General features: G+C 36.0%; 112 protein-coding genes and 2 other annotated features (2 of these 114 running past the window's edge). Of the genes, 22 read left to right on the plus strand and 90 right to left on the minus strand.

Going from position 1 to position 115,343, the window contains the following annotated elements; genetic code table 11:
• The 3 genes from BR87_RS03640 to BR87_RS03650 form a co-directional block, all read right to left on the minus strand.
• Positions 1-581: the start of a valine--tRNA ligase gene (locus BR87_RS03640; RefSeq protein ID WP_035028806.1), read on the minus strand. Its footprint begins 2,065 nt before the window's first position; the window shows 581 of its 2,646 coding nt (coding positions 1-581); its start codon is at positions 579-581; its stop codon lies beyond the left edge, outside the window.
• A 75-nt stretch (positions 582-656) separates the two neighbouring features.
• Positions 657-891 (minus strand) — a binding site (T-box leader).
• Positions 892-1,247: 356 nt separating this feature from the next.
• The gene (gene tpx / locus BR87_RS03645; RefSeq protein WP_035028808.1) at positions 1,248-1,739 is read right to left on the minus strand and encodes a thiol peroxidase; all 492 of its coding nucleotides are present in this window, start codon (positions 1,737-1,739) and stop codon (positions 1,248-1,250) included.
• A gap of 79 nt (positions 1,740-1,818) precedes the next feature.
• Positions 1,819-2,475 carry a redox-sensing transcriptional repressor Rex gene (locus BR87_RS03650; protein WP_035028810.1) on the minus strand — a complete coding sequence of 219 codons (657 nt, stop codon included), beginning with the start codon at positions 2,473-2,475 and terminating at the stop codon, positions 1,819-1,821.
• Positions 2,476-2,776: 301 nt separating this feature from the next.
• Between BR87_RS03650 and BR87_RS03655 the strand changes: the two genes are divergently transcribed.
• Entirely contained in the window at positions 2,777-4,135 is a 1,359-nt protein-coding gene (locus BR87_RS03655; protein ID WP_211249961.1) for an ISL3 family transposase, read from the plus strand.
• A 94-nt stretch (positions 4,136-4,229) separates the two neighbouring features.
• On the opposite strand, the gene thiI is transcribed toward BR87_RS03655, so the two are convergent.
• The 3 genes from thiI to BR87_RS03670 form a co-directional block, all read right to left on the minus strand.
• Complete coding sequence (gene thiI / locus BR87_RS03660; RefSeq protein ID WP_035028813.1) at positions 4,230-5,447, minus strand: tRNA uracil 4-sulfurtransferase ThiI; 1,218 nt, start codon at positions 5,445-5,447, stop codon at positions 4,230-4,232.
• A 19-nt stretch (positions 5,448-5,466) separates the two neighbouring features.
• Positions 5,467-6,609 carry a cysteine desulfurase family protein gene (locus BR87_RS03665; protein WP_035028816.1) on the minus strand — a complete coding sequence of 381 codons (1,143 nt, stop codon included), beginning with the start codon at positions 6,607-6,609 and terminating at the stop codon, positions 5,467-5,469.
• Positions 6,610-6,758: 149 nt separating this feature from the next.
• Entirely contained in the window at positions 6,759-8,474 is a 1,716-nt protein-coding gene (locus tag BR87_RS03670; protein ID WP_035028819.1) for a septation ring formation regulator EzrA, read from the minus strand.
• 220 nt (positions 8,475-8,694) lie between these two features.
• On the opposite strand from BR87_RS03670, the gene BR87_RS03675 reads away from it, so the two are divergent.
• The 4 genes from BR87_RS03675 (at position 8,695) to BR87_RS13010 (ending at position 11,134) form a co-directional block, all read left to right on the plus strand.
• Complete coding sequence (locus BR87_RS03675; protein WP_035028821.1) at positions 8,695-9,162, plus strand: GAF domain-containing protein; 468 nt, start codon at positions 8,695-8,697, stop codon at positions 9,160-9,162.
• Positions 9,163-9,402: 240 nt separating this feature from the next.
• Positions 9,403-10,008, plus strand: a complete 606-nt coding sequence (gene rpsD / locus BR87_RS03680; protein ID WP_035028823.1) for a 30S ribosomal protein S4 — start codon at positions 9,403-9,405, stop codon at positions 10,006-10,008.
• Between the two features lie 363 nt (positions 10,009-10,371).
• Positions 10,372-10,728, plus strand: a complete 357-nt coding sequence (locus tag BR87_RS03685) for a hypothetical protein (RefSeq protein ID WP_035028826.1) — start codon at positions 10,372-10,374, stop codon at positions 10,726-10,728.
• Positions 10,729-10,990: 262 nt separating this feature from the next.
• Positions 10,991-11,134 (plus strand): hypothetical protein, encoded by a 144-nt coding sequence (locus BR87_RS13010; protein WP_156959080.1) that lies wholly within the window; start codon positions 10,991-10,993, stop codon positions 11,132-11,134.
• 37 nt (positions 11,135-11,171) lie between these two features.
• On the opposite strand, the gene BR87_RS03690 is transcribed toward BR87_RS13010, so the two are convergent.
• On the minus strand, positions 11,172-11,813 hold the full coding sequence (locus BR87_RS03690) for a DUF1054 domain-containing protein (protein ID WP_035028828.1): 642 nt from the start codon (positions 11,811-11,813) through the stop codon (positions 11,172-11,174).
• A 270-nt stretch (positions 11,814-12,083) separates the two neighbouring features.
• Here BR87_RS03690 and BR87_RS03695 point away from each other — a divergent pair, with 270 nt between their 5' ends.
• Positions 12,084-12,533: a YueI family protein gene (locus BR87_RS03695; RefSeq protein WP_035028830.1), complete on the plus strand. Its 450-nt coding sequence runs from the start codon at positions 12,084-12,086 to the stop codon at positions 12,531-12,533.
• 221 nt (positions 12,534-12,754) lie between these two features.
• Here the strand turns inward: BR87_RS03695 and BR87_RS03700 are convergent, their stop codons facing one another.
• From BR87_RS03700 to BR87_RS03715, 4 genes are all read right to left on the minus strand, one after another.
• Complete coding sequence (locus BR87_RS03700) at positions 12,755-13,276, minus strand: GNAT family N-acetyltransferase (RefSeq protein WP_035028832.1); 522 nt, start codon at positions 13,274-13,276, stop codon at positions 12,755-12,757.
• 84 nt (positions 13,277-13,360) lie between these two features.
• Entirely contained in the window at positions 13,361-14,053 is a 693-nt protein-coding gene (locus BR87_RS03705; protein WP_035028834.1) for a 5'-methylthioadenosine/adenosylhomocysteine nucleosidase, read from the minus strand.
• A 20-nt stretch (positions 14,054-14,073) separates the two neighbouring features.
• Positions 14,074-14,325: a cell wall synthase accessory phosphoprotein MacP gene (gene macP / locus BR87_RS03710; RefSeq protein ID WP_035028836.1), complete on the minus strand. Its 252-nt coding sequence runs from the start codon at positions 14,323-14,325 to the stop codon at positions 14,074-14,076.
• An 18-nt stretch (positions 14,326-14,343) separates the two neighbouring features.
• The gene (locus BR87_RS03715) at positions 14,344-14,895 is read right to left on the minus strand and encodes an NUDIX hydrolase (RefSeq protein ID WP_035028838.1); all 552 of its coding nucleotides are present in this window, start codon (positions 14,893-14,895) and stop codon (positions 14,344-14,346) included.
• A 235-nt stretch (positions 14,896-15,130) separates the two neighbouring features.
• Here BR87_RS03715 and BR87_RS03720 point away from each other — a divergent pair, with 235 nt between their 5' ends.
• The 6 genes from BR87_RS03720 (at position 15,131) to BR87_RS03745 (ending at position 21,229) form a co-directional block, all read left to right on the plus strand.
• The gene (locus BR87_RS03720; RefSeq protein ID WP_035028841.1) at positions 15,131-15,835 is read left to right on the plus strand and encodes a 5-bromo-4-chloroindolyl phosphate hydrolysis family protein; all 705 of its coding nucleotides are present in this window, start codon (positions 15,131-15,133) and stop codon (positions 15,833-15,835) included.
• 20 nt (positions 15,836-15,855) lie between these two features.
• Positions 15,856-17,073, plus strand: a complete 1,218-nt coding sequence (locus tag BR87_RS03725) for a toxic anion resistance protein (RefSeq protein WP_035028844.1) — start codon at positions 15,856-15,858, stop codon at positions 17,071-17,073.
• Between the two features lie 421 nt (positions 17,074-17,494).
• A complete protein-coding gene (gene nrdD, locus BR87_RS03730) occupies positions 17,495-19,687 on the plus strand; it encodes an anaerobic ribonucleoside-triphosphate reductase (protein ID WP_035028847.1) in 2,193 nt (730 codons plus the stop codon).
• 33 nt (positions 19,688-19,720) lie between these two features.
• A complete protein-coding gene (nrdG, locus tag BR87_RS03735) occupies positions 19,721-20,281 on the plus strand; it encodes an anaerobic ribonucleoside-triphosphate reductase activating protein (RefSeq protein WP_035028850.1) in 561 nt (186 codons plus the stop codon).
• A gap of 134 nt (positions 20,282-20,415) precedes the next feature.
• Positions 20,416-20,664 (plus strand): GlsB/YeaQ/YmgE family stress response membrane protein, encoded by a 249-nt coding sequence (locus BR87_RS03740; protein WP_035028853.1) that lies wholly within the window; start codon positions 20,416-20,418, stop codon positions 20,662-20,664.
• 118 nt (positions 20,665-20,782) lie between these two features.
• Positions 20,783-21,229 carry an SRPBCC family protein gene (locus tag BR87_RS03745; protein ID WP_035028856.1) on the plus strand — a complete coding sequence of 149 codons (447 nt, stop codon included), beginning with the start codon at positions 20,783-20,785 and terminating at the stop codon, positions 21,227-21,229.
• A gap of 524 nt (positions 21,230-21,753) precedes the next feature.
• On the opposite strand, the gene ileS is transcribed toward BR87_RS03745, so the two are convergent.
• The 20 genes from ileS to BR87_RS03840 form a co-directional block, all read right to left on the minus strand.
• Entirely contained in the window at positions 21,754-24,534 is a 2,781-nt protein-coding gene (ileS, locus tag BR87_RS03750; RefSeq protein ID WP_035028859.1) for an isoleucine--tRNA ligase, read from the minus strand.
• A 147-nt stretch (positions 24,535-24,681) separates the two neighbouring features.
• Positions 24,682-25,146: a group II intron maturase-specific domain-containing protein gene (locus BR87_RS12810; protein WP_084683558.1), complete on the minus strand. Its 465-nt coding sequence runs from the start codon at positions 25,144-25,146 to the stop codon at positions 24,682-24,684.
• A complete protein-coding gene (ltrA, locus tag BR87_RS03755; RefSeq protein ID WP_244877023.1) occupies positions 25,059-26,003 on the minus strand; it encodes a group II intron reverse transcriptase/maturase in 945 nt (314 codons plus the stop codon). The genes BR87_RS12810 and ltrA overlap by 88 nt, the downstream gene beginning before the upstream one ends.
• Before the next feature lie 406 nt (positions 26,004-26,409).
• Positions 26,410-26,628: a binding site (T-box leader), on the minus strand.
• Positions 26,624-27,289: a DivIVA domain-containing protein gene (locus BR87_RS03760; protein ID WP_035028862.1), complete on the minus strand. Its 666-nt coding sequence runs from the start codon at positions 27,287-27,289 to the stop codon at positions 26,624-26,626. It overlaps the preceding feature by 5 nt.
• A gap of 59 nt (positions 27,290-27,348) precedes the next feature.
• The gene (locus tag BR87_RS03765) at positions 27,349-28,131 is read right to left on the minus strand and encodes a YlmH family RNA-binding protein (protein WP_035028865.1); all 783 of its coding nucleotides are present in this window, start codon (positions 28,129-28,131) and stop codon (positions 27,349-27,351) included.
• 16 nt (positions 28,132-28,147) lie between these two features.
• A complete protein-coding gene (locus BR87_RS03770; protein WP_244877024.1) occupies positions 28,148-28,441 on the minus strand; it encodes a YggT family protein in 294 nt (97 codons plus the stop codon).
• 20 nt (positions 28,442-28,461) lie between these two features.
• Entirely contained in the window at positions 28,462-28,953 is a 492-nt protein-coding gene (locus BR87_RS03775) for a cell division protein SepF (RefSeq protein WP_035028868.1), read from the minus strand.
• A gap of 44 nt (positions 28,954-28,997) precedes the next feature.
• Positions 28,998-29,675 (minus strand): YggS family pyridoxal phosphate-dependent enzyme, encoded by a 678-nt coding sequence (locus BR87_RS03780; protein ID WP_035028871.1) that lies wholly within the window; start codon positions 29,673-29,675, stop codon positions 28,998-29,000.
• 4 nt (positions 29,676-29,679) lie between these two features.
• A complete protein-coding gene (ftsZ, locus tag BR87_RS03785) occupies positions 29,680-30,948 on the minus strand; it encodes a cell division protein FtsZ (protein WP_035028873.1) in 1,269 nt (422 codons plus the stop codon).
• Between the two features lie 33 nt (positions 30,949-30,981).
• Positions 30,982-32,310, minus strand: a complete 1,329-nt coding sequence (gene ftsA / locus BR87_RS03790; protein WP_035028875.1) for a cell division protein FtsA — start codon at positions 32,308-32,310, stop codon at positions 30,982-30,984.
• A 161-nt stretch (positions 32,311-32,471) separates the two neighbouring features.
• Positions 32,472-33,377, minus strand: coding sequence for a cell division protein FtsQ/DivIB (locus BR87_RS03795; RefSeq protein WP_084683559.1), 906 nt, complete (start codon positions 33,375-33,377; stop codon positions 32,472-32,474).
• A 24-nt stretch (positions 33,378-33,401) separates the two neighbouring features.
• Positions 33,402-34,502: an undecaprenyldiphospho-muramoylpentapeptide beta-N-acetylglucosaminyltransferase gene (gene murG, locus BR87_RS03800; protein WP_035028877.1), complete on the minus strand. Its 1,101-nt coding sequence runs from the start codon at positions 34,500-34,502 to the stop codon at positions 33,402-33,404.
• A 25-nt stretch (positions 34,503-34,527) separates the two neighbouring features.
• Positions 34,528-35,907 (minus strand): UDP-N-acetylmuramoyl-L-alanine--D-glutamate ligase, encoded by a 1,380-nt coding sequence (murD, locus tag BR87_RS03805; RefSeq protein WP_035028879.1) that lies wholly within the window; start codon positions 35,905-35,907, stop codon positions 34,528-34,530.
• A gap of 89 nt (positions 35,908-35,996) precedes the next feature.
• A complete protein-coding gene (gene mraY, locus BR87_RS03810) occupies positions 35,997-36,962 on the minus strand; it encodes a phospho-N-acetylmuramoyl-pentapeptide-transferase (protein ID WP_035028881.1) in 966 nt (321 codons plus the stop codon).
• Between the two features lie 12 nt (positions 36,963-36,974).
• Complete coding sequence (locus BR87_RS03815) at positions 36,975-38,453, minus strand: UDP-N-acetylmuramoyl-L-alanyl-D-glutamate--2,6-diaminopimelate ligase (RefSeq protein WP_035028885.1); 1,479 nt, start codon at positions 38,451-38,453, stop codon at positions 36,975-36,977.
• A 14-nt stretch (positions 38,454-38,467) separates the two neighbouring features.
• Positions 38,468-40,645, minus strand: coding sequence for a penicillin-binding protein (locus tag BR87_RS03820; protein ID WP_035028887.1), 2,178 nt, complete (start codon positions 40,643-40,645; stop codon positions 38,468-38,470).
• The gene (gene ftsL / locus BR87_RS03825) at positions 40,642-41,022 is read right to left on the minus strand and encodes a cell division protein FtsL (RefSeq protein ID WP_035028890.1); all 381 of its coding nucleotides are present in this window, start codon (positions 41,020-41,022) and stop codon (positions 40,642-40,644) included. Before ftsL ends, BR87_RS03820 begins: the two co-directional genes overlap by 4 nt.
• A 37-nt stretch (positions 41,023-41,059) precedes the next feature.
• A complete protein-coding gene (rsmH, locus tag BR87_RS03830) occupies positions 41,060-42,010 on the minus strand; it encodes a 16S rRNA (cytosine(1402)-N(4))-methyltransferase RsmH (protein ID WP_035028893.1) in 951 nt (316 codons plus the stop codon).
• A gap of 42 nt (positions 42,011-42,052) precedes the next feature.
• Positions 42,053-42,484: a division/cell wall cluster transcriptional repressor MraZ gene (mraZ, locus tag BR87_RS03835; RefSeq protein WP_035028896.1), complete on the minus strand. Its 432-nt coding sequence runs from the start codon at positions 42,482-42,484 to the stop codon at positions 42,053-42,055.
• A gap of 229 nt (positions 42,485-42,713) precedes the next feature.
• On the minus strand, positions 42,714-43,094 hold the full coding sequence (locus BR87_RS03840) for a DUF3397 domain-containing protein (RefSeq protein ID WP_244877025.1): 381 nt from the start codon (positions 43,092-43,094) through the stop codon (positions 42,714-42,716).
• Between the two features lie 462 nt (positions 43,095-43,556).
• Between BR87_RS03840 and BR87_RS13465 the strand changes: the two genes are divergently transcribed.
• Complete coding sequence (locus BR87_RS13465) at positions 43,557-43,682, plus strand: hypothetical protein (protein ID WP_280511569.1); 126 nt, start codon at positions 43,557-43,559, stop codon at positions 43,680-43,682.
• A 44-nt stretch (positions 43,683-43,726) separates the two neighbouring features.
• On the plus strand, positions 43,727-43,909 hold the full coding sequence (locus BR87_RS03845) for a hypothetical protein (RefSeq protein ID WP_035028901.1): 183 nt from the start codon (positions 43,727-43,729) through the stop codon (positions 43,907-43,909).
• A 134-nt stretch (positions 43,910-44,043) separates the two neighbouring features.
• Here BR87_RS03845 and BR87_RS03850 read toward each other — a convergent pair whose 3' ends face one another.
• The 13 genes from BR87_RS03850 to dapG all read right to left on the minus strand — a co-directional run bounded on the left by BR87_RS03850 (position 44,044) and on the right by dapG (position 55,291).
• Positions 44,044-45,096: a hypothetical protein gene (locus BR87_RS03850; protein WP_035028904.1), complete on the minus strand. Its 1,053-nt coding sequence runs from the start codon at positions 45,094-45,096 to the stop codon at positions 44,044-44,046.
• Positions 45,097-45,538: 442 nt separating this feature from the next.
• A complete protein-coding gene (gene rpmF / locus BR87_RS03855) occupies positions 45,539-45,718 on the minus strand; it encodes a 50S ribosomal protein L32 (RefSeq protein ID WP_035028906.1) in 180 nt (59 codons plus the stop codon).
• Positions 45,719-45,784: 66 nt separating this feature from the next.
• Positions 45,785-46,351, minus strand: a complete 567-nt coding sequence (locus BR87_RS03860) for a YceD family protein (RefSeq protein WP_035028909.1) — start codon at positions 46,349-46,351, stop codon at positions 45,785-45,787.
• A 131-nt stretch (positions 46,352-46,482) separates the two neighbouring features.
• Positions 46,483-47,679, minus strand: a complete 1,197-nt coding sequence (locus BR87_RS03865) for a nucleotidyltransferase (RefSeq protein WP_035028912.1) — start codon at positions 47,677-47,679, stop codon at positions 46,483-46,485.
• 17 nt (positions 47,680-47,696) lie between these two features.
• Complete coding sequence (recQ, locus tag BR87_RS03870; protein ID WP_035028916.1) at positions 47,697-49,466, minus strand: DNA helicase RecQ; 1,770 nt, start codon at positions 49,464-49,466, stop codon at positions 47,697-47,699.
• Between the two features lie 112 nt (positions 49,467-49,578).
• Complete coding sequence (locus BR87_RS03875; protein ID WP_035028919.1) at positions 49,579-50,313, minus strand: class I SAM-dependent DNA methyltransferase; 735 nt, start codon at positions 50,311-50,313, stop codon at positions 49,579-49,581.
• 6 nt (positions 50,314-50,319) lie between these two features.
• Positions 50,320-50,679 (minus strand): ribosome silencing factor, encoded by a 360-nt coding sequence (gene rsfS / locus BR87_RS03880; RefSeq protein WP_035028922.1) that lies wholly within the window; start codon positions 50,677-50,679, stop codon positions 50,320-50,322.
• 10 nt (positions 50,680-50,689) lie between these two features.
• Entirely contained in the window at positions 50,690-51,295 is a 606-nt protein-coding gene (gene yqeK, locus BR87_RS03885) for a bis(5'-nucleosyl)-tetraphosphatase (symmetrical) YqeK (RefSeq protein ID WP_035032776.1), read from the minus strand.
• Positions 51,267-51,935: a nicotinate-nucleotide adenylyltransferase gene (locus BR87_RS03890; RefSeq protein ID WP_404813289.1), complete on the minus strand. Its 669-nt coding sequence runs from the start codon at positions 51,933-51,935 to the stop codon at positions 51,267-51,269. The genes yqeK and BR87_RS03890 overlap by 29 nt, the downstream gene beginning before the upstream one ends.
• A 25-nt stretch (positions 51,936-51,960) precedes the next feature.
• Positions 51,961-52,275, minus strand: a complete 315-nt coding sequence (gene yhbY, locus BR87_RS03895; protein WP_035028924.1) for a ribosome assembly RNA-binding protein YhbY — start codon at positions 52,273-52,275, stop codon at positions 51,961-51,963.
• Between the two features lie 44 nt (positions 52,276-52,319).
• Positions 52,320-53,450: a ribosome biogenesis GTPase YqeH gene (gene yqeH / locus BR87_RS03900; RefSeq protein ID WP_035028926.1), complete on the minus strand. Its 1,131-nt coding sequence runs from the start codon at positions 53,448-53,450 to the stop codon at positions 52,320-52,322.
• Entirely contained in the window at positions 53,428-53,973 is a 546-nt protein-coding gene (locus BR87_RS03905; RefSeq protein WP_035028928.1) for a YqeG family HAD IIIA-type phosphatase, read from the minus strand. Before BR87_RS03905 ends, yqeH begins: the two co-directional genes overlap by 23 nt.
• Positions 53,974-54,094: 121 nt before the next feature.
• Complete coding sequence (gene dapG / locus BR87_RS03910) at positions 54,095-55,291, minus strand: aspartate kinase (RefSeq protein WP_035028930.1); 1,197 nt, start codon at positions 55,289-55,291, stop codon at positions 54,095-54,097.
• Positions 55,292-55,463: 172 nt separating this feature from the next.
• Here dapG and BR87_RS03915 point away from each other — a divergent pair, with 172 nt between their 5' ends.
• A complete protein-coding gene (locus BR87_RS03915) occupies positions 55,464-56,132 on the plus strand; it encodes a copper homeostasis protein CutC (protein WP_192986463.1) in 669 nt (222 codons plus the stop codon).
• Between the two features lie 50 nt (positions 56,133-56,182).
• On the opposite strand, the gene thrB is transcribed toward BR87_RS03915, so the two are convergent.
• From thrB to BR87_RS03930, 3 genes are read right to left on the minus strand one after another with little or no spacing between them, the layout of a single operon-like run.
• Complete coding sequence (thrB, locus tag BR87_RS03920; RefSeq protein ID WP_211249993.1) at positions 56,183-57,049, minus strand: homoserine kinase; 867 nt, start codon at positions 57,047-57,049, stop codon at positions 56,183-56,185.
• Positions 57,039-58,106: a threonine synthase gene (thrC, locus tag BR87_RS03925; RefSeq protein ID WP_035028937.1), complete on the minus strand. Its 1,068-nt coding sequence runs from the start codon at positions 58,104-58,106 to the stop codon at positions 57,039-57,041. Before thrC ends, thrB begins: the two co-directional genes overlap by 11 nt.
• Positions 58,106-59,395: a homoserine dehydrogenase gene (locus BR87_RS03930; RefSeq protein WP_035028941.1), complete on the minus strand. Its 1,290-nt coding sequence runs from the start codon at positions 59,393-59,395 to the stop codon at positions 58,106-58,108. The genes thrC and BR87_RS03930 overlap by 1 nt, the downstream gene beginning before the upstream one ends.
• A 458-nt stretch (positions 59,396-59,853) precedes the next feature.
• Between BR87_RS03930 and BR87_RS03935 the strand changes: the two genes are divergently transcribed.
• On the plus strand, positions 59,854-61,257 hold the full coding sequence (locus tag BR87_RS03935; protein ID WP_051929618.1) for an ISLre2 family transposase: 1,404 nt from the start codon (positions 59,854-59,856) through the stop codon (positions 61,255-61,257).
• Positions 61,258-61,655: 398 nt separating this feature from the next.
• Here the strand turns inward: BR87_RS03935 and BR87_RS03940 are convergent, their stop codons facing one another.
• The 7 genes from BR87_RS03940 to BR87_RS03970 form a co-directional block, all read right to left on the minus strand.
• Positions 61,656-61,889 carry a YkuJ family protein gene (locus tag BR87_RS03940; RefSeq protein ID WP_035028943.1) on the minus strand — a complete coding sequence of 78 codons (234 nt, stop codon included), beginning with the start codon at positions 61,887-61,889 and terminating at the stop codon, positions 61,656-61,658.
• A gap of 226 nt (positions 61,890-62,115) precedes the next feature.
• Positions 62,116-63,003 (minus strand): NAD(P)-dependent oxidoreductase, encoded by an 888-nt coding sequence (locus BR87_RS03945; protein WP_169741131.1) that lies wholly within the window; start codon positions 63,001-63,003, stop codon positions 62,116-62,118.
• 95 nt (positions 63,004-63,098) lie between these two features.
• On the minus strand, positions 63,099-64,133 hold the full coding sequence (locus BR87_RS03950; RefSeq protein ID WP_035028946.1) for a glycosyltransferase family 4 protein: 1,035 nt from the start codon (positions 64,131-64,133) through the stop codon (positions 63,099-63,101).
• Between the two features lie 31 nt (positions 64,134-64,164).
• Entirely contained in the window at positions 64,165-65,340 is a 1,176-nt protein-coding gene (locus BR87_RS03955) for a glycosyltransferase family 4 protein (RefSeq protein ID WP_035028950.1), read from the minus strand.
• Positions 65,341-65,541: 201 nt separating this feature from the next.
• The gene (gene ptsP, locus BR87_RS03960; RefSeq protein WP_035028953.1) at positions 65,542-67,263 is read right to left on the minus strand and encodes a phosphoenolpyruvate--protein phosphotransferase; all 1,722 of its coding nucleotides are present in this window, start codon (positions 67,261-67,263) and stop codon (positions 65,542-65,544) included.
• Positions 67,263-67,529, minus strand: a complete 267-nt coding sequence (locus BR87_RS03965) for a phosphocarrier protein HPr (RefSeq protein WP_035028956.1) — start codon at positions 67,527-67,529, stop codon at positions 67,263-67,265. Before BR87_RS03965 ends, ptsP begins: the two co-directional genes overlap by 1 nt.
• Positions 67,530-67,719: 190 nt before the next feature.
• Positions 67,720-67,908: a hypothetical protein gene (locus tag BR87_RS03970; protein ID WP_035028959.1), complete on the minus strand. Its 189-nt coding sequence runs from the start codon at positions 67,906-67,908 to the stop codon at positions 67,720-67,722.
• A gap of 200 nt (positions 67,909-68,108) precedes the next feature.
• Between BR87_RS03970 and BR87_RS03975 the strand changes: the two genes are divergently transcribed.
• Together BR87_RS03975 and BR87_RS03980 are read left to right on the plus strand one after the other, a co-directional pair.
• Entirely contained in the window at positions 68,109-70,352 is a 2,244-nt protein-coding gene (locus BR87_RS03975) for an ATP-dependent Clp protease ATP-binding subunit (protein ID WP_035028962.1), read from the plus strand.
• Between the two features lie 138 nt (positions 70,353-70,490).
• On the plus strand, positions 70,491-70,769 hold the full coding sequence (locus BR87_RS03980; protein ID WP_035028965.1) for a DUF1827 family protein: 279 nt from the start codon (positions 70,491-70,493) through the stop codon (positions 70,767-70,769).
• Positions 70,770-70,888: 119 nt separating this feature from the next.
• Here the strand turns inward: BR87_RS03980 and BR87_RS03985 are convergent, their stop codons facing one another.
• From BR87_RS03985 to BR87_RS04005, 5 genes are all read right to left on the minus strand, one after another.
• Positions 70,889-72,472: a peptide chain release factor 3 gene (locus BR87_RS03985; RefSeq protein ID WP_035028967.1), complete on the minus strand. Its 1,584-nt coding sequence runs from the start codon at positions 72,470-72,472 to the stop codon at positions 70,889-70,891.
• Positions 72,473-72,605: 133 nt separating this feature from the next.
• Complete coding sequence (locus tag BR87_RS03990) at positions 72,606-73,163, minus strand: thermonuclease family protein (protein ID WP_035028970.1); 558 nt, start codon at positions 73,161-73,163, stop codon at positions 72,606-72,608.
• Between the two features lie 389 nt (positions 73,164-73,552).
• Positions 73,553-74,911 carry an FAD-dependent oxidoreductase gene (locus BR87_RS03995; protein ID WP_035028972.1) on the minus strand — a complete coding sequence of 453 codons (1,359 nt, stop codon included), beginning with the start codon at positions 74,909-74,911 and terminating at the stop codon, positions 73,553-73,555.
• Between the two features lie 143 nt (positions 74,912-75,054).
• Positions 75,055-76,164 carry an AI-2E family transporter gene (locus BR87_RS04000; RefSeq protein WP_035028974.1) on the minus strand — a complete coding sequence of 370 codons (1,110 nt, stop codon included), beginning with the start codon at positions 76,162-76,164 and terminating at the stop codon, positions 75,055-75,057.
• A gap of 18 nt (positions 76,165-76,182) precedes the next feature.
• A complete protein-coding gene (locus BR87_RS04005; protein ID WP_035028976.1) occupies positions 76,183-77,220 on the minus strand; it encodes a M42 family metallopeptidase in 1,038 nt (345 codons plus the stop codon).
• 151 nt (positions 77,221-77,371) lie between these two features.
• On the opposite strand from BR87_RS04005, the gene BR87_RS04010 reads away from it, so the two are divergent.
• The gene (locus tag BR87_RS04010; protein WP_035028979.1) at positions 77,372-77,821 is read left to right on the plus strand and encodes a GNAT family N-acetyltransferase; all 450 of its coding nucleotides are present in this window, start codon (positions 77,372-77,374) and stop codon (positions 77,819-77,821) included.
• A gap of 66 nt (positions 77,822-77,887) precedes the next feature.
• Here the strand turns inward: BR87_RS04010 and BR87_RS04015 are convergent, their stop codons facing one another.
• The 6 genes from BR87_RS04015 to yjbM form a co-directional block, all read right to left on the minus strand.
• A complete protein-coding gene (locus BR87_RS04015; protein WP_035028982.1) occupies positions 77,888-78,145 on the minus strand; it encodes a DUF3006 family protein in 258 nt (85 codons plus the stop codon).
• Between the two features lies 1 nt (position 78,146).
• Positions 78,147-79,157 (minus strand): ComEC/Rec2 family competence protein, encoded by a 1,011-nt coding sequence (locus BR87_RS04020; protein WP_035028985.1) that lies wholly within the window; start codon positions 79,155-79,157, stop codon positions 78,147-78,149.
• A 95-nt stretch (positions 79,158-79,252) separates the two neighbouring features.
• Positions 79,253-80,617: a magnesium transporter gene (gene mgtE, locus BR87_RS04025; protein WP_035028990.1), complete on the minus strand. Its 1,365-nt coding sequence runs from the start codon at positions 80,615-80,617 to the stop codon at positions 79,253-79,255.
• A 33-nt stretch (positions 80,618-80,650) separates the two neighbouring features.
• Positions 80,651-81,541, minus strand: a complete 891-nt coding sequence (locus BR87_RS04030; RefSeq protein WP_035028992.1) for an RluA family pseudouridine synthase — start codon at positions 81,539-81,541, stop codon at positions 80,651-80,653.
• Positions 81,531-82,343 carry an NAD kinase gene (locus tag BR87_RS04035; RefSeq protein ID WP_035028995.1) on the minus strand — a complete coding sequence of 271 codons (813 nt, stop codon included), beginning with the start codon at positions 82,341-82,343 and terminating at the stop codon, positions 81,531-81,533. Before BR87_RS04035 ends, BR87_RS04030 begins: the two co-directional genes overlap by 11 nt.
• 32 nt (positions 82,344-82,375) lie before the next feature.
• Positions 82,376-83,041, minus strand: a complete 666-nt coding sequence (gene yjbM / locus BR87_RS04040; RefSeq protein WP_035028998.1) for a GTP diphosphokinase — start codon at positions 83,039-83,041, stop codon at positions 82,376-82,378.
• Between the two features lie 494 nt (positions 83,042-83,535).
• On the opposite strand from yjbM, the gene BR87_RS04045 reads away from it, so the two are divergent.
• Together BR87_RS04045 and BR87_RS04050 are read left to right on the plus strand one after the other, a co-directional pair.
• Entirely contained in the window at positions 83,536-84,126 is a 591-nt protein-coding gene (locus BR87_RS04045; protein ID WP_035029001.1) for a CYTH domain-containing protein, read from the plus strand.
• A gap of 165 nt (positions 84,127-84,291) precedes the next feature.
• Positions 84,292-84,963, plus strand: a complete 672-nt coding sequence (locus BR87_RS04050; RefSeq protein ID WP_051929654.1) for a DsbA family protein — start codon at positions 84,292-84,294, stop codon at positions 84,961-84,963.
• A 57-nt stretch (positions 84,964-85,020) separates the two neighbouring features.
• On the opposite strand, the gene pepF is transcribed toward BR87_RS04050, so the two are convergent.
• From pepF to opp3b, 8 genes are all read right to left on the minus strand, one after another.
• Positions 85,021-86,847 (minus strand): oligoendopeptidase F, encoded by a 1,827-nt coding sequence (gene pepF, locus BR87_RS04055; RefSeq protein ID WP_035029004.1) that lies wholly within the window; start codon positions 86,845-86,847, stop codon positions 85,021-85,023.
• Positions 86,848-86,930: 83 nt separating this feature from the next.
• Positions 86,931-88,112, minus strand: a complete 1,182-nt coding sequence (locus tag BR87_RS04060) for a competence protein CoiA (protein ID WP_035029007.1) — start codon at positions 88,110-88,112, stop codon at positions 86,931-86,933.
• Between the two features lie 129 nt (positions 88,113-88,241).
• Entirely contained in the window at positions 88,242-88,907 is a 666-nt protein-coding gene (locus BR87_RS04065) for an adaptor protein MecA (RefSeq protein ID WP_035029010.1), read from the minus strand.
• Between the two features lie 227 nt (positions 88,908-89,134).
• Positions 89,135-89,533, minus strand: coding sequence for a transcriptional regulator SpxA (gene spxA / locus BR87_RS04070; RefSeq protein ID WP_035029013.1), 399 nt, complete (start codon positions 89,531-89,533; stop codon positions 89,135-89,137).
• 413 nt (positions 89,534-89,946) lie between these two features.
• Complete coding sequence (locus BR87_RS04075) at positions 89,947-90,891, minus strand: ABC transporter ATP-binding protein (protein ID WP_035029016.1); 945 nt, start codon at positions 90,889-90,891, stop codon at positions 89,947-89,949.
• Position 90,892: 1 nt separating this feature from the next.
• Positions 90,893-91,987, minus strand: coding sequence for an ABC transporter ATP-binding protein (locus BR87_RS04080; RefSeq protein WP_035029019.1), 1,095 nt, complete (start codon positions 91,985-91,987; stop codon positions 90,893-90,895).
• Positions 91,988-92,001: 14 nt separating this feature from the next.
• Positions 92,002-92,994 carry an oligopeptide ABC transporter permease gene (gene opp3C, locus BR87_RS04085; protein WP_211249994.1) on the minus strand — a complete coding sequence of 331 codons (993 nt, stop codon included), beginning with the start codon at positions 92,992-92,994 and terminating at the stop codon, positions 92,002-92,004.
• A 55-nt stretch (positions 92,995-93,049) separates the two neighbouring features.
• Entirely contained in the window at positions 93,050-93,994 is a 945-nt protein-coding gene (opp3b, locus tag BR87_RS04090) for an oligopeptide ABC transporter permease (RefSeq protein ID WP_035029025.1), read from the minus strand.
• Between the two features lie 257 nt (positions 93,995-94,251).
• On the opposite strand from opp3b, the gene BR87_RS04095 reads away from it, so the two are divergent.
• Complete coding sequence (locus BR87_RS04095; RefSeq protein WP_035029028.1) at positions 94,252-94,614, plus strand: DUF3899 domain-containing protein; 363 nt, start codon at positions 94,252-94,254, stop codon at positions 94,612-94,614.
• A gap of 112 nt (positions 94,615-94,726) precedes the next feature.
• Here BR87_RS04095 and lplA read toward each other — a convergent pair whose 3' ends face one another.
• The 17 genes from lplA to murC all read right to left on the minus strand — a co-directional run.
• Entirely contained in the window at positions 94,727-95,746 is a 1,020-nt protein-coding gene (gene lplA, locus BR87_RS04100; protein WP_035029031.1) for a lipoate--protein ligase, read from the minus strand.
• 71 nt (positions 95,747-95,817) lie between these two features.
• Complete coding sequence (locus BR87_RS04105) at positions 95,818-96,564, minus strand: MBL fold metallo-hydrolase (RefSeq protein ID WP_035029035.1); 747 nt, start codon at positions 96,562-96,564, stop codon at positions 95,818-95,820.
• A gap of 121 nt (positions 96,565-96,685) precedes the next feature.
• The gene (hemG, locus tag BR87_RS04110; protein WP_035029038.1) at positions 96,686-98,089 is read right to left on the minus strand and encodes a protoporphyrinogen oxidase; all 1,404 of its coding nucleotides are present in this window, start codon (positions 98,087-98,089) and stop codon (positions 96,686-96,688) included.
• 105 nt (positions 98,090-98,194) lie between these two features.
• Positions 98,195-99,277: a M42 family metallopeptidase gene (locus BR87_RS04115; RefSeq protein WP_035029041.1), complete on the minus strand. Its 1,083-nt coding sequence runs from the start codon at positions 99,275-99,277 to the stop codon at positions 98,195-98,197.
• A gap of 165 nt (positions 99,278-99,442) precedes the next feature.
• Positions 99,443-101,095 (minus strand): peptide ABC transporter substrate-binding protein, encoded by a 1,653-nt coding sequence (locus tag BR87_RS04120; protein ID WP_035029044.1) that lies wholly within the window; start codon positions 101,093-101,095, stop codon positions 99,443-99,445.
• A gap of 194 nt (positions 101,096-101,289) precedes the next feature.
• Positions 101,290-102,975 carry a peptide ABC transporter substrate-binding protein gene (locus BR87_RS04125; RefSeq protein WP_035029047.1) on the minus strand — a complete coding sequence of 562 codons (1,686 nt, stop codon included), beginning with the start codon at positions 102,973-102,975 and terminating at the stop codon, positions 101,290-101,292.
• Positions 102,976-103,686: 711 nt separating this feature from the next.
• Positions 103,687-104,046 carry a 50S ribosomal protein L20 gene (gene rplT, locus BR87_RS04130; RefSeq protein WP_035029050.1) on the minus strand — a complete coding sequence of 120 codons (360 nt, stop codon included), beginning with the start codon at positions 104,044-104,046 and terminating at the stop codon, positions 103,687-103,689.
• Positions 104,047-104,146: 100 nt separating this feature from the next.
• On the minus strand, positions 104,147-104,344 hold the full coding sequence (rpmI, locus tag BR87_RS04135; protein WP_035029053.1) for a 50S ribosomal protein L35: 198 nt from the start codon (positions 104,342-104,344) through the stop codon (positions 104,147-104,149).
• A gap of 24 nt (positions 104,345-104,368) precedes the next feature.
• Complete coding sequence (infC, locus tag BR87_RS04140) at positions 104,369-104,890, minus strand: translation initiation factor IF-3 (protein ID WP_035029056.1); 522 nt, start codon at positions 104,888-104,890, stop codon at positions 104,369-104,371.
• Positions 104,891-105,104: 214 nt separating this feature from the next.
• Positions 105,105-107,042 (minus strand): threonine--tRNA ligase, encoded by a 1,938-nt coding sequence (gene thrS, locus BR87_RS04145; RefSeq protein ID WP_035029058.1) that lies wholly within the window; start codon positions 107,040-107,042, stop codon positions 105,105-105,107.
• 425 nt (positions 107,043-107,467) lie between these two features.
• Positions 107,468-108,394, minus strand: coding sequence for a primosomal protein DnaI (gene dnaI, locus BR87_RS04150; RefSeq protein ID WP_035029060.1), 927 nt, complete (start codon positions 108,392-108,394; stop codon positions 107,468-107,470).
• A 2-nt stretch (positions 108,395-108,396) separates the two neighbouring features.
• Positions 108,397-109,836, minus strand: a complete 1,440-nt coding sequence (locus BR87_RS04155; protein WP_035029063.1) for a replication initiation and membrane attachment family protein — start codon at positions 109,834-109,836, stop codon at positions 108,397-108,399.
• Between the two features lie 28 nt (positions 109,837-109,864).
• Complete coding sequence (gene nrdR / locus BR87_RS04160) at positions 109,865-110,344, minus strand: transcriptional regulator NrdR (RefSeq protein WP_035029066.1); 480 nt, start codon at positions 110,342-110,344, stop codon at positions 109,865-109,867.
• A 189-nt stretch (positions 110,345-110,533) separates the two neighbouring features.
• Positions 110,534-111,136, minus strand: coding sequence for a dephospho-CoA kinase (gene coaE / locus BR87_RS04165; protein WP_035029068.1), 603 nt, complete (start codon positions 111,134-111,136; stop codon positions 110,534-110,536).
• 30 nt (positions 111,137-111,166) lie between these two features.
• Positions 111,167-111,997 (minus strand): DNA-formamidopyrimidine glycosylase, encoded by an 831-nt coding sequence (gene mutM, locus BR87_RS04170; protein WP_035029070.1) that lies wholly within the window; start codon positions 111,995-111,997, stop codon positions 111,167-111,169.
• Between the two features lie 37 nt (positions 111,998-112,034).
• A complete protein-coding gene (gene polA, locus BR87_RS04175; RefSeq protein ID WP_035029073.1) occupies positions 112,035-114,695 on the minus strand; it encodes a DNA polymerase I in 2,661 nt (886 codons plus the stop codon).
• A gap of 307 nt (positions 114,696-115,002) precedes the next feature.
• On the minus strand, positions 115,003-115,343 hold the final stretch of the coding sequence (gene murC, locus BR87_RS04180; protein ID WP_035029076.1) for a UDP-N-acetylmuramate--L-alanine ligase. It continues 988 nt past the right edge of the window; the window shows 341 of its 1,329 coding nt (coding positions 989-1,329); the start codon falls outside the window, past its right edge — the gene reads right to left on this strand; it ends in the stop codon at positions 115,003-115,005.

Raw genomic sequence — 115,343 nt, forward strand, 5'->3', positions numbered from 1 at the left:
ATAACTTCAATATCAGATAATGCTGTTTTAGCTTTCGGATCCCAGTTGATGATGTATTCGCCGCGGTAAATCAATTTCTTATCATACATCGTAACAAATACTTTTTTAACAGCTTCTGATAACCCATCATCTAACGTAAACCGTTCGCGACTATAATCAACAGATATACCAACTTTTGCCCATTGTTCCCGAATAACACTAGCATATTCTTCTTTCCAGTCCCAAACTGTTTGGATAAATTTATCGCGCCCTAAGTCATAACGGGAAATGCCTTCTTCAGCTAATTTTTCTTCTACTTTAGCTTGTGTGGCAATTCCTGCATGATCCATTCCAGGCAGCCATAAAGTATCATAACCTTGCATACGTTTTTGCCGTACAATAATATCTTGTAAAGTCGTGTCCCATGCATGCCCCAAATGTAATTTCCCTGTAACATTGGGTGGCGGGATTACAACAGAATAAGGTTCTTTGGTCTTATCTCCACTTGCTTTAAATAGATCTTTTTCTAGCCATTTTTCATAACGATTTGCTTCCACTTCTTTTGGCTGATATTTCGTCGGCATTTTTAATTCATCCGTCATATCTTATACCCTCTTTTCTTATTTTTTTCAAAGCGATTAATGGATAAAATAAAAAAAAGCACTCGTCCTAATCATTATTAGGACGAATGCTTTGTTATTCGCGGTACCACCTAGTTTGCATATCCTTTATTATTGGATATACCTCTCACTTCACGTTTTTAACGTAACGCCACTCCGTACAAAGCTACTCTTTTTTCGCCCTGTCAGCTCCCAAGCTACCTTCATCTTATTTTGGTTAAGAACTCCCACCATCTGTTCTTTTCTCTACTAAACCAAAAATAACATTACTCTTCTTGTTCATCGCTTTTTAAGTATGTCTTATTCTAGCATTGAAAAGATGGGAATTCAATCCTGTTTTTTAAAATTAGGTAGGATAAGTTTTCTGTATTGAATGTCTAGCGTTCAAGCCCGACCTCTCGTAAATTAGATAACTAAAGGAGGGCCTAAAGTTTCGCTACACGAGCTTTGTACTAGTCGACGTCACCAACTAAAGCTGGAAGTCTCCTAGCAATTGCGCAGTAGGCTCATTTGCTGGTACTTTAAGAGATTCATCTCGTAGAGTACCAGTTACAAGGCGACGAAAGGAGCAGTGCTCCCCGAGTCGCATTTCCTATTTTCACGGGGGTCAAGGTGGGCATGAACACTTTTCTTAAATTGCTGCTCATTTTAACGAGCCGCTTTTGCCGCTTCAATTGCTTTATCGTAATCCGGTTCCTCAACCATTTCTGCAACGGTTTCTTTATAGACTAGTTTGCCAGATCCATCAATGACAAATACTGAACGTACTAATGCATTTAATTCAGGAATAGCTATCCCGTAAGTTTTACCGAATGTTTGATCTGTATCATGAAGCATCTCCATCTCAATTCCTTCTCCGGCGCACCATTTTTCTTGTTGCTCTTTTGTATTTGTTGAAACAGTTATCAACTGTACGCCTTCAATATCATTTGCATCCGCATTAAAAGCTTTAGTTTGAATTGCACAAACACGCGTATCAATATCAGGTACAACGCTGATCAACACGACTTTTCCTTTGAATTGACTTAATTCAATCGTTTCATCTTCTAAGTTTTTTAGAGAGAAGTCTGGTGCTTGTTCTCCTACTGCAGGTTGCGTACCTTCTACTTTAAGCGGTGTTCCTTTTCTTGTAAATTCCATCTATTCTCACTCCTATTTATCTGACTACTTCTTACTAAGTATACGTGGTCTAAAATAGAAAAAGCAACTATCTCACTTTTTATTTCGCTTTTTGCGGAAGCAGCCAGCCATCATAATAAACTAAAGTCAGAATTTCACTAGTGAGATCAATGTATCGAATATCAATATTTTCTGGAACTTTTACTCTACCTGGAGAAAAGTTTAAGATCGCTGTAATTCCAGCATCAACCAGCATGTTTATAGCATCTTGTGAAGACTCACTCGGAACAGTAGAGATAGCTACATCTATCTCTTCACGGTCAAGAATCTCGGACATTTGTTCAATAGAATAAATAGGCACACCAGACAATACTTTTCCAGTACTTTCTTTATTGATCTCAAAGCCGCATGTAATTTTCAAGTTATTGTCTTTGCTAAAATTATTTGCAATCAATGCCTTTCCTAAGTTACCTACTCCCATCAAAGCAATATTAACGATTTTATTCACATTTAATAAGTCATGAAATATTTCCGTTACGTATTCTACTTCATAGCCATAACCGCTTCTGCCTAATTCGCCAAAGTGAGAAAAATCACGACGAATTGTTGCAGAAGGAATTTGCGTTATCTGGCTTAATTCCTTTGATTTTATCCGTGTAATTCCACTTTCCTTCAATTTATTCAAGCAACGATAATATAACGGCAGCCTTTTAGCAGTCGCTTTTGGGATATGTCGTTCTAGTTGTTTCTTTTCCATTGAAACTCCTCCGTTTACAAGTCTATTTCTTTGAATCATATCATTTAGAAGTGCACTTTACAACGATTTTGTGATTAAAATCACATTTAATTTTGTAATCAGTATACCACAGATTCTCTTATAGTTTTACTTTTAATCAATAAAATAAAAAAAGATGAGGTTAACCTCATCTTTTTGGTTGTACAATATTTGACGTTGGTGAGTGAAAACTCGCTAACGTCTTTTTTCGTAAAAATAGAAAACAAGTGAGTTCTCCTGTAGAATTAAAGTCACCACAACCCATCCAAAGGAGAGAACTCACTTGCCTACATCAAATGATATGCGAAAAGTACTAGATATTCAAGACAAAAACATTATTTTTGAAGATGATTGCGTAGAATACGGTCAATTCAAAGGGAAGAAATGTAAATTTATTAAAGGCCGCTTGACCTACATTCCTCAGGAATGTATGAAGTGCCATGCAGCAAACGAACACTATACCATCTATCGTAACGGGACACAGGTTTCACGTATTACTTTGCCTATGAGCGGGGTTCATCCAACTTATTTATTACTCAAGAAGCAACGGTTCAAGTGTAAAGGATGTGGGGCTACATTTACTGCGAAAACGCCTCTATTGAAAGAAAATTGTTTTATTTCGAATCCTGTAAAAGCACAAATTTTAGATAAATCATCTATGGCTCAATCTATAAAAGATATCTCTAGTCAAACTAGAGTCTCTTCAGCAACGACGCAACGCGTTATTAATGAGCAAGCTAAGAATTATAAACCGCATTACTTCTGGCTTTCTAAACATCTTTCGTTTGACGAGTTTAAGTATGCCAACAGCACAATGGCTTTTGAATACATAGATGCCGAAAAAGGAACGATCATTGATATTTTGCCTTCTCGAGACAGCCGAACGATAAAAGACCATTTCCTTTCACGTTATAGCCTAAAGGCCAGAAAAAAAGTAGAAACCATTACAGTCGATATGAATGCCAGCTACGTCAATTTTATTCCCGTGCTTTTTCCAAACGCCAAAATTATCATTGATCGTTTTCATATTGTCCAGCTGATTAATCGTTCACTGAACCGTACAAGGGTAACGGTCATGAATCAATTTCACACCTCAAACGGAGAAGACATGAAAAAATACCGTCGATTAAAACGATTTTGGAAAAAAATCCTAAAGAAAGAATCTGAACTATCTTATACAAAATATACTTATTATGCTCTATTTGGTCTACGCTTAGAATCAGCAATTGTCGATGAAATGTTAGGATATAACACTATTCTGAGAGAGACTTACGAGGTGTATCAAGCTATTCTCAAAGCGGTTGAGAAAAACGACTACGATGAGCTAGTAAAGATTTTAGAAAAAGATTATCCACTTATTTCAAAACCAATGAAGACGAGCCTTAAAACATTGAAAAAGCATATAAAGCACATTAAAAATACATTTGCCTATAAGTACTCAAACGGAAAAATTGAAGGAATAAATAATAAGATTAAGGTCCTTAACCGTGTAGCCTATGGCTACAGAAACTTTGCGAACTATAAAAACCGTATTCTTCTGCACTTTAATATGAAACCAGCAACTATAAACAGAAAGAAAAAACACTTTTCAGGGCAGCTTAATGCTTACCATGAAAAGTGTATAGGATTTCTAATTAAATAAGTGACTAAAATTCTTCACCAACGTCAGTTGACGTAGAACCATCTTTTTGGTCTTTCTTTTATTTGCATAAAAATAATACAGCAGCCATTTCCTTTTAAAGAAGATCAGAAAAAGCTTCTTTTTGTTGCTCTTCTAATGTATCGCCTACTTTGATTTTCGAGATAGTCAAGTGATCCATCGCCCGCTGAATCAAGCCTTCTATATCTAAACGCGCTTCATATTGGCGTGCTTTTTCTAAGTCGGGTTTTGTCTTAGGGGCCGGCGGTGCAAAAATTGTGCAGCAATCTTCAAATGGTTGTATCGATAACTCAAATGTATCAATTTTTTGGGCTACTTCGATAATTTCGTTTTTATCCATGGAAACTACTGGTCGAATGACCGGCGTAGTGGTTACGTCATTAATAGCAATCATACTGTGTAATGTCTGAGATGCAACTTGACCCAGCGATTCTCCATTGATAATAGCTAATCCCTTTCGTTCTTCACGAATACGATCAGTAATGCGCATCATCATACGGCGTGTAACTGTCATCAGGTATCCTTCTGGTACACTTTTTTTAATTTCTTCTTGAATCTCTGTAAATGGCACTTCAATAAATTGGATACTGCCAACAAAAGCTGCCATTTTGGAAGTTAAATCTTTTGCTTTTTGCAAAGCACGAGGACTTGTATATGGAGGACTATGAAAGTGAACAGCTTCCACTTCTACGCCTCGTTTCATTGTCAAGTAGCCCGCTACTGGAGAATCGATTCCGCCTGACAGCATCAACATGCCTTTTCCGCTTGATCCTACAGGCAATCCGCCTGCTCCTAAAATGGTTTGACTGGAAAGAAAAATTCCTTCTTTGCGTATTTCTACACGTATATTGATATCAGGGTTTTTAACTTGAACTTTGATTCCTTCCACTTCTCTCAGAACCTCTGAACCTAGTAATTGATTGATTTCATTTGTGTCTAATTCAAAATCATGATCAGATCGCCGAGTTGAAATTTTAAAAGTTTGGCCTTCTTTATATAATTCTCGAACCATTGCTACAGCAGTTGTCTTCACTTGTTCCATTTCTCTTTCCAGGCGCATAACAGGAGAATAATTTTGAATTCCAAAAATCGGTTTCAAACGTTCCAGAACAACCTCACTGTCAGCTCCGTTTAATTTCAAGTGCATCCGATCACGATCGGCATCGACTTTTAATTCTGCAAAATCATGCAAGGCAAATTTTACATTTTGAGCTAATTTATTAATAAATAGTTTTTTATTTTTTCCTTTAGTGGACAGTTCGCCATAACGGATCATTACTTCATTGTATTGCATCGTTATTTTTCACTCCTTTTTAAGCATTGATTGCTTGGAATTGATCATATAAAACATCGAATTCTTTTATAAATTGTTTTGCTTCGTCCATTGTATTGGTATCAGACAAACTAACTCTTACTGCGCTTGTTGCAAGTGATTCTGGAACATTCATTGCTCCTAATGTACTTGAACTTGTTTTATTTCGACTGGAACATGCACTTGTCGTTGAGATATAGATTTCTTGTTTTTCAAAAGCATGTACCATCACTTCTCCTCTGATCCCTTTTAAAGCATAGCAAAGAATATGTGGCGCTCCTTCTTTGTTAGAAAAAAAGACAACTTTAGGATACTTTTGCAGTTCCTCAGTTAAATAATCTTTTATTTTTCTTTGCGTATGTTGTTTTTCTGCCATGTCAGACAAAACCAAACGCAAGGCTTTTCCCATAGCTGCAATCCCCGCAACATTCTCAGTTCCGCTCCGAAGTCCAGCTTCTTGTCCTCCACCATTTAACAAAGGGGCTAGTTTTCTTCCTTTTTTCAAATAAACAAATCCAACTCCTTTTGGACCATGGAATTTATGCCCAGAAAACGTAGCAATATCAATGCGCGAATTTTTCCCAAGTGGTAACGGCATTTTCCCAATAGCTTGAACAGCGTCAACATGGAAATGAATAGATGGATATTCTTTTAAGATTTCACCTATTTCTGTAAGAGGTTGTATGCTTCCAATTTCATTATTGATGGCCATCACGGAAACCATGATCGTATCTGGTCTAATGGCTTTTTTCAATGCCTCAACCGACACGATTCCTTTTTTATCTACAGGTAAATAAGTTACTTCAAAACCAAGCTGTTCTAATTGATGCATTGATTCTTTTACAGCTGGGTGTTCAATTGTTGTAGTAATCAAATGTTTTCCATAAAAACTTTTCGCAATAGCAGTGCCTTTAATAGCCCAGTTATCACCTTCAGTTCCTCCGCTTGTAAAAAAAATTTCTTGAGAAGATACACTTAACAAAGAAGCTATCTGTTGACGTGATTGCTGCAACAATCCAGCAGCTTGGTCTCCTAATGAGTGTAAACTAGATGGATTCCAATTGATACTTTGGCTGACTTTCAAGAAAGTCTCTAGTACGCCTTCGGTCATTTGAGTTGTTGCGCTATTATCAAAATATATCATAATTCTTCACACTTTCTATTTTTGCTGTTCTAAATCTAGCATCAAAACATCTTACTTATTATAACAAAAACTTTTTGAACCACAAGAACGTATTTTTTTGTAAAAAAAGAGTGCTCATATTAATGAGACACTCTATCTTATATCTGTTTTTATTTTTTATTTTCTTTATCTTCTAAATAATTTTTTTCTACTTTTTTAAACGAACCTGGTTCAACTTCTTCTAAAGCCGTTGCAATATGTTCAAGTGCTTCATGATAATCAAACTCCGCATTAAACAAGGTTAGGCTTTCCGTAATCGCACTTGCAATTTCAGGATGGGTATGGCGGTAACGATTGGCGTATTGCAGCATATATTCTGTTAACAACGCGCTATCTACAAGTTCTTCTGTCTTTTCAATCAATAATTCAATGTCATCATCACATAAGTCGCATAAACTCTTAATATCCTTCATATCGATTCTTAGTTTATTCAATTCCTTTGACAATTGTTCTACCCGCTCCGTTGTAGAAAAAAAGAAATCGAGGTAATTTGTTGGTAATCCAGGCAAATGCTGCTTCTCAACGTATCTTTTAACCCCGCGTAAATTAAATTCGAAGTCATCTATTTTATCTTTAACTTCTTTTTCTTCCTCACGCAATTCCACTAAATAGTGATTGATTTCTTTTTGTTTCTCCTCAATTCGTTCTAGAGCTTTGGCGTTTTCTGCATAACTTTCTTGAACTGCAGTAAATACTGCTTGGTGGCTGTTTAGTCCATCTGTAAACGTATCGAAATTATTTTGAATTTCTTCTAGTTCTTCTTGCATCGCTTCCGTTTGGGTTAGTTCTTCATGATTCAGCGCATAACTTTGAGCTACACGATCAATTTCAATTAACAGCTTCCGATTTTTTTCTAATACAAATTCGATATAATCATCCAATACCGGCTGACGAGCAATAATGTATTCTTTCGCTTCGATTTCCGCTTCCATTACATCATATAAGCGATTGATTTTTTCCTCAATTTCTTGATTTTTTGATTTTGCTTCATCTACATCACAATTTGCAATCAGTTGTTCGACTGTTTGGCATTCTTTCTCAATCGATTCGATGTCTTCTAAAATCGTATCATTGAGAAAAACAAAGTTTTGTTCAATCAATTGAGCGTATCCTTCTCTTAATTCTTGGAGCTGCTCTTTGAACTCATTGGTTAGTTGTTTCAAAATACCCGGCAATTGTTTAATAATGTAATTCAATTCTTTGGTATCTGCATCAATTTTGTTTAACCTTTTTTGGGCTTCAATATGATCTCCTGAAGCAGTTAATTCAGAAACTTCTGAAAAATCTACTTCTAAAAAGGTTAACTTTTTTTCAAGCTTTTCTAAAGCAGGTCCGAAAGAAAAGCTTTGTGTTAATAATTTTTTGCGATTTTCTTGATACATTTCTTGGATTCGTTTAACTTCCAGTAAATTCTGTTCTTCACTTTTCAGCAATTCTTGCAGAGATTCTTGAAGTTCAGCAATAGCCTTTTTTGTTTTTTCGATTAATTGGGCTGCTTTTTCCTCTGCTTTTTTAGCCTGAATTAACTGTAAGCGATCTGTTGCTTGTTCTGCATCAAACAAACAATTTTCTAAATCTGGAAACGCTGCGGCCTCAATTGTTTCCCACTCTGCTCTTAACCGATTGTATTTTTTTTCTGTTTGCCCTGTTAATTGCAGTTCTTTAGCCCTATGTAAATCATCCACCACCGGAAGATCCATTAATTCAATTTTTCTTTTCTCTAAAGCATTTATCTTTGTATAATGCTTTTTTTTCATCATATAACTTGTTAGATAGGCAACAATTGCCAGGACAATGATGACACTTAAAATATATTCAACTCTCATTCTTATACCTCCAGCCGAATTGATACGCACAGTAATGCTATACCCTTCTTCTTCGATTATTTCTTTACTTATCTGTTAGATAGCTCTATTTGCTTATTTTACGTTTACTTATAAAAATACCTATTGTATATTGTAACATATACAATGAAATCTAACACTACCAAACCCAGTTTTTTTATTCATCTTCCTTAGTAGTGTGATCATCATAGGAGGGATACTTTTGTCAAAAGAAGCAAATTATCGGATAACAAATAAACAATTAGCCGCTGTAATCGGTTCTGAGACCAATTTAATTGCTAATTTAAGTAATGCGGCTGCTTTACTGTTCGAAAATTTACCAGATATCAATTGGTCAGGTTTTTACCTATATGAAGAATCTTCAGGCGAATTGGTTTTAGGACCGTTTCAAGGAAAAGTCGCTTGTATTCGAATTGGAATTGGAAAAGGCGTATGCGGAACAGCTTTTGAAAAAAACAAAACGCTGCTTGTTGAAGACGTTAATCAATTTCAAGGACATATTGCTTGTGATGCAGCCAGTCAGTCTGAAATCGTTATTCCATTAACAATAAACGGTAAAAAAATAGGCGTCTTAGATATTGATGCTCCAATCACAAATCGTTTTGATAAAGTCGATCAACAGTTTTTGGAACAATTCGTGAAGATTCTCTTAAAAAATAACCAAGCATAGGGATCTTTGAAGAAAAGAAGCAAGAAAGCTTGACTCTTTAGTTGTCTGCATTGTATAATTCAATTTGTGTAAAATAATGCAGCGTGAAAGTGGTATTCACGTCAACAGTTTATTGCCAACTATGGTGCATTTGTGTAACCTGCGGCTGCAAAGGTGAAGAATGAAAAATAAACTGCACGAAATACTGAACTATCAACTTATTATTTTACTCCAAATTATATTTATTGGAGGAATTTTATTATGTCACGTTATACAGGTCCAAGTTGGAAAGTTTCACGCCGTTTAGGTATCTCACTTTCTGGCACAGGTAAAGAAATTGAACGCCGTCCTTACGCACCAGGTCCTCATGGTCCTAACAGCCGTAAGAAATTAACAGAATACGGTTTACAATTACAAGAAAAACAAAAATTACGTAATATGTATGGAATGAACGAACGCCAATTTAAAAACTTATTTACTAAAGCTGGTAAAATTAAAGAAGGTAAAGTTGGGGACAACTTTATGATCTTATTAGAACAACGTTTAGACAATGTTGTTTACCGCTTAGGCTTCGCAACTACTCGTCGTCAAGCTCGTCAATTAGTAAACCATGGTCACATCCTTGTGGATGGCAAACGTGTAGATATCCCATCTTACAGCGTTTCAGTTGGTCAAGTCATTTCTGTTCGTGAAAAATCTAAAAACATGGAAATCATCACTTCTGCTGTTGAATCTTTATTCGGCCGTCCAGAATTCGTTAGTTTCGATGCTGAAAAATTAGAAGGTTCATTGAATCGCTTACCATTACGTGAAGAATTATACGCTGAAATCGACGAATCATTTATCGTTGAATTCTACAACCGTTAATCTAATTAAATTCTATTTGTTGCTTGTAAAGGCTTCTGGAGTGATGTTAATCATCACTTCAGGAGCCTTTTTTATTCTGCTTAATATCCCCATTGATTCATTCATTTAAAAATTTTGGTTCTTTATTAAACATACTAAAATAAGTAGTAAAATTTCCTCTGGAATTTACGTGTCCACTTGCAAGAAGCCGTGGGGTCGGCACCGACCCTTCTGCTCTTCTAAACCCATCCTCAAGAATTCATGGCTCTGTTTTCACATTTCAGACATAAATGGATAAGTTTTTTCTAACTTAACCAACTAGATGATTTATTCGTACTTGTTTATGCCTTATAATGGTGTTATCAATTACCTGAGGTGAGGCCTATGTTAATCGAAATAAATGATAATTTTATGAATGAGATCATCCGCCTTTCAGAAGCTGCAAATTTAACACCAGGAGATTTTATTGAAGCTGCTTTTAAAAATACCCAGCATTTAAAAGATGATCTTTTGGAGGAAAAGAAAGACTTTTCAAATTTTATAGAAGATTATCATTTTGTCTTGAACCATCTAACTGATCACCAAGAAAAGGTATTATCTTCTATTAGAGAAATTGATGATTCACCCGCTATGGAAAGCGTGTTTGAAGAATTAATCCGGCTTTCAAGCGACGATATTTGGTTATTAAGTAAATTATATAAAAAGTATAAAGAACAAAATTCGTTTACCCAATTGTCTTAAAAAAAAGGCCATTAGATAGTTAAAAAATCTAAAAAAATTTTATTTAACTGTATTTTTTTTGAAGAAACTTTTCTGCTTAAATTGCTTCATCTTCTACTTAAAGTTTCTTATTTAAAGCGAAACTTTATCGTTTACTACCCAGCTTTTTCATGGTAAAATATACTAATTAAGATAGTGAATGCGCTATTATTCCTCAATCACTTTTTTATTATTTCTAGCACTTATTTTAAATAAACTATTCTATTTTAAAGGAGCGTACATTGTGTACAATCAAACTATACTTGAAGTTTCTGGTACTTCTGTCAAATTAACTCGTAACCGGTCTACTTTTATTCTCTATCTGTCAAATGATAATGAGGCTCTTATTTTATATGATTATATGGCACGACGCATCCACGAAAAATAAACAAAAACGTTGAGACAGTTGGTCTCAACGTTTTTGTTTATTTTACCTTAGCTAATGGATAAGCCTTCATTGCTTGTCGGTATAAGGGAATCAATTGTTGAAAAGTCGACAAAATAAATTCTTGCAACGCTTGAGGATCGTTAAAAATAGGATCCTCTGCCATCAGCTGTCTTCCAACTAAAAATTCTCCTTTTTTAACGTCTCTCCATTTACTTAATCCTTTAATCAGGTCTGCCTCTTGCATAGCTGTAACATTTTCTTTGGTGTGATCAAAAGATACAACATAGTCTGTTGTTAATTGTTCTAGATTAAAAGGATTTTCAATAAAGCTCTGAGCCATTTCTTCTTCGAATTGAGGATTATCGATAAAAGCTAACCACATAAACAGATGAGAATGATACAAACCAAGTTGAAAATGGGGATACCTTTTATAGCCGCGGTTATCTCCACCAATTGCACACCAAGTATCTTTTGGCGGGTTTTTTGAACGCCTTAAATGTTGAGCAATATGTACTGGTAAAGAATCTACTTGTAAAGCATCACTTAATTCTGTTGAAATAAGCTGTCCTAGTTCTTTAAATTTTGGTTGAATCATTTTCCGAATAGCACCCATTCGAGGCTCCAATCCATCAATTAAAAAAATATCAAAATCATCGGTTGTAAATGTTACTAAGCTCATTAGCGTCAGCTCCTTAATTCTTATTCTTTTCTATTATGGCACATTACCAGTAAAAATTTAATAGTGAGTTAGCAAATAGATACCCAAAAGGCAGGGAACCCATTCATTCACTTATTGTTTATTCTCTTTGTATTGCATTCCGAATCATGATTCGTTCTTTTAAATGGATCAGCCTATTAAACTAAATAAATTAACAATAGCAACAACTATGGTATACTGGAACTAATAATGAATTGGGAAAAGCAGCATCCCTTAAAAAGGAGAATCTTTATGAGTTCTGATAATGTACAAGATTATTTAAATAAAGGAATGTATGGTGCTAATCAAACGAACCCGGAAGAAAGACGGAAATATCTCGGAAGCTTGAGAGAGCGTATTTATTTATCTATGACAATAGAACAAGTTATTTCAAAAAACTATCTAAGCACATTAAAAAAAGAAATAATTGCACATCCTAATCATACCCTTTTGTTAAATGGAACGATTGACATGGAAAATTTAGAAGCTTATATCCAATTGAGCAATCAATTACATTGTCCTTTTAGAATGGTATCTGATGAAAATGCTAAAAAGACTTCGATTGGGTTGGTTTACGTAGCGAAAGAAGCGGTTAACGTCGAAGTTATTGATGTTTCTAAAAAGCAAAAACCGGCTGAAGAAACAACTGCAGAAAAAAAAGTTCCTGAGAAAAAATCATTTTTCAAACGATTCTTTTCTTAATTGAAAGCCTAATTTACAAGAGCTGAGAGAGAACTCCTATTATACGCGGAGTCCTCTCTTTTTTTCGACTTACACACCATTGGTTTCCTTCCCAATGAAGGGTCGCTCTTTTATCCTTTCTTAATTGTAAAAGGCAACAAAAAAACGAAAAACGGAACACTTTTTAGTGGTCGGCTTTCGTTTTACTTGTTCTTAATTTTTCAACATTTTTACACTCTTATTTAACTCATAGGATACCATTTATAATTTGCAATCGGCTCATCTCCACCAATTAGACCTTCTCCTATTTTAACAAATCCAATTTTTTTTAAGATATGTTGTGACTTTTTATGTCTCAAATAGGTCTTTGCGTAAACAGTGTGTATTTTTTTATCGATAGTCAACCACTGTAAAAAAGCTTTTGAGGCTTCGGTTGCATAACCTTGATTTGCGTAAGGCTCTACGATGCCGTAACCCAATTCTGCTATACCCGTCTTATCAGGTTCCCCTTGTGCGCTTACTTCTCCAATGATTCTATTTTCTTTTTTTAAAATAACTAGCCTAGTCCACTTTTCCTTTTCTTGTTCCTGTTTGATTTCCTCTAATACAAAAGGTAGGTAAAAAAAGAATTCGACGCCCGGCCATTCTTTTGCAACAGTATATCCTGAAACTTCAGAAAGCTTTTCATCACCTAGTAAAGTTGCTTCAATAAAAGCAGCGGTATAAGGAACTAGTAAGAGTCTATCTGTTTCTAAAATGGTCATCCCTGCTTCCTCTTCTCTCTTAAAAGGCTAGGCAAAACCTGCAGCACTCATTCAAATGAATAATCTCAAAAATTAAAAATGCTGCTAATCGATTGCAGCGATTAGCTCTAAAACCATGCTAGCTGATTTCTTCCCTGCTTCGATAATAAATTCATCAAAACTTATACCGGCTTCTTCATCAGCAACATCTGACATCGTTCTTACGATGACAAAGGGTTTCTTGAATTGATACCCTACTTGAGCAATTGCAGCTCCTTCCATTTCAGCTGCTAAAGCATCTGGAAAATGACTGAGAATTTTTTCCGTCTCCTTTTTTCCAGCAACAAAAAAGTCACTAGTCACTATCAATCCATTAACAGGATGCAAGCCGACACTTTTTGCAGCTTTGGTTGTCTGTTCAATCATGGCCTTGTCTGCTGAATAACGTGCAGGCATTTGGGGAACTTGTCCAATTTCATAATTGAATACAGTCGCATCTACATCATGATAAGCCAGTTGTGAGGAAATAACTACGTCGCCTACAGCCAGTCCTTGCCCGATGCCACCTGCTGAACCAGTATTGATCAAAACATCTGCCCCATATTGAGCAATCAACAATGTCGCAGCAATAGCCGCATTGACTTTGCCTATACCCGATTGAACCAGGACAACTTGGTGTTCTGCTATTTTCCCAGAAATAAAAGTTGCATTTGCTTGTGTCCATTCTTTTCCATCTACCATTTTTGTTTTTAGCAGTGCTACTTCCTCTTCCATAGCTCCAATAATTCCAATTTTCATTTAGCTTCTCCTCTTTACTATCAGATTAAAAAAACAATGATCAGCACTATAACCAACAACAAGGAAACTACAATAATCGCTTTTGTCAATAACTTGTCCACACTGCGGTATTTATCATTTTCTGTTTTACGGCTTTTCGTTACTTTACCTTCTTTTTCCATTTGTTTCTGATAAGATTTTTCAACTTTTTCACGTTCTTTAGCTCTTTTTTTTGCTTCTTTTTCTTCTTGTTCTTTTATTTTACGCAATTCCGCTCTTGTTTTTTGATCCATTACTTTATTTACCCCACTTTAATTCTTTGTCTGCCTAGTCAATTTCCAATAGAAAAGAGCAAATACTGTCTTAGAGTCAATGATCAATTGTTGCTCATATGCTTCCCAGGCTTCTTCAAAAGATAACGTTAGAATTTCAATAAATTCATCTTCATCTTGAGCAAGAGGTTGATCCACTTTGGTTAACCCTTCAGCCCGATAAATGTAAACCAATTCGTTTGTAAATCCAGGTGACGTATAAAAAGAAGTTTCTAACTCAAATCGTGCTGCTCGAAAACCCGTTTCCTCTTCCAGTTCTCTTTTTCCCGTTTCTGCCGGCTCTTTATCTGTCGCATCAATTTTTCCTGCTGGAATTTCTAAAATCGTCTTCTCAATGGCTTTCCGAAATTGCTTAACAAAAACCATTTTGCCATCTGCTGTAAATGGCATAATAGCCACGGCTCCATCATGTTTTACGATCTCACGGTCAGCTTTTTTCCCATTAGGCAAGAGAACTTTTTCTACCCAATATTCAGTTATGTTTCCTTTGTAAATAAGTTCTTTATTAACTGTTTTTTCTACAAAATCCATTTCGCTTCCTCCCGACTGTAAACATTGACTTCTTTCATATCATACCTTTTCAATTTTTATTTTTCAATCCTCAACTTGATTTAACTCTTTTCTAAGTTCGTTTACACTTTAACAAAAGTCGTAGTTAGAAATCCTTCTTTAGTCTGATGGGCCTTTTAGAATCATTTATGATAAAATAGAATTATAAAATGATAATCGAATACAGGAGTTAAATAAAAAAATGGAGTGAACCTCAATGAATGATTTCCTTAAAAATCTTAATGATATTTTACGCTATACGTTCACAAGTATCTCAACAATTTTAATCTTTTTGGTACTTCTCTTTATCTTCAACTTAGGTTTATGGTGGTCTTTAATTATCAGTATTGGAATCGGCGCTTTCTTCTTTTATAAACAACATGAAGCTAGTGTTGCCAATCCAAAGAAAAGACTACGCAAAGTTTCTTCAGAAAAAGAAGCTTTTTATAAGTCAAATGGAATGAGTAAAGACGAAATACAATTTTTTAGAGAAACTATGTATGCTGCTAAATTACAGATTTTGACTTTAGAAAAGAATATGCATTCTGTTTCTAAATTAACAGCTATTGAACAACGCAATAACACGGTTCATCTAGCTAAATCTTTATTCAAAGAAATCACTGAAGAACCGCGTCGCTTGAACGAAGTAGATAAATTTCTTTACGTACATTTGCCTTCTTTAGTTGATTTAACAAATAAATACATTGAAATCAACTTGCATGAAGTTAAAAACAAGTCTACTTTTGAAGTATTGGATCAAAGTGCTACTACTATTGATGAAATGTGCCGTCTCATTGCTGTTGATTATGTTGCTTTTAAATCAGGTGATTTTGATGATATGAGTTTGGAAGTTGAGCTTGCAAAAAAAGCCATTGAGCGCGACAATGGAGAAACCAATACTATTGAAGACCAAGAACTTTAATGGAATAAGGAGATGAGCAAATGAATGAAGAAAAAAATGATATCACGTCAAATGATGTCCCTTTAAAAAAAGTAAACTCTGAATTAGATGATCTATTAGCCAATCCTTTTGGAGAAGTTGCTGAAAATGCACCCACTGTAAAACATTCTGTTGAACAGAATATGGTGGAAACAGAAAAAGCTGATCGTTTGCTTGATCGCTTACCAGAAGAACGTCAAAATCAAGCCAAAGCTTTAGCTGAACAAATTGATGTGACTAATGTGCAATCTGTTATGAGTTATGGTGCTGCTGCTCAGCAAAAACTTGGAGAATTTTCTCATGCCATGTTAAATCATGTTCAGAACCAAGATACCGGAGAAATTGGAGATTCTTTAAATGATTTAATGTTTCGTTTAAACGAAGCGAACCCGGAGGATCTAAGAGTTGAAGATCATAACGTTTTTAAAAAGATATTCGGACGAGTAAAAAAATCCATTTATGAAATGACAGCTAAGTATCAAAAAATTGGCGCTCAAATTGATAAAATCGGTGTTAAACTAGACAAAGAAAAAAATGGCCTGATTAACGATAATATGATGTTGGAACAACTTTATCAAAAAAATAAAGATTATTTCGATGCATTAAATATTTATATTGCAGCTGGAGAAATCAAAATGGATGAATTAACCGATACTTTGATTCCTGAAGCAGTAAAAACGGCTGAAAAAAGTTCTAGTCAGATGGATGTTCAAACGGTAAATGATTTAAATCAGTTTTTAGACCGTTTGGAAAAAAGAACGCATGACTTAAAATTAGCTCGTCAAATGACGATTCAACAAGCTCCTCAAATACGTTTAATTCAAAATACCAATCAAGCCCTAGCTGAAAAAATCCAATCTTCCATTAACACAGCTATTCCGCTTTGGAAGAATCAAATTGCTATTGCATTAACTTTATTACGCCAAAAAGATGCAGTTACTGCTCAAAGACAAGTTTCAGAAACGACAAATGACTTATTGAAGAAAAACTCTGAAATGCTAAAAATTTCAACAATTGAAACCGCTAAAGAAAATGAACGAGGCGTTATTGATATTGAAACCTTACAAAAAACTCAAAATGATTTAGTCGAAACCCTGCAAGAAACATTGCAAATCCAAAAAGATGGCCGTATCAAACGTAAAGAAGCTGAAAAAGAATTGACTGTTATGGAAACGACTTTGAGAGATAAATTGCTAGAATTAACCAGTGATCAATCTTAATTGAATAATAAAAAAAGCTTTCTTTTTCTGAATTAAAACAGAAAAAAGAAAGTTTTTTTTGTAGAACATTATAAATTTTCTGCATTCAATATCTAACTTTCAATCCTTGTCATGGCTGTTGCTGCTTCAGCAGTTTTAAAGATATGATACACTTGGGCCCATGCCCACAATGCTCCTTTTAAAACACCTTTACATGGCTGCAAGTAGCCACTATCCCTCCAAAAATTTCAAGATTGTGGAATAGATTCATTTTACTTACTAACACCAAAAATGATAGAACTGTTTTTTGTTCCAATAAATTTCTCCCTTTTCCCTAGAACAGTTGTTAAGACTGTGGTACACTATATGGTATAAAATCTACACAAGAAACTACATATTGTGTTTCCGAGCTTTTTATGCGGATCATAAGGAGGAAAAAAAGATGAAAAAAATAAACTCAACACACGCTTGTGATTTACTGAACAAAAATTCAGTTGTGAAATTACGTGTGCTTAAACGTGATGGTCGAGAAGTTGCATTTCAAGAAGAAAAAATCTATGCTGCTCTTTTGAAAGCTGAACAACAACTTCAGCCAAACTCTCTAGTTGATAGCACAGAAGATTTGCGCAATGTCATGAAGCAAATTAAAAGTAACCTTTCAAATTGGGGAAGAGATGCAATTTCTGCAGATCATATTCGTGCCATTGTGATGCAGGTACTGGCTGCTCAAAAAAATACAGAACTAGCAGAAGTTTATCAACGTTTTCGGCTTCAGACTGATAAAAAGCAGCTAGAAGAAACAGATATCAACTATACAATCCATACCTTATTAAAGAAAGATCCTTCTTTAGTCAATGAAAACGCCAACAAAGATAGCGATATTTTTAATACTCAGCGTGATTTGACAGCTGGAATAGTTGGCAAATCAATCGGTTTAACTTTGTTACCCAAATCTGTTCGCAATGCTCATCAAAAAGGCGATATCCATTATCATGATTTAGACTATCACCCCTATTCGCCTATGACAAATTGCTGCTTAATCGATTTTAAACAGATGTTAGCTAAAGGTTTCAAAATTGGCAACGCTGAAGTTGAAAGTCCTAAATCTATTCAAACGGCAACAGCACAAATGGCTCAAATTATTGCAAATGTTGCTTCAAGCCAATATGGCGGATGCAGTGCTGATCGAATTGACGAAACATTAGCTCATTATGCTGAACTGAACTTTAAAAAACATTTAACAACAGCAGCAGAATGGATCACAGAAGAAGAAAAAAGACACGACTATGCTCTTAAAAATACCAGGAAAGACATATACGATGCCATGCAAAGCTTGGAATATGAAATCAATACACTCTTTTCTTCTCAAGGGCAAACTCCCTTTACTACTTTAGGGTTTGGCTTAGGAACAGATTGGTATGCTCAAGAAATTCAAAGAGCTATTTTATCCGTGCGAATCAATGGTCTTGGCAAAGAAAAAAGAACTGCTATTTTTCCTAAACTTATCTATACATTAAAACGAGGAGTAAACCTTGAAAAGACCGATCCTAATTATGATATAAAACAATTGGCGGTCGTTTGTACAACTAAAAGGATGTATCCCGATGTGCTAATGTATGAAAAAATTGTAGAATTAACTGGTAGTTTTAAAACACCTATGGGTTGCCGCTCTTTCTTACAAGGATGGAAAGATGAAGATGGCATGGAAGTAAATTCCGGTCGTATGAATTTAGGAGTAGTTACACTAAATTTGCCTCGTATTGCACTTGAATCTAAAGATAATCCAGAAAAATTCTGGTCTATCTTAGATGAACGCTTACTTATCTGTAAAGATGCTCTTGTTTATCGGATAAAGCGGATCAAAGAAGCTGTTCCAAGTAATGCCCCTATCCTTTATCAATATGGTGCTTTTGGCAAACGCCTTGAAAAAGATGAATCAGTTGATGAAGTATTTAAGAATAAGCGAGCTACCATCTCTCTTGGATACATTGGACTCTATGAAACTGCTACTGTCTTTTTCGGTTCTGCATGGGAACAAAATCCAGCAGCAAAGGATTTCACGTTGGCTATCTTAAATCATTTAAAAAAACAGGCGGATGATTGGAGCAATAAATACGGCTATCATTTCAGCGTTTATTCAACACCTAGTGAGAGCTTGACCGATCGCTTTTGTCGACTGGATACAAAAAAATTCGGCATTGTGCCTCACATTACCGAAAAAGGATATTATACCAATAGTTTTCATTATGATGTCAGGAAAAACATTACTCCCTTTGACAAAATAGAGTTTGAAAAAGACTACCCTAAATATGCTAGCGGCGGCTTTATTCACTACTGTGAATATCCAAATATGGAGCAAAACCCCAAAGCATTAGAAGCTGTCTGGGATTTTGCTTATGATAAAATTGGTTATTTAGGTACTAATACGCCCATCGATCACTGTTATCAGTGTGATTTCACAGGTGATTTTGATCCTACAGAAGTTGGTTTTAAATGTCCACAATGTGAGAATCATGATCCTAAAACCTGTGATGTCGTAAAGCGCACTTGCGGTTATCTAGGCAACCCTCAAGCTAGACCGATGGTAAAAGGGCGTCATCAAGAAATAGCCTCACGTGTCAAACATATGAAGTAAGCGACTATTTTATTTACATTTAGGAGGGATATGATGAAGAAACCAAAACCACAAGAATGGTTGGCAAAAGATTTTAGTCAAATGAAAGTGGCAAGTTATAAACCATTTAACTTTGTTGACGGAGAAGGTGTACGATGCAGTTTATATGTAAGCGGGTGCTTATTTGCTTGTAAGGGCTGCTATAACAAGATTGCTCAAAACTTTAATTACGGTGTACAGTATACACAAGAACTAGAGGATCAAATCATAGAAGACTTAAGGCAGACATATGTGCAGGGCCTTACTCTCTTAGGCGGAGAACCCTTTTTAAATACAGGAATTACTATCCCTTTAACAAAACGTCTAAAAGAAGAATTTGGGGCCACTAAAGATGTTTGGGCTTGGACTGGCTACACTTGGGAAGAATTGCTATTAGAATCAACAGATAAGCTTGAATTGCTTTCCTATATCGATGTTTTGATCGATGGTCGTTTTGAGATAACGAAACGAGATTTGTCCTTACAATTTAGAGGCAGTTCCAACCAAAGAATCATTGATGTTCCGCAATCTTTAAAGACGAACTCGCTTGTCCTTTGGAAGCAGTTTACTGATTAATGCGATAACTGTCTCTCTTTTTTTCTAATAAATCTCTTTTTTCAATGCTTATCATTTGAACTGTGAACGATTTGTGTCTATAATAATAATAGTAATAGATTTATTACTTACTTATTTAGAAAGAGGAGGAAAACATAATGGGATTTATTTGGTCATTAATCGTAGGTGGCGTTTTAGGAGCCATAGCAGGAATGATTTTAGGTAAAGATGTACCAGGTGGTATTATTGGTAACATTATTGTCGGATTTATTGGATCATGGATTGGTTCTTCATTGTTAGGAAACTGGGGACCGATTATTGGCGGTTTTGCTATCTTACCAGCTTTAATTGGAGCTGTAATACTAATCTTTATCTTCTCACTTATTGTGGGCAGACGTAAATAAAAATTAAGCAGGTTAAACAACTTGTCTTGATTTTTAAAGAGAAAACTCTTTGGTGATCTTTCCCAAAGAGTTTTTTCTTATTTGTTTTATCTATAATTATGCTAAAAGGAGAAATAAAATGGCTAGTGAATACTACTCTTTAACGGTTGAAACTCCTATTTTTAAGGTCTGGGAAAATCTCAAGAATCCTGCAAATTGGTTACTTTTTTTACCTGGTTTTAAACAACTTACTCAACTTTCACCAGATTCGCATCAAGTAAATCTTTCATTATTACTTGGCTCTGTAGAACGCGATACTCTTTTGACTTTTCATTTCACGACTGATTCGCAGCAAAACCTGATTTCTTTTACGTTTTCTTCAACAAATGGAAAAGTTACCGGGTATGGAAAATTGTCAGTCACTGCTCTTTCAAATGAAAAAACTCTCTTAGAAACTTTTTTAGATATAACATTAAAAGGAAAAACGAGTTTACTGCTTGCCCCGGCATTATCTTCTATTAAAAAGAAGTGGGCATATGAACTGCTAACACAAATGAAAGAATTTCTAGAGCAAAAAAACGAGTAAAACATGTGATCCAATACCGATCTGAGAACTGGTTGCAGTTTTTTCTGTGAAAACAGCATAGCCGGATTAAGATAAGCGAGCAGCAAATGATTACACAGTTTTGCTGCTGTCTGTTGAAATACATTTAAGAAAAATCATTAAGAAACCGAAAAGAGGATGAGCTGTTGGTCTCATCCTCCCTTTTTATTTTGGTTCTTTGTGAACCGTGTTGGTATTACTTAGATAATGGAATTTCCTCCGGAATTTACGCCTCTGCTTGCAAGAGCCATGGGAGCGACTGGAGCCTTCTCTGTCTCCAGCCTTTCAAGCCTTGTCATGGCTGTGGCTGCTTCAGCAGTTTCACAGACATGCTACACTTGGGCGCATGCCCACAGTGCTTCGTTTTTTAAAAATCCTTTACATGACTGCAAGCAGCCGTTATTCCTTCGAAAATTTCAAGATTGTGGAATAGATTCATTTTTCTTACCAACACCAAAAATAATAGAGCCAAAAAAACTCGCTAGGATAATCCTAGCGAGTAGCTTTTATTCTTCTGAAGTTAAAGCTTCTGGAAAGTTTTCTGAAACAATAGCGGCACAACGACTGCACAATGTTGGAGCTTGTTCATTGCTACCGACATCTTCTCGGATAGCACGGCATCTTTCACATGTTTCTCCATGTGCGTGTTCAACCACTACAGCAAATGATTCAAATTGTAGAGCTGTTTCAGGTGCTTCACTCTTATCAGCAGCAACCTCTAACTCAGATACAATAAATAATTGTCCAATATTGCTGTTCAAAGTGACAAACAAATCTCTAGTTGGTTCTGTTGGATAGAGAGTTAATTTAGCTTCAAATGATTTACCAATTTTCTTCTCATTCCGTGCTTCTTCTAACGCTTTTTGCACATCTTGACGAATAGCCATAAATGCACTCCACATATCCATCAGCTCAGCTTCATTTTCGTATGTTTCAACTTGAGGCATTTCAGATAACTGAACAAATTCTTCAGTCTCGCTTAATAATCCCCAAATTTCTTCTGCTGTATGCGGTAAAATAGGCGTTAACAATTTAGTTAATTTAACCAATACTTCATAAAAAACGGTTTGCATTGCTCGACGTTCATAAGCGTCTTCTGCTTCGATATAAACAACATCTTTAGCAAAATCTAAATAAAATTGAGATAGGTCAACCGTACAGAAATTATTGATTAATTGATAAATTGCCGAAAATTCATATTTTTCATAATTTGATACAGTTTTTTCAACCAATTGATTCAAACGGACCAACATGTATTTGTCGACAGAACGCAAATCATTAAAGGCAACAGTATGTTGTGCAGGCTGAAAATCAGAGGTATTAGCGAGTAAAAAGCGCATAGTATTGCGGATCTTACGATAAACTTCCGAAACTTGTTTCAAAATTTCGTCGCTGACACGTACATCGGCTTGAGCATCTACACTAGAGACCCAAAGACGAATAATATCGGCTCCCATTTGTTTTGTTACTTTATCAGGAGACATCGTATTGCCTAGCGATTTACTCATTTTGCGACCTTCGCCGTCTAAAACCATTCCTTGAGACAAAACTGTTTTATAAGGTGCTACGCCATTAATAGCAACGCTTGTTGTAATACTTGAGTTAAACCAGCCACGGTATTGATCAGAACCCTCCAAATACATATCTGCCGGGAAAGATAAATTAGCTCTTCCTCTTAAGACAGCTTCATGGGATGAGCCAGAGTCAAACCAAACATCCATAATATCTTTTTCTTTTGTAAAATGATTATTCGGACTTGATGGGTGTGTGAAGCCTTCAGGTAATAGGTCTTTGGCTTCTCGTTCAAACCAGACATTAGAACCAAATTTCCCAAATAATGTTGCAACATGATCGATCGTTTCTGGAGTAATAATGGGTTCGCCATTTTCCCCATAAAAGATCGGCAAAGGCACACCCCAGGCACGTTGACGAGAAATAACCCAATCACCGCGATCACGTACCATATTGTAAAGCCGTTGCATTCCCCATTGTTGCACCCAGTTTACGCCTTTGACAGCTTCCAAAATTTCTTCTCTAAACTGATCAATGGAAGCGAACCATTGTGGTGTTGCCCGGAAAATAACCGGTTTTTTAGTACGCCAGTCATGCGGATAACTATGCATAAAGAAGCTCAAATGCAATAATGCACCTTTTTCTTCTAGCATCTCTGTAATGATCTTATTTCCTTTATCATAAAAGACACCTTCTAACCCCGGTGCTTCATCTGTAAAGCAGCCTTTGTCATCAATTGGCGACAAAACGCCCAATTTGTACTTCTGTCCAACAATAAAGTCGTCGTCTCCATGCCCAGGAGCAGTATGCACTAACCCAGTACCAGCGTCTAATGTCACGTGATTTCCTAAAATAACTAACGAGGTCCGATCATATAGTGGATGCTGAACTGTCATATATTCCAAATCTTTCCCTTTAAGTTCATTGATGATTTCGACTTGCTTCCAGCCAATTTCTTCCGTAACTTTTTCAATCAAATCTTTAGCCAAAACATACTTTTTACCATCTGCTACAACAACAGCGTATTCGTATTCTGGATGAACCGAAATTCCTAAGTTTGAAGGAATCGTCCATGGTGTTGTGGTCCAGATCACGAAAGAAGTTGCATCATCGATTAGCCCTTTACCGTCCACTACTTTAAAAGCAACATAAATACTAGGCGATTTAACATCTTTGTATTCAATTTCTGCTTCTGCTAGAGCCGACTCACTAGATGGCGACCAGTAAATGGGTTTTAATCCTTTATAGATATAACCTTTTTCTGCCATCTTCCCGAAAACACGAATTTGCGCTTCTTCATAATCAGGCGTTAAAGTTACATAAGGATTATCCCATTCACCAGTAACTCCTAAGCGTTTAAAATCTTCACGTTGTTTATTGATTTGCTCCCAAGCATAATCTTCACATAATTTACGAAATTCTGCTATAGACATTTCTTTCCGTTTAACACCTTTATTAGTTAACGCTTGTTCAATCGGCAATCCATGAGTATCCCAACCTGGAACATATGGCGAACGAAATCCAGACATTGATTTGTAACGAACAATAATATCTTTGCTGATTTTATTTAGTGCATGTCCAATATGAATATTTCCATTTGCATACGGAGGACCATCATGCAAAATAAAAGTAGGTTTTTCTCTATTTAATTCTTGTCGTTGCCCATAAACATCTGCTTCTTCCCAATCTTTTTGCCATTCTAGTTCACGAACGGGCAAATTACCGCGCATTGGAAAAGTAGTTTTTCCAAGTTGTAGAGTTTCTTTCATTTTCATTAGTTTATTCCTCCATTTTTTCTCTATTCAGTATTTATTAGCGTACTGCTTCCTTTAAAAAATTGCAACTTTCTTACAAACGAGTAGGAGGAACCTTACGGTTCCGACCTCTCACACCACCGTACGTACCGTTCGGTATACGGCGGTTCAATAACTTGAGTATCTTGTTTGGGCAGACGCATACAGTTGGGATAAATCTTTTAATCCCCACTTTATGAGTCTGTCTTTTGTTATAGCTGTATGAATAATGTGGTTTTTGGATGTTCTCCAGTACCCTTTTCGAGAAGCAGCTAATTTTAATGCGTCATCATGTTGGATACCATATCTTTTTAACATAGTATAACGTGTTTTAACTTTCTTCCATCGTTTCCAGATAAGTTGCCGAAGCCTGTGGTTTAACCAGGATTGTGTTTCTGCTATAAAGGTTTTCATATAACTGATACCATAATAATTAATCCAACCAACGGTAACTTGATTAATCTCTTTTACAATGTTCAGGAAAGTTCCTGGTCGTTTACGACTAGTTAGTTTTTGAAGTTTGTCTTTGAATCTTCGTTGTGCCGACTTAGCAGGTCGGCATCCAACTTTCCCATGTGGTTCATAATATGGAATCCTAAAAACTTCGCTTTTGTTGGAGTGGTCACCTTGCTTTTCTTTTGATTTACTGTTAGTCGTAAATCTTTTTCTATATACTCAGTAACACTCTCCATGACTCTTTCACCAGCACGCTGACTTTTAACATAGATAACGAAATCATCCGCGTAACGAATAAATTTATGCCCTCTTCTTTCTAGTTCTCGATCTAGTTGGTTTAGATATACATTTGCGAGTAAAGGTGACAGTGGGCCACCTTGCGGTGCCCCCTTATCTGTTTCGATATAGATATCTTTATCTAATATCCCAGAGCGAAGAAATTTCCAGATTAACTTTAATACAACTTTATCTTGGATAAATTCTTCTAAATAGGCTCTAAGCTTTTGATGGTGGATGGTATCGAAATAACTTTTCAAATCGCAATCGACCACTATTCTATACCCTTCTTCATAATATTCTTCCGCTTTTTGTATGGCTTGATGGGCACTTTTACCTTTACGGAAACCAAAACTATTATTTGAAAAATAGGGGTCAATCATTGGGTCGATAACTTGCAAAATAGCTTGTTGAACAACTCTATCAAGTACACTTGGAATACCTAAATAACGTTTAGAACCATCTGGTTTTGGTATGGGCACTCTTCGAACAGGTTGAGGTTTATACGTACCGTCCTTTAGTTTCTGTACTAACGTTGGGTAATATTTCTTCATATGGTCCTCTAGCTCTTCGACCGTGATACCATCTTGTTCTTTCATCTCCATGCTGTCACTACTACGCGCTCTTACATACTCTTTCGCTTCCAGCTTGTCCCTTTGTAAGAAGCCATCTTTTCGGTCTTTACCACGATGTTTTCTGCGATTTTGTAGTGACTTCACCTCCTTGTTTCTTCAAGATTATTATTGTTCTGCCCTTCAGAGAACGGCGTTCTCCTACTATGGCATCTGCTGACTTCTCACTATTCGTTGTTACTACGGTGTTTGCCGCTAGTGAGACCTCCCCGGGTAAGAATGATAACCTTCCACTCATGTCACTGCCTCATTTACTGTAGGAGATTCGTGCAGTATAGGACTTCACTTTATTTGGCAAGCTCGTCCATCTCCAGTCAGCCTTGTATGAGATTTCTGTTCGTCAGTGCGAGTGTTTGCGTCCAGCTTCCTTCAGATTCCTCCTCACGGGGGACACCCTTGCTATTCGCTAACAGTTCCTACTGCAAAGCCTGTAGTGGACTTTCACCACCAAGTTATCACCCATGCCGGGCGCACCAAAAAAACTCCGCCCCTAAAAAGGGACGAAGTTTTTCGTGGTACCACCCAAGTTTAGAAAATAGCAACCTATTTTCTCTCAAGTAATGGATAACGGTCATTACCCGGCTAATTTTACTCCATCTTTCAAATTAGCACTCTTGGAGGATCTTACAATAAAAGGGACTGTTAGACTTCCACCATTTTCTAACTCGCTAAAAAGTTTTTTATTGTTTTCTGTTCCAATCATTGTTTTACGCGTTTGGTAATTCTATTGCAGGCATTGTACCTTCTGTAGGTTGTTCTTCAGCTGCAGAATCAGTAGCATTTTCTTGAGCAGTCGTTGTTTCTTCTCGTTCTTCTTCGATTAACTGTTCATTTTCTTCATGGCCTTCTTTTTGTTCTAAACTAGAAAGCATCTCTTTTAATGTAGGGATCGCCAAAGCTTCATCTTGTGAAGGTTTTAAAATGTCTTCCCATTCTTCGTTTTTAACCATTTCTAATTGAGATTCGATCATCAGTTGTAACCGTTGTTTAAAGACTCTGCTTTGTTTTCTCAATTCATCGGTCTCAGTTGTAATCTTTTTTGCTTTAACGACAGCTTCATCCAACAAGCGATCAGCATTTTTCTCAGCTTCTAACCTGATCAATTCTGCTTCTTTTGCAGCATTTTCTTTCAAGCGATCTGCAGCATCTTGAGCTACAATTATAGACTTATTTAACGCATCTTGCAAATTATTATAATGAGTTACTTTTTCTTCAGAAAATTTTAGATTTTTTTCTAATTCACGATTTTCTTTAAGAACCATTTCATAGTCTTTAATAATTTGATCCAAATAATCATTCACTTCATCTTGATCATAACCACGCATCTTGACAGGGAACTCTTTATTATGTATATCTAAAGGAGTTAACACCATTGAAGACACCTCCATTATCTTATTTTTTTACAAGTTGTTGCTGAAAATGACTCATACATTTACTTATGCAGTATACCGAATTGTACGCGCCATTTGTCTTTTTTAGTTTTTCCTGCAATTTCTTTTACTTGCAATCTTCCAAAGCCCCGCACTGAAACAATATCTAATAAACCCAATTCAAAATCTGGCCGCGTTAGTTCTGCCCAATTTAATTTGATTTTACCTGATTCAATCATTTGTTTTGCTCTTTGCCGGGATATTTTAAATAGACTAGCAATAACCGTATCTAAACGCATAGAAGAAACTGTTTCTTGAACAATTGTCCAACTGTCAATAGGTACTAAAATATCAAGATATGTTTTTTCTTCCATCCGTATAGAAACATTTCCTATTTTTTCTATTTGGTTTCCAATAAAATTCTTCATATTATTCTCTATAAAAAATTGCCATCTTTCTCCGTCGGATATAATATCGCCAAAATGGTTTCTTTTCAGGCCAGTTGATAACAAGGTCCCCAACACTTTTCCATGTGATAATTTGGCAAATTTAACAGGATAACGGATTTCAAATAATGCAATATCAAAATCATCTTGTTTCGGTATAAAATACTCAGGACAGATATACACTCTAATTCGTTCAGCGGCTTCATAGCCGCCGAATGAATAGATTTTTATACCGCTTCTTTTTCCTACGATTGTCTCAAGTATATATACTTGTCTTGGGTCTAAAAAATTGGTGAGATAAGGGGTGTACTGGTCTTCACATTCTTGTACCCAATCGGTCACTTGATCAATAAAAGGACGTTCTTCTTTTCTAAAGTGTTGGTAAACATTCTCTATCATCAGAAAACCTCCTTGTTCAAAAGCCCATCAATAATCTCAATATTATTTGAAAGAGAGAATACAATCCTCTTTGTGCTAAGTTCAATACAAAGATACCCACAATTCCTGAAACACTGATCATTCCGATTGGTGGAATGATTCTCCTAAAAAAACCTAAATAAGGTTCGCAAATACGAGTCAAGATTTGACCAAATTTAGATTGATAAGCTCCAGGAAGCCAAGACATCAAAATATATATAACAAGGAGCGTCGAATAAATTTGAATTAATTTTGTTAGAATCACATATAAACCAGAAATAATAGTAAACACTTTTAGGCTATTCCTCTTTTCTAATATAAATCTTTTTCTCTCATTATATCTGTTAATGCTCCATCAATGCTGACATTTTTTGGAGTGCATAAAAAGATTTCATTTCCTATACGTTGGATGTCTCCATCTAATGCATAAACCGTCCCGGTCAAAAAGTCTACAATTCTCTTTGCCTGTTCTTCATCCATACGGACAAAATTTAAAACGACTGATTGATCATTTAACAAGATATTTGCAATTTCTTGTACTTCTGAATAAACCCGTGGTTCAAAAATGGTTATTTTAGACTGTTGTTGTGTAGGGTGCTGATTAATTGATACAACCTTATTACTTTTAGCCTGCTCACGTCTTGTATTGATTATGGGAGCCGCTGTTGCATCAATATTTCGTTGCTTATTAGATTTAGAAGAAACAGGGATGCCTGTTTCTTTCGAAGGGTTCATCTCGTTGTCGTTTATTTCTTCCTCTTCATCTAAACCAAAAAAACGATTAAAATTATTCATCATTCCCATTTTAATCCTCTCCTCAATCAAGCAAATTTTTCTAACCCTTTATGCTACTCTTTAAACAACGTTGTTCCTACTCTGATAAACGTTGCTCCTTCTTCGACAGCGATTTGAAAGTCTCCGCTCATCCCCATGCTAAGTTCCGTACATGGAGCATAACTTAAAGCTTTTTCTGCTATTTTCTGTTGGTATTCTTTTAACGTTGCAAAAATATGACGTATTCTGGTTTTATCATCTGTTAATGGCGCCATTGTCATCAAACCAATGATTTTAATTTTAGGGTAGTCAGCTAGCTGCTGAATAAACTCTTCTATCTCATCTGGCTTTATCCCGCTTTTTGACATTTCCCCGCTTACGTTTACTTGGAGAAAACAAGAAATAATTGTTTCAGCTCTTTTTTCGATTTCCTTTGCTAACGATAGACGATCCAATGAATGTAAGTAATCAATCTGATTGATTACACTTTTCACTTTTCTAGTCTGCAAATTCCCAATAAAGTGCCACGTAATTTTTTCTTTACCAATTATTTCTTGTTTTTCGATTAATCCTTCAGGCCGGTTTTCGGCTAATTGGTGAAAACCTTCTTGAAGGATCGCTTTTGTTAATTCAGCAGAAACATTTTTAGTAACAGCAACGACTTCCACACTTGATCTTTCGCGATGTGCTTTTTCAAGCGACTCGTTTAATTTTTTTTCAAACTGAAGAACATTTTCATGAACATTTACCATACTGTTATTTACGACGTCTTCTAAAGAATGGTGGAGTATCTAGATTATCATCCTCGTTACTCTGTGTTCTTTCTTGATTTTCTTCACGTTTGAAAACATCAAATTCTGGCTTGTCTTTTTCAAAAGTTGAATCATTTTGGTTATTAGGAATATGTTGATCGCGGACATTAGGCTCGCGGCGGATATCCCAATCGCCAAAAGGATCTTTTGAAGCATGTGGTTGTGCAGCTGATCCCGAATTTTTTCTTCTTTGAGATTCGTTTCCTTCTGAACTGCGATTGCGGCCAGTAGTTTGTGTACGGCCTTCTTTTGTTTTTGTAGTATCAATACCAGTAGCAATGACCGTTACTATAACTTCGTCACCTAGATTTTCATTAATGGATGTTCCAAAAATAATGTTTACTTCTGTTGTAGAAGCTGAAGAAACAATATCTGAAGCATCTTGCGCTTCGAATAAAGTCAAATCAGATCCGCCGGTAATATTTAATAAAACCGATTCCGCTCCATCAATAGATACTTCTAATAGTGGAGACGAAATAGCTTTTTTAGTAGCTTCTGCTGTTCTATTTTCACCACTAGCCATTCCAATTCCCATCAATGCAGAACCTTGATTTTCCATAACCGTTTTAACATCTGCAAAATCTAAGTTTACGTATCCTGGAGCAGTGATCAAATCAGAGATTCCTTGTACCCCTTGACGTAATACATTGTCTGCTTCATGAAAAGCTTCCAACATTGGCGTCTTTTTATCAACAATTTCCAATAAGCGGTTATTAGAGATAATAACCAGTGTATCAACGTGCTCTTTCATTTGAGCAACACCTTCAGCTGCAAAACGACCACGTTTCGGACCTTCAAAAGTAAACGGACGCGTAATAACTCCTACTGTTAAAGCACCTTGCTCTTTTGCGATACGAGCCACAATAGCTGCTGCACCAGTACCAGTTCCTCCGCCCATACCAGCCGTTACAAAAATCATATCGGCACCACGCAAAGCTTCAGCAATTTGTTCTTCGCTTTCTTCTGCAGCTTTACGTCCAATTTCTGGATTTGCACCTGCGCCTAAACCACGTGTTAATTTTGGTCCTAATTGGATTTTCACTTCTGCATTTGATCCTGCAAGTGCTTGAATATCTGTATTGGCTACGATAAACTCTACACCTTTAACACCTTCATCAATCATACGGTTGACGGCATTGTTTCCCGCTCCGCCCACACCGATCACTTTAATTATTGCCCCATTAGCTGGATTTGTATCGAACTCTAATTCCATTCTATTTCCTCCTACTTGCACTTTTTAGTGGTATTAATCGAAAAAATTAGAAAAGAAGCTTTTGGCTTTGTATGAGAATGTATCTTCTTTTCTTTTGGCTGTTTTCTTTGGTTCATCCGCTGCTTCAACTTGATTTTTATCATAATCTAAATCTGTTAGATGCGAATCATGAGCCGAACCAGCTTCAATCTGCTGGTTTTTAGTAACAGAATGTCCTTTTACAATTTGGTTGATTTCATCTAAATGTGCTTCATAATGAACTAATCCAATACCTGTTGTAAAAGTTGGGTACCGCATCCCCATTTGATCAGGAATATATAGTTTAACATTGATTTCAAAGATATCTTCTGCTAAATCAACGACTCCCGGTAATGCGGCAGCTCCGCCTGTCAATATAATGCCTCCTGGCAAGTCACGAGCTTCAATAAAATCTAATTCTTTTTTTATTTTTTCAAAAATTTGAACTAAGCGGGCTTCGATAATTTCTGATAGGTATTGTTCGTCTACTTTTATAGGCTTGCTTTGTCCAACAACATCTACTGGAAACTCTTCATCCGGAGAAGTTTCTTCTGGCAAAGCATATCCATAATCGCGTTTGATTCTTTCAGCACTTTCAAGTGACGTATTTAAAACAACAGAAATATCTTTTGTTACATATTCTCCGCCTTCTTGATTAACATATGCAAATTTCAATTGATTATCGTGCATAACCGATACGGTGGTTTGACCGCCTCCCATATCAATTAAAATAGTGCCGAAATCGCGTTCTCCGTCTGTCATCGCTATGCTGCTTGCTGCTAACGGCTGGAGAACGATATCTTGAATATGCAATCCTGCTTTTTCAACACATCTTTTTGTATTATGAAGAATGGTTTTCGGCCCAGTGATCATCGTTGCGTGCATTTCTAATCGAACACCGATCATCCCCCGTGGATCTTTTATTCCATCGAATCCATCTACTAAGAATTCTTCCGGGAAAACAGCAAGGATTTCACGTTCAGGCGGTACCGATTTTACCATAGCAGCTGCTAGAACACTTTCTACATCTTCTTCAGTGATTTCATGGTTGTCTCCTGCGACAGCAATCATGCCATGGCACGGTTCTATTTCAATATTGTTGCTTGGAATACCCACAACAACATTACGGATGTCCACGTTTGCCTTTTGTTCAGCTTGTTTAATGGCTTTATTGATTGAGTCAACTGTTTTGTCAATATCTATTATAATGCCGCGACTCAGGCCTTCTGATTTTTCATTTCCTACTCCAATAATATTCATTTCACCATTAATAAATTCAGCAACAACTACTTTTATTGAAGTGGTTCCAATATCCAGACTTACGTACATTCCTGTATTTCTCATTCATTGAAACCTCCTTATGCTTCATTTTCAGTTTAAATTTTATATTTGTCCTTCTTCTTTACCATAGACATGTTTAATTTTACCATATCAGTTCTCAATTTACGAAGCTTTTAATAGAATTTCTCTATTATTATCGGGCTTTTTATTTCTTAGTTTTGATATTATTCTTTATTATTTGCTGATTCTGTATTTTCTTTTGGAGATTCTGATTCAAAAGGCATGAAATAAATACCTACTTCAATATTGATAACCCCTTTTTCTTCCCCTATTTTTTCCACTATATCAGGGTAATAGACCATTTTTTCCGCAAAAGACAGAATGGAAGCCACTACTTGATTGCCATCATTCATATAAAGTGTGATTAAATAATCATCTGTTTTGCTCGGGGTATATTCAATTTCAGAGATACTGTTATGAATGTTCTCGTTCAACACTTGATATTGTTCCAGCATCTTATTGAGTGCTTTTCCTTCTTTAAAATTAACGAAAATTGGCGGATTGCCAATGGATATTTTTCTACTTTCGTTTACAATTTTTCCATTTGAAAGAATATTGTAGTACTCGTCCCCTTTTTCCAAGTAGGCTACGGTCTTATATTCTGAAACCACTAATTCGTAAGAATTTATGCTATTAAATTTTAGTTTCATTGATTTCACTTGAGGCAATTGTTTTTTTACAGTTGTTTCTATTTTATTTCTCGAAAAAAAAGTTTCCCATAATGAATCTCCAGAACGTATCTGACTGGCATCAATAACAGCTTGATCGGTAACTTCTTTGGTTCCCGAAACAGAAACTTGGTCAACTTTACTTAAAGGTGTAATAAAATACACGACTATCAAAATTGCAAATGAAAATAAAAAAAGTAGCGAAACCAAGCGGCGATACATCTTTTTTCGTCGCTTCTCTTTTAATTTTGGAAGTTTATCTTCCAAAGAATAATCTTTTCCTTCGGATTGTCCCGCTCTTTTGTAGTTGTTTTTCTTTAAAGATTCGTTTTCTTTTCCAACAGAAGATAATTGCGCAGGCAATTTTTTCTTCTTATTAAAGGTTTTCCGTTCATCTGCCATGCGCTAATCCTCCTCGTACTGTTATTAATGAGTAATTTCTTGCATAATTTGAATAAGATGATCCGCTGCTTTTGGCAATCCTAATTTTTTGGCTTCAGCCGCCATCGCTTTACGAACATCTTCATGCAGCATCAATTCATCAATCGCTTGCGTTAAACTGACTCCATTTAATTCTTTTTCAGCAATCATTTTCGCTGCACCACGTTTAGTAAGACTTTCAGCATTTCTGGTTTGGTGGTCATTGGTTACATAAGGGCTTGGAATTAAAATGCTTGGCAATCCTAAAGCGGTTAATTCGGCTAATGTAGTTGCTCCACTTCTTGAAACAACTAATTCTACATTTGCAAAAACTTCAGGCATATTTTCGATATAGGGCACAACTGCTATTGAATGTGTTTTTGCTAAATGAGTCTGTACTTGCTCTTTAATTTTTTCATAATGAATTTCACCTGTAGCAAATAACAATTGGTAATCTTTAGTCGCTAATATGGGCAAAGCTTCTAAAAAAGCCTCGTTTAGGCTTCTCGCTCCTCGGCTTCCGCCAAAAATCAAGACTGTAGGTCGAATAGCATCTAACTGATATTCTTCCAAAATAGCAGAAGGTTTTATTCCTACAACTTCTTGTGCTCTCGGGTTTCCGGTGTACACAACTTTTTCAGCATATTTTCCAAATTCTGCACGCGCTTCTTCAAAGCAAACCGCTATTTTTGTTACATAACGTGCTAAGAATTTATTGGTTACGCCTGCCACGCTGTTTTGTTCATGAATGATAGTTGGTATACCTAGTTTTGATGCGGCATAAACAACTGGAGCACAAACATAGCCGCCAGTGCCGATAACAACATCAGGCTGAAATGCTTTAACGATTTTTTTAGATTTTTGTATGCTTTTAATAAATAACTGAATTGTTTTAACATTACTGATCGAAAGCGAACGTTTAAAACCTTGTATTTCAACAGATTCAAACGCAATACCTGCATTTCGAACAATTCGACTTTCTAATCCTTTTTCAGTTCCTATATAAAGAATCTCAACAGAAGGATCTAGAGCTTGCAGTCTTCTAATCAGGGCTAAGGCTGGATAGATATGCCCTCCTGTGCCGCCGCCGGATAATAAAATTTTCATTTTTATGTAAGGCCATTTTGTGGGCCTACTCCTCCTCTTCTTCTTTAGCAATTAACTGACTAATCGATTGAATAAAGGCATCGCCCCGAACTTCAAAACTTCGGTATTGATCCCAGCTTGCACAAGCAGGCGATAACAGAATCACTTCTCCTGGCTCGCTTATTTCAAAAGCGACCGGAACAGCTGCTTCTACGTTTTGCACGAATTCGATTTGTTGGACACCCGCTTTTTTTCCTGTTTCTGCCAATTTTGCAGCTGTTTCGCCAAACAAAACTAACGCTTTAACTCTTTTTAATTCGGGTATCAACTCATCAAAATCGTTTCCGCGATCTAAACCGCCCGCTAGCAGAATAACCGGAACATCAAAACCCTTTAAAGCGTTCTTTGTTGCTAAATTATTTGTTGCTTTTGAATCATTATAGAAACGTCTTTGCTGGTATTCTCTCACAAATTGAGTCCGATGTTTTACTCCAGAAAATTGTTGCAGGCATTCACGTATGGCTCCATTTTCTTGGTTGAGCAATTTAGCGACTGCTATAGCAGCCATTGCATTTTCAACATTGTGATCTCCTGGAACTAAAATAGAGGCTGTGTTCATCACAGGCTCATCTCGGTAAAAAATCACTTCATTTTCTAAATACACCCCATTGTTTACGCGTTCAAGTCGAGAAAACGGAATAATTTGAGCTTGACTACTTTTAGCCAATTCTCTCAGTTCTGGTTGATCCCAATTAACAACTAGGTAGTCAGCAGCAGTTTGGTTTTCAGTGATTCGCATTTTGGCTGCGACATATTCTTCTCTTGTTCCATGGTAATCCAAATGAGCAGAATAAATATTCGTAATAACTGCAATATGAGGTTTCATTTCTGTGATTCCCATCAATTGAAAACTAGAAAGCTCCATTATGGTTTCATCGTCAACTGTTGCCTGTTGCGCTACTAGACTGGCTGGAGTCCCAATATTGCCTGCTACATAGGCATGGCCATTTTCCCGGTTCATATTCAACAACTCAGCTATCATGGTAGTTGTCGTCGTTTTCCCATTAGTTCCCGTTACACCAATCAGCATGCTCTCAGCAACTTCATAAGCTAGTTCTACTTCTGTAATAACAGGTATTTGTTTTTCCAACGCACGAACAATGATAGGATTATTATACATAATTCCCGGATTCTTAACGATCCATTCAAAATCCTCATCTAATAGTTCAACAGGATGTCCGCCAGTTACTACACGAATGCCGGATTCTAATAATTCTTGAGCCTCCGGATTTTCATCAAAGCTTTTGTAATCATTCACTGTTACTAAAGCACCTAATGAATGAAGCAATTTGGCAGCATTAACACCGCTTAAAGCCAAACCTAAAACTAAAACTTTTGTATTTTCATAACGTTTAATTTTCTTCATTGCTAAACCTCTTTCTAACTGGACTATTTTCAAACTAAGAAAAGCGGCAATAACTAGCTAATTAGCCATTTCCTCTTACCTATTTTTATCTAAAGAATTATCCATAAACATAAACTAGCTGTAATCAAACCGATAAACCAAAACGTTCCTACTACCCGCCATTCACTCCAACCACTCATTTCGAAATGATGGTGAATAGGACTCATTTTGAAAACCCGTTTTCCAGTTAGTTTAAAGGATGTCACTTGAATCATGACACTTGCTGTTTCGATTACGAAGATAAGCCCAATCAACAGCAAAGACCATTCTTGCTTCAATAAAATAGAGGTAGCAGCTAACCCGCCACCTAAAGCTAATGAGCCAACATCCCCCATAAAGATTTTTGCTGGTTTTTTATTAAAAAAGAAGAACCCAACCAATCCGCCGCTGACGGTTAAACAAAAAATCAATACATCTGTTTGGCCTTGTTGCCAAGCAATAATAGCGTAAGCACTATAGGCAATTGTCGCTGTCCCAGCCACTAGTCCATCCAAGCCATCCGTTAAGTTAACGGCATTAGAAAAACCAACCAGCCAAAACAGTAGAAAGATTCCATACAACCAGCCAAAGTGAACATTTCCAAAGAAAGGAAGAGCTAAGTCAGTTGAAAATCCGTTCATTAGATACACAATAAAAAATAGAACGCCGCCAACTAGTTGTCCAATTAATTTTTGTTTAGACGTTAAACCTAAATTACGTTTTTTAAAAATCTTAATAAAATCATCTAAAAAACCGAGTATTCCATAAAGCAATGTGATAAACAGCAATAAACCTAAACTGACAGTGAAACTTTGTTGCCATATCCCTGTCCAAATGCTAGAGATAGCTGTTGCAATGAGAAAAACGACTCCTCCCATCGTAGGCGTACCTGATTTAACCTCATGCCATTTTGGTCCTTCATCTCTTGTTGTTTGTCCTAATTGTTTTGTTCTAAAGTAGCCAATGACAATTGGCATTGCCATGATAGTCAAAGCAAAACTACTGACCCATGGCAATAACATTTCTGTCCAATGCATGTTTAATCGCTCCTAAAATTCTTTGTTTTTTAATTTAACCGCTTGTCTGGCTTCTTCTACATCATCAAAATGATGCTTTTCTGTTCCTATGATTTGATAATCTTCATGTCCTTTACCCGCAATGATAATAATATCTTTGCTGGTTGCCTGTTCAACAGCAGTCTGAATGGCAACTCTGCGATCCGGTATCATTTGATATGTACCTTCTTCCAAGTCAACTACCATTTCATTTAGAATAGCCTGCGGATCTTCAGTACGCGGATTATCCGATGTAAAGATAGCATGATCTGCATGCGTATAAGCTACGTCAGCCATAATGGGGCGTTTAGTCCGATCACGGTCTCCGCCGCAACCTACTACACAGTAAACCTCTCCCTCTTTTATTTCATTCACAGCGTTCAAAACATTTAACAGGCCATCAGGAGTATGAGCATAATCCACAATGATAGCAAAGTCTTGTTCTCCCTGCACTACTTCAAATCTTCCTCTGACCCCTTCGATTTTTGCTATAGAAGTGAGGATACTTGGCAATGCCAATCCTGAAGCATAAGCAGCGGCAATAGCTGCTAAAGAATTTGAAACATTAAACTTCCCAATCATTTTCATTTGGACTGGATATTCTTCTTCTTTAAAAACCAATGTAAAACTAGTGCCTTTATTGGTTATTTTTAAATCAGACGCTCTAAAATCTGCTGGTTGATCAATACCATAAGAATAAACCTGAGCCGCTGTCTTATTTTGATAACTTCTGCCAACTGGGTCATCAAAATTTAAAACGGCATATTTAGGTTCTTCAGCTTGATAACCATTGCCTAATTGTGAAAACAATAATTCTTTAGCGTGTGCATATTCTTCCATTGTATGATGATATTCTAAATGATCTTGGCTTAAGTTGGTGAAAACAGCGATATCGAAATCTGTTCCCCAAACACGTCCCTGTACTAATGCATGTGAGGATACTTCCATTGAACAAGTAGTGACTCCGGCTTTTTTCATTTCTCTTAATGTTTTTTGTAATGTAAGACTATCTGGAGTCGTATTTTTTGTTTCATGTATTTTGTCGCCTATACGACGGTACATGGTTCCAATGACTCCTGTCGTTTCTTGATGATCTCGAAAAATTTGGTCTAATAAGTGAGTAACCGTTGTTTTTCCATTTGTTCCTGTAACTCCTATTACACGCAGTTCTTGACTTGGCTGTTGATAAAAATGACTTGCCAATACAGCCATCGCTTTTTCCGTATTTGAAACATAGACTACAGGTATAGCTACTTCGATTTTTTCACTTGCAATAACCAGTACTGCTCCCTTTTCAACGGCTTCTCCCGCTAGGTCATGTCCATTACGAATAGCACCTGCTATACAGATAAAGGCAGAGTCTGGTTCTATTTCTCGTGTATCTTGTGTCACTTTACTAATTGTCAATTCTTGTGGAATCGGCAATGAAGTACTTTTTACAATAAGTGGTGCGATTAATTCAGTTGCTTTCATGTTTTCCACCTTTTCTATTCTTGAGGAGAGGCTAATGTCACATCAATTTTTTCTTCACTTTGCATATTAGCTTGTGGGGCCAAACTCTGATCAACGACATAACCTTCTCCATTAAATGTAAATTCAATCCCTGTAATTTCAGCTACTTTCAATGCATCGTTTTTTGACCATCCTGTCATATCAGGCATCGTCATTGCCCCATTTGTCATTAACATAATCCGCTGATTTTTAATAGTCATTTTATCAGGAAGCGGTAATTGTTGTACTATTGTATCACCATTTCCAATAACGGTCACATCTAACTTAGTCTCTTCTAATTGTTTTAACGCTTCTTCTTTAGATACACCTGTTACTTTTGGCATTTCTACTTGGTTTGTATCCTCTGATTCAGATTCATCAGTTAAATGTTGATATTCAAGCGCCCGTTTCATAACCGGATTAAAAATAGCTTGCACTACATCGCCACCCACCAAGGAAGGATCAGTTATAGTTGGCTGCTGTACGGTCACGTATAAAACAACTTTTGGATCATCAGCCGGTGCCATTCCTACTACAGAGAAGATATAATTATTTCCTCCGCTATAGTATTTTTTACTTTCAGGATTGACAATTTGCGCAGTCCCCGTTTTTGCAGCAATCTCATAACCATCAATCTGGTAGCCTTGACCAGTACCATTTTTGCTATAAACGACTTCTTTTAAATAATTCAATGCTTGGTCGGCCGTTTCCTTAGAAATAGGTTCATTGACCACTTCTGGTTTGATAACTGTCTCATCTCCAGTTGTCGGATCGACGATTTTGCTGATGTATTGCGGCTTCATCATTTTGCCTTCATTCGCGATAGCAGAGTAAGCCTGCATCATTTGAAAAACGGTAACTGTTACTCCTTGTCCAAAGGAAGTGTTCGCTTTTTCCAAAGGCCATTTATATGGATTAGATCCTTCTTGTTCATTTGGAAGACCTGAATTAGTTGTTTTCCCGATTCCAAATTCATCCATATACTTCTTCCAATCATCTTCTCCCATTTTTTCCATTAGGTTAACGAATCCTACGTTACTCGAACGCTCGAGACCTTCTAAAAAGCTGATTTGTCCCCATCCATTTACATTATGGTCGGTTACTATCCCGCCTTCTACTTTTTTTGAGCCCGACATATAGGTTTCGTTTGGGTTAAATACGCCCTCATTGATGGCAGCAGCCAGCGTTAAAACTTTCATGGTTGAACCTGGCTCAAAAGTATTTTCAACTAACAAGTTTTGCCATAAGTCGCCAATTCCATCTTTTGTAGTTCCATTAAAAGACGGTCGTTGTGAAGCAGCAATAATTGCCCCAGTTTCCGGATTCATTAAAGTTGCAGTCATCTCTACCGGCTTGTATTTTTCATTTACTTCAGTCATAACACTTTCCAAATACACTTGCATTCTTTTATCAAGCGTCAGATAAATATCTTTTCCATCTACCGGTTCTGTAGTTTCAACAGAAGAATTAGGCAAAACATAACCAAAACTATCTTTTTGGTATTTCATTGATCCATCTGTACCCGTTAACACATCATTATAAGCTTGTTCCACACCCATTAATCCTTTTAAATCAGTACGGGATGTCGTTTCTTTAGTTTCTCCATCTTTATCCGTTGGCAGTTCCGCATATCCTACTAGATGTGAAGCAAAAATACCATTTGGATAAAGACGAGTAGGCGTTTCTTCAAAGATAATACCCGGTAATTTTTCTTCTTCAATAGCTGTTTTTATATCGTAAGATAATTTTTTCCCAGCCGAACCAAACTCTACTTGTGCTAGATCTTTTTGATTCAGCCTTTTTAAGATGTCCGCCTCGCTCATGGCAATATGCTTTGCTAAAGCAGCAGCTGTTTTTTGTTTATCTACCACATATTGAGGATCTTTAGGGTTATTTGACCATTTATCTGTTAAAACTGCGATTAATGAATAAGAAGTAGCATCCACAGCAATCGGATTTCCGCCTACATCATAAATGGCTCCTCTGTTTGCTTCTAGTACGCTACTTCTTGTATAAAGGTTATTAACATTTTGAGACAAGTTTTCCCCGTTAATTTCTCCTCTTACCATGATATAAGTAAAACGTCCTACAAATACCAAAAATAAAAACAAGGTACCAAAAAAAAGCAAGATTGCTATTTTTTTTCTGTTTTTTAAAGGGTTTTTATTTGTCATTTAGTAACATTCCTTACATTTGCTTCATTCATTTTTAACCCTTGGCTATTCGCAATTTTATAAACACGATCATAACGAGATAATTCTTGAACTTCCTGTTCCAAATTGTCATTTATAGTAGTAATCGTTGCAATAGAAGAGTTCGTGTCTTGTAATGCACGGTTTGTGCTGGCAATACTTATTTCCAGCGAGATACTTATTGCAATTAACGCAAATACAATAGACAACAATGCACCACAAAGTAGTTTTTCAACTTTAGTTATTCCAGACTTTCTGGGAAGAGGGGTATGTATAGGTGTTTCTTTCGGCACAGCAACTGGCGATTGTAGCGGCAGTTCCACTTCTAGATTTCTAGCTAAGTTGTTATTCAACGGCATTTAGATAACTTCCTTTCTAACCTTACTCTACAAGTTTTTATTTTCTTTGTTTTTCTGCGACTCTCAGCTTCGCACTTCGAGCACGATTATTGATGTCTAATTCTTCTTCATTAGGTACAATGGGTTTTCGCGTGATCAGTTTCAATTCGGGTAAATAGTCATCAGGGATAACCGGCAATCCTGGCGGCAATTCTGGACCTTGTGCATGTTCTCGAAAAATCGACTTTACAATACGATCTTCCAATGAATGGAAAGTTATAGCACTTATTCTTCCCCCGACTTTCAATAAACTGATAGCAGCTTCTAAAGAATCTTCTACAGCAGACAGTTCGTCGTTCACAGCAATCCGAACAGCTTGAAACACACGTTTTGCCGGATGTCCGCCTTTTCTCCTAGCTGGAGCAGGAATACCCTCTTTAATGATATCAACTAATTCATTCGTCGTTTCAATTGTCTTTAATTCGCGAGCAGCTTCTATTTTACGGGCAATACTTTTTGAAAATTTTTCTTCTCCATAACGATAAAAAATTCGAACTAAATCTTGATACGACCAAGAATTGATTACCTCTTTAGCCGTTAAAGGTGCATCCGTATCCATACGCATGTCAAGCGGAGCATCTTGATGATAACTAAAACCCCGTTCCGCTTCATCCAGCTGTGGTGAGGACACTCCTAAGTCATACAAAATACCATCTACCTCAAAAATACCTTGTTCATTTAGCTCTTCTTTAATAAAGCGAAAATTTGATTTGATAAATGTTACCATTCCCTTTTCCACGTAAGCAGCTAAACGTACTTTAGCATTTTCAATTGCTCTTTCGTCTTGATCAAATGCATAAAGATGTCCTTTTTCATTTAATTGTGAAAGTAAGTATTCGCTATGCCCTGCCCCTCCTAATGTACAATCAACATAGATGCCATCTGGAAGGATAGACAGATTATCGACTGTTTCATGAAGCAAGACTGTTTTGTGATTAAATTCCGCCATTCTCATCCCACCTTTATTCAAATTCCGTGTGTTACTTTTTAATTAAAAACCAAAATCAATCATATTTTCAGCTATTTCATCAAATGACTCTTCTGCTTCTGATGAAAATTCATTCCATTTCGATTCGCTCCATATTTCAATTCGATCTGATACTCCAACAATGTGACACGTTTTTTCTAATTTTGCATGTTCTCTCAATGTTTGCGGGATATTGATTCTTCCCTGCTTATCTAGTTCGCATTCTGTTGCTGCTGAATAAAAGAATCTAGTAAAAGCACGTGCTTCTTTTTTCGCCAGAGGAAGTTTTTTCAACTTTTCTTCGAGTATAGCCCATTCTTCTTCGGGGTATCCGAATAAGCAGCCATCTAAGCCACGGGTCAAGATAAACTTCGCACCTAAGTCGCTGCGAAATTTAGCCGGCATAATTAGACGACCTTTTGCATCAATATTGTGCTTGTATTCGCCCATCAGCATAGCTATACTCCTCCCCACTTTTAGTAGACATTTTCAGTCTACCACAATGCCCCACTTTCCACCACAATTAATCGAAAGATTCCACAAAAAAATAAATTATTAAATACATGCTGAATACCAGTACGTTTTATGCCTATTAAAAGAAGAAAGCAGAGTGGGGACTGCTCCCAAAAAAAGACACAAAAAAATAGCAAGATGTCAGAGAAACTGTCATCTTGCTGCTAAAAAATTAAGCTATAACCAAACTAAAAATATTCGCACTTACTAAAAAATAATAGGTCAGTATAGAAGATAAAAAAATAAATCTCCAATATGTTTTAAAAAAACGCTTGTAAATAATTTCGCCTTTTTTATAAGCCAGAATCACTAAGATGATCATGCCTAAACTAAAAATAAAAATCAAAAAATAAGGAAAGATTGAGAAGTTAAATGTCTGTTTGCTCAAGATTTGAATCCCAAGCATTAAATAAGGTACCATTAAATCTGGTAATTTGATTTCTAATTGTTGTTTTCTAAAGTGCCGATTGATGCTTTTGTTAAATAACAACAAGATTACAATTGGCAATAAATAAAGAACACTAGTAGCAAAGGTAAAAGTAGACGCAGCCAAGACAGCCCTTCCTTTCCACATGCAGCTCTGCATGAATGATATTTTTATCATAAGTAACATTTTAATATATTTTCTCACTTTTTTCAGTTAATTCCTTATTTAATTTAACTTAATTTTAACGTTTTGTATACCATTAAGTCGATGAAAACAGTAAAAAAAGTAAGGGGGAGAATAGAAAAGGCTATTTTCTTTTTTCTTCGACAACCTAACAATTTCAATTAATGGCTTAAGAAGACCAGTCATTAAAAAAAATAATTTTTTTTAGTTCCGGCTTGTATTTTTTCAGAAGAGTTTTATTATGTTAACTAGTGGCACCGCTATTACAAAAAATTGGTATAAGAGGCAACTTAAACCAGTTTCCAAACTAATTCCAGTTGTTTCTCATCCAGAAAATGAGTAACAGAGTTTATGGGTTAATGTGAAGTAATTAACAAATCTTAAAGAATAGGTAGGTATTTAGTTATGGACATCAATTTTACAGAAAAAGACCGTCAAGATATTGAAGAAACAGCTCAACATTTATCGCTGACCAAAGAAGAATATCTTTTAAATCTTCATCAAAAAACAGCGTTACTAAAACGTCCTTAAAAGATTGGGAAAAATTTAGAGACTTCATTGATGACTATCATCATATGTTGGATAATTTATACGAGTATAATTACAAAATACAAGACTTAATAGAAGCAAACCATGACACAAAAGTAATTGATGCTATTCTCCATTTTCTAGATACTACCGTTAAAAACCCTATGATTCTGACACAGATTTACAATATTTATAAAGAACAAAATGAAGAGCCGCCTTCCGATTTTTAAAAAGAAAGTAAAAAGAGCCCCCTGCTTCGAGAGAGGCTCTTCCTTAATTTCATCATCCCTTATATAAGATAACAAATAGTTTTTCTATATTTTTACTTATATCGAACTTTAACCATGCATTGCATTCAATTGATTTACATTTTTTCTTCATTACGTTTTCTCACAAAATTCGATCCCCATAATCCAGCTAGAGAAGTTACGATCATGCCTAATAGCAAAGCAACAAATCCCCAAATAGAAGCTTTTGCTGTAGCATTTGACGCTTCTTCTGCTTTTACTCTAGCTTCTTCAATGGTTTGATCGATTTTCTGCTGCGCTTCTTCGATACTTTGAGAAGCTTGGTTTAATTTTGTTTCTGCTTCTTTAGAAGCAGACTGTGCAGCATTATAGATATTATCCGTTGCCTTTTTAGCTTCTTCTTCGTTTAAATCCGTATTCGACTCTACAGCATTAGCGATAGCATCTTTGTCAACAGAATCTGTAATTTTTTGTGATCTATTTTTTAAAGATTCTGTTGTAGAAGAAATAATTTCATCTGAATTTTCAGGATTCACTGCTAACTCTTTTCCTGCTTGAACAATTTCCTCTGTTGCTGCACTCAACTGATCATTGAGGTAATCTGGTTGTAATTCTGGGATATCTGTATCTTTCAATACATCATTAACTTGGCTTTCCATTTCGTTAGTATCAACTTCGCCTACATTATCAACGATTTTGTCAAAACTACTTGAAACGACATCACTTGCGCTGGAAGCAACAGTAGCTACTCCCTTTCCAGTTACTGAGAATACACTACCTAAAGCTGAGCCTACAGCTGAAAATACACCGGCAGTCAAATATGAAAGCATGATCAATAATACCAATACACTTGTTGCCCAAGTTAGAAAACCATGGACTACTCCGACGCGACGTGAAGTTACTCCTGCTATAAATCCAGCAGCTATCAAGGAAAGTAAAAATGCGATGATCGTCCAAATGATTAAGCCTGTTCCAACCCCGTCTAATGGGTTATTAGATGTAGGCTCGACTGTTCCAAAACCAATAGCTGATCCAATTAAAGAAAGCGTAAACAAACTAGCTGAAAATGTCACAACTCCTGCAAAAACAGCAGACCAAGAGATATTAAAACCGGCTTCTTCACCCTCCACTAGATACCTTCTGAAGCCCTTAGATCTGTTTTCTTTCATTTTCCTTCAGCTCCTCTGTCTTAAAATTTACGAAACTATTTATCGCCTAATTTAAGCATAAAGCCTTTCATCTTTAATTTCAAACTTCCTGTTTTTGATTAAATTTCTCAAAAAAAAAAGGATTCCAACTATTTAAATAGTTGGAATCCTTTTAGCTAGTTAATAATTTTATCTTTGATTTTAAAAAAGCGGGCAAGCCCGCCTTGACCCCATAAAATAGGAGACTTCCAGCTTTAGCTAGTTACGTCGAATAGTATAAAACTCACATAGCGAGACTTTAGGTCCTACTTTATTTATCTGATTTACGAGGAGGCAAGGTTTGAAAGCTAGACATTGAATGCAGAAAAACTATAATACCCTACTCGATATAAAAAAACTTCTTTGAGCCATGGTCTCAAAGAAGTTTTAGATTATTATCTCAGGATGAAGTAAATCAGCTGCTTTAAGCTTCTTTGCTAACTACTTCTTTACCGTCATAATGTCCACATGCTGCACAAACGTGATGGCTTTTTTTCAATTCGCCACAGTTTGGACATGCGTTCATACCAGGTACTTCTAATTTAAAATGCGTACGACGTCTGTTTTTCTTGCTTTTTGATGTTCTTCTTTTTGGTACTGCCATTCTCTACACCTCCTTAAAGATTCCTTCTATTTCTAATTTGTTTACTTAGAAAAGAAGCTATGTTTTCTAATCTTGCTCCTCATCATTTGATTCGTCTTTAAACAAATCTTTCAAACCAGCAAAACGAGGATCGACCTTGTTTGATTCTTGTGCTGTTTTTTCTGAAAGATAATCTTCTTCAGATACCACAACCCAGTCATTTCCACTCGGCATCTTATGTTCTTTTTCTTCTTCTTCAGTAAATACTTGCATTGGAAGATTCAACAAGATAGCATCTTCAATTGCTTCAGATAAATCAATCAGATCTTTATCTAGATAAATCACTGTTCCATCTTCTTCTTCAATTGTATAATCTGCTACATGTTTTGGAACATAAATCTCATCTACCACTAGTGATAGAGGTACTGATACTGGTTCTAATGATCTTGCAGAAGGTAGTGTCACATCTAATGAAACAACCATATGAAGCAAGATGTCAAATTCTTGAACACTCAGCTTTCCTTCCAAATGAATGGTGGAAACGTCTAATATTTCTTTTTCTCTCTTCATCAATGATTCTTTTAAATCCACTGTTTCAGAAAAAATAAGCGGTTCAAAGCGGTACTTTTGCAATTCGTCTAATGACCATTTCATTTTACATCACTCCTAAAGCAACAAAGGTAATTATACTAGTCTCTTGTACCTTTGTCAACGTATTTTACCTTACACCTAAAAACCTAAACATCTAGTTTTCATTAGCGTTTTCACAAAAAAACGAATGAATTTTATTTTTGTCTGAGAGGCTGTCTACGAAAGTCTTGCGGCTTTGCTAAAGCAGAAAAGCCTAAATTATAAACTTCGCCAGCTTTAATATCAAATTGCCATAAGGATGAATTTTTTTGCTGTATATTATTAAGTAAGGGCAGATTACTCTCTTTTTTCATGTGATTTAAAAAAGCTTGTCCTTTTTTATTAAAGCCTAAGATGTGAACAGCTTTAGGAGATTGCAATTCTTCCATCATTTCTTCTGTCTTTACATTCAATAAAATATAAAGGCACAAGCGTTGCAATCTAACCCAAGTATACCGTTTATTTTTAACTAATGAAATAAAATGATCGAAATTTTTTGCTTCTTTGCTTTTTTCTTTTAACCGGTATTCGATTCCTTCGTTCATTTGATAGATCGTCCTTAACTCCACGACCGATTGTATGGTTAGCTGATATTTTAGATAAGGCCAAAACGTTTCCCAACTCACCAACTCCGCGTCGTCTAATGCTTTGGCAGTTGTCTCAGGTATAACCTCTTTTAATCTATTCAATGCATGCAAAAGATCCGTATCTTCTCTTAATGTTTTCCGAATAGCTGTTGCACTAGCCATTTTTTCTTGAGGCATGAACTCTTGTTCATGATAGCCGGATCCTGACCTTTTGACAGTATGCAAAACCATTGGATTAGCATATTTTACGTTTTCTTTAGCATAAGCTAAACCCAGTATGGAGTTCGGCATACTTAAATCAAGATTTTTTGAGGGAAATAAGTCAGCAATTATCTGTTGCATTTGAGCTGCATAAGTCATACCGTTGTTTCTTACCTCTTTAAATCGCTTTTCAATCTCTGCTGTTTCATCAGCTAAACATTCAGCTAATTTTTGAAAGTCTTCAGCTTCGCCGCTTTCAACTCCGAAGCATAACTGGTCACATCCTATGGCTTGCAATAATGAAATTCCGCCTTTTGCAAAATAATCAGCAGGTTGAATACAAAAAGCAGTTGGCAATTCAATGATCAGATCTGCTCCTCCAGATAAAGCCATTTGGGCTCTTGTCCACTTATCTACAATTGCCGGTTCTCCGCGTTGCAAAAAATTACCGCTCATAACAGCAATGATCACATCTGCTCCTGTTATCTTCTTTGCCTGCTGTAAATGATAAAGATGTCCATTATGAAATGGATTATACTCTACGATTACACCGCAACTTTTCATTTTTACCCTCGCTTTATTTAACTAGTTACTTTACTATTTTTTAATTCTTCGAGAAATACAGCACCATATTTTTCCAGCTTATTTTCCCCCACACCTTTGATTTTCAATAGTTCATTTTCTGTTTGTGGTAAGAATTGGCACATCTGTTTTAGCGTTTCATCTGAAAAAATAACATAAGGCGGAACTTTTTGAACACTGGCTAACTCCTTACGAATCTCTCTTAATCGATCGAACAAGACATCATCAATAGCTAATTTGTGCGCTTGTTGTGCTTGTTTTCGGGTAACCCTGCTTTCCCCTTTCAAGATAGTTACGCCTTTTTCAGTTAATTTCAACAGAGGATATTGTCCATCAGTCGGAGCTAAATACTTTTCAGCAGTCAAATAGTCGATCAATTGAGTAACCTCTTTTTGGGCCGTTCCTTTCATTAAACCATACGTCGAAAGTTGATCAAAATTCCATTGCTTGATTTTTTGATCTTTTGAACCCGTCAAAACTTTCATAACCATTGACTTTCCAAATGTTTCTCCCATCCTTTTAACACACGACAAAACCTTTTGTGTCTCTGTTGTAATATCAATCGCTTCTCGTTCATCTAAGCAATTACTGCACTGTCCGCATTCTTCGCATTGGTCTCCAAAATAATGCACAATATAGCACTGTAGACACATTTGCGTTGATCCATACTGTGCCATCTCTCTTAGCTTGGCATACTCCATTTTTTTATGTTCTTCATCCATTGCAGATTGTTCGATAAAGTAATGTTGAATCTGCATATCTTGTGGTGAAAACAGTAATATTGTATCGCTAGGGAGTCCATCACGACCAGCACGACCGGCTTCTTGATAATACGCTTCAATATTTTTTGGGATTTGGTAATGGATCACAAAACGCACATTGCTTTTATCGATCCCCATTCCGAAAGCATTTGTAGCTACCATAACTGCAACTTCATCATAAAGAAATTTCTCTTGCCAATCGCTTCTTTCTTCTTCTTTCATGCCGCCATGATATTTTCCTGCAAGAATATGATGAGAGGTTAACAATTCGTAAATGCGTTCAACTTCTTTGCGGGTGCTGGCATAAATAATTCCTGATTGTCCTTTATTGATTGTTAAATAATCTAATAAGTAGCGATTCCGCTCTTGTCCCTTAACGACTTGAAAAGCTAAATTATCACGGACAAAGCCTGTATTTACCCGGTTTTTCTCTTCTATTCCTAATAATTCTAGAATATCATCCGAAACAAGAGGCGTAGCAGTGGCAGTTAAAGCAAGAATAGTCGGTCGATAAACTGATCGTTGAATGGTCTCGCATAAAGACAGATAACTGGGCCTAAAATCATGCCCCCATTGTGAAATACAGTGCGCTTCATCAATCGCAATCATTGAGATTTTTACTGACTTCATCAAATAATAAATTTCTTCAGTTTGAAAACGTTCCGGTGCGACATAAACTAGTTTATATTTTCCATTACTGGCATCCTTCAGTCGTTCATTCATTTCTACTGAAGAAAGCGTACTGTTTAGGTAAGTCGCTGAAATACCTAATTCCGTTAAAGCATCTACCTGGTCTTTCATCAAAGAGATCAAAGGAGAAATTACAATGGTTACTCCATCAAAAACCAATGCTGGAATTTGATAACAAAGCGACTTGCCGCCGCCTGTAGGCATGATAGCTAACGCATCTTGCCCATTCAAAATCTTCTCAATCACTTCTGATTGACCATGACGGAATTCATTAAAGCCATAGATTTCATGAAGTAATTGATAAGCTCTTGTTAACATACCGCACCTCCTTTTTATAAATTCATTCCCTTTTCAGGAGAAAAAAACAGAAAAATCCATTTCGATTCTCCTGTTTTTATTGTGTTCATTCATCCGTTTGATTTACACGTTATTATTTTTTACACACAAAAAACCAACGGGAAGAGTCATCTTTTACTTCTGTCTCACCAAATTCAGCACTTGTTTTTATTGAAGTAAAACCTGCCTGTTGCAGCATATCATAGTAAACTGCTAATGGATAAGTACGTTCTTTGTGCGTTTCATCAAAACGCTCATACTTGTCCGATTCTTCTTCATACACAAAAAAAGTTAAATCATGTTCGATAGAATGCTCGCTGTCTCCGCTATAGCTTTTCCACAAAAAACTGATGTCTTCTGATTGGTCATTGTACATGTATCCTGGAAAAACTTCATCTATCTGATAAAGAGAATGCACATCAAACAGAAACATACCAGAATCATTCAACGTTTGATACACTTCTTTAAAAACTGATAAAACAGCTTCTTTATGCGGCATATAACAAATAGAATCAGAAAAACAAGTTACTGCATCGTATTTCCCCACTTCTGATAAATCTAACATATCCCCTTCAATAAGCGGCAATTGTAGGCCTTCAGACCATGCTCGTTCATTAGCTAGACTCAACATGTTAGCTGATAAGTCCAGTCCTGTCACAGCATAACCGCGTTTCTTTAACATTATGGCTAATGCTCCAGTTCCGCAAGCTAATTCTAGTACGGTTTGCTTCTTATTTTGAAGTTCTTGGTCAACAAAGTTCCCCCAACGTTCGTAAAGTGTTTCATCCATGATCGCATCATAAATTTGAGCAAATGTTTGATAACTCATCACTGATTAAACCATTTTCGTGATGTCAACTAATGGGGCATCACTCCATAATTTTTCAAGATTGTAAAATGCTCGTTCAGAATAATGGAAAACATGAACGACTACATCGCCTAAATCAATCAACAACCATTTTGCAGATTCACGGCCTTCAACCCTTTTTACTTCAAGTCCTGCTTTTTGTACTTGATCAATGATTTCATCAGCAATCGCTTGAACTTGTTTTTCATTATTCCCGTGCATCACAACAAAATAGTCTGCTAATATCGAGATTTCTCTAACATCCATTGCTAAAATATCTTCTGCGCGTTTGTCATCCCCAGCTTTTACTACTAAACCTAACAATTTTTCACTTGTTTCTTCTGACATCATATTCCTCCTATGGTTTCGCTACCCATGCATTATACGTTTCGATTGCTTTGGGGTAAATTTTTCTTTTGGTCGTAATTAAATGTTGCAGTGTATGTTCCGTTTCAAATGCTACAGCTTGTTCTAAATCCATTGCAGCCAATTTCCTAGCTTCCTCAACTCCTGGAAAATCACGTCCAGCTTCAATATAATCAGCAACGTAAATGACTTGTTCTAATAAAGACATCTCAGCAGCACCTACTGTATGGCAACGTATTGCATTTAAAATTTCTATATTTTGAACATGCAATTCTTTTTTTACTAAGATGGCTCCAACAGGTCCATGCCAAATCTCGCTGCCATATTGTAACAATTCTAAATCTAAATTTGCACTGATAATCAAGTCATGCATCTCGCGAGGATTGCGTTCTTTTGCATAATCATGCGTCAATGCTGCTATACTAGCAGCTTCTATAGAAACACCATAACGCTGAGCTAACTCGACAGCGGCTTTTTCGACACCTAATACATGCTTGAACCGTTTTGAGCTCATTTGTGCTTGTACTTTTTCAAGTAATTCATTTCTATCTAACGGGATATACTCACCACTATAGATCAGTTCGTCTGGTTTTATCATCATTTTGATATAACCCCTTTTCAGAAATATACGCTAATGTCTCATCAGGAATTAAGTAACGAACAGAACACTTCGTTTCCAATTTTTTACGTACTAACGTTGAACTAATATTCACTGATGGAACATCTACCCAAATAATGGGATAAGTAGTAGTCAATGCGTAGCCAGGTCGATTCACGCCTACAAATTGTACTAACTGCAACAACTCTTCGATTTTATACCATTTAGGCAAATATTCTACCATATCGCCTCCGATAATAAAATAGTAGTCCGTATCTGGGTTAGCTCTCGTCAATTGTAACATAGTATCGTAGGTATAACTTTTTCCGCCTCTTTCGACTTCACTTTTTTCAATATCAAAAAAAGGATTATTTTGTATAGCAGCTTCCACCATTTTCATACGATGAGCAGCTTCAATAGCTGTCTTCTTGTCTTGATGCGGCGGATTAGCACTTGGCATAAAGCATACTTTATCTAGCCCCAGTTGTTGACCTACTTGGTCTGCAATAATCAAATGGCCGATATGCGGCGGATTAAAGGTCCCTCCAAGGATACCTACTTTTTTTCGTTCTGTTCTTTCAGGTATACTGTTTGTAAGAACTTCTGTCTGATTAAAAGAAACCGTCTGCCTTTTCAAAATAATCACCTTTCTTTACTTTTTATTCTTATTTTTTTAATGGCAATTCTGTTGAAATACGTTGGTACTTTTCTTGTGATGAAGGCTGAAATAAAACAATCACGCGACCAATGACTTGAACTGCATGGCAGCCTAATTCTGCTTCAATTTCTTCAGCTACTTCATCAGCTGTTTCGTCTGTGTTTTGTAATAAATTGATTTTTATCAATTCGCGTTTTTCAAGTGCTTCACCAATTTGGACAATCACTTCCGGATTTAAGCCGTTTTTTCCGATTTGAAAAATCGGATCTAAGTGATGTGCTTTGCTTCTTAAAAAGCGTTTTTGTTTTCCAGTTAATTTCATTTTCTACTCCTATTGAATCACACTATCAGCAATTCTTTTATTTGTTAAATCAATGATTTACGAATGACTACGTTAATGCCTTTAGGCGCCCAACCTGCGACGATCGCTCCGGGCTCATTTACTGTTACCCAGCCTAAGCCGGCAAAAACAATATCCGATTTTTCTTTAATCGTGAATTCGAAACGAACCAACTCAGGAAAATCGGCTACTTCATCTTTTCTTGGCGGCTGCAATAATTCTCCGACTTGTTTTTGATACAAATTATCTGCATTTTCTAACTTTGTTCGATGAATTTTTAAGTCATTAGAGGTATAAGCTGTAAAGGAGCGTCTTCCACCTTTCAAGTAGTCAAACCGTGCGACCCCTCCAAAAAATAATGTTTGGCCTTCGTTTAGTTGATAGACCATCGGCTTTATTTCTTTTTTAGGGGCAATCAATTTTAAATCTTTATCTCCTAAAACATGGGCCATCTGATGGCGGTGAATAATGCCTGGAGTATCAATTAAAAATTTGCCGTCCTCTAAAGGAATTTCGATTTTATCTAAAGTCGTTCCTGGGAATTGTGAAGTCGTGATTAAGTTTTGCACACCAGCTGTCATTTTTATAATTTGATTGATAAGGGTTGATTTCCCAACATTGGTTACTCCAACCACAAAAACATCTCGTCCTTTACGGTGTTTTTCAATCGTTTCTAATAAAGCTTCCATTTCTTTAGGCTTCACAGCACTTGTCAAAATAACTTCTTCTGGACGCAGACCTTCTTCAAAAGCTCGTTCGCGCAACCATTGGGTCATTTTTCCTCTTTTTAATGATTTAGGCAATAAATCTACTTTATTTCCAACTAAAAGAACAGGATTATTGCCCACAAAACGGTGTAACCCAGGAATCAAACTGCCATTAAAATCAAAAATGTCAATTACATTAACAATTAAGGCATCTTCCGTACCGATTTCATTTAATAATTTTAAAAAATCATCATCTGTTAAATGAACATCTTGAATTTCATTATAGTGACGCAACCTGAAACACCGTTGGCAATAAACCTCACCGTTCTCAAGTCCTTTTTCCAACGCTGACTCTGGAGTATACCCTGGAGCTTCTTTATCTGTTGTTTGGATAAGTGCTCCACAACCGATACACCGTATTTCTTCTTCATTCATTAACTCTTTCGCCATGTAATGACTTCCTCCATCTCATATCCGGGTTCTTTTTGATTAAATAGTTCATAACACGCAATTCCATAAAGCGATTTAATTTCGTATTCCATGCATCACTATTGATAATAGGCTTTACCAATACGGTTCGTATTCCTGCTAAATTGGCACCCCAAACATCTGTCATAATCTGGTCTCCAACCATTAAAATTTCTTCTTTTGGTAGACCTAGCTTCGTTTCTGCTTTTTTAAACCCGATGACAGTGGGTTTTATAGCTCTGGCTACATAGTCCAAATTTAAAGCACTGGCAACCCTTTTAACGCGCTCGTCATTATTATTTGAAAGAATCACAACAGGGATGCCCGCTTCTTCCATTACTTTGATCCATTGAATCAGTTCTTCTGTTCCGTCTGGATTGTTCCATGCGATCAAAGTATTATCTAAATCAGTTAAAACAGCTTTAATATTTTGTTCTTTTAATTGTTCAGGTGTCAGGTGGTAAATAGCTTCTATCATCCACGTTGGTTTAAATATATTTAACATTTTTTCTCCCTATCCATTAAAATAGGAGCACTATGCACAGTACTCCTCAAGTTTACTATTAGTTTAATTATACGCCAAAACCACAAAATAGCAATCAAACTCAGTCGTTTTTAGCTTATTTCTAATTTTGTAAAAAGGCAGTATGCAAGGCATTTACTGCTACTTTCAAATCTTTTTCTGCTACTAAAATCCAAACAGTTGTATAACTATCTGCAGATTGATAGATTGGTATGTTGTGTTTGTCCAAAGTCGTGATCATGTTAGAAATAATCCCTGGTACTCCTGTTATTCCAGCTCCCACTATCGCTACTTTTGCACAGTTTTCAATCAGGGTATAAGCAGCATCTTGTTCATTCAGGATCGTTTGAGCCTTTTCCAATGCTGTTTGCGGCAATGTAAACACAATATGATCAGGAAAAATATTGATAAAGTCTACACTAATATTCAATTCAGCCAGTGAAGTAAAAACCGCTTCTTGTATTTTCCGAGAAGCTTGAACGTTGAATTGAACTAAGTTAGGCACATGAGCAATACCTGTCACCAAACGATAATGTTCAATTTGACTTTCAATATGAGTCACTAATGTGCCTGTATTAGTGACCGGTTGATGAGTCGAGCGGATTCTCAATGGGATTCCAGATTGCATAGCAATTTCTACAGCTCGCGGATCAATCACTTTTGCTCCTTCATGCGCCATATTGCTTACTTCTCGGTAACTGACCACTTCTAAAAACTTGGCCTTATCAACCAATCGAGGATCAGCAGTCATCATTCCCGAAACATCTGTAAAAATATCGATACTCTCCGCTTTAAAAGCAGCTCCTAAAAAGGCAGCGGTTGTATCACTGCCGCCGCGTCCAATTGTTGTGATATGTCCACTTTCGCTGATTCCTTGAAAACCTGTCACCACTACCACATCATTCATTTTAAAATGAGCAAAAATGTGTTCTGTTTCAATTCGTTGTACTTTAGCATTACCAAACTCTTCATTCGTAACGATGCCTGCATCTTGTCCCGTTAATCCGACAGCGGTTAACCCATTTTTTTTCAATCCATTAGTAAAGACAGCTGCTGAAATCGTTTCGCCAACCGAAAGCAGCATATCTTTCTCACGCAAATCTAAATAACTCCGAGCTCCGCCAATTAATTCCAATAGAGAATCTGTCGCATAAGGATCTCCTAGACGGCCAATTGCCGAAACAACTACTATTACTTTATACCCGGCTGAAACCGCATGAACAATATGTTTTTCTGCTGCTAGGCGGCTCTCTTCATCTTTAACAGAAGTACCGCCAAATTTTTGAACTAAAATTTTCATGTTTACCATCCTTTGATTTGAGTCTTTCATAACTTATCAAGAAATTGCCTCTTATTTTAATGAATCGTTTACTGTCTGCCAGCTCCGTTTTATTATAACGAAGACTTTTACAATATTCAATGCAGTGTTGATTAGAGAACCAAAAACATTTTTTCATGTTATACTAGAAAAAATGTTTTTAAAATTGGAGAGTGATGGAGTGTTTTTGAAAGAAGTCTGTCTTGAAAATTATACGTATGTGGCAAAAGCCATTGCCCAAGGGGCAAACAGAATTGAATTATGTGATAACCTAGCAAGTGGCGGCACGACTCCCAGTAAAGGAGTCATGCACGAAACAATAGATTATTGTGCAGAACATACTATTCCCGTAATGGCAATCATTCGTCCTCGCGGCGGAAATTTTATCTACAATGATTCTGAGTTAAAAATAATGGGCTATGATATTATCGAAGCACGAAATTTAGGTTTAGATGGGATTGTTGTAGGTTGTTTAAATGAGGAAAGCTGGCTGGACGAAGACGCGATGGAACAGATTTTAGAAGAATCTTATGGGTTGCAGGTAACGTTCCATATGGCTTTTGATGCCATCCCCGTTAGTCGACAATTTGAAGCCATCGATTGGTTGATCGATCATGATGTTCAACGCATTTTGACCCATGGCGGCTCATTAGATCTACCTATTGAAACTACCCTGCCTCACTTAAAAGAATTAGTTGATTATGCCGATGGTCGTATTGTCATCCTGCCTGGAGGCGGCATTACAAACGAAAATGCTCAACACGTGATCGAACAATTAGGTGTAAATGAAGTTCATGGCACTCAAATTGTCGGCAAACTTTAAAATCAAAAAAACAATCTTCCGCAAAGTTTAGTTTGCAGAAGATTGTTTTTTTACTTTTTTAATTGTATTCCTAAAGACGATACATTAACTTCTTTGATCAGCATATCCGTCAATTGTATGCTTAATCCATTTTTCACTTCATTCAATTTAGCTTTTGGAACAAGCACCACTACGGTAGGCCCTGCACCGCTTAAAAAAGTTCCATAAGCACCATTTTCAATTGCCCATTGTCTAATCATCCTCAGTTGCGGAATGAACTTTTCTCGATAGGTTTCATGCCATAAATCTTTTCCCATCATTTTCCCTGCTAAGCTGATATCGCCCGATAGAATAGCACTGATCATAACATTGCTGATCGCACTAGCTTTGATCGCCTTAGAATAGGACATTGTTTTCGGCAGCACCTCTCGGCTTTGAGTAGTCAGCAATTCATTTTTAGGCACGATCGCTAAAATTCCTGTTTCAGGGAAAGCATGCTTAACTGCATATACTTCTTTATCTAACTGACTCGCAACTACAAAATCGCCTAAGATAGCTGGTGCTACATTATCCGGATGCCCCTCAATAGCTGCTGCTACATTCACTTTTTCCATAGGTGTCAGTTCTAACTCTTCAAGTTGATTTGCCAATTCTATGCCGGCTACAATCGCTGCTGAACTGCTGCCCAAACCGCGAGCAGAAGGAATATCGCTTTGCATCATCAGCTTTCTTGGAACCAGATTCGGAGCTAAGGACAAGGCTGTTTGAATGATCAAATTTTCTTTATCTTTTGGGATCTTCTCCCCTAAATGATGGTCAATATGCCATTCACTTTGCTCTTCTCCAACTTCAAGCGTCAAATAAAGATCTAAAGCTAATCCACATGAATCGAACCCTGGGCCTAAATTGGCGGTTGTACCCGGGACTCTAATAGTCAGCATTTTTAGAAACACCTGCCTTTAAATGAGTTCTCATTTCTTCAATACCGTCTAATTTCACAATGGGAATCTCCGTCACATTCATTGCTGTATCAGGATCTTTTAACCCATTACCGGTGAACACACATACAACTGTTTCTCCTGCCTGAATGGCTCCGCTCTTTCTATCTTTGATCACACCCGCTAACGAAGCTGCTGACCCCGGCTCAATATACACACCGTCCATTGCAGCTACCTTTTTATACGCGTCAATGATCTCATCGTCTGTAACAGAATCAATTTTTCCGTTTGATTCATCTCTCGCTGCTTCTGCCAATTCCCAACTGGCAGGATTGCCGATGCGAATTGCTGTTGCAATGGTTTCCGGTTGAGCAATCACTTGTCCCTTAACAATAGCAGCAGCACCTTCTGCTTCAAAACCATGCATTCTAGGCAGTCCAGTTTGATGCAATTCATTCCATTCCTTAAACCCTTTCCAATAAGCTGAAATATTACCAGCATTTCCGACTGGAATAGCTAAAACATCTGGCGCTTTTTTTAAATCTTCACAAATTTCAAACGCGGCTGTTTTTTGGCCTTCTAAACGATAAGGATTAACGGAATTGACTAAAGTAACGGCTTCTGTTTCAGCTAATTGGCGAACAGCACGCAAAGCTTCATCAAAATTACCTTGAATCGAAATAATATCTGCACCATACATTACCGCTTGTGCCAGTTTGCCTAATGCGATTTTCCCTTCTGGTATGACAATATAAGCTTTCATATTTGCTCTAGTTGCATAAGCAGCTGCTGAAGCGCTTGTGTTTCCTGTAGATGCACAAATGATCGCTTCTGCTCCCTCTTCTTTCGCTTTTGCTACTGCCATCACCATTCCTCGGTCTTTAAAAGAACCGGTTGGATTTAACCCTTCGTATTTTCCGTATAATGTGATTCCTAAAGTTTTAGATAAATTAGGTAATGGAATCAAAGGAGTATTTCCTTCACTTAGCGAAATCATAGGCGTATCCGGCGTTACGGGCAAAACTTTCTTGTATTTAGTTAACAATCCTTCGTACATTATTTCCCCTCCATTACTTTAAAACAGACCAACAAGTTCATTCCTTCAGCTTTTTTCAAGTCATTTATAATCCGATTTTGTTGCGCTTTATTCATTCTATGCGTCACGATCACTACTTTGGCAGACGCTTTTGAAAATGGCTGTTGGATGATCTGATCAAAACCTACATCTGATTCATTAAAAATTTTAGTCAACTCTAAAAATTGGCCTGTCTGATCTTGCATGTCAATAGCCATGTAATATTTTGATTCTACGTCTTTGTCTTCGGTGAGGTTCGTTTCATGCTGATAAGAATTAAAAACCGTTCCTGTCGTTCCTAGACCAATATTTTTAGCTACTGTAATAAGATCACTTACGACACTGGTAGCGGTTGGTAAAGCTCCGGCTCCTGGCCCATAAAACATGGTTTCTCCTACCGCAGCACCTACAACAAAAACAGCATTATTTTCATTTTGTACACCCGCTAAAGGATGGTCTTCCGGAACTAAAACCGGTCCTACATCAACTCGTACACTATTGTCTTTTTCAATAGCTGCACCAATCAATTTGATGCGGTATCCAAGCCGTTTTGCCATCTCAATATCTGCTAATTGGATATCGCGGATTCCTCTTGTTTCAATTTGCTCTAATTCTACATTCATACCAAACGCCAAACGAGTCAGAATCACCATTTTTCTAGCTGCGTCGATGCCGTCGACATCATTAGTAGGATCATTTTCAGCAAAACCTAATTCTTGTGCTTTTTGCAATGCTTCTTCGTATGTATCGTTGTTATTGGTCATCTTAGATAACATAAAATTAGTTGTTCCATTCACGATTCCAAAAACTTTTTGAATGTGATCAGAAGCTAAACTATCAACAATTGTCCGCAAAATAGGGATGCCGCCTGCAACACTAGCTTCATAGTATAAATCACACTGATAATCATTTGCTAATGCTACTAATTCATTTCCGTGCAAAGCAATCAAGTCCTTATTAGCTGTTACGACATGTTTTCCTGCTTTTAAAGCTTGAGAAATGTAGTCTTTTGCTTGGACAATACTGCCCATAACTTCTACTACGATATCAATATCTTCATCCATTAAAATATCAGCTGCATTTGTGGTTAATTCAATTCCTTCAGAAAATTCTCCACGTTTTTTTTCAACATTGCGAACCAATACTTTCTTTACGTTCAATTCTTCTCCTGTTATTTGTTTGATTTTGCTTTCATGCTGTTTTAGAATACGCAAAACACCGCTGCCTACTGTTCCAAAACCTAATATTCCGACCTGTATCTTCCGTTTCATTTTGTTGTGCCCCTTTGTCGTTCAATATTTTTTAATTTGGTTTTAATCTAAATTTAAATTTATTATACCTAATTCCTGAATGGATAACTACCTTATTCCATCAAAAAAATTTGACTTTATAATTTACAGGATATTTCTAAAGGAATAAGGGGTGCTTATAGACATGTCTAAAGATTTAAGACTCAAACAAAGCGTTTTAGCCTTTGTTTGAGGATTGAAAGTCTGAAAATTGTAAGCTCCAGACGTCCACATGGCTTTCTACAAGCAAACCCGCCTATTCCAGAATAAATTTTATTTTGTTGGATCACTTAGTGTAAAATTTTTGGTGGTAGAGAATTTAAAACATTCAAAGCCGAACAATTCTTGTTTTTTTATGAAATTGACAAAAAAAGAGGAAAGTCATTACAATACAATTATAGGTTCGTACGCCTAAATATAATCGTAGAGGATGACTTTCCATGGAAATTAGTTTAACAGAAATTATCGAAATAATAAAGGGTTCCAATGATGGAATCGATGCAGAAAGAAAATTACAAGTTTATTTTTCAAATAAAATCAGCGACATTATGCAGCTTATTTTAGAGTATATCGATGATGGATTAGCAGAAGAATATAAGAAACAAGGCTATAGAATCGAGAAAAGAGATCTTCGTACGATTCAGTTTCTTTTTGGAAAAGTTACATTCAAGCGAAGAAGAATGAAAAAAGAAATGGAAAAAGCACTTTATCCATTAGATAAAGAAATGGGCTTTATTTCAAGAGAAACCTTCTCTCCTCTTCTTTTACGGAACATTGCGGAGATCGCCTCCGGCACAGTATTAAGAAAAACAGCACAAGCAACGGCCTTATTAACGCCTTTTACGATCAGCCATACAAAAGTCAAAGCCGTCTTGGATACAGTGGGAGAGTTTCAACAGAATTACACAGAAAATCATCTTTTAGACGTCACTAAACTGACTGAGCCGAAAGAGAAAAAGAACGTTCCTTTCCTGTACATAGAAGGCGATGGGCTGATGTATAAAGAAATCAAAAAGAAACGTGGAGAGATCCATCGGATCCAAATTGCCGAAGGAGTCGAAAAAAACGGCAAACGAACTCGTTTAACAGGAACGCATTACTTCTCTTCCACAGACAGTACTGAAGTGGCTTGGAGTCTCGTGCAAAACTACCTTTATCTCAACTATGACTTAACGAATACGCTTGTCATTTCAAACAGTGATGGAGGTTCTGGATATGAATTCGATAAATTTAATGCGGTCGTTCAAGGCTGCTTGCGTCATGAACATGTACGAGATACGTATCATGTGAATCAAAAGATCAAACAACGACTGAACTTCGTTCCTGAGTTACAATCTCCTCTAAAAAAAGCCATCCAAGATCACGAGCGGGAAGCAGTCGAAGCTGTTTTAGATACAGCTGAGAGTATCATCGGAGACGAACAAGCAGCCCAACTAGAAGAGCAAATCAGACGATTAAGAGGCTACCTTTCAAGAAACTGGGAGTATTTGACGCCCATTTATAAACGAGGGCTGGGAGAAGCAGCTCACGGTATTGGAACTTGTGAGAGCAACCACCGTCCTTATAGCTATCGTGTAAAAGGCCAAGGAAAGTATTGGTCTAAAAAAGGACTGACCCATGTCGTTTATGTGATCGAGGGTTTAAAAAACGGAACTTTAGATCGAGCCATCATTGAACAGCAGCCGGAGTATAAGAAACAAGCCAGTGCGTCTTATAAAGCTGCCCTTAAGGCAGCCCATAAAAAAGTACCCCACCAAACTCATGAGGGTGTCCGTCATGGATCGATTCCTCATGTAAGTCGTTCCAGCAGCACGGGAAACTTGAGTGCTATTTTTAACTATTAACCAGCAAAAGAGTGGAGATCGTGCTGTGCACGATACGACTCGGTTCTTGATAAGGGGTTTTCCCTTGGTAGACTGATGGCAGAGACGTGTTTAAATTTTTTAAAAGGAATAGGTAATAGGGTTCAAGGGAAATGGGCCCCCTTGTCAAGGATTTGCGAGAAAACAACAAATAAAAACCGAACAAAACAGCGACAAACGCTATAATTGTTAGAGATAAAAAGTGATTTCATCTTTTTTGTAATTTTACCGAGAATATCTTGACACTAACGTTGGATCAACACCATTTGTTAAACAACCAAAATTTTGTTACAGTATTATTGAACTTTTCATCCTTGACTGTTACAAAAAAAGGTTAAAGACAAGCTTAACTCAGTAAGCTTACCTTTAACCTTTAATTTTTAATCTTGCAACAATTCAAAAATCTCAATTGCGACTAAATCCAAATCATCAAATTGATAAACTTGGTGAGTTGAACTATCTTCTAATTCAAAAGTAGCAGTCTTCGCATCATAGGAAATTAGGCAACGTTCTAAGCCTTCTTTTTCAAATCTACGAATTTGAACTTCACTCTCTTTATCTTCTAGCATAGCTTCCAACCGGCGAATAATCGCCTGTAATTGTGAAGGTTTCATCTTCTCGTGCCCCTTTCAGACTTGACTCAGTCATTATTTTAACAGATTTTTCATTAAAAGACAGTAAACTCATCTTTTTTTCATTAAAAACTTCTTTTTTTAGAACTTCCTTCAAGGCGACTAAAAGAAATTTTTGATTTCCTCTCTCTTTCAGAGGGTATAGTAAAATGACAATCAGGTAAAAAAAAGTTGCTCTTTAACTTTCAGAGCAACTTTTTATATTTTTTTAGAAGTTCATTTTTCTTTTCCCGTCAGGCCACCATAATTTAATAAAGGCTTGTGTCCCCTCATCTCCATGGCCATTTGTTTCAAGTTTTTCATACAATTGTTGCGCTAATGCTGTAAATGGCAAGTCAATATCCATTCTGCTCGCTTCATTGAGAGCAATTTTCAAATCTTTTACGAAATGTTTTATAAAAAATCCTGGTGAAAAATCACCTTGTAAAATACGCGGTCCGTAGTTAGCTAACGACCAGTTTCCTGCACTTCCACCGCCAACAGTATCTAATACTTTTTCTAAGTCAAGTCCTGCAGCGTCAGCGTATACCAGCAACTCTGTCATTCCTGTCATCGTTCCGGCAATCATGATTTGATTGGCCATTTTAGTATGTTGACCTTTTCCAGCTGATCCTTGCAAGTTTACTTTACTTGAAAATTCTTTAAAAATAGGTTCTATAGCAGCATAAGTTGATTCATCACCACCGACCATGATCGTCAATGTTCCTTTTTGAGCCCCTAAATCTCCACCAGAAACAGGTGCATCTAGCACGGCTATTCCATTTTCTTTTCCTTTTTTATACAGTTTCACGGCTAATGAAGGGGTGCTAGTTGTCATATCGATTAAAATATGTTCAGCTGTAGCTGTTTGAAAAATCCCTTTTTCTCCAAAATAAGTTTCTTCTACATCTTCTGGATAACCAACAATCGTAAAAACTACTTCACTTTCTTTCGTAACAGTTGCTGGATCAGCATACCAGTTGGCTCCTAAAGCAACCACCTCATCTGTTTTGCTTTTTGTTCGATTGTAAACATTTACCTCATAACCCGCTTTTAGCAAGTGTTTAACAATTGAAGATCCCATTACTCCTATTCCGATAAATCCAATTTTTTTCACTTACATCAACTCCTTTTCATTTAGTCATTGATTTTAGTATAGCATTTTGCTGAATAAACTAAAAAGAATAACCATTAACCCGAAAGAGGTATTTTCTATCTTTGCACATTCTTTTTTTCTTGCTGCTGATAAAAGTCTCCCCATATCTGTGCTAAACGCTCTTCTGAATAAGCTTGGTTACCAGCAGTTGCTTTTTGCAGTGCTGCTTGATAATAAGCAGGATCACTCGCTAAACGTTCAATTTCTCCTTGCATTGCTTCTCGGTCAGCAGCAGGCAAATAGTACCCTGCCAATACAGGAAGGTAGAGTGCTAAGTCTCTTAAGACCACAGGAGTCCCACAAGAAAATGCTTCTAAAATACACATGGGGAAGAGTTCATCATAGGAAGGCAGCAAAAAAACATCAGCTATATTGTAATAATGGAGCATTTCTGTTCTTCCAACGATACCAGTAAACAATAAATTTTTAGGCGGGTGTTCCATTTCTCGTTTCAATTTTTCATAACCATCAGTAAGTTTGCCAAATGAAAATCCTCCTGCCCAAATAAACTGAATATCAGGCATTGCTTCAGCTAGCTTAATGAAGTCCATTACCCCTTTCCGTTCTTGCACTTGTCCAGCTCCAAAAACGATAAGTTTATTTTCTTTTAGGCCTAAAGAAGTTTTTATTTGATTTAATTGATGAGGCTCTAAAGAATAGAAATCTTTTTTAGAAACAAAATTAGGGATATACGTAATTGTCTCTTCTGGTATTCCGTATTTCATTAGTTCGGTAATATAAGAAGGGTTCACAACTACAAGCTGATCCATTCGTTTATAAAAAGCAATCACGTACCAATAAAAGAGGCCTGTTACCCAACGAGGCAATTGAAGACTGCCTTTTAAAGTGGAAGGCAAAAAATGAACATAACCGATTCGTCTGCCAAAATGGTGTTTAAAAAATGTACTAATAAAAAAAATTGGATCAATCGTATGATAATGGCTGATTTGCGTTTTGGTATAACGATTAATAGAAACCAATAAAGTAGAAGAATGGTAATTTTCTAATAATTGAAGCAACTCAACATATGCACTTCCTACGCCTTGTCCAGCTACTTTGTCAGCAGAAGAAAACATGGTTATTCTAATCATAGCTTTATTTCCCTCCTTTCTTATCTGCATTTTAATGATTTGAATGGACAGCGACCTCTTTTTCGTGCATGTACTGCTGAATAGTCTCTCTATAAAATTGTAAAACTCTTTCTCCAAACAATTCGGACGAAATGGAGTTTAACAAATTGGTTCGTTCTTTTTTTACCCTTTGAATTTTTTTATTCTGATTAAAGTAACTGCATACTGTCTCTGCAATTTGCGAGTCATCACTAAACGTCATGCCAAAAGAACCATTTTGCGTTAACGTTTCTGTATACTCATTTAGACGGGCTACAATATCCGTTCCGGAGGCGATTGCTTCAATATAAGTCAACCCTTGTGATTCTGAATTTGATGAGCTGACAAATAAATCAGCTGCCTGATAATAAGCTTGAACTTCGGAGCTAGCTACTTCGCCTATAAAGAAAATCGTACCTGCTAACCCTAATGAATGCGCCAATTCTTCCAGCTCATTTCTGGCTGGCCCATCTCCCACAATGACTAATTTTGCTGCAGGTTGATGAAGTAAAATTTCCGGCATTGCTTTAATAAGCAAATCAATACTTTTTTCTTTTGCTACTCGGCTTAAAGATAGAAGCAATAGCGTATCTTTTGAAAAAGAAAGTTCTTTACGGACGTCTCGCTTATTTTCCTTCAAAAAATGCTCTAAATCAACTCCAGTAGGAATCACACTTATTCTTGAAACTACTCCATAATTCAACAGTTGTTTTCGTGCCTTTTCACTTGGTGCAATAATGCCAGAGGATTTATTACAATACATTTTTGACACTAACTTAACATGTGTGGGTCTAAGAACTTTACCATTGGCAATATAGTGAAGGTAATCTTCGTACATTGTATGATAAGTATGGACACATGGAATTTTTAATTGGTAGGCAATATACTTTCCAGTCAAACCTAAGCTGAATTCGGTTTGTGTATGAATAATATCCAATTGAAGCTCTTTAGCTATCTTTAATGCGCGGTAAACCCCTTTTATTGCGATACGTCGGTCTTGAAAAGAAAAAAAGGGTATACTTGTCAAGCGGACGATTCCCTCTTCTTTTTCTTGTACTTTTGGATCAGTGGTTGTAAAAATAATCACTTCATGCCCTTGACGTTCCAGCTCTTTTTTTAAAGTTTTTATTGAAGTTGCAACTCCACTTATTTGCGGAAAATAAGTATCTGTAAAGATTCCAACTTTCATTATTTTTCACCCCTTTAATTTATTATACTTAGTTTTATGTAAAAACATAGATTTTAGCCTTTAAGTTCCCATGTCTTTCAGATTTCTACGCAGAGAGCTTATTAAAATAGTATACTAAAAATTTAACGCTGCTCCCTCCGCCTGAAGTACGATTTTAAAACAAAAAAAGTTACAAGAATCTAAAGATTCTTGTAACTTTTTTTATTTTGTATATTCTTCAACTAGTTTAACTACTTCTTCAGCTGTGTCGCAATCATTAATTGCTTTTTCCGCTAATTCAGCCATCTTCGTTGTATCTAGACGTTTCATTAAACTACGAGTTTTTAGAATACTTGAAGCACTCATTGAGAATTCATCTAAGCCTAATCCCATCAATAGTGGTACTGCCGTTTGATCGCCAGCCATTTCTCCACACATTCCTGTCCATTTACCTTCTTTATGAGAAGCGTCGATGACGTTCTTAATCAAACGTAAAATAGATGGATTATATGGTTGGTATAAATAAGAAACGCGTTCGTTCATTCGGTCAGCTGCCATTGTATATTGAATTAAGTCGTTCGTTCCAATACTGAAGAAATCAACTTCTTTAGCAAAGCGATCTGCAAGAACAGCTGCTGCTGGGATTTCAATCATAATACCGACTTCGATATCATTTGAAACCTCCACGCCTTCTTTGACTAATTTTTCTTTTTCTTCTAACAATATCCCTTTAGCATCACGGAATTCTCCTAGTGTTGCAATCATCGGGAACATAATACGCAATTTACCAAATACAGAAGCCCGTAAAAGAGCGCGTAATTGGGTTCTAAACATATCTTGTTCAGCTAAACAAATTCGAATAGCCCGGTAGCCTAAAAATGGATTCATTTCATGAGGCAATGTTAAATAAGGCAATTCTTTGTCTCCGCCGATATCCATCGTCCGAACAACTACAGCTTTGTCTCCCATACCTTCTAAAATAGCTTTATAAGCTTCAAACTGAGCTTCCTCAGTCGGGAAGTCAGGTGAATCCATATAAAGGAACTCTGTCCGGTACAAACCAATTGCTTCGCCACCGTTATTTTTCACACCAGCTAAGTCTTTTGGTGTTCCGATATTAGCAGCTAATTCAATATGTTTGCCGTCAGCTGTATAGGTTTTTTCGTTTTTCAACTTTTCCCATTCAGCTTTTTGCCCTGCAAATTTTGAGGCTTTCTCTTCATAAAAAGAAATATCGGTATTTTCAGGATGAACTAAGACATCGCCTTCTAATCCATCTACAATAATCATATCGTTTTCTTTTACGAGAGATGTGATTTCTTTTGTTCCGACAATTGCCGGAATTTCAAGAGAACGAGCCATAATTGCAGAGTGAGACGTACGACCACCAATATCCGTTACAAATGCTTTCACAAATTTACGGTTTAATTGGGCTGTATCACTTGGCGTTAAGTCATGGGCGATAACAATTACTTCTTCATCAATCATTGAAGGATTCGGTAATCTCACGCCTAGTAAGTGACTTAAGACACGCTTAGTAACGTCTTTAATATCAGCAGCACGCTCTTGCATATATGGATTATCTTCCATACCTTCAAAAATGCCAATGAACATATCCGTTACTTCTTTTAGTGCGCTTTCAGCATTTACTTTATTATCTCTTATGTTACTTTCGATACTCCCAATTAATTCAGGATCAGAAAGAACCATTAAATGCGCGTCAAAAACTTGAGCTTCTTCTTCGCCTAAAGTTTCAACAGCTTTACCGCGGATCAGCTCAAGTTCTTGGGTAGCTTTATTTAACGCTTGTTTTAAACGTTCAATTTCTGAATCAGAATTTTCAACTGAGAATTTGTCGAAAGTTAAATCGGGCTCAACAAGTAGATAAGCTTTTGCAATCGCAATACCATCACTTGCAGCAATCCCTTTTAAATTTTCAACCATTACTCAGCTAAACCTTCTTTCTTCATTGTTTCTTCAATGCTTGAAATAGCTTCTGCTTCATCAGCACCATCTGCACTGATAACAACTTCTGCACCTTGGCCTACGCCTAATGACATAACACCCATAATTGATTTTAAGTTAACAGATTTACCTTTATATTCTAGGTTAATATCTGAGTTGAATTTGCTAGCTGTTTGTACTAATAAAGTTGCAGGACGTGCATGAATTCCTGTTTCAGCTATTACATGAAAATCGCGTTTTTCCATAATGTTTGATCTCCTTTAATAAATAATAATTTTTTATGAGGTTTATTTTTATCCTAGAATTCTTTAAACAACAAACATCTAAATGTCCCTTTTCTAAAAATAACCCTTTCATCTTCCTAGATTACCATTTTTAAGAGCATACTACAACTATTTTCTATCTTTTCTTTTTCTTCTGCCTTCTTTTTTCTATCTAACTATTTGTTCTAAAGCGATAAACTACTTCACCATTGTGCTTTGCTTCCCCAATAATATGATCTTTTTGAATATGATTCATCCATATTTCTCTAAATTGCATAAAATTTTCTTTTGCTATGACCATTTCAGTTAGCTCACCTTCTATTAACTTTTCAAGCTGACGTTCAAGAGATTCGTTTGTCATTTTTTTCTTTCTTCCTTTCTTGTTTCTTATTATTTTAGCCTAATTTTTTAACAAATGATAGAACAAATTACTTGTATGTCAGACAAGGTCAGTGTATAATGAATACATGAAGGTCAGGAAAGGTCAATAGATTCTTAACATTGATTAATCTTTCCTGCAGGACCTCCTAACTTTAATTATTGAAAGGTTGTGCATACTATATGTTATGTCAAAATTGCCATCAACAAGATGCAACAATTCATTTATATACAAATATGAATGGTCAAAAAGGCCAATTAGATATCTGCCAAAATTGTTACCGTCTCTTAAAAGAAGCTAATGAAAAAGGCTCTATTCAAAATAATTATCCAACTCCTCAAGATCCTTTTGGGTTTGGCAATCTAGATAATTTTTTCCGGTCTATGCAAAACCCATTGTCTCAAAATTATAAAGGGGTACCCCCTACACAAAGAGGTGGCGGCTCCGGTAATGGGCAACCGCCGACAAATAAAGTAAAAGGTTTATTGGGAGAATTTGGAACCAATCTAACTGATTTAGCTAGATCTGGCGCGATTGATCCAATTATCGGACGTGATAAAGAGATTGAAAGAGTAATCGAAATCTTAAATCGCCGCACAAAAAATAATCCTGTTCTAACTGGAGAACCCGGTGTAGGTAAAACAGCTGTTGTGGAAGGATTAGCTCAAAAAATTGTGGATGGAGAAGTTCCACAAAAACTAATGGATAAAGAAGTGATTCGTTTAGATGTTGCTTCTCTAGTTCAAGGAACTGGAATTCGCGGGCAATTTGAAGAACGTATGCAGCAATTAATGGATGAACTGAAAAAAAATCCACAAATTATTCTTTTTATTGATGAAGTCCATGAAATCGTAGGTGCAGGTAGTGCGGAAGGCAGTATGGATGCAGGTAATATGCTAAAACCTGCTTTAGCACGAGGCGAGTTACAAATGGTTGGAGCAACAACATTAAAAGAATATCGCACTATTGAAAAAGACGCTGCTTTAGAACGACGTTTACAACCTGTACGTGTCAGCGAACCAACAGTTGATGAAACGATCGATATTCTAAAAGGTATTCAAAAAAAATACGAAGATTATCACCAAGTCACTTATACAGAAGAAGCCATTAAAGATGCGGTTACTCTTTCTAACCGTTATATTCAAGATCGTTTCTTACCGGATAAAGCCATTGATCTATTAGATGAATCGGGCTCTAAGAAAAACTTGACGATTCAAGCAATTGATCCAAAGGTAGTTGAAGATAAAATTGCTGAAGCAGCACATCAAAAACAATTGGCTTTGCAGCAAGAAGATTATGAAAAGGCTGCTTTCTATCGTGACCAAGCTACTAAGTTTGCAGCCATGCGGGATCAACAACAACCTGAAGCTGAACGCCCAGTTGTAACTGGAAAAGATATGGTCAAGATTATTGAAACAAAAACAAATATTCCTGTAGGCGAATTAAAAGAAAAAGAACAAACTCAATTGCGTAATTTAGAAGCTGACTTACGTCAACATGTAATCGGCCAAAATCAAGCAATTGAGAAAATTTCTAAAGCTATTCGTAGAAGCCGGATCGGGTTAAACAAAAAAAATCGGCCAATTGGTTCTTTCTTATTTGTCGGTCCGACAGGTGTAGGTAAAACAGAATTAGCCAAACAATTAGCTCTAGAACTATTCGGTAATAAAGAAGCCTACATTCGTTTCGATATGAGTGAATATATGGAAAAACACAGTGTAGCTAAGTTGATCGGTTCTCCTCCAGGATATGTAGGATATGACGAAGCTGGACAATTGACTGAGAAAGTCCGTCACAATCCTTATAGTATTTTATTACTAGATGAAATCGAAAAAGCACATCCTGATGTTTTGCATATGTTCTTGCAAATTTTAGATGATGGACGCTTAACTGACGCACAAGGACGTACTGTAAGTTTCAAAGATACAATTATTATTATGACGAGTAACGCAGGCACAGGTACGGTTGAAGCAAATGTCGGTTTTGCCGCTGCTTCTAAAGGCAACCAAAAATCTGTCTTAAATCATTTAACAGAGTTCTTTAAACCTGAGTTTATTAACCGGTTTGATGCGATCGTCGAATTCAATTCTTTGAAAAAAGAACACCTTCTTATTATCGTAGACTTGATGTTAAATGATGTTAATGATATGTTGAAAGATCAAAAAATTACAATTGAAGCTGACCAACGTGCAAAAGAAAAACTAGTAGAGCTGGGTTATGATCCTCAATTAGGAGCACGTCCATTGCGCCGTGTGATCCAAGAACAGATAGAAGACCGGATTGCTGACTTTTATCTTGATCACCCTGAAAGCAAAAATTTAAGCGCTACTGTTGATGAAAACGGAGAAATCCATGTCACCGCTAAACAAAGTGAAGCTTCTTTAGTAACAGCAGACCAAAACGAAAACAATACCGATAAAAAATAAGTTGATTAAGAGAGCGAGACTAGAATTAGCAGTCTCGCTCTCTTTTATTCATCCAGCCAATTAATTTACTTTGAGTTTATGGAATTTTAATTATATAATAGGTTTAATCTAATAGTCTTAAAAAAAGAGGTGAATAGAATGAAGCTGATCGATGTTACGAATAGCCATATAGATTTAGTAACGGAACAATTAGGAAACACTGATGCTAATTTTATTAAAGTCTATACACTAGGACCCACAACCGTTGTTTTTTCGGGAGCTCCTACCCATAAAGATGTTCTTTTAGTAAATAAAGAACGAAATATAAAAAATGCTGAAATAAAATTTGCGATTGAAAATATTTTAGAGACTACGCCTGATGTGGTTGATATCTTACATGCGCCAAATATTGTCGAGCTTTCTATACCTGTCAATTAAAAATAATTGTCTTTTTTTGCTCTTTTTATATTATTTTTGTATTTACGAGTTAGAAAAAAGGCTGAAACGGTGAATTTAAATTCACCGTTTCAGCCTTTTTTTTATTTTGGTTAGATGTTTTATAGTAATGCTGTCAATTCAACATCCGGGTATTTATCAGCAAACCATTGCATCGCGAATTGGTTCTCAAATAAAAATAACGGTTGATCATAACGATCCCGAACCAATAAGTTTCTGCTGGAAGACATATTAGTATTCAAGTCTTCCGGTTTGATCCAACGAGCAATTTTATTGCCCATCGGTGTCATAATAACTTCTGAATTGTATTCATGCAACATCCGGTATTGGAAAACTTCAAATTGTAATTGGCCTACTGCACCAAGAATATAATCTTCTGTATGGAAGGTTTTATACAATTGAATAGCACCTTCTTGAACCAATTGTTGTACACCTTTATGAAATGATTTTTGTTTCATCACATTTTTTGCCGAAACTTTCATAAAAATCTCGGGCGTAAATTGTGGCAGTTTTTCAAATTCAATATCTTGTTTGCCTTCAAAAAGCGTATCGCCGATTTGGAAATTCCCGGTATCATAGAGACCAATAATATCTCCAGCTACAGCATTTTGCACCGTTTCTCGACTCTCTGCCATAAATTGTGTTGAATTGGAAAGCTTGATTTTCTTTTTCGTTCGAGCAAGGGTAACATCCATTCCTCGATCAAATTCCCCAGAGCAAATTCGAATAAATGCAATCCGATCTCGGTGAGCTGGGTTCATATTGGCTTGAATTTTAAAAATAAAACCTGAAAATTCATCATTAGCGGCTTCTATAATGTCTCCATCTCTGTCTTTATGAGCTGACGGACTAGGAGCAAATTGAATAAATGTGTCTAAAAAAGTCTGCACTCCAAAATTGGTTAAAGCAGAACCGAAGAAAACAGGCGTCAATTCCCCTTTAGCAATTTTTTCTTCTGAAAATTCATTGCCTGCTTCATTTAATAGTTCAATGTCCTCCAGTGCTTGATCATACAATGTTGATTTTTTGATTGGGTGATCGCCTTCTATCTCACCAGCAGCATTTAATTCAACTATCTTTTCGCCGTTTCTCCCATTTATCTCAGGATGATGGATTTCAATTCTTTTATTGTAATTATCATATAAACCTAATAAACCTCTTCCCATTCCAATAGGCCAGTTCATAGGGTAAGAATCAATTTCTAATACTTCTTCCAATTCTTCCAATAATTCCAACGGCTCTCTTCCATCACGATCCAGTTTATTGATAAATGTAAAGATAGGAATACCACGCATTCGACAAACTTGAAACAATTTCTTTGTTTGAGGCTCAATTCCTTTACCGCTATCAATTACCATCACTGCACTATCAACGGCCATCAATGTTCGATAAGTATCCTCAGAAAAATCTTCGTGTCCAGGTGTATCTAAAATATTGATTCTTTTATCTTTGTAATCAAATTGCATAACTGAACTCGTAACAGAAATTCCACGTTGTTTTTCAATTTCCATCCAGTCAGATGTTGCAAATTTCCCTGTTTTTTTCCCTTTTACAGTCCCAGCTTGACGAATGGCTCCACCAAAAAGTAATAATTGTTCTGTGATAGTTGTCTTTCCGGCATCTGGGTGGGAAATAATTGCGAATGTTTTTCGCGATGCTACTTCTTCTTTTAACGTTTGTTCCATTATTATTAATCCCTCATTCAAATCATTTATTTAACCTTCTATATACTTAATGGCATGTCGTTACATGTCAACACCCTTTTCTTATCATTAGTCAAGTTATTATAACATATTCATTAACAGAATTTTATTTTTTTTATTTTTCATTAAATCCATATTCTCCAACGTAATTTTTAATAGACCAAATGTTTAATTGTTCTCTTGCCGCTACTTGTTCAGCAGCCAACAATTGATCAAGATAAACTTCCTGACCCTCTTCATATCCAACCCTTGCTAAGCCTTCTTGAACCAATATTTCTTGCACTAATGTGCCATCAGCAAACAAATAGGCCAATACTCTTCCATATTTATCTATTCTTTTTTGAGTAGGTTCATATTCGATCGTAAGTGTTTTCCCTTTTAAATAATTAATTAAAAATTCTTTTGCCTCTTTACCGTAAGGTTGTACAGAACCTGTTTTAGTAGTCGAACTTTCTGGAGTATCAATTAAAAGCAAGCGCATTTTATACTCTTGGCCTGCTTCTTTAAAAACGATGGTATCTCCGTCAATTACCCGTTGTACTTCTATAGAAGCGCGATTATCTGCTTGATGCTCGGAAGGAGTTTCTTTTGCTGTATCCATTACAACATAATTTCCTGTCAGAATAAGTAAGATGACTACAATCCCTGAAAGCATTTTTTTATTCAGTTTCATAAACGTCCCTTTCTTAGTAGAGCGATTCTCTTCAGAATTAAGGTTAAGAGCAGAAAAACTAAGAATAAAAAGGTCTTATGTACCTCCTCTTAACAAGTTTCAGCATCTTTTATCTCCTGAAAATTACCCACTCACAAAATATCTGATTTGTACTTTATCCTGTCTCTTCATGTGTTTTTCAAACAAGATAAAGAGCCAGTTTGAATTTTAGCATAGGTACTCAGTAAAAGACAGAGTCTAAAAATCTTGGATCAACACTGCTTCTGAAATTTATTTCTATCCGATAGATTTTGATTCCTCTTCTTCTTTCCTTAAACTAAAACCAAAAAGACATGCTGATAGGATATACAGCACGTCTTTTTGGTTTACTTATTATTCTAAAATCTTACTTATTTTTCAGCTAATTTTCTTTCTTGTTCTACAGCTGCTTGCGCTAATATGTTCAAGTAATTCCATGGACGGTCAAAATGAGGTTGGAAGAAGAAATCAACATAAGCTAAATCTTCAATTGTCATTTTGTTTTGAATAGCCAAAGATAATGTATTTGCAGATTGTGTTACATCATATTTAGACATGATTTGTCCACCAACAATTCGTGTTGTGCCTACTTCGTATACTAATTGCATCAATACTTCTTCAGTTGTCGGCATAAATTCTGGGCGGTAATTATCTTTAACTAAAACAGAACGGACCTCTAAATCAAAGTGTGGTGCACCACTTGTTGTAACACCTGTTGAACCGATATTATATCCAAACAAATACAAACCTGAAGTAGATTGTGTTCCTCTGTATTTAACTTTTGGTTCTACAATGTTTTTCCCAACTAAGGTTCCCATACGAACCGCATTTGTAGCTAACGGAATGTATGCATGCCCGCCATTTGGATTATAATTAACTGCACAACTATCTCCAGCAGCATAAATATCTGGGTTGCTCGTTCTCATATAATCGTCAACAATGATTGCGCCATTTGGCAGCATATCTACTTTGTCTTTCAACAAATCATTATTTGGACGGAAACCTACACACATAATCACTAAATCGGCTTCATATTCCCCTTGGGCAGTCAATACGGATGTTACTTCTCCCGCTTCGTTAGCAGTAAATCCATTAACCGCTTGGTTTAAAGCTAATTTCACTCCGCGTTCTTGCAAGTCATTTTCAAGCACATCTGTAAACTCTTTATCTAAATATTTATTTAAGATGCGATCCAGACCGTCAATCAGAGTGACTTCTTTACCAGATTCAGCAAATGCTTCTACTAATTCGATTCCAATATAACCGCCGCCCACAATTGTGATTTTTTTAGCATCAGTTGCTTGAGCAATTAATTCATTTGCTTGGTTATAATTTTTACACAAAAGGATTTTTTTATAATCAATTCCAGGAATTGGAGGAATGATTGGCCAAGACCCTGTAGTATTGACTAGCTTATCATACGATTCTTCAAAAATATCTCCTGTTTTCATATCTTCCACAATAACTTTTTTAGCATCTGTATCAATTTCTTTTACATTGTGTTCCATTTTAACTTTGGCACCCATGGATGCTAGTTCTTCAGGGTTGGAATAAAACAATCCTGCTGGATCTTTCACAACACCGCCAACGTATAAAGCGATTCCGCATGATAAAAATGAAATATTGTCATTACGTTCGAAAACGGCTACTTCTGCTTCTGGATTTTCATTTAGGATGGTTTTAACCGCTGATGTACCTGCATGCGTACAGCCAATTACTACTACTTTCATCTTGTATTTCCCCCTATTAGAATCTTATTATTGATTGATTCTCTTATTTATAATATTTACTAGCAGCTGGTGCTTTTCTTCACTAACTACTAGTACACTATATCACAAACTCTAGAAATGTCAAAACATTATGAAGGATTTCACTATTTTTTTTCAAGTTGTACGCTTTGATGCTTCTTTTTAATATTGTACATGTCCTTTAGATACATGACTATTGTCTTAACTACTGCGTAGAAAGGAACACCTAATATCATGCCTAAAAGTCCTGCTAGTTTTCCGGCTACTAACAAAATAACAATAATCGTTAAAGGATGAATTGCAAGAGTTTTCCCAATGACATTTGGAGAAATGAAGTTCCCATCTATTTGTTGAACGACTAAGACAACCAATACGACTAATAATGCTTTTGTAGGAGAAATCGTCAAACCAATAATGACTGCTGGTGCTAACCCAATATAAGGCCCAACATACGGTATAATATTCGTCACTCCTGCAATAAAGCCTAATAATAGAGCATAAGGCATACTGATAATCAAATAACCGATAAATGTAAACATCCCCACTAGTAAACAAACTAAAGCTTGTCCGCTGATATAAGAAGCAATCGTATTATTCATTTGTCCAAACAATTCAATCATTTGTCCTCGATATTCTTTTGGAAAAAACTTAGCTACTGCTGGACGAAAATGCTGTCCATCTTTAAACATATAAAACAAAATAATGGGAGCAGTAAAAACAACGATTGTTGCATTTGCTACAGCTCCGAAAATAGATCCCACGCTGTTTGTAATTCCAGAAAAAACAGTGTTGGCTATATTGCTGATAGACAAATCCATTTTATTCACAGAGTTTTCTAAGTCAAAGTCAGCTAACCAAGGCTGCTGTATAATGCTTTTAGAAAAACTTTCTAATGATTCCATAAAACTCGGAATATTTTTTACTAATTGTCCAACTTGGTCAACTAAAGTGGGAACGACTAAAACACCTAAAAATACTAACAATCCTAAAAACAACAGTAAAATAATCAGAATACCGTACTTTCTTTGTATCTTTAATTTTTCAAGTAAATTAATTAAAGGATTTAGTAAATAATATAAAAAACCTGCCACTAATATCGGAGTAAATAATGTAGTGACAAAGGTGATCAGCGGCTGGAAGACAAAATTGATTTTCATTGACATATAAATCAACGTCGCAATAACTAGCAGCCAAGTTGACCAAAACATCAACTTCGATTTTCTAAAATAGTCCATTTTCATCTTCCTCTCTTTCTACTCAAACATATCCTGCAGTAAATAGTTCCATACTAATTGTTCCGTTGCTTTGATTGACGATTCATGTGTGCGTTCATAAGCATGACTAGCATCAATTCCTGCTCCAACTAAAGCGTGACGCACATCTGCTCCTGCTTTCATAGCAGCTGAAGCATCGCTTCCATAATAAGGATAAATATCTAATTGGTAAGGAATATGGTTGTCTTCACATAATTTCGTCAGTTGTTTTCTCAGTTGATAATGGTAAGGACCACTTCCATCTTTTACACATATGGAAACTGAGTATTCATCTGTCTGTTGATCATCTCCTATGGCTCCCATATCAACAGCTAAGTATTCTGTAACTTTTTCTGATATATTAGAATTTCCTCCATATCCGATCTCTTCATTATTTGAGATAAGAAAGTGAGTAGTGTATGGCAATTCTATGTTATCTTCAACTAATTTTTCTAAAAGATTCAACAAAATGGCTACACTTACTTTATCGTCTAAATGGCGTGACTTAATAAAACCGCTTTTAGTTATTTCTGTCCGCGGGTCAAAGCTGATAAAATCTCCAACTTCAATACCTAATTGTTGGGTTTCTTCTTTTGATTGTACTTTTTCATCAATTCGTATTTCCATGTTCGTTTGGTTTCTTTCGGCTGTCCCTGCTTCTTTATAGACATGAACGCTTGTTTGATGCATTAGAATCGTACCTGTGTATGTTTTTCCTGAAGCCGTATGAATAGTACAATACTCTCCTTCAATCGCGTTATAACGAAATCCGCCAATCAAATCCATTTTTAAGCGTCCATCAGGTTTAATTGCACGCACCATTGCTCCAAGTGTATCTACATGAGCAGTTACAAAACGCTGATTTTGATGATTTTTTCCTTTTACAGTGATTAATAAACTTCCTTTATTGTTTGTATTTGCTTCATACCCTAAAGCCGTTAACTCCTTTTTTATCATTCCAATAATTTCGCTTGTATTCCCTGTTGGAGAAGGAATGGCGGTCAGCTTTTTTATCCATTCTAAAGTCTTATTATTCATCGTTTTTCCTCCATTCTTTATTACTTGTATAAGTATAAGCTATTGCCTATCAGAAATAAAGAAATTAACTAGATAGAAGATCCTCACTAGAATCACTTACTTTTCTATGGTACCCTTAACAGCATAACAAAATAGAAAGAAGGAACATTTTATGAATTTTTCCTGGTCATCTGATTTAAATTCAAAAGTTTATAAAGACGGGTTAACTATTCGGAATCGTGTTTTCGTAAAAGAACAACAGGTTCCTGCAGAAATGGAAATAGATGAACTAGAAGATCAAACTATTTATGTAGTTGGTTATTTAGACGATACTCCTGTAGCTACAGCCCGGCTTTTCCCTATTGAGCAAAATACTTATAAAGTACAACGTGTAGCTGTTTTAAGTAATCAGCGCGGGAAGCAGCTTGGGAAAAAATTAATGTTGGAAATTGAACGGTATGCTTCTGAAAATGGCCGGAATCGCTTAATATTAGGTGCGCAAGATCATGCTATTGGTTTTTACTCGGCTTTAAATTATTCAATCATTAGCGAAGGCTACTTAGATGCTGGAATTCCCCACCATGACATGGAAAAAAAATTAGCAACAATTAAAAAACCTTAAAAAATGTTTTTAAGGTTTTTTAGTATGTTTTCTATAAAAATGATTTGCCTACCATTCAAATAATGATCATTGTTGTTCTTTTGTTCGTTTAAGCAATGCTTCTCGCTTTGCTTTCATCCGTTCCATTCTTTGCTCTTTTTCATTAGATAACAAAATGAGTTCTTGGATTCTCAGTGTGTCTTTTTTTTGGTAAACCACTTCAAAAACATCACCTAAAGTGCATTCATCAGGAAGATACTGGAGATTTACGTGAATGGGATCACTGCCATCATCAGGAACAAGCCGTGCTACCTCTCCTTCAAACTCCTCAAGAACTGCTTTCATTTTAATGCGCTCCTTTCTCTGTAACAACGCTGTAAGTTCCCTTCGAATCTACATTAACCGTTATGGTTCCATCCTCTATCGTTCCGTAAATTGGGACACTTTGATGGTTGAGCCGCTCTAACGTTTCTTTGTTAGGATGCCCGTAACTATTTGATTCTCCTGCTGAGTAAACACTGATTTGCGGTTCAATCGCTTTTATCCATTCTTCGCTCGTACTACTTTTCGAGCCGTGATGTCCCATTAAAAGAAGAGTCGCTTTTAAATCAGCTCCGCTCTCAATAATTTCATTTTCAACTCTTGCTGAAGCATCTCCACTAAACAAACCGCTAAAGTTAGCAAATGTAATTTTAGCTACAATCGAATCATCGTTAGGGTTGTTTTTCGAGACCATCGTTGGGTTAAGTATTTCAAACAGGAAAGGCCCTACTTGATGTTCCTCTCCGCTTTTCGGCTCCACATAACGTGCATTACTGTCGCTAATAGCATCAAGTACACGTTCATATATTTTACTCGTTGCATCATAGCCATTCATCCATACTTCTTTAACATCATAATACTGCAAAACTAAGTCGCCATATCCAATGTGATCTGAATCGTTATGGGTAAAAATCAACAGATCTATTTTCCCGCCTGTTCCGATATAGCGGTCTAAATACGTTAAGATTTTTTTATCTTTATCTTCATAGCGCCCTGTATCAATTAAAATATTAGTCCCGTCTTCTGATTGAAGCAAAGTAGCTGAACCTTGCCCCACATCTAAGAAGTAGAATTGGCTTGTTCCTTTAAGTGCTGTTTCTCCTTTAAGGTATTGATTATCTGTTTGAAAAACATGCATGAATTCCTCTTTAAATTGCTCCAACTTTTCGAGAAGTGAATAGCCTGAGTTGTCGCTTTTCCCTAAAGCTAGGCCGAAAACAAATGAAAACAAAATGATAAAACTCATTAACGTTAATTGAGTCCGTTGTTTTTGTTGCTTTTTAGTTAATTTTTTCTTTTTCTTTCGATAAGCCACACCTATTCAATCCTTTACTGTTAAAAGGATGAGACAAAAAGTCCCATCCTTGTATTTTCTAATAATTGCACTGCTCAAAAAAGTCACTGTCTTCTTTAAACAAAAAATGGCATAAAGTAAGCAGCTATATTAAAATAAATCAAAACACTGGTTAAGTCACTTAATGTCGAGATGAACGGCCCGCTTGCAACAGCCGGATCAAAGCCTATTCGATCCATTAATATCGGAATTAAACTTCCGGCTAAGTTGGCGACTACAATTGCGAAAAGCATAGCAGTACCAATTACGAAGCCTAAAATAAAATTGTGTTGCCAAATACCGATAACAGCAAAAATCGTTACCCCTGTCGTTAAACCAGTGACAATTCCTGTCAGTACTTCACTAAGAATCAAACTTGCAAATCCTTTAGCTTTGTCGTCATTATCAGCTAGTTTTCTTACAGCAACAGCTAATGATTGTGTACCCGCATTACCAGCTGTACCGGTTATCAAAGAGATAAAAACGGCTAGGATACTGGCTTCACTTACTAATACTTCGTAACGACTAATCAATGTTGCTGTTCCCATACCTAAAAATAATAATGTAATCAGCCATGGCAAGCGTTTAGATGCCGCAATAAAGGGATTTTCTGATTGTTCTCCGACGTCGACCCCAGCCAACCCTGAATAATCGCTAGCTGCTTCTTCGTCAATAACATCGATAATATCATCAACTGTGATGATCCCTAATAAGTAATCATCTTTATCAATAACAGGTACTGCTAAAAAGTTATAGTCTCTAATCGTTTTAGCTACGTCATTTTGATCATCAGTAACATAGACTGAAATTGGGCGATCCCCCATTACATCTGCGATCAATTCATCGTCTTCATGAGTGATCAATTCTCTTAAAGAAATAACGCCGACTAACTTTTCAGCCGTATCCACTACATAAATATAGTAAATCGTTTCTGCTTCTGCAGCCTTATTTTTTAAAATTCGCATAGCAGAATGAATCGTTTGATTAGCTGCTACCGAAACATATTCAGTCGTCATGATTGAACCAGCAGTTTCGTCTTCATAATGCAATAGTTCTTTGATTTCAGCAGCGCTGTCAGCTGTCATTAGATTGAGGTATTTGCGTAAATCTGCCTTTTCTAATTGATTTAAAATATCCACCGCATTATCTGTAAACATTTCGCTAAGCATATCCGCCGCGTACTGTGGATCCATTTCTTTCAAATACACCTCAACAGATTCTTCATCTTCTTCAAGGATTTCGAACATATCGGCCATTTCTTTCGGAGAAAGATAGTAATACATTCTCTGCCGCTCTTCTTCAGTTAAGGAAAGATAATACTGTCCCTGTTCGTATTCGTGTAAAGTAAGAAACTCCGAACGAAATTCTTTGAGTTTTTCTTCAGCTAAATAAGTTTTTAGTAAATTTAATTTTTCTTCTATTTCTAGTTGTGCTTCATTCAAAAATAGCTCTCCCTTCTAGCAGTTTCACGGTTTTTATTGCTGTTTGAGCCATTCAGCCATGTCGTCAGGACAGGCTGCTGTTAACACAATCTGCTTTTGTGTAAATGGATCGATAAAATCCAATTCACGGCAATGTAAGGCTTGTCTTTTAATCCATTGATTCTTTACTCCTCCATAAAGATCATCGCCCATCAGCGGATGTCCAATGTGTGCAAAGTGTACTCGGATTTGATGCGTTCTCCCTGTATGCAGCTGAATATCTACTAAAGTTGCATCATCAAATTCTGTTTTTACCCAGTATTCTGTTAAAGCCGTTTTACCGCTTGGGTGCACGATTCTCTTGATTATCGAATCTTCTGGCCTAGCAATTGGAGCTTCAATCACTCCATGTTGGCTTCCTGCTAACTTTCCTGTTAATAAAGCCATATATTTTTTATGCAACTGTTTATTTCTTAGTTCTTTATCTAATAAAGCATGCGCATACCCATGCTTAGCAAAAAGCATCAACCCAGTTGTGTCACGATCTAGACGCGTAACGATGTGGATAACTTGGTTTTGATAGCCTTGTCTTACATAATACCCTTTTACACGGTTTGCCATCGATTCTTTTGGATGGATTCTTGATGGAATAGAAGCTACTCCAAAAGGCTTATTCACCACTAAAAAGTGTTCATCTTCATAAACGATTTCAATCGGAATATCGACGGGGACTGTTGTGTCATGGCCCTCTTCATTCGGGATCGTGACTTCTACTAAATCATTTTCCTCCAAACGGTAAAGAACGTTTTCTACTTGGTGATTAACTTTGATTTCTCCGCCTTGAAACTTTATTTTGGCCAATAAACCGCGCGAGATGCCTTTTTCCGCTAAAAAAGCTTTAACTTGTTTTTTTTCGAAAGACTCGTGTACCCAACTAAACTTCATATTTATTTTTCGCTCCAATAAATGCGTCTTCTACTCGGCTCCAGAAATGAGTGTGTCGATACCGGGCAAAGTGAATCCGTTCGTTTGCTATTCGATATTGTAGTTCAACAATATTCTTTTCAGATGAAGACAATTGATCAACCGTTAATATAAAACCGTCTGTAGTGATTGGTTTTATTCGAATCCATTCATCTGGAGCTACGATCATTGGAGAACTTAATGTCCGGAAAACACGGTTATTAATAGAAGCAATTTCTGCTAATTGAATAGCCTCTAAACGTGGATGAATAATGGCTCCGCCTACTGATTTGTTGTATCCCGTTGAACCGGTAGGGGTCGAAACACAAAGGCCATCGCCTCTAAAACGTTCAAAGAGTTCATCTTTGACGAATACATCGCACACCATTGTACCATCCACCCGCTTCATCGTTGACTCATTCAATGCTAAGAAATGTGACGATTCCTTACGCCCTTGAAACGTTACCCGGACATCTAATAAAGGATAACTAATGCTTTCTCCTTTATCATTGACTAAGCTAGCCACTAATTCGGGTAATTCATAGTCGCGCCAATCTGTATAGAAGCCTAAGTGGCCGGTGTGTATACCGACAAAGCGAACAGAGTCCAACAGATGGGCATATCGATGGAATGCAGATAATAATGTGCCGTCTCCACCAATTGTGATAATCAAATCGGGATTACGCTTATCTATTGAAAAGTTGTTTTTAATCAACAATAATTTCAACTCTTCTGTTACAGCAAGAGATTTTTCATTATTATTATGCACAATGGCTATTTTCACACTTAGTTCCTCCTATGCTGAACGTTAAAAATCTATTCTAATTTCTTTTTATCATCAGTTTCCTCTAGACTGTTTCGCTTACTATAAGAAAACAGATGCTGAGCTTCTTGTATTTCTTCCCTGATCTCTGACATTTCCTCGTCTAATTGATAGACTGCTTCAGCCGCTCGCTTCAGGCGTACTTTAATATCTTCCGGAAATTCACCTTTATATTTGTAATTCAAAGAGTGTTCAATCGTTGCCCAGAAATTCATGGATAATGTCCTGATTTGTACTTCAGCTAAAATAATCTTTTCTCCATCAATTACTTGTACAGGATATTCAAAAACGACATGGTACGAGCGGTAACCACTCTCTTTCTGATTCGTAATATAATCACGTTCTTCTACTATTTTTATATCTTTCCGGTTTCTTAATAAACGTACGACTTCATGAATATCTTCTACAAATTGGCACATGATCCGTAATCCGGCAATATCTTGCATCTCCGTTTCGAGACGGTTTAAAGAGATGTTGCGCAATTCTGCTTTTGCTAAAATACTATCTACCGGCTTTACTCGTCCCGTAACAAATTCAACAGGTTTATGCAGATTTTCTTTTCCAAACTGTTTTCGGATTCCTTTTAATTTAACTTTTAACTCTTCTACTGCTTGTTGATAAGGTACTAAAAATTCATCCCAATTTTGATTTTCATCCATTGCTTCTACCTTCTTTATTTGTCATTTCAATGCCACTCCATTTAAAGAATGCATACAAATTCATTTTAACATATCCCACTTAAAATAAGAAATGAGCAAAACGTCTATTTTAAAATAAAGATAGCATTATAGTCACAGCATGCAGTTGTACTACTTTATACCAAACAATTCCTTTCCTTCATTTTTTAAAGAACTGCTTTTAAATAGAACCTTCATTCTTTTTATTTACGGGGACAATGGGTAGTGTTTGATACAGAAATATTTTTATTCAAAAAGTGAATCCATTTATAATACATAAATGTAGGTCATTTTTATTGCAACTTAATCGATTAGCGCGTAAATTTGATATATAAACTCCTCTTTTTTAGAATTTCGATCAACTTTAACACTTGGTCACTATTCTTTTTCGTAGTAGTAAATGAAGTAAAAACTTGTAAAGCTAGAAACGAGCTAGCTCTATTGGTCTAATTTAAATAAAATCAGGAGATGATGATATGAGCGAGCAACTCGAAATTGAATTTAAAAATGTCTTGTCAGCTTCGGAATACCATACTTTACTTCATTATTTCCAAGCTAAAGAAACAGACTTTTTCATTCAAGAAAACCATTATTTTGATACAGAAGAAAATGCTTTAAAACTTCTAGGGGCTGGATTAAGAATACGCATTTTATCGGATTCAGCAGAATTAACACTTAAAACGCCTGTTGAAAATAATTTATTAGAAACTACTGACACCTTATCTCTTGCAACAGCTCATGAACTCCTTTCAAAAAATAAGATTGATTTTCAAGGAGCTGTCGTTGAAAAATTAAGACAATTACAGATTCAACCAAAAGAAGTACATTTAATTGGATCGCTTAAAACAAAACGTTTTGAAAAAATGACTGAAAAAGGCTTGTTTGTTTTAGATCAAAGCTTTTATGACGAACAAGTAGATTATGAATTAGAACTTGAAGTAACAGAAGAAACAGTAGGAGAAAAAACGTTTAATGATTTTTTAAGAGAACATCAGATAGAAAGAAACCCTTCAAAAAATAAAATTGCTCGAATGCTGGCCTATGCTTCTACGGAAGATGCTTTTTAGAAACAAAAGTTTTTTTAATATGTGGCAATTTTGTTACAGTTTTATTTTTTCAAAGTATGTTCTAGGACATTTTATTACTTTTTTATAAATTTATTTGATACAGTATATATGTTGCTGACAGATGTAACATCGCTTCAAAAATATATAAAGTTAAGGTGAAATGAGATGCTCACAACTAAGTATTCCAAAAAAGGGAATCAGTTTAAACAAGTTATCGAAATTTATTTATTTATTAATCCTTTAGGATCAACCTGTTATGAAGCAGAAAAAGGATTATTAGACTTCGTAGAATCCAGAGAAGAAAAAGTTCACTTTCATTTTATTCCAGTTCATAATTTTAAGACATTTTCTGATTATATGAAAGCAAAAAAATTGCCTAAAAACAATTTGAATTTAAGAAACGAGCTTTTCTTTCAAATTTATGACGCTTGTTTAGCTTACGCGGCTGCCTCTATGCAAGGCAAGAAAAAAGGACGCGTATTTTTAATGGAATTACAACAAGCAATAACTGTAGGAAATCAGCCATTTTCACAAAAACTAATCCAAGAAACCGCCCAAAAAGCCAAGTTAGATATTCCAATGTTTTTAGAAGACAAAAAATCTGAATTTGCTAAAACAGTCTTTGAATCTGATCAAAAAATTGCTCGAGAAATGCAAGTTCTCAGTACACCTTCTTGTGTAGTGTTTAGTGATCAAACTAAAAACCATGGCGTCTTAGTCGAAGAAGAAATCACAATAGAATTGCTGCAAGAATTATGCAATGAAGCAGATACTACCAAACCAGTGCCTTATCGTGCTCTTTCTGATTTGAAAAAAAGCCACCTTCATGTTCTTTGATCTATACTAGCCTAAAAAAAGACTTCCTGCAGTAGCTGTAGGAAGTCTTTTTTTAGGCTATTCGTCCGTTTTTAATGTGCTTACCAATGCTTCTAATTCATTTAACCTTGTTTCAAAAACTTTCATTGCATCAGCGAGATAAGCTTTTTCCGTCATATCCACTCCTGCTTTTTTCATTACCTCGATTGGGTAATCACTGCTTCCAGATTTCAAATAAGTTAAATAATTTGTCAACGCATTGCCGGTTTTATCTTTCAAAATTTTATCAGCTAAAGCTGTTGCTGCTGAAAAACCTGTAGCATACTGATAAACATAATAGTTATAGTAAAAATGCGGTATTCTCGACCACTCTAAAGCAATTTCTGGATCTTCTTCAACTGCTGGCCCGTAATAACGGGTATTTAGAGTGCCGTAGTTCTGGTTTAAAAATTCACTAGTTAAAGGGGTTCCTTTAGCCGCTTCTTCATGAATGAAATGTTCAAATTCCGCAAATTGTGTTTGTCGGAAAATCGTTCCTTTAAACCCATCTAAATAATGGTTCAAAATATAGGCGCGTACCTTAGGATCATGCTGAGTTTCCAATAGATATTCCGTCAAAATATTTTCATTAGTTGTAGAAGCAATTTCAGCTAGGAAGATAGAATAATCGCCATAAACATACGGTTGATTAGAACGCGTAAAATAACTATGCACACTGTGGCCCAGTTCATGTACAAGTGTATATAAATGGTTTAAAGAATCATGCCAATTTAATAGAATATAAGGACTTGTTTCATAAGCGCCGGAAGAGTATGCTCCGCTTCTTTTCCCAACGTTTTCCACTACGTCAATCCAACGGTCTTCAAAAGCTTTTTCCAGTACAGAACGGTATTCTTCGCCTAATGGTTTTAATGCCTCTAAAGTAGCTGTTTTTGCTTCCTCATAGGTAAATTTAATACTGGCTTCTCCTGTAATAGGTGTATATAGGTCATACATATGCAATGTATCCACTTTAAGCAATTTTTTTCTTAATGCGACATAGCGGTGCAGCAAAGGCAAATTTTCTCCAACCACTTCTAGTAGTGTATCGTAGACTTTTTCTGGAATATGACCAGCCGACAACGCTGCTTCTCGGGCAGACTGATAATGGTGAATCGCTGCATTGTAATTATGATATTTAACATGAGAAGAGAGCGTGCTTGCAAAAGTATTATTCAACCCTTGATAAACTTTGTAAAGATTCTTAAATGCAGCTTCACGAACAGAACGATCTGTACTTTCTATTAATTGCCCATAAACACCATGAGACAATTGGATATCTTCTCCATTTTCATCTTTTATGGTTGGAAATTGAAGATCAGCATTATTCAAAACGTTGAACGTTCGGCTAGAAGCTCCAAAAATCTCTCCAGCTCCTGCTAAAAGTGCTTCTTCATTTGCAGATAAAACGTGTTCTCTTGAGAACGTTAATTGGTCAATAAAATGTTGGTACAATGCCAGCTCTTTATTTTCCTTTAAAAAGTCTGTTAATTTTTCTTCAGGTATTTCTAACAGTTCCGGTTCAAACCAAGAAATGGCTTCTCCAATTTTAGTTGCCAATAAAGAAGCGCGGTCATACATCGCTTGATAATCAGCATTTGTAGTATCCTGGTCATTTTTTAAGTGGGCATAAACGTAAATGGTCTCCAACTGATTTGAAACTTCTAAAATATATTCTATACTTTGTAAAAAAACAGCTGAACTTTCACCAAGTCTCCCTTTAAATTCAGCTACTTTTTCAATTTTTTTTTCTAATTCTTGATAGGATGTATAAAAGGCTTCATCTGATTCAAAAATAATTTCTAAATCCCAAGTTAATGCTTGAGGAACTTCTGTGCGTTTTGGTAATTTTTTAGATTCATTCATTAATATAACCCTCCTAAATTTTCATCACTTTCTAATTTTAACATAACTTTTAGATAAGTGCAGAGGAATTGGTGTTGTCTGTTTTATTTTATGAAGCAAGAAAAGTCTGTAAGCTTTTCTTGCTCACTTAAGTAAAAATGAGGCTCTGATAGAATCAACCATTGATTAGGTAAAACTTCTGCTAAAATGTTACATTGAACTAATAAGTGAATAAATGGATCGATTGCTTTTCTTTTTTCCGTTAAAGGAATCATCGGGGTCGAATAAAAAGTAAGGTGTTTATCTTTTATCATTTGTTTAAGCTGAGAAGTGATTTCCAATCTTGTGATGACAGTTCCTAAAGATTTTTTTGTAACCCATTCCAACAGAATGAATTTCCAAAAATGCGGGAGTGTTTTAATAATTAGTTTATTTTCAACCGGAAAGTAAATTTCTTTAGGAAGAGACACTAAGGAATGTCCTCGTTGATAAATATACTTTTGAAATAGTACCATTTCGGTTTCCTGGTACATTCTACTGCGGTTTAAGAAATGATGACTGGCTAATAATTCTTTGGCAATGATTTTATTTTTCATTTTTTTAAATTGGCGGTTCTGACAAGTAGTTTGTGTAACGATATCCGTTAAGGCGGTTAAATTGGATGAAGCTAATTTAACAAGTATTTCTTTGAATGCAACTGCAGATCCCAGCTGATTTTGTTGAATATCTGTACAGATGTTCAGTTGTTCACGGTAAACATCTAAAAAAAACAGACAATAGCCTGATTTCTTAAATTTGTACATAAACATTCGCTGAAAGGCAGATATGCTGCGAGTGAGTTTAAATTGTGACCCGAGTACCCAATATACTTCATAGTTGTTCTTTAGATATCCTTCCGTTCTTTCGACCATTCTTTCATGTGATAGCGAACTACATTGGAACTCAACAGCAACAGCTCTTTTTTCATTTAACCATATAAGCAGATCAGGACGTTGCTTTAATTCAGGTAAGTAGGCTTCTAATTGGCATGGGTATCCTTGTTGAATAAACCAATTGTATAAAAGCTGCTTTCCCAATACATGTTCCTCTGTTTCTCCTTCTGAAAACATTTGACAATTGGATTGAGCATAATGCGAAAAATGTGCTTGTTTTATTTTTCCTTTTTTCAAAAAAACTGGTGCTTTACATCCAGGACAACTATAGAGGTCATGTTTTGGTAACTGTTTCACTATTTTTATTTTAGCAGCATGGACATGCTCATTATCTTGGTTCAAAGCGATTAGCATTTATCACACTTCCTTTTTTTGCAGTTGTTTATACTATTCGCAAACCATCACGAATTTCTTTTAAAACCGCAAAAAAACTTCCGAAAAGATTGCTCTCTCGGAAGTTTTTATCTGTTGCTTAAAAAGCTATTATTTAAAATAGTAGCGTGTTAACTCCAATGCACTATTTTCCATAATCAATTGTCCATGTTCTGTCAGCACACCATGAGTGATCGGCGTTTTTTCTGCAAACTCTAACGCTAAAGAAATTTCTTCTTCTACACTTCGCTCAGTAGTTTCCTCAGTAAAAAATACTAAATAAAGAAAATAACTATTTTTATAAAAGTAAAGACTAGTTGCTGCATTATCTAAATATAAGCGTTTAGATAATGAAATCATATCTTCAAATTCATTAAAACGCAAAACAACTTCTTGAGTTGGTCTTTCTATCGCATTCAAATATTCTTCAATGTCATTTACTTGGTCATCTTCACTCAATTGTTTTTTTATGAGATCAGAAAAATTACCTGTATCAAAATTTTCGGAGGCAGAAGATAGATCAATATCTTCGCTTAGTGGTCCGCCCTTACTAATGAATAATTCTAATCCATTTCCATTCGGCAACACTTGAAACGTAATTGCATCGGATTCATGGAACTGTTCATCTACATCAACCTCTTCTAAAATACTGTAAAAGAAGTTTTCTATTTGTTTATGGTTGCCTAAAAGATCTAAAAAGGTAATGCCTCTTTCTTCTAGATCAGCACTTTCAATGAGTACACGGATTGTATTTTCATTTATATGTTCCATTTCCATAGTCCTACACCTCACTTCTTCATTTCCGCATTGTCTTTTGACAATAGCAGAAATATTTATACTAATTATTTTAAAGCAAATATATTAAATGTAAAGGTAAAAGTACTTAAAAACTAGCGTCTTACTAAATGTTTTATTTTCTAATTACATTGAGTAACAGTTAATAAAGTCCAACGTAAATTTCTTAATGAAATTTACGTTGGACTTTATTAACTTACTTTTCTTTTTTAATAACCTACAATTTGTTGAGCTAACTGCAATTCAAGAGCACGAACTTCTCTAGGCAAGAAGCGACGTATTTCGTCTTCGTTATATCCCACTTGTAATCTTTTGTCGTCTACCATAATTGGACGACGCAGCAATCCGGGATTTTCCTGAATTAAAGCAAACAAGTCTAAAAGAGGAAGATTGTCTAAATCAATATCTAAATCTTGAAAAACTTTTGAACGAGTAGAAATAATTTCTTCTGTTCCGTCTTCAGTCATTCGTAAAATAGATTTTATTTCAGAAACTGATAATGGTTCTGAAAAGATATTTCTCTCTTTATAAGTAATGTTGTTTTCTTCCAACCAAGCACGTGCTTTGCGGCATGAAGTACAACTAGGTGATGTGTATAAAGTAACCATATGTTATTCTCTCCTTTTTTAGGCGGATCGATCTAGCCAATAAAATGATTTTAATGACATCCTTAACTAACTGGCTTACAAGAACCATTATACACTGTTTATAAATAAAACGCCACCCTTTTTGTCGATTATTTGTCACTTTTGAGGTTTTTTCCTCACTTTTTTTCCTTTTAATTATTTTTCGTTCACATCTATTGCTTTAAAACGTTGTTAAATCAGCACTTTTTTATAAAATTGTATATTTATAAACATTATCATTAAGACATCAATACAAATAACAAGAGAAAGAAACTTAAATACATAAACAATACATTACATTTTTATGCATCTTTCAGGTTGCTCTAAACTGAAAATAAAAAAAAGCAAAGGAACTGTCCGATGAACGGGTCTCCTTTACTTTTTTCAGTAATTTTTTATTTTTCTGTGTAACTGGCCTTCTTAGCTTGTAAAGCTGCAACATCTGATTCACGGCAATAAACAAAATGTCCAGGTGTAATTTCCCTTAATTCTTCTGCCTCACCATTTGATTCTCTTGGAATGTATGGTGTTCTAACACGATTCCGTTCGTATTCAGGATCAGGCAACGGAACAGCAGACAGTAAACTTTCTGTATAAGGATGTAATGGACGGTTATAAACTTCTTCAGCCGACGCTAATTCTAATAATTTCCCGCTATTCATTACTCCGATACGATCACTGATATATTTTACCATTGATAAATCATGGGCAATAAACAAGAACGTTAAATCTTTTGTTTTTTGCAATTCCATCAATAAGTTTACTACTTGGGCTTGAATAGAAACATCCAATGCAGAAATAGGTTCATCTGCAATAATAAACTTCGGTTTAACCGCTAAAGCTCTGGCAATACCGATACGTTGTCGTTGCCCACCTGAAAACTCATGAGGATAACGAGATGCATGATCGGGATTCAGTCCAACCGTTTTAAGTAATTCATCCACTTGTTGGTTTCGGTCTTCTGTTGAAGTTGCCAAACCATGGATATCAATACCTTCAGCAATAATATCACGGATTTTCATTTTAGGATTTAATGAAGCATAAGGGTCTTGAAAAATCATCTGCATATCTCTTCTGAAACTCAGCATATCTTTTTTCCCTTTAATACTATGAACTTTAGTTCCTTCAAAATCAATCTCACCAGCTGTTGGATCATAAAGACGAATGATCGAACGTCCTGTCGTTGATTTTCCTGAGCCAGACTCTCCAACTAATCCAAAAGTTTCTCCTTTATAGATATCAAAAGTTACATCATCTACTGCGCGGACTTCGTTATTCGTACCTTCATTAAAGTATTGTTTTAATCCTTTAACTTCTAAAACCTTCTCTTTTTGTTTCATTTTAGACGCCTCCTTTTACTTCATTTTCGGCATTAGAAATGGAGGTTTCTTTCTTATATTGCGTTTTAGAAAATTTTTGTTCATAAATTTCTTGTCTTGCTTTGATTTCAGTAGGCGGCTCTACTGCTGGAGCATCTGGATGCAATAGCCAAGTAGCTGCATAATGCGTATCTGAAATCTTAAATAAAGGTGGTTCTAGTTCCGTATCAATTTTCATTGCATATTCATTACGTGGTGCGAATGCATCGCCTTTAGGAGGGTCTAATAGATCCGGAGGTGTCCCCGGAATCGCATACAAGGATTCTTTAATCTCCAATGTTGGCATTGAACTGATCAATCCCCAAGTATAAGGGTGACGCGGATTATAGAAAATTTCATCTACTGTTCCTACTTCAACAATTTTACCTGCATACATAACAGCAACACGATCAGCCACATTAGCTACTACTCCTAAATCATGAGTAATAAAAATGATCGAAGTAGAAATTTTCTTTTGGAGTTCTTTCATCAGATCAAGAATTTGAGCTTGAATCGTAACATCCAGTGCTGTTGTTGGTTCGTCAGCAATCAAAACTTCTGGATTACAAGCTAATGCAATTGCAATGACGATCCGTTGACGTTGTCCGCCTGAAAATTGGTGTGGATACTGTTTCATTCGTTTTTCCGCTTGTGGTAAGCCTACCAGTTTCAACAGTTCCAAAGCACGTTTAAATGCTTCATTTTTGTTTAATTTTTGGTGGAGACGAATCGGTTCAGCTACTTGCTTTCCAATTGTCATCGTCGGATTAAGAGAAGTCATTGGATCTTGGAAAATCATAGCAATGTCTTTACCACGGATACCTTGCATTTCTTTTTCAGATTTTTTAATCAAGTCTTTTCCGTTAAATAAGATTTCGCCCTCTTCAATATTGGCATTTTGAGAAAGCAAACGCATAATGCTACGTGTTGTTACTGATTTCCCTGAACCAGACTCACCAACAATTGCGAGCGTTTCTCCTTTTTTTAAATTAAAGCTGACACCGCGAATGGCTTTTACTTTACCAGCGTAGGTGTCGAATGTGATATTCAAATTTTTTACTTCTAATACGTTATTCATTCAGATTCACCTCGCTAATCTTTCATTTTTGGATCAAAAGCATCACGTAATCCATCAGCCAATAAGTTAAATGAAATCATTAAGATACAAATAACTGCTGCTGGATACCACATTAAGTGAGGTAAGAAGCGGAACGTTTTGTATCCATCATTAATTAAAGTTCCCAATGAAGCTGTTGGTGCCGGAATACCGATTCCGATGAAACTTAAGAACGCTTCAAAAAAGATAGCTGCTGGAATCGAGAACATAGTTTGGATAATGATAATGCCTGATAGATTTGGAATAATGTGCTTGATAGCAATTTTAACAGGAGACTCTCCCAATGTTTTAGCTGCTAAAATATATTCTTGGTTTTTCAATTTCATGGTTTGTGCTCTGATGACCCGAGCCATTGAAATCCATCCCGTAATAGCTAAAGCGATAATAATCGATTTAATACCTGGATCCAAGACTAGTAGCATTAGGATAACAACTACTAAGTTGGGCACTCCAGAGAGAATTTCTAATAACCGTTGCATGGCATTGTCCACTCGGCCACCCATCCAGCCGGAGACTAATCCGTAAATAACTCCGATCGTCAAGTCAAATAAAGCTGCTACAAAAGCAATCAATAAAGATACGCGGGTTCCATGTAAAATACGCGAAAGCAAATCGCGGCCTAAACCATCGGTCCCTAAGATATAGTACGTATCTTTGGGTACATTTTGTTCTTGGTATTTGTCAACGCGCGTTCCGCCCAACATCTGTGTACCGTTTAATCCATTAATATTTACACCAGGAATTTTCGGCGGCAAATTGGCTTGCGAAACGATTTGAACATTCGGTTCATGCGGTGATATAACTGGAGCAGCTATACTTAAGATAACAAATACAATCAATACAAACAAACTAACTACAGCTGCTTTGTTCTTTTTCAGCCGTCTCCAAGAATCTTGTAAGAAACTTAATGAAGGCGCCGTTATTTTTTCATTGTCTTCTGTATCTGAACTTTCAGCCGGATTAAACATTTCAGGAGACAATTTTGTTGTTTCATCAACAAATTTTTGTTCTAACTCACTCATTTTACTTGTCCCCTCCTTCAGTTGAAACACGAATACGCGGATCGATAACACCATATAAAATATCAACAACTAAGATAATGCCTACTAACAATGCAGAGTAAAGAATCGTTACACCCATAATTGTAGGATAATCATTTGTCATAATTGATTTAACGAATTGTTCTCCAATTCCGGGAATAGCAAAAATATTTTCTACTACCATTGAACCAGTCATCAGCCCAACAGCCATAGGTCCTAAAATCGTCACTAATGGAATCAAAGCATTACGAACCCCATGTTTAAATGCTACTGTCCAACGACTCAGACCTTTAGCACGTGCTAGTTCCACATAATCGCTGCTAAGTACTTCTACCATTTCTGTTCGGATAAAACGAGCCGAATCAGCCAATGGTGAAATTGCTAAAGCTATTGTCGGTAAAATAGAAGATTGGAATCCGCTCCATAAAGCGATAGGGAACCACTTCAAATAAACACCAAAAATAAGTTGCAATAATACAGCAATAACAAAGTTAGGAATCGACCGCCCTAAGATAGCTGTAAATGTCGCAGTAGTATCTATCCATGTATTTTGATTCATTGCGGCTATTACACCGAGAACAATCCCTAATATTGTTCCTAAAGCAACCGCCTGAACTCCCAGCTGCATGGAAGGCCCTACCCGAGTAGATAAGAGTTCCGTTACAGGAGTATTATTGAATTGGAAAGAAACACCTAAATCTCCTTTCAATAGTCCTGTTATATAGACTAGATATTGAACCGGAATGGGTTCATTTAATCCATATTTTTCATTCATGATGTAAATTTGTTCTTCTGACAGCTTATCCTGGTTACTGTATGGAGTACCGGGTAAAAGCTTCATCAAGAAGAATGTGATCGATGCAATTAAGAATAATGTCAATAACATATACAAGATACGTTTCCCAAGAAATTTAGCATAACTTTTCATCGATTTGAGCACCTCCAACGATTAATTTTATTTCTATTCAAAAAGAGAATATACTATATAGAATAGCTTGTCAAAAGGATAATTGCAAAAGAATTTTTATTTCTTTTTGTTTATAACATTTGTAAATGAGAAAACAATGGCGGAAATACTCACTTCTTAAGCCTTTTTTTCATTATTTTGTTATTTTTATTTTTTTATTGTATTTATATTCGTTTTACTGTAAATTGAATCTTAGTAGACATTTCAGGAGGCACAAAATGAAAGCAAAACTTACTGTTAAGAACCTTATTATTCTAATTTTAGCCTTATGCTTAATAGTCGAATTACTTATCTACCATAGAATAAGTTTTTTACAAACCACAAATTTTACTTTTATTGTTTCGAGTCTTTTTTTAATGGTCGGTCTTTTTTGGGCCGTTCTGCATTCAGGAGCTTTTGATTTTTTTCATTTCAGTATGAAAAAAGTTACTTCTAAATTAAGAAGAGAAGAGCTTTCTGAAGAAACTGAACAGATTCCCTTATCAGCTGCTGTAGGAAAAGGGTATATTTTTCCCTTACAAGTCGGCTTTGGGCTGCTGATCATTTGTTTAGTAACATTATTAGGGTACTATTTATTTTAAATGACAGTATTGGGTAGGTTTAGCTCCCTACGAATGAGACAGTAAAAAAACAAAATCAGAAACGGTTTCTTTTTTAGAAACCGTTTCTGGCTAATTTGTTCTAACGTTGTTATTAATAAATTAGGTGAATTAACTCTTCTTTGGTGATATTTCCAAAGTATTTTTTTATATCAATTTTATCAAAAACTTCTCCGATAGCTTGAGGTTCATATTTGATTCCAGTTAATTTTTCTTCAACATCTGAAATTTCACCTAATCCAAAAAAGTCGCCATAAATACGGATGTTTTTAATTTGGCCTTTATCCACGTTCATTTGAAATTCAACAGAACCAATCGGGAACCGATGACGACGTACCAATTCAAATTTTGGAGATTTTCCATAATTCCAATCCCAATTTCGATAATACTCGTTAGAAATTTCTTCGATTTTTTTCCAATCCTCATCCGTTAACTTATATTCTTTAACTTCTTCTCTTGAATCAACATCAAAAATATTTAACAATAGTTTGTCGCGAAATTCTTTAGTCGTAATATATTGATAATCATCAGATAGATAAGGACGGATATTGGTTACACGGCTTCTAATAGATTTGATGCCTTTAGACTCAATCTTATCTTTACGAACTTTCAATGCTCCAACGACCGCTTCCACATCACTGTCAAACATTATCGTACCATGAGCTGTCATCCGTCCGTTTGTAGAGTACATAGCATTTCCTGAGAATTTTTGTCCATCGATCACTAGGTCATTGCGTCCTATTAAAGCTGCTCCTTCGACTCCCATCTTATGCAGAGATTGAATCACAGGTTCAGTGAATTTGCCAAAATCACGGAATGAGTTGCCATCATCTTTAGTAATAAAACAAAATGATAAATTACCAAAGTCATGATAAACAGCCCCTCCTCCTGATAAACGGCGGACGATATGGATGTGGTTTTTCTCTACATATTCTGTATTGATCTCTTCAATCGTATTTTGATTCCGACCAATAATAATAGAAGGTTCATTTATATAGAAAAGTAAAATCGGCTCGTCTAATGTTAACTGTTTTAGCAAAAAAGTTTCAATTGCTAAATTAATTCTTGGATCAGTAATTTCTTGTCCATTTCGTTCGTTTGCAACAAAATACATGTCTTATTCCTCTTTTCATTATTTCACACTTGGCTAAAAACTTTGTTGATATAAGGCTTTAACTGACTGTTCTAAATTGTGATTACTAAATCTTTTTTTGCTAAAGTTACCTTTGTTTCCGGAGCTTCATTGACAGCTTGAGCTTTTAGCAGTTCTAAATCTCCTTCTTGCGGCAAATGAGTCAGGATCAATTGATTTACTTGCGCTTCTCTAGCAATTCGAGCCACTTCGATTGAAGTCATATGGATGCGATGATTTTCCATCCCTTCAAAAAGGTTTGTGTCTGCTAATAAAACATCAGCCTTTTCGCTGAAGGGAATAAATTCTGGTAAATAGCCCGAATCAGCTGTAAATACTACTACTTTTCCTGAATTTACCTCTGTTATTCTTAAAGCAAAACAAGGTACTGGATGCAGGGTTCTCATAAAGTCAATTTCAAATGGTCCAATCGTTAGCTTTTCATTTTCTTCATACCCCACACCTTCTGTTACTCGTTCCAGAGTTAACCGGTTAAAATTTTCTTGGTCTTCTTGATGGCCATAAATAGGTAAAATAGGTGCCCGGCGTTCATCATTATCCATTCGTTTCAATTGTCTGGTAAATTGCAATACTCCTATGTCTGCAATATGATCTGCATGGTAATGAGATAAAATTACAGCATCTAATTTTAAAGGGTCAAGATGATTTTCAAGTGAAATTAATGATGCGCTTCCTGCATCGATTAATAAGTGAAAGTCTTCGGATTCTAATAGGTAAGAACTGGTTCCTTCGTTTTTTGTTGGGTAACCTCCCCAATAGCCTAGCACTGTTAGTTGCATCTTTGTTTTCTCCTTTTGTTTTTGACTTCTTTCATTACCATACACCACTATTAGAAAAATGAAAATAAAAAAGCCCCTTTTAGAATAAAATAAGGACTTCTTCATCTACTTTTGCTTTCTTTTACATACGATTTTGTTTTTTTATATATTCAACCAATTGTTCTCCCACATGGTTCCCTTGTTTAATGCATTGATTGATACCAAATCCTGACAAGCCGTGTCCTGCAATATAAACACCAGGAAATTCCTTCCGAAGCAATGATTCAATCTGTTTCATTTCTTCTTCTTGCGAGATGGTATATTGAGGTATTGCATTAGGCCATCTTTTTATCACGCGAGAAAGGGGTTTTTCAGTAATACCTAAAATGATTTCAAGGTCTTTTAAAATGGTCTCTTCGATTTCTTTATTACTTAATGAAACTAAAATATCTTCTCCATTCCGGCCAAAACTAACTCCGATTAATACATCTTCACTTTTATTTAAAGTAGGCCACTTTTTATTTAAAAAAATAATCGACGTAACAAAAGAATCGTTTCTTCTAGGAGTAACAATCCCGAATCCTTTTGGCTCGTTTTTGATAGCTTCTTTTGAAAAACTAAAAACAATGTATCCAATGGAAGCCGTATCTACTTTGTTAAATACTTCTTCTATTTCAGAATGTCGAATTAGTTTAGCATACTCAGTAATAGGCGTAGCAACACAAATAGCACCTACTCGAACTTCCTCTTTATGATTAATATCGAGAATATAAGTATTTTGTTCGTTTTTTTTAATTTCAAGAACTTTTTTTCTGTACTTGATATACGGTTTTAAATTTTCTTCCAGTGCTTCTGTTAATACAGACAATCCTTTCTGAAAAGTTATATAATTCCCTGACCCGTCTATTAACTCTGGATGGTGTTTCAACCCTTTCGTCAGACTACCGTATTTCATTTCTAACTCATAAAGCTGTTCTTTGGAAGCTTTAATCCCCATTCTATCCAAGTCACTAGCGTAGATCTTTGTGAAAAAAGGCTCGATGATATGTTCTACCATCTCATCTCCAAAATGCTTTTTCAAATAAGCTCCAGTTTCAATATCTTGTTCTACTTTTTTAGCCGAAAAAAAACAAGATTTATAACTAGCTAATTTCCCGTGAATCGTTAATAATTTGTCTTTCCATATATCCCTTTTTTTGATAGGTATCCCCTTAAATGTAGGATAATTTAATTGATGTAATTGGTTATAAAAGAAAATATCCGGTTTATTACCTTCACTATAAATCAATTGATTCTCAAGCCCTAGTTCCTTAATTAAAGCTAACGCTTCAGGATAACGTACATCAATTGATTCGGCTCCCATATCAAGGTATCGTTCATCAGCATTTATAGTATAGATCTTTCCGCCTATTTTTAGTGATCCTTCTAACAGAATCAATTCAAAGGGTAAATTTTCTTTTTCGAGCTTTTGTTTGACTCGGTAAGCTGTAGTCAAACCTGTTATACCACCACCAATTATAGCAATTCTCTTTTTAGCTCTCTCCATTTGCTTCATCTACCCCTTTAAAAAATAGCTTAGCTGTGAATAACTCAAACTTTTCAAAGTATACTCCGTTATCAGCCTGCTAATGAAAAATAAATTTTAATGAAATCAATTCATTCTTATCTTTTCAACCGTTTTACTATCCAATCGTTTAACTACTTCTGTAACTAGTTTTACAGTATTTAAATAATCCTCTTCATGAATGACTGAAGTATGGGAATGAAGATAACGGGTTGCTACTGTAATAGCCAGTGAAGGAATCCCATTACGTGTTACATGTTGGCTTCCGGCATCTGTTCCACCTCCAGCAATAACGGTGTATTGGAAAGGTATACCTAACTCTTCAGCTACTCCAACAACAAAGTCACGTAATCCCTTATGAGCTACCATAGAAGCATCGTAGATAATGATTTGCGGCCCTTTACCTAACTTTGAATCTGCTTCTTTAGCTGTCATCCCTGGCGTATCTCCTGCTGTTCCCGTATCCAATGCAAAGGCTATATCTGGGTCTACGGTATACGTTGCTGTTTTAGCACCGCGTAGCCCAACTTCTTCTTGGACATTTCCAACAGAAAAAGCCTTATTTGGATGTCCTTCTTCAGCAATATTTTCTAGTACTTTCAATGCTACTGCTGTACCAATTCGATTATCCCATGCTTTCGCCAATAGAAATTTCGAATCGTTTAAGCGTTTAAATTCAATATAAGGCGTCACCATATCTCCCGGTTTTACTCCCCAAGACAAAGCTTCTTCTTTACTTGAAGCACCAATATCAATAAACATATCTTGAATATCGTAAGCTTTATTCCTCACATCAGCTGTTAAAACATGCGGAGGTTTACACCCAATCACTCCATGTAAAACTTTATTGCGTGCTGTTGTGATTTCAACTTGTTGAGCCAACATCACTTGTGACCACCAGCCGCCTAAAGTTTGAAACTTAATAAATCCTTCATCTGTAATAGCTGTAACCATAAAGCCGACCTCATCTAAATGGCCTGCAAATAAGACTTTAGGTCCAGTTTTATCTCCAACGTGTTTAGCAATTACACTTCCTAATCCATCATAAGTAATAGAATCAGCTGATTTTTCAGCATAACGGACGAAAACTTCCCTTACTTGTTTTTCATTTCCCGGGACTCCTTTAGCATCCGTTAATTCTTTTAACATTTTTAAATCTTTCTCATCCATATGTGAATCCCTCCAATAATATCTGTTCTTCTTATACTATATCATTCTATGACAGAAAAAGGGTGCACTTTTTTAACCTTTAACTAAAAGAAGCAAGAAGGATTGGTTTGAACTCCTTCTTGCTTTCAATATAATTGTATTATTTAAAAAATAGGGTTTATTTAATTATTTTTCAATAGAAGCCCATTTGAAAGAATATTCTGGTCCTACTAAATGTTTACCGATATTTTTGACATAAGGTTTTTCTAGAATCGCGTTATAACGTTGGTAAATAGGTGCAATTGCTGCTTGATCAAGGAGCAGTTTTTCTGCTTCGATCATATCACTCCATCTCTTATCTAGATCATTTAAATCTGTAGTGTTTACTTTTTCGAGTAAAGCATCGTATTCAGGTATAGAAATGCTGGCTTTATTATTTGAATTTGTTGTTTCAAATAATTCAAGGAAATTGATTGGATCAGCAAAGTCTGCTCCCCATCCCGCCATTTGAATATCGTAATCTTGACGACTATTTACATCAATACGAACTTTAAACGGCACTGAACGAATGTTGATTTCCAATCCTGGAAGATTTTGCATCAATTGTCCTTGCATATACTCAGAAGATTTCTTAGCATTCTCTGAATCATCAGAAAGAAGTTCTAGCTTTAATGAATCTACTCCTAATTCAGAAAGCCCTTTTTTCATATATTCTTTGGCAGCTTCTTTATCATAGATAAGCAAATCTCCATTTTCATCTCGAAAATCTTCGTCTGTTGACGGATTTTTAACTAATCCGCTTGGTACCAGACCATTAGCCGGCAAGGAACCATTTTGTAATATTGTTTTAGCATAGGCTTCTTTGTCAAATGCCATTGAAATAGCTTTACGAATATTTTCATTGGCTAATGGCGTTGGTTGTCCATTGCGTTCTTGATTGTATTTAAAGTAAAAAACAGAAGATGTAGGAGCAGATTTTAAATCAGGATCACCTTGTTTAGTTTGTACGTACTCTCCTGTTAATTTCATAGAATCAATTTCTCCTGCATCATACAAGTTAATGGCAGTAGAAGTTTCTTTTACTACGTCCACATTGATTTCATCTAACTTAACCGTCTCTGCATCCCAATAAGTATCATTTTTTTCATACGACCAGCTTAAACCAGTCCCATCCCATTTAGTTAAAACAAACGGCCCATTGTATAAAGCATTATCACTACTTGAAGCATACTTGTTACCTTTTTCTGTTACATAATCTTCATTTTGAGGCAAGAACATTGATAAAGACAGCAAATCTTTAAAATAAGGAAGCTCAGCTACTAGTTGGATTTCTAATGTTTTATCATCAATTTCTTTTACTCCTAATTCCTCTGGTTTTAGTTCTCCTTTATTGATTTCTGTCGCATTTTTTATTACGTCTTCCATCATATAAGCAGATTGAGAACCTGTCTCTGGATTGACCAAACGACGCCAAGCGAAAACAAAATCATTAGCAGTAACAGGATCTCCATTAGACCAGTTTGCATCTTCTCTGATTTTAAAGGTATATGTTAATCCATCTTCGCTAATAGTAGGCTCTTCAGCAGCCATTGCGAGCTCTGGTTCGTTCTTTAGATTCAAACGGTACAATCCTTCCATTACATTATTCATAACGGTTGATCCCACTGTATCTGTGTTTAGAACCGAATCCATCGTCGGTATTTCTGCTGTTTCAATTAAATTTAATTCTTGAGTTGTTGAACCGCCCTTACTACCTTCTGTATTTGAACCGCAAGCAGCCAAAACTGCTGAAGATACTAAAGTAATTCCTAACAAACTCATTAACTTGATATTTTTCACCCATATTCCCCCTAATAATGAACTGATTTCTGATAAACTTGTCTAAAACTAACATAGTTGATTCTATCACTATGGGAAAACAGTCGCAAACCGCCATCACTTACTTCTAATGAATCTTTTAATATTTTCACATAATCATAAAAAAAAGAAGCTGCCCATGGCAACTTCTTTTTTTATGATTATTAAATAGAGACTTATTTTCCGTCTACATAAGCCCATTTGTATGAGTATTCTGCACCCACTAAGTGAGCAGCAATGTCTTTAACATATGGTTTTTCTAAAACAGCATTATAACGTTGGTAAATTGGAGCAATCCCAGCTGTATCCATCAAGATTTTTTCAGCATCTAACATACCAGTCCAACGTTGCTCTAAATCATCTACCTCGCTTAATGAACTCTTAACTAAAGTATCGTACTCATCGTTAGCGTAGCTTGATTTATTGTTCCCGTTGTCTGAAGCAAATAATTCTAAGAAGTTGATTGGATCTGCATAGTCAGCTCCCCAACCAGACATTTCAATATCGTAATCTTGTTTTGTATCAGCATCCAAACGTACTTTGAATGGTACATTACGTAATTTGATATCTAATCCTGGCAAGTTTTGAGTTAATTGTCCTTGCATAAATTCTAGAGATTTTTTAGCATTTTCCCCATCATCTCCAAGAATTTCTAATGTCAGGCTATCTTTACCAATTTCTTCTAACCCTTTTTTAAAGTATTTTTGAGCTTCTTCAACATTATACGTTAATAATTCTCCATTTTGATCACGGAAATCTTTTCCAGTGTCCGGATCAACGGCTAATCCTTGCGGTACTAACCCGTCAGCTGGTAATGAACCATTTTGTAAAACGGTTTTTGCATAAGCTTCTTTATCAAATGCCATAGCTAGTCCTTTACGGATGTTTTCATTTGCTAAATCAGTTTTCTCACCGTTACGTTCTTGGTTAAATTTGAAGTAGAAAACAGAAGAAGTTGGTTCTGATTTTAAATCTGCATTTCCTTGTTGAGTTTGTACATATTCTCCTGTCAATCTCATGCGGTCAATTCCGCCAGATTCATATAAGTTTAAAGCAGTAGATGTTTCTTTTACAACATCAAAATTGATTGTATCCAGCTTAACTGTGTCTGCATCCCAATAATCTTCATTCTTTTGGTATACCCAGCTTAATCCAGTTCCATCCCATTCAGTTAAAGTAAATGGACCGTTGTAAATCAAGTTGTCGCTGTTTGATGCGAATTTGTCTCCTAATTCTTCTACATAAGCTTGATTTTGTGGATAGTACATTGGCAATGTTAATAAATCTTTAAAATAAGGAACTGCACGAACTAATTTAATTTCCAATGTTTTATCATCTACTGCTTTGACACCTAATTCACTTGGTTCCTTTTCGCCGTTAATGATTTCAGTCGCATTTTCGACAACATCTTGAATCATGTAGTTGTAAGAAGCTGCTTCAGCTGGATCAGCTAAGCGCTGCCATGCATATACAAAGTCATCAGCAGTTACCGGATCGCCATTTGACCAGTTTGCATCTTCTCTGATTTTAAAGGTATAAGTCAGATTATCTTCACTAACTTCAGGTTCTGCTTCAGCCATTCCTAAAACAAGTTTACCGTCTAAACCTTGGCGATAAAGTCCTTCAAAAACGTTATTCATAACGTTCCCGCCGACAACGTCTGTATTTAAAACAGAGTCCATTGTTGGAATTTCGCCACTTTCGATTAGATTTAGAACTTGTTCATCATCCATTTTTTTATCAGATGATTTAGAAGAAGATGCTGAGTCTCCGCCTCCATCAGTATTTCCGCCACATGCTGCTAATAATAACGCTGAAGTAGCTGTAATTCCCAATAAACTTAAAAATTTATTTTTTTGCATAATGTTTTCCCCCTGTTTTTTAATGCCCTCCACATATATCAACTCAAATGAGAATAATATTAGGTTGCTCAAATAATATTATCATCTTATTATCATATAATCAATAGTAATTTCCATTTATCTTAATTAATTCCAGATTATACGATATTAAAATAAGTATTTGATTAAAAAATACTTCTAATAATAAAATGAATATGACATATTTTTTAGTTTACAAATGGACACACATTTATAAAAATAACCTAAAAAAAGAGTGGACACCAGAGCAATTAGCGAGGTGTTGGATATTTCTTTCGACAGATTATTAAGGCAGGATAAACAGGTAGCAAAAGATACGACAAAAAATAATATGATAATAACATTGGTGTTAGTATTTCACCTGAAAATGATTCAAATGTTAGTAAACAATTTTATGTGAAAGTGAATAAGAGCGGCAGTTTAGTTGAATCTAAGCCGAGCTGGACTAAAAAAGAGAAGCAAATGATAATAAATTACCTTTCAAAGTACCAAGATATCCATAAAGACCTCATCAAAGAAAGCATTGAAAAAAGAAATGAAATTGTCGGCAAATCAGACTAAGCTAGTGTTGAAAAGATAAAGTAATTCAAGTAGTGATTATACATTTATCTCTACACATACCAAGATTTATTATTTAAATAAAAAAACGGTTCAGCACTATAAAAGTGTGAACCGTTTTTCATCTATCATTCTTTATTTGTTTAATGCAGTTTTAGCTTGTTCAGTTAAAGCAGTAAAAGCTGCTGCATCGTTAACTGCGATATCAGCCAACATTTTACGGTTGATATCAATTCCAGCTACTTTAAGTCCGTGCATCAATGTGCTATAGCTCATGTTGTTCATACGAGCAGCTGCGTTGATACGAGCGATCCATAATTTACGGAAATCACGTTTCTTTTGACGACGGTCTCTGTAAGCATATTGATAAGATTTCATTACTGCTTGTTTTGATACTTTAAATAAAGTATGTTTTGAACCATAGTAACCTTTTGCTAATTTTAATACTTTTTTGTGACGTTTACGAGTAACCGTCCCACCTTTAACACGTGGCATATTAATTTCCTCCTTGAAGATGTTTTCTTATAAGAAAACTCTTTACGATAATTAGTGTCTTTTATAAAACTGTTAATCCCGTTCTAAATGAACTAAAAAATTACCAGTTAGCTAATTGTTGACGAATACGTTTGTAGTCGCCTGCTGAAACCATTGCAGATTTACGTAATTTACGTTTTTGTTTTTGTGATTTATTTGCGAACATATGGCTTGTTTTTGCATGGTGACGTTTTAAACCACCATTACCTGTTCTTTTGAACCGTTTAGCAGAACCACGGTGTGTTTTTTGTTTTGGCATGTTTGTTTCCTCCTCGAAATACTCTTACTTTTCAGTTTTTGGTGCTAAAATCATGAACATGCTGCGTCCATCCATTTTAGCAGCTGATTCGATACTAGCGATATCAGCAGTTTCTCGTGCTAATCGATCTAAAACTTTCTTACCAATCTCTTTATGAGTAATGGCACGACCTTTAAATCGGATTGATGCTTTGACTTTGTCGCCTTTTTCAAGGAATTTACGCGCATTGCGTAATTTCGTATTGAAGTCATTTACGTCAATTGTAGGACTTAAACGCACTTCTTTAAGGCTGACGATTTTTTGATGTTTACGGGCTTCACGTTCTTTTTTCTGTTGTTCAAAACGGAATTTCCCATAATCCATAATACGTGCTACGGGTGGTTTTGCTGTGGGCGCTACTAAAACTAAGTCTAAGTTCGCTGCTTCTGCAATTGCCAATGCTTCACTTTTAGTCTTAAGACCAAGTTGTTCACCATTACTACCTATAACGCGCAATTCACGTGCACGAATGCCGTCATTTACCATCATATCTTTTGCTATGGTCATACACCTCCATTAGATTTGAGAGAAAGAACAGCAGAAAAATAGACGAGTCCATAACGAACCCGCCTATAAATAATTTCCAACTTACGCCGTGCGTAAGTCATCATCGTTTATATCTAGCCCAGAGACATTTAGTCAGCTAAGGCGAGAAGCGAGGGCTCCTGCTTTGTTTTCTCAACTTTTATATCTTATCATTATTTTGTCGCTTTGTAAACCATTAACGACTAAAATTTTCAATTTCTTTTTTCACATCTGTTAAAAAGTCGTTAAATAAAATGGTTTTTGTCTCTTTTTCGCCATATTTCCGAACAGTCACACTAGCATTCTCTACTTCGTTATCGCCTACTACCAATTGATAAGGAATTTTTTGTGTTTGAGAGGCACGGATTTTATAACCCATTTTTTCATTTCGTTCATCTACGTCAATTCGCATACCGAGATTAGCCATCTTTTCTTTCAATTCATATGCATAATCTAAATGCATATCGCGGTTTACCGGAATAATAGTCGCTTGAACAGGTGCTAGCCAAGTTGGAAATGCTCCTTTATATTCTTCAATTAAATAAGCTACAAAGCGTTCCATGGTTGAAACAATTCCACGGTGAATAACAACAGGACGATGCGTATTTTCACCATCTTCTCCTACATAAGTTAAATCAAAACGTTCTGGCAACAAGAAATCCAGTTGGATAGTGGATAGTGTCTCTTCAATCCCAATTGCAGTTTTTACTAAAACATCTAATTTAGGGCCATAAAAAGCAGCTTCTCCTTCGGCTTCAAAATATTCAAGCTCCATATCGTCCATCGCTTTTTTAAGCATTGTTTGAGCTTTTTCCCACATTGCATCGTCATCAAAGTATTTATCCGTATTGTTAGGATCACGGTAACTTAGTCGGAAACGATAATCAGTGATATTAAAGTCTTTATACACAGCCAACATAAGTTCTAGAGTTCGTTTGAACTCTTCTAAAATTTGATCTGGACGAACAAATGTATGTCCATCGTTTAACGTCATTTCTCGAACACGTTGCAGACCTGAAAGAGCCCCACTTTTTTCGTAACGGTGCATCTGTCCCAATTCAGCAATCCGGATAGGCAACTCACGATAACTATGGATGTCATTTTTATACACCATCATATGATGAGGACAGTTCATTGGACGCAGTACGAGCATTTCGCCATCGCCCATATCCATTGGCGGAAACATGTCTTCGTGATAGTGGTCCCAATGTCCTGATGTTTTATAAAATTCTACGTCAGCCATAATCGGTGTGTAAACGTGTTGGTAACCCAGACTTATCTCGCGATCTACGATATAGCGTTCAATAGTTCTCCGGATAGTCGCACCTTTTGGCAACCAGAAGGGCAGTCCTTGTCCAACTTCAGGGCTGATCATAAATAAGTCTAATTCTTTTCCTAATTTTCGATGGTCACGCAATTTAGCTTCTTCACGCATTTTGATAAATTCTTTTAAATCTTTTTTATCGAAGAAAGCTGTTCCATAGATACGCTGCATCATTTTATTGTCAGAATTTCCGCGCCAGTAAGCTCCAGCAAGCGAAAGCAGTTTAAAAACTTGAATACGTCCAGTTGATGGAACATGGACTCCACGGCATAGATCCACAAAGTCTCCTTGATCGTAAACAGTAATCGTTTCGTCTTCTGGTAATTCCGTAATCAATTCGACTTTATAAGGATCTTCCTTAAACAAGTCAAGCGCTTCTGCCCGTGTAACTTCTTTTCGAACAATCGGATTATTTTCTTTTACGATTTCCATCATTTTTGCTTCAATACGCGGCAAATCTTCTTCTGTAATCGGTGTGTCTGTATCTGTATCGTAATAAAAGCCGCTTTCAATAGCTGGACCTACGCCAAATTTAATTTCAGGGTATAAGCGACGTAAAGCATTTGCCATTAAATGAGCACTTGAATGACGTAAAATCTGCAAAGCTTCATCATCATCTGCTGTGATGATTTCAAGTGATCCGTCTGCTTCTAATGGACGGACATAATCTACTAGTTCGCCATTAAACTTTCCTGCTAATGCTTTCTTGGCTAAACTTTTACTGATACTCTCAGCAATGTCTTTTGTTGTTGAACCCGTTGGGAACTGCTTTACAGCACCATCCGGCAAAGTAATATTGATTTCTGACATTTTCCATTCCTCCAATGGTTTCAAATTTTTATAGTTTAAAAAATCTTTCAAACGCTCGGCCAAATAAAAAAAGTCCCTTTTATGCTAGTTGCCTAACACAAAAGGGACGTAAAATACGTGGTTCCACCCAGATGCAGAATCCCCTTCTCACTGAACAGGAATTCTCTCTAAGCTGTTAACGTTAGCTACACGACCGGCTGCTAATACTTTAACTGGTTCACAGCGGCACTCGAAAGGGGTCAAAATAAATTCGTTTTTAGGAAACTTGCAGCAGTTATTTCCCTCTCTTAAAAAAACCGATTTTTTATTTTGGTGTCTTTCTCAAAGATTTAATCTATTACTGTTATTAAATCATTTCCGTCACAAAAATTCAAGTAAAAAATAGCATTCTTATTGCTTTTGCTTAAATTCATAGCTGCACTGCCTTAAGACAATCGACGGTTTTTGCCCGTCATTTTGATTTCTTTAGATAAATAACGAATACGTTCCATGATACGTTGGGCTTTCAACGGCTCATCTTCTCCACGTTGAGTAACTCTTAAATGTTCTTCGCCTAATTGTTTCATATCGAAATTAGAAGAAAAGAATGTGGGTAATTGTTCTTGCATCCGATACTGCAAAATAACTCCAAGCACATCATCCCTTATCCAGCTTGACATTGAGTCTGCTCCAATATCATCCAACATTAAAATAGGTGCTTTTTTGACAGCATCTAATTTTTCTCCTGTTGAATTCTGTCCAATTGCTTGCTTCATTTCAACTGCAAAAGAAGGAAAGTGCATCAAAGTGGAAGGATAGCCTTTTTCAGCAAGCTCATGCGCGATGGCACCCAATAAGAAAGATTTCCCCACTCCAAATGATCCTTGTAAATACAGTCCCTGATGAAAGGATTTTGGGCTCTGCAAATAATCTGAAATAAAATCATATGCAGCTGTAATAGCTGTTGCTCGCTCATCAGTTAAATAAAAACGTTCGAAGGTCGCTGTACGAACATCTTTTGGCATATCCATCGAATGAATGCGGTTTTTAATAGCCTGTTCTTTTTGCTTCGCAATCAATTCAGCTGTCGGTACATAAGCAACATCAATAAAGTGATAATTCATGATCAATTCCGGTTGGTATCCTGGAGCCATCATCCCTGCTTTTTCCTGATACTTTTTCTTTTCGTTGACGAACTCATACAATTTTGCATAGCTTTTTACAATCGCTTCTTCATTCAATAGCTCTTGATTCTTTTCAATAAATTGCTGAACATCCTGATCATTCAAGACTTCTTGGATCAATTTTTTATATTGGTCAGATAAGTTTCGTTCTTTAAGCATTTTAGTTAGACTTTTACCGATATCTTCCAATTTCAATCACCTTCTTTTCCGAAACTTTGGATTTGTTTTAAGCGGTCCATAAAAGCTTGTTTCTCAGCTTCGCTCATTGGTTTTTCAGCTTTAGCGCTATTGTCTTCTTTCGCCCATTCTGGAAGAGTTTCTTTTCTAGTCGTTGTCTTTTTCCCGTAGCTAGTTGATTTTTGGTTGGTATACTGTTTTCTTTCTGCTTGCTTCTTCTTTTCAGCATTTTCTTGGTACATCGTTTTAACTTTTTGAAGTGCCATTTCTGGTGAAACAACTTTATTTTGAGCCCAATCATTGGATATTTTATAAGCTAAAGCTTTTTCAAAAATAGGGTTATTCCTTACAACTAAGATATAATGGATCAATATGTTAACAACTGAAGCAGGTAAATTAGCTTTTTGCACTATTTCTTCTAATGCCCATTCTTCATTTTTTGTTACATAGCCGCCTTTTTGGTCTTTAATCGAAGTCATAAAATCAAACGGACTAATTTCTTCGCTCACTTCAACAATAGTGATTTCATTCTCTGTTAGCCCTTGTTGTTTTAAAACACTTTTGCGGTTTCTTTGTTGTTTTTGTTCGTTTTGAATATCTTTTTCTACTACATCATGCAGCTGAACCTTCTTTTGAGCGCGTGCGTGATAATCGCGGTAAACGTTATTCTTCAGCTTTCGTTCATCAATCATCCCTGTATTCATGTCGCTGGCTTCTAAAACATAACGCTGCATATCTAACTCATTCACTCCGTACATTGTATGCAACACTAAGATCGTTGCTTCAAGCTCTTTTGAGATAGCGGAGCGGCTAACATAGTGGCTGTTTAAACCCGTATAAAAAAACTTAAAATCAAACGTTTGGTTTTCGATTACAGGTCCAGCAGCTGAGTCGTTGCCAATTAATTCAACTGGCTCTTTTAGTAATGCCTTTTCTTGTTTAAGCAGGTTTCCATCAAACTGATAGACATCCAAAAAGGATTTGGTAACTTCTTTATAGTTTTCTTTCTCCAATGGAGCCGTTACAAATCGATTTCGTAATTTACGAAATTTCCGTTCTCCAACCGCTTCAAAAAGAAGCAAACTCAATAAGTCATCTTTGAAAAAAGTTGCACTTGAATGAGGGGCAACTAATTCATATACATACAACTTTTCTGGTTCAGTTTTCAGATAGGTTTTTAACAACCCAATAGCTTCTAATTTAATTCTCGCTTGATACAGTTCTGGAATCCCTACGCTTAAAAGTGTCAACAATTCCGAATGAAGTATTCCTTCACTCCAATAAGACTCTTCATCAATCTCAGTCCACAACGTCATGTAAAGACTATAGGCTGTTGCTCCTATCAAAGGTTGATATAAAAAAGTCAATATTTTTTGGTCTATATCCGAAAGCAAGGCATTTTGTCGAACCATGAATCCATCTTTCGGACTCAAATTTTTCCAAGGATAGTTCAAATGCCATCACACCTTTCTTCTACTTCCTCTAATCCGTTTCAGCTTTTTTTTCAGATTTCTTTTTTTCTAACTCTTGTAATTCTGTCAAGAAAACACTCATATCCTTGAACTGACGGTAAACACTAGCAAAACGAATATAAGCAACGTCATCCACTTCTGCTAGTTTTTCCATAATGTATTCACCAATGATCGCTGATGATATTTCATTTTCCCCTAAACTCCGAATTTTATTCTCCACTTCATCGACTATTTTTTCAACTTGTTCTACTGAAACTGGGCGCTTTTCACATGATCGGATAATGCCGCGCAGCATTTTCCCACGATTGAATTCTTCTCGTGTGCCATTTTTTTTAATTACTAACAGTGGCGCTTGTTCAACTCGTTCAAATGTTGTAAATCGGAAGTTACACGCTTCACATTCTCTTCTTCTACGAATAGCACGCCCATCATCTGCAGGACGACTATCGACAACTCTAGAACCATTATTTTGACAGCGTGGACATTGCACTACTCATCATCCTTTTTTTATGATTTTTCTTGAAATTATCACACTCATAACCATTATACTTTTATTATACCACAGGTCTTACAGAGGCGAAACACCTGAAATAACTGCATTTGCTAGCTAAAGCTAAAAAAAGAATGAGCGGATATTCTACTCATTCTTTTTAACACTATTTTATATAACAGCAACCATTCAGTTTATTTGATCCATTTGCTGCAGCCATTTTTCCAGCTGCTCTACTGTTTCTTGGATGGTTCCATTATTGTCAATCACTACATCTGCCTGTTTTATTTTTTTCGCCAAAGGAAGTTGGGCTGCTATTTTCTGGACAGCCATCTCGCGTGTAATGTGATCGCGCTGCATCAACCGAGCTATCTGTATCTCTTCTGTCACAGCAACTACCATCACTTGATCTACTTCTGTTAAATAATTTTTTTCAAACAATAAAGGAATATCTAACACAAGCAACGGGGGGTGTTGTTGCAGATACTCTTCTTTTTGGGTAAGTATCCAGTTACGAATCTGTTTTTCTAATAAGCCATTCAATTTTTCTAATTTTATGGGATCAGTAAATACAATTTCTCCTAGTTTTTTTCGATTTAATGTCCCATCGGAATGAAGTATTTCTTTTCCAAAATAACGTGCAATCGATTTTAACCCTTCTGTTCCAGGTTCTACTACTACCCTGGCTCCAATATCAGCATCAATAACGGGTATTCCTCGGCTTTTAAAAAACTTACAGACAGTTGATTTTCCTGTTGCAATGCTTCCTGTCAAACCAATCACAACTGTCATTCATTCCCTTCCTTTCTTTGGTTCATTTTCTTAAGCTAGTTGTTGACAATTAGGGCAAATGTGAGTACCTCTTTGCGCTACTTTTAATTTTTGGATCGGCGTTCCACACAGGATGCAAGGTTCATTTGTTTTTCCATAAACATGCAATTCCACTTGAAAACTTCCTGCTTCTCCTAAAGCATTTTTATAGGTTCTGATTGTTGTTCCCCCTGCTGCTACAGCATTGCCCAACACTTGTATAATGGCTTGGTGTAACTGTTGCATTTCTTTCAAGCTCAATGTATCAGCTCCTCTAAGAGGATGAATGTTAGCTTTAAAAAGTGCTTCATCTACATAGATATTGCCTAAACCGGCCACTACTTTTTGATCTAATAAAAGAGGTTTAATAGCGCGCTTTTTTTGTTGCAGTGTTTTTTGAAATTCTGCTAAAACAAATGTTTCTGGCAACGGTTCTGGCCCTAAAGTTTTAAGCCCAGCTACATTATTTTGTTCACCTAAAGGAACAAGTGTCATACGTCCAAACTTTCGAACATCAAGATACCGTAGATCACGGCCATCTTTCAAATGAAAAATCACATGAGTGTGTTTTTTTAAGGGTGTCTGAGTAGGAACGACTTCGTATTTGCCTTCCATTCTTAAATGTGAAACCATTGCCCACTGTTCGAAAAGAAAAATTAAATACTTGCCTCTTCGTTCAATATCAACGAGTGTTTCATCGATTAGGTACTCTGAGAATTCTTGACTACGTATGTCACCTGAAATAATGCGATCCCAGTATACATCTACTCCTGTTATGATGCTGCCTTTAACAAGTTGGACGAGACCTTTTTTAACTGTTTCAACTTCTGGTAACTCTGGCACGCGTTCTGCATCTCCTTTTTAATATGTTTTAACTTGATTATTTAGATTCATACCAATTATCGCCGTAATTACTATCAACTTTTAAAGGGACATTTAATTCAACCGCTTCTTCCATAACTTCAGTAACTAATTTCTCCAATAAAGGAATTTCAGCTTCTGGAGCTTCAAAAATCAATTCATCATGTACTTGCAGCAACATAGTGGCTTCCATGTTTTCTTCTTTCAATCGCTTGTCCATTTCAATCATAGCCACTTTAATAATATCAGCAGCACTTCCTTGAATAGGTGTATTCATTGCTGTTCGTTCTGCAAATGAACGCAAGTTAAAGTTGCGAGAATTAATATCCGGCAAGTAACGGCGCCGATGAAAGAGAGTTTCCACATAACCTTTATCTTTAGCCTCACGCACAATTTCTTCCATATAAGTCTTAACGCCAGGATACTTAACGAAATACGTATCAATAAACGTCTGCGCTTCTTTTCGGCTGATTTCTAAATTTTTCGATAAGCCATAATCACTGATTCCGTACACAATACCAAAGTTAACGGCTTTTGCACGCCGACGCATCTCTGAAGTCACATCTTCTTGTTTTTCAATTCCAAAAACTCGCATAGCTGTGCTGGCGTGAATATCTTGTCCTTCGATAAAAGCTGCTTTTAAATGTTCATCGTCAGAGATATGAGCTAAAACACGCAGCTCAATTTGCGAGTAATCTGAAGAAAAAATTTTCCAGCCTTCATAACTCGGTACAAATGCTTGTCTGATTTTTCGTCCTTCTTCTAATCGAATTGGAATATTTTGCAGGTTAGGATCAATCGAACTTAGCCGGCCAGTCTGGGCGATCGTTTGCATATAGCGTGTATGGATTTTGCCGTTATGTCCATGAATAACCTTTAATAACCCTTCAATATAGGTTGATTGTAATTTAGCTATTTGCCGGTATTCCAAAATATCTTTTACGATTGGAGCTTGGTCTTTTAGCTGTTCAAGAACATCCACAGCTGTAGAATACCCCGTTTTAGTTTTTTTAACCACTGGGTATCCCATTTTTTCAAATAAAATAACGCCTAATTGTTTTGGAGAGTTTAAATTAAATTTTTCTCCAGCTTCTTCATACACGCGCTGTTCTATATTTTCTAACCGCTCTGCAAATTCCACTTTCATTTCACGCAATCGTTGAGCATTGACTTTGATCCCACTAATTTCCATCTCTGCTAATACTTTTGCAAGAGGCAATTCCATTTCATAAAATAGTTCTGTTTGATTGTTTTGGGCTAAATGTTGTTCGAGCTGTTCACTTAACACAACGATAGCTTTAATTTTCCGAGCTATATGTTCTTGCATAACAGATAAATCTTCCGGTATATGGATTTTGGATCCTTTGCCATAAACACTTTCATCAGATGAAACGTCAAAATAATCATGTTCCGTCGCCACTTCTGATAGGTCTTTGCTGTTGTCTTTTGTATTTAAGATATAAGAAGCTAATAAAATATCAAATTGTATATTTTTCACTTCAATTCCATAACGCTTTAAAGCTACAAATGTGCGTTTCGCATCAAAAACTTGCTTACTGGTCGTCTCGTCTGCTGCCCATTTCTGGAAATGTTCTGAATTTAAAACTAATTCGGGTTCTCCTATATAAATATGGTCCGCATTTCCCCAACCGACACTGACAATATCTGCTGTATGGTAATTATCAGTTAACATCTCTACATAAAGTCCCATTTTATCTGTAAATAAGTCTGGCGAAATATCTGTAACTACCTCATAAACAATTTCTTGACGATTTGCTTCAGTTTCTGCAACATATTCAGTCGTATCTAATTTACTTAAATGCGTTTTAAAATCCATCTCCTTATAAAAATGAATCAGTTTTTCCGTATCAGGCCCTTTATAAATTAAATCTTCTATTCCAATATTCAGTGGCGTATCCCGATCGATAGTTGCTAGTTTCTTACTTAAAAATGCTGTTTCTTTTTCATTGATCAAATTTTCTTTCATCTTGCTTTTTTTCATTTCATCAATATGATCATAGACTCCTTCAACAGAGCCGTATTCTTTTAATAATTTCAGAGCGGTCTTCTCTCCAATTTTAGTCACTCCAGGAATGTTATCAGAAGCATCTCCGGCAAGTCCTTTCATATCAATAATTTGAAGAGGAGAAATACCCATCTCAGCTTGAATCGACTCCACAGTATATTCTTTTAATTCACTGACTCCTTTGACTGTAATGTCCACTCTTACATTCTCTTTAGCTAATTGCGTTAAATCCCGATCACCCGAAACGACAACAACATCAAAATCTGTCGGATCGACTTGTTTCGAAAGAGTTCCAATAATATCATCTGCTTCGTAGTTATCTAATTCATAATGTTTTATTCCAAAACTCTCCAAAAGAACGCGCAAATAAGGCATTTGCTCAGTAAATTCACTAGGTGTTTTCGCTCTGCCTCCTTTATATTCTTCAAAAAAAGCATTACGAAATGTCGTTTTACCTGCATCGAAAGCTACTAAAACATGAGTAGGTTTTTCTTTTGTTAAAATATTTTCAATCATGCTGTGAAATCCATAAAGTGCATTGGTATGGAGTCCACTTTTATTTTTAAAACGTTCCAATTGCTGATGGAGTGCAAAGAATGCCCTGAAGGCCACACTGCTGCCATCAATTAGCAGTAATTTATTTTTAGAGGTCATAAGAAAGCTCCTTCTTTTCAATTCTATCGGGATTAATATAGTAATTTAAACTATTCATAAATTAGCATGGTCACCCTTTTCTTCACTAGTTTACCAAAAAATTCAAGAGATAGCGAATTGGAAAAATCCATTTATTTCTTTAAAATTTCTCTTTTTGGAATCATTTTTTATCATCATTCTATAGAAGACTCCCACTTCTATAAGCGGGAGTAGTTCAAGAAATGCAATAACAGTAAAAAGGCCATTATCTTATAAAAAAGCAAAAAAATCTGATAACGATTCAATTTCAAATCGTTATCAGACCTCTTTATTTACTTAATGTTGAATGGCTTAATAAAGTTTCATAAGCTAACTCAAATTTTTGAACATCCCCTGCACCCATAAAAATAGCAACGCCATCATGGTGGTCTAGTAATGGAGACATATTGTCTTCTTTCAAAATCAGAGCACCTGTATCAATTTTCGCTGCTAAATCTTCAATGGTTACATCTCCTTGTTGCTCACGTGCTGATCCAAAGATATCACATAAATAAACCGAATCGGCTAAGTTAAGCGCTTCTGCAAACTCACTTAACAAGGCAACCGTTCTAGTAAATGTATGTGGTTGGAAAATAGCAATAATCTCTTTATTAGGGTATTTTTGACGAG

This window comes from Carnobacterium mobile DSM 4848, assembly GCF_000744825.1.
GTDB lineage: Bacteria > Bacillota > Bacilli > Lactobacillales > Carnobacteriaceae > Carnobacterium_A > Carnobacterium_A mobile.

What these genes read in the sequence shown, in the direction of transcription:
- polA (WP_035029073.1), bottom strand. Translation starts at nt 114,695, where the DNA reads ATGACCTCTAAAAATAAATTACTGCTAATTGATGGCAGCAGTGTGGCC.
- BR87_RS03715 (WP_035028838.1), bottom strand. Translation starts at nt 14,895, where the DNA reads ATGGATTTTGTAGAAAAAACAGTTAATAAAGAACTTATTTACAAAGGA.
- tpx (WP_035028808.1), bottom strand. Translation starts at nt 1,739, where the DNA reads ATGGAATTTACAAGAAAAGGAACACCGCTTAAAGTAGAAGGTACGCAA.
- BR87_RS04095 (WP_035029028.1), top strand. Translation starts at nt 94,252, where the DNA reads ATGAAAGCAAAACTTACTGTTAAGAACCTTATTATTCTAATTTTAGCC.
- BR87_RS03780 (WP_035028871.1), bottom strand. Translation starts at nt 29,675, where the DNA reads ATGGTAAATGTTCATGAAAATGTTCTTCAGTTTGAAAAAAAATTAAAC.
- ftsA (WP_035028875.1), bottom strand. Translation starts at nt 32,310, where the DNA reads ATGAGAAATACAGGAATGTACGTAAGTCTGGATATTGGAACCACTTCA.
- yhbY (WP_035028924.1), bottom strand. Translation starts at nt 52,275, where the DNA reads ATGAAATTAACTGGAAAACAAAAACGCTTTTTAAGAAGCAAAGCACAT.
- BR87_RS04010 (WP_035028979.1), top strand. Translation starts at nt 77,372, where the DNA reads ATGAATTTTTCCTGGTCATCTGATTTAAATTCAAAAGTTTATAAAGAC.
- BR87_RS03760 (WP_035028862.1), bottom strand. Translation starts at nt 27,289, where the DNA reads ATGGTGTTAACTCCTTTAGATATACATAATAAAGAGTTCCCTGTCAAG.
- BR87_RS03700 (WP_035028832.1), bottom strand. Translation starts at nt 13,276, where the DNA reads ATGACCATTTTAGAAACAGATAGACTCTTACTAGTTCCTTATACCGCT.
- BR87_RS04080 (WP_035029019.1), bottom strand. Translation starts at nt 91,987, where the DNA reads ATGAATAACGTATTAGAAGTAAAAAATTTGAATATCACATTCGACACC.
- yjbM (WP_035028998.1), bottom strand. Translation starts at nt 83,041, where the DNA reads ATGGATGAAAATCAAAATTGGGATGAATTTTTAGTACCTTATCAACAA.
- BR87_RS03670 (WP_035028819.1), bottom strand. Translation starts at nt 8,474, where the DNA reads ATGAGAGTTGAATATATTTTAAGTGTCATCATTGTCCTGGCAATTGTT.
- yqeH (WP_035028926.1), bottom strand. Translation starts at nt 53,450, where the DNA reads ATGGCGAAAGAGTTAATGAATGAAGAAGAAATACGGTGTATCGGTTGT.
- BR87_RS03940 (WP_035028943.1), bottom strand. Translation starts at nt 61,889, where the DNA reads ATGAAACCTTCACAATTACAGGCGATTATTCGCCGGTTGGAAGCTATG.
- BR87_RS03965 (WP_035028956.1), bottom strand. Translation starts at nt 67,529, where the DNA reads ATGGAAAAACGCGATTTTCATGTAATAGCTGAAACAGGAATTCATGCA.
- BR87_RS04060 (WP_035029007.1), bottom strand. Translation starts at nt 88,112, where the DNA reads ATGCTAATCGCTTTGAACCAAGATAATGAGCATGTCCATGCTGCTAAA.
- BR87_RS03970 (WP_035028959.1), bottom strand. Translation starts at nt 67,908, where the DNA reads ATGACAAACGAATCTCTTGAACGTCAGCTTGAAAAGTTAATAGAAGGT.
- rpsD (WP_035028823.1), top strand. Translation starts at nt 9,403, where the DNA reads ATGTCACGTTATACAGGTCCAAGTTGGAAAGTTTCACGCCGTTTAGGT.
- coaE (WP_035029068.1), bottom strand. Translation starts at nt 111,136, where the DNA reads ATGACAGTTGTGATTGGTTTGACAGGAAGCATTGCAACAGGAAAATCA.
- BR87_RS03865 (WP_035028912.1), bottom strand. Translation starts at nt 47,679, where the DNA reads ATGAAAAGTTGCGGTGTAATCGTAGAGTATAATCCATTTCATAATGGA.
- nrdD (WP_035028847.1), top strand. Translation starts at nt 17,495, where the DNA reads ATGAAAAAAATAAACTCAACACACGCTTGTGATTTACTGAACAAAAAT.
- BR87_RS04115 (WP_035029041.1), bottom strand. Translation starts at nt 99,277, where the DNA reads ATGGATGAGAAAGATTTAAAAATGTTAAAAGAATTAACGGATGCTAAA.
- BR87_RS03725 (WP_035028844.1), top strand. Translation starts at nt 15,856, where the DNA reads ATGAATGAAGAAAAAAATGATATCACGTCAAATGATGTCCCTTTAAAA.
- BR87_RS03905 (WP_035028928.1), bottom strand. Translation starts at nt 53,973, where the DNA reads ATGTTAAATATATTTAAACCAACGTGGATGATAGAAGCTATTTACCAC.
- thrC (WP_035028937.1), bottom strand. Translation starts at nt 58,106, where the DNA reads ATGTACGAAGGATTGTTAACTAAATACAAGAAAGTTTTGCCCGTAACG.
- mraZ (WP_035028896.1), bottom strand. Translation starts at nt 42,484, where the DNA reads ATGCTGATGGGCGAATACAAGCACAATATTGATGCAAAAGGTCGTCTA.
- thiI (WP_035028813.1), bottom strand. Translation starts at nt 5,447, where the DNA reads ATGCAATACAATGAAGTAATGATCCGTTATGGCGAACTGTCCACTAAA.
- BR87_RS03930 (WP_035028941.1), bottom strand. Translation starts at nt 59,395, where the DNA reads ATGAAACGGAAGATACAGGTCGGAATATTAGGTTTTGGAACAGTAGGC.
- hemG (WP_035029038.1), bottom strand. Translation starts at nt 98,089, where the DNA reads ATGGAGAGAGCTAAAAAGAGAATTGCTATAATTGGTGGTGGTATAACA.
- BR87_RS03990 (WP_035028970.1), bottom strand. Translation starts at nt 73,163, where the DNA reads ATGAAACTGAATAAAAAAATGCTTTCAGGGATTGTAGTCATCTTACTT.
- rplT (WP_035029050.1), bottom strand. Translation starts at nt 104,046, where the DNA reads ATGCCACGTGTTAAAGGTGGGACGGTTACTCGTAAACGTCACAAAAAA.
- ptsP (WP_035028953.1), bottom strand. Translation starts at nt 67,263, where the DNA reads ATGGTTGAAAATTTAAAAGGGATTGCTGCAAGTGATGGTATTGCGATT.
- BR87_RS03690 (WP_035028828.1), bottom strand. Translation starts at nt 11,813, where the DNA reads ATGAGCTTAGTAACATTTACAACCGATGATTTTGATATTTTTTTAATT.
- BR87_RS03950 (WP_035028946.1), bottom strand. Translation starts at nt 64,133, where the DNA reads ATGATTAGAATAACCATGTTTTCTTCTGCTGACAAAGTAGCTGGACAA.
- BR87_RS03720 (WP_035028841.1), top strand. Translation starts at nt 15,131, where the DNA reads ATGAATGATTTCCTTAAAAATCTTAATGATATTTTACGCTATACGTTC.
- mraY (WP_035028881.1), bottom strand. Translation starts at nt 36,962, where the DNA reads ATGCATTGGACAGAAATGTTATTGCCATGGGTCAGTAGTTTTGCTTTG.
- opp3C (WP_211249994.1), bottom strand. Translation starts at nt 92,994, where the DNA reads ATGTTTAATCCGGCTGAAAGTTCAGATACAGAAGACAATGAAAAAATA.
- rpmI (WP_035029053.1), bottom strand. Translation starts at nt 104,344, where the DNA reads ATGCCAAAACAAAAAACACACCGTGGTTCTGCTAAACGGTTCAAAAGA.
- BR87_RS04015 (WP_035028982.1), bottom strand. Translation starts at nt 78,145, where the DNA reads ATGAAAGCAGTTCTTGAGGAGTTTGAAGGAGAGGTAGCACGGCTTGTT.
- dapG (WP_035028930.1), bottom strand. Translation starts at nt 55,291, where the DNA reads ATGAAAATTTTAGTTCAAAAATTTGGCGGTACTTCTGTTAAAGATGAA.
- BR87_RS03860 (WP_035028909.1), bottom strand. Translation starts at nt 46,351, where the DNA reads ATGAAATGGTCATTAGACGAATTGCAAAAGTACCGCTTTGAACCGCTT.
- BR87_RS03775 (WP_035028868.1), bottom strand. Translation starts at nt 28,953, where the DNA reads ATGGGAATGATGAATAATTTTAATCGTTTTTTTGGTTTAGATGAAGAG.
- ileS (WP_035028859.1), bottom strand. Translation starts at nt 24,534, where the DNA reads ATGAAAATGAAAGAAACTCTACAACTTGGAAAAACTACTTTTCCAATG.
- yqeK (WP_035032776.1), bottom strand. Translation starts at nt 51,295, where the DNA reads ATGATAAAACCAGACGAACTGATCTATAGTGGTGAGTATATCCCGTTA.
- BR87_RS04065 (WP_035029010.1), bottom strand. Translation starts at nt 88,907, where the DNA reads ATGGAAATGGAACATATAAATGAAAATACAATCCGTGTACTCATTGAA.
- BR87_RS03650 (WP_035028810.1), bottom strand. Translation starts at nt 2,475, where the DNA reads ATGGAAAAGAAACAACTAGAACGACATATCCCAAAAGCGACTGCTAAA.
- BR87_RS03935 (WP_051929618.1), top strand. Translation starts at nt 59,854, where the DNA reads ATGGAAATTAGTTTAACAGAAATTATCGAAATAATAAAGGGTTCCAAT.
- infC (WP_035029056.1), bottom strand. Translation starts at nt 104,890, where the DNA reads ATGACCATAGCAAAAGATATGATGGTAAATGACGGCATTCGTGCACGT.
- BR87_RS03685 (WP_035028826.1), top strand. Translation starts at nt 10,372, where the DNA reads ATGTTAATCGAAATAAATGATAATTTTATGAATGAGATCATCCGCCTT.
- BR87_RS04125 (WP_035029047.1), bottom strand. Translation starts at nt 102,975, where the DNA reads ATGCAAAAAAATAAATTTTTAAGTTTATTGGGAATTACAGCTACTTCA.
- rsmH (WP_035028893.1), bottom strand. Translation starts at nt 42,010, where the DNA reads ATGGCGGAATTTAATCACAAAACAGTCTTGCTTCATGAAACAGTCGAT.
- ftsZ (WP_035028873.1), bottom strand. Translation starts at nt 30,948, where the DNA reads ATGGAATTAGAGTTCGATACAAATCCAGCTAATGGGGCAATAATTAAA.
- BR87_RS03745 (WP_035028856.1), top strand. Translation starts at nt 20,783, where the DNA reads ATGGCTAGTGAATACTACTCTTTAACGGTTGAAACTCCTATTTTTAAG.
- BR87_RS03915 (WP_192986463.1), top strand. Translation starts at nt 55,464, where the DNA reads ATGTTTTTAAAATTGGAGAGTGATGGAGTGTTTTTGAAAGAAGTCTGT.
- BR87_RS04045 (WP_035029001.1), top strand. Translation starts at nt 83,536, where the DNA reads ATGAGCGAGCAACTCGAAATTGAATTTAAAAATGTCTTGTCAGCTTCG.
- thrS (WP_035029058.1), bottom strand. Translation starts at nt 107,042, where the DNA reads ATGTCAGAAATCAATATTACTTTGCCGGATGGTGCTGTAAAGCAGTTC.
- BR87_RS03845 (WP_035028901.1), top strand. Translation starts at nt 43,727, where the DNA reads ATGTTGGATAATTTATACGAGTATAATTACAAAATACAAGACTTAATA.
- rpmF (WP_035028906.1), bottom strand. Translation starts at nt 45,718, where the DNA reads ATGGCAGTACCAAAAAGAAGAACATCAAAAAGCAAGAAAAACAGACGT.
- BR87_RS04030 (WP_035028992.1), bottom strand. Translation starts at nt 81,541, where the DNA reads ATGAAGTTTAGTTGGGTACACGAGTCTTTCGAAAAAAAACAAGTTAAA.
- BR87_RS03850 (WP_035028904.1), bottom strand. Translation starts at nt 45,096, where the DNA reads ATGAAAGAAAACAGATCTAAGGGCTTCAGAAGGTATCTAGTGGAGGGT.
- BR87_RS03705 (WP_035028834.1), bottom strand. Translation starts at nt 14,053, where the DNA reads ATGAAAATTGGAATTATTGGAGCTATGGAAGAGGAAGTAGCACTGCTA.
- murG (WP_035028877.1), bottom strand. Translation starts at nt 34,502, where the DNA reads ATGAAAATTTTATTATCCGGCGGCGGCACAGGAGGGCATATCTATCCA.
- BR87_RS04000 (WP_035028974.1), bottom strand. Translation starts at nt 76,164, where the DNA reads ATGGACTATTTTAGAAAATCGAAGTTGATGTTTTGGTCAACTTGGCTG.
- BR87_RS03995 (WP_035028972.1), bottom strand. Translation starts at nt 74,911, where the DNA reads ATGAAAGTAGTAGTAATTGGCTGTACGCATGCAGGTACATCAGCGGTT.
- opp3b (WP_035029025.1), bottom strand. Translation starts at nt 93,994, where the DNA reads ATGAAAAGTTATGCTAAATTTCTTGGGAAACGTATCTTGTATATGTTA.
- BR87_RS03955 (WP_035028950.1), bottom strand. Translation starts at nt 65,340, where the DNA reads ATGAAAGTTGGAATCTTTACAGATACTTATTTTCCGCAAATAAGTGGA.
- BR87_RS04075 (WP_035029016.1), bottom strand. Translation starts at nt 90,891, where the DNA reads ATGAAACAAAAAGAGAAGGTTTTAGAAGTTAAAGGATTAAAACAATAC.
- ftsL (WP_035028890.1), bottom strand. Translation starts at nt 41,022, where the DNA reads ATGCCGTTGAATAACAACTTAGCTAGAAATCTAGAAGTGGAACTGCCG.
- BR87_RS03795 (WP_084683559.1), bottom strand. Translation starts at nt 33,377, where the DNA reads ATGGCAGATGAACGGAAAACCTTTAATAAGAAGAAAAAATTGCCTGCG.
- BR87_RS03665 (WP_035028816.1), bottom strand. Translation starts at nt 6,609, where the DNA reads ATGATATATTTTGATAATAGCGCAACAACTCAAATGACCGAAGGCGTA.
- BR87_RS03695 (WP_035028830.1), top strand. Translation starts at nt 12,084, where the DNA reads ATGAGTTCTGATAATGTACAAGATTATTTAAATAAAGGAATGTATGGT.
- nrdG (WP_035028850.1), top strand. Translation starts at nt 19,721, where the DNA reads ATGAAGAAACCAAAACCACAAGAATGGTTGGCAAAAGATTTTAGTCAA.
- BR87_RS04050 (WP_051929654.1), top strand. Translation starts at nt 84,292, where the DNA reads ATGCTCACAACTAAGTATTCCAAAAAAGGGAATCAGTTTAAACAAGTT.
- BR87_RS03815 (WP_035028885.1), bottom strand. Translation starts at nt 38,453, where the DNA reads ATGAAAGCAACTGAATTAATCGCACCACTTATTGTAAAAAGTACTTCA.
- lplA (WP_035029031.1), bottom strand. Translation starts at nt 95,746, where the DNA reads ATGTATTTTGTTGCAAACGAACGAAATGGACAAGAAATTACTGATCCA.
- BR87_RS04005 (WP_035028976.1), bottom strand. Translation starts at nt 77,220, where the DNA reads ATGAATAATAAGACTTTAGAATGGATAAAAAAGCTGACCGCCATTCCT.
- BR87_RS03820 (WP_035028887.1), bottom strand. Translation starts at nt 40,645, where the DNA reads ATGACAAATAAAAACCCTTTAAAAAACAGAAAAAAAATAGCAATCTTG.
- BR87_RS03975 (WP_035028962.1), top strand. Translation starts at nt 68,109, where the DNA reads ATGTTATGTCAAAATTGCCATCAACAAGATGCAACAATTCATTTATAT.
- BR87_RS03875 (WP_035028919.1), bottom strand. Translation starts at nt 50,313, where the DNA reads ATGAGTTATCAAACATTTGCTCAAATTTATGATGCGATCATGGATGAA.
- spxA (WP_035029013.1), bottom strand. Translation starts at nt 89,533, where the DNA reads ATGGTTACTTTATACACATCACCTAGTTGTACTTCATGCCGCAAAGCA.
- recQ (WP_035028916.1), bottom strand. Translation starts at nt 49,466, where the DNA reads ATGTTAACAAGAGCTTATCAATTACTTCATGAAATCTATGGCTTTAAT.
- macP (WP_035028836.1), bottom strand. Translation starts at nt 14,325, where the DNA reads ATGGATCAAAAAACAAGAGCGGAATTGCGTAAAATAAAAGAACAAGAA.
- BR87_RS03985 (WP_035028967.1), bottom strand. Translation starts at nt 72,472, where the DNA reads ATGGAACAAACGTTAAAAGAAGAAGTAGCATCGCGAAAAACATTCGCA.
- BR87_RS03980 (WP_035028965.1), top strand. Translation starts at nt 70,491, where the DNA reads ATGAAGCTGATCGATGTTACGAATAGCCATATAGATTTAGTAACGGAA.
- pepF (WP_035029004.1), bottom strand. Translation starts at nt 86,847, where the DNA reads ATGAATGAATCTAAAAAATTACCAAAACGCACAGAAGTTCCTCAAGCA.
- BR87_RS04105 (WP_035029035.1), bottom strand. Translation starts at nt 96,564, where the DNA reads ATGCAACTAACAGTGCTAGGCTATTGGGGAGGTTACCCAACAAAAAAC.
- murD (WP_035028879.1), bottom strand. Translation starts at nt 35,907, where the DNA reads ATGAAGAAAATTAAACGTTATGAAAATACAAAAGTTTTAGTTTTAGGT.
- BR87_RS13465 (WP_280511569.1), top strand. Translation starts at nt 43,557, where the DNA reads ATGGACATCAATTTTACAGAAAAAGACCGTCAAGATATTGAAGAAACA.
- BR87_RS03765 (WP_035028865.1), bottom strand. Translation starts at nt 28,131, where the DNA reads ATGATAGAGAATGTTTACCAACACTTTAGAAAAGAAGAACGTCCTTTT.
- rsfS (WP_035028922.1), bottom strand. Translation starts at nt 50,679, where the DNA reads ATGTCAGAAGAAACAAGTGAAAAATTGTTAGGTTTAGTAGTAAAAGCT.